General features: G+C 72.1%; 96 protein-coding genes, 4 tRNA genes and 3 pseudogenes. 59 read left to right on the top strand and 44 right to left on the bottom strand.

Features of this window, described 5'->3' with window-relative positions; all coding sequences use genetic code 11:
- Positions 1 to 393: GntR family transcriptional regulator (locus ACYVI6_RS01800; RefSeq protein WP_460444723.1), on the bottom strand; the 393-nt coding region annotated here is incomplete at its 3' end.
- 118 nt (positions 394 to 511) lie between these two features.
- On the opposite strand from ACYVI6_RS01800, the gene ACYVI6_RS01795 reads away from it, so the two are divergent.
- The 8 genes from ACYVI6_RS01795 to purM all read left to right on the top strand — a co-directional run bounded on the left by ACYVI6_RS01795 (position 512) and on the right by purM (position 8,943).
- Positions 512 to 1,594 carry an ABC transporter ATP-binding protein gene (locus ACYVI6_RS01795; RefSeq protein WP_460444722.1) on the top strand — a complete coding sequence of 361 codons (1,083 nt, stop codon included), beginning with the start codon at positions 512 to 514 and terminating at the stop codon, positions 1,592 to 1,594.
- Positions 1,587 to 2,798, top strand: coding sequence for an ABC transporter substrate-binding protein (locus ACYVI6_RS01790; protein WP_460444721.1), 1,212 nt, complete (start codon positions 1,587 to 1,589; stop codon positions 2,796 to 2,798). Before ACYVI6_RS01795 ends, ACYVI6_RS01790 begins: the two co-directional genes overlap by 8 nt.
- Before the next feature lie 35 nt (positions 2,799 to 2,833).
- A complete protein-coding gene (locus ACYVI6_RS01785) occupies positions 2,834 to 3,649 on the top strand; it encodes an ABC transporter permease (protein ID WP_460444720.1) in 816 nt (271 codons plus the stop codon).
- A gap of 22 nt (positions 3,650 to 3,671) precedes the next feature.
- The gene (locus ACYVI6_RS01780; RefSeq protein WP_284289219.1) at positions 3,672 to 4,490 is read left to right on the top strand and encodes an ABC transporter permease; all 819 of its coding nucleotides are present in this window, start codon (positions 3,672 to 3,674) and stop codon (positions 4,488 to 4,490) included.
- 186 nt (positions 4,491 to 4,676) lie between these two features.
- Positions 4,677 to 4,949 (top strand): hypothetical protein, encoded by a 273-nt coding sequence (locus ACYVI6_RS01775; RefSeq protein ID WP_460444719.1) that lies wholly within the window; start codon positions 4,677 to 4,679, stop codon positions 4,947 to 4,949.
- A 63-nt stretch (positions 4,950 to 5,012) separates the two neighbouring features.
- Entirely contained in the window at positions 5,013 to 6,236 is a 1,224-nt protein-coding gene (locus ACYVI6_RS01770; RefSeq protein WP_460444718.1) for a mechanosensitive ion channel family protein, read from the top strand.
- Between the two features lie 35 nt (positions 6,237 to 6,271).
- The gene (gene purF / locus ACYVI6_RS01765; RefSeq protein WP_460444717.1) at positions 6,272 to 7,822 is read left to right on the top strand and encodes an amidophosphoribosyltransferase; all 1,551 of its coding nucleotides are present in this window, start codon (positions 6,272 to 6,274) and stop codon (positions 7,820 to 7,822) included.
- Positions 7,819 to 8,943, top strand: coding sequence for a phosphoribosylformylglycinamidine cyclo-ligase (gene purM, locus ACYVI6_RS01760; RefSeq protein ID WP_460444716.1), 1,125 nt, complete (start codon positions 7,819 to 7,821; stop codon positions 8,941 to 8,943). Before purF ends, purM begins: the two co-directional genes overlap by 4 nt.
- A gap of 42 nt (positions 8,944 to 8,985) precedes the next feature.
- Here purM and ACYVI6_RS01755 read toward each other — a convergent pair whose 3' ends face one another.
- On the bottom strand, positions 8,986 to 9,180 hold the full coding sequence (locus ACYVI6_RS01755; RefSeq protein WP_460444715.1) for a DUF3073 domain-containing protein: 195 nt from the start codon (positions 9,178 to 9,180) through the stop codon (positions 8,986 to 8,988).
- A gap of 128 nt (positions 9,181 to 9,308) precedes the next feature.
- Positions 9,309 to 10,379, bottom strand: coding sequence for a Glu/Leu/Phe/Val dehydrogenase dimerization domain-containing protein (locus ACYVI6_RS01750; protein WP_460444714.1), 1,071 nt, complete (start codon positions 10,377 to 10,379; stop codon positions 9,309 to 9,311).
- Between the two features lie 62 nt (positions 10,380 to 10,441).
- Between ACYVI6_RS01750 and ACYVI6_RS01745 the strand changes: the two genes are divergently transcribed.
- Together ACYVI6_RS01745 and bldC are read left to right on the top strand one after the other, a co-directional pair.
- Positions 10,442 to 11,272, top strand: a complete 831-nt coding sequence (locus tag ACYVI6_RS01745; protein ID WP_460444713.1) for a hypothetical protein — start codon at positions 10,442 to 10,444, stop codon at positions 11,270 to 11,272.
- A gap of 183 nt (positions 11,273 to 11,455) precedes the next feature.
- Positions 11,456 to 11,656 (top strand): developmental transcriptional regulator BldC, encoded by a 201-nt coding sequence (bldC, locus tag ACYVI6_RS01740; RefSeq protein WP_460444712.1) that lies wholly within the window; start codon positions 11,456 to 11,458, stop codon positions 11,654 to 11,656.
- Between the two features lie 128 nt (positions 11,657 to 11,784).
- On the opposite strand, the gene ACYVI6_RS01735 is transcribed toward bldC, so the two are convergent.
- A complete protein-coding gene (locus tag ACYVI6_RS01735; RefSeq protein WP_460444711.1) occupies positions 11,785 to 12,279 on the bottom strand; it encodes a MarR family winged helix-turn-helix transcriptional regulator in 495 nt (164 codons plus the stop codon).
- A gap of 40 nt (positions 12,280 to 12,319) precedes the next feature.
- Between ACYVI6_RS01735 and ACYVI6_RS01730 the strand changes: the two genes are divergently transcribed.
- Positions 12,320 to 13,234 (top strand): EamA family transporter, encoded by a 915-nt coding sequence (locus tag ACYVI6_RS01730; RefSeq protein WP_460444710.1) that lies wholly within the window; start codon positions 12,320 to 12,322, stop codon positions 13,232 to 13,234.
- On the opposite strand, the gene ACYVI6_RS01725 is transcribed toward ACYVI6_RS01730, so the two are convergent.
- The 4 genes and pseudogenes from ACYVI6_RS01725 to ACYVI6_RS01710 form a co-directional block, all read right to left on the bottom strand.
- Positions 13,224 to 14,459 (bottom strand): cation:proton antiporter, encoded by a 1,236-nt coding sequence (locus ACYVI6_RS01725; RefSeq protein ID WP_460444709.1) that lies wholly within the window; start codon positions 14,457 to 14,459, stop codon positions 13,224 to 13,226. The genes ACYVI6_RS01730 and ACYVI6_RS01725 overlap by 11 nt on opposite strands.
- 3 nt (positions 14,460 to 14,462) lie before the next feature.
- Positions 14,463 to 15,029 (bottom strand): flavin reductase family protein, encoded by a 567-nt coding sequence (locus ACYVI6_RS01720; RefSeq protein WP_460444728.1) that lies wholly within the window; start codon positions 15,027 to 15,029, stop codon positions 14,463 to 14,465.
- A complete protein-coding gene (locus tag ACYVI6_RS01715) occupies positions 15,026 to 16,366 on the bottom strand; it encodes an LLM class flavin-dependent oxidoreductase (RefSeq protein ID WP_460444727.1) in 1,341 nt (446 codons plus the stop codon). The genes ACYVI6_RS01720 and ACYVI6_RS01715 overlap by 4 nt, the downstream gene beginning before the upstream one ends.
- 49 nt (positions 16,367 to 16,415) lie before the next feature.
- Positions 16,416 to 17,024 (bottom strand): annotated as a pseudogene (locus ACYVI6_RS01710) (response regulator transcription factor); the annotation flags it as partial.
- 126 nt (positions 17,025 to 17,150) lie between these two features.
- On the opposite strand from ACYVI6_RS01710, the gene ACYVI6_RS01705 reads away from it, so the two are divergent.
- The 3 genes from ACYVI6_RS01705 to ACYVI6_RS01695 all read left to right on the top strand — a co-directional run bounded on the left by ACYVI6_RS01705 (position 17,151) and on the right by ACYVI6_RS01695 (position 18,925).
- A complete protein-coding gene (locus tag ACYVI6_RS01705; RefSeq protein WP_460444708.1) occupies positions 17,151 to 17,699 on the top strand; it encodes a hypothetical protein in 549 nt (182 codons plus the stop codon).
- Positions 17,696 to 17,986 carry a transcriptional regulator gene (locus ACYVI6_RS01700; protein ID WP_460444707.1) on the top strand — a complete coding sequence of 97 codons (291 nt, stop codon included), beginning with the start codon at positions 17,696 to 17,698 and terminating at the stop codon, positions 17,984 to 17,986. Before ACYVI6_RS01705 ends, ACYVI6_RS01700 begins: the two co-directional genes overlap by 4 nt.
- 90 nt (positions 17,987 to 18,076) lie before the next feature.
- A complete protein-coding gene (locus tag ACYVI6_RS01695; protein ID WP_460444706.1) occupies positions 18,077 to 18,925 on the top strand; it encodes a nuclease-related domain-containing protein in 849 nt (282 codons plus the stop codon).
- Positions 18,926 to 18,953: 28 nt separating this feature from the next.
- Here ACYVI6_RS01695 and ACYVI6_RS01690 read toward each other — a convergent pair whose 3' ends face one another.
- A complete protein-coding gene (locus ACYVI6_RS01690) occupies positions 18,954 to 20,030 on the bottom strand; it encodes an alkene reductase (RefSeq protein WP_460444726.1) in 1,077 nt (358 codons plus the stop codon).
- 46 nt (positions 20,031 to 20,076) lie between these two features.
- Between ACYVI6_RS01690 and ACYVI6_RS01685 the strand changes: the two genes are divergently transcribed.
- Complete coding sequence (locus tag ACYVI6_RS01685; protein ID WP_460444705.1) at positions 20,077 to 20,376, top strand: hypothetical protein; 300 nt, start codon at positions 20,077 to 20,079, stop codon at positions 20,374 to 20,376.
- Positions 20,377 to 20,450: 74 nt separating this feature from the next.
- On the opposite strand, the gene ACYVI6_RS01680 is transcribed toward ACYVI6_RS01685, so the two are convergent.
- Positions 20,451 to 27,608: a hypothetical protein gene (locus ACYVI6_RS01680; RefSeq protein WP_460444704.1), complete on the bottom strand. Its 7,158-nt coding sequence runs from the start codon at positions 27,606 to 27,608 to the stop codon at positions 20,451 to 20,453.
- An 884-nt stretch (positions 27,609 to 28,492) separates the two neighbouring features.
- Here ACYVI6_RS01680 and ACYVI6_RS01675 point away from each other — a divergent pair.
- From ACYVI6_RS01675 to ACYVI6_RS01665, 3 genes are all read left to right on the top strand, one after another.
- Positions 28,493 to 29,689, top strand: a complete 1,197-nt coding sequence (locus tag ACYVI6_RS01675) for a GmrSD restriction endonuclease domain-containing protein (protein ID WP_460444703.1) — start codon at positions 28,493 to 28,495, stop codon at positions 29,687 to 29,689.
- A 1,278-nt stretch (positions 29,690 to 30,967) separates the two neighbouring features.
- Positions 30,968 to 31,408, top strand: a complete 441-nt coding sequence (locus ACYVI6_RS01670) for a tyrosine-type recombinase/integrase (protein WP_460444702.1) — start codon at positions 30,968 to 30,970, stop codon at positions 31,406 to 31,408.
- 75 nt (positions 31,409 to 31,483) lie between these two features.
- Complete coding sequence (locus ACYVI6_RS01665; RefSeq protein WP_460444701.1) at positions 31,484 to 32,629, top strand: competence protein CoiA family protein; 1,146 nt, start codon at positions 31,484 to 31,486, stop codon at positions 32,627 to 32,629.
- Positions 32,630 to 32,753: 124 nt separating this feature from the next.
- Here ACYVI6_RS01665 and ACYVI6_RS01660 read toward each other — a convergent pair whose 3' ends face one another.
- From ACYVI6_RS01660 to ACYVI6_RS01645, 4 genes are all read right to left on the bottom strand, one after another.
- Entirely contained in the window at positions 32,754 to 36,692 is a 3,939-nt protein-coding gene (locus tag ACYVI6_RS01660) for a phosphoribosyltransferase-like protein (RefSeq protein WP_460444700.1), read from the bottom strand.
- A 673-nt stretch (positions 36,693 to 37,365) separates the two neighbouring features.
- Positions 37,366 to 37,439: transfer RNA gene (locus tag ACYVI6_RS01655), tRNA-Phe, on the bottom strand.
- A 35-nt stretch (positions 37,440 to 37,474) separates the two neighbouring features.
- A tRNA-Asp gene (locus ACYVI6_RS01650) sits at positions 37,475 to 37,548 on the bottom strand.
- A 38-nt stretch (positions 37,549 to 37,586) separates the two neighbouring features.
- Positions 37,587 to 37,659: transfer RNA gene (locus ACYVI6_RS01645), tRNA-Glu, on the bottom strand.
- A gap of 111 nt (positions 37,660 to 37,770) precedes the next feature.
- Between ACYVI6_RS01645 and ACYVI6_RS01640 the strand changes: the two genes are divergently transcribed.
- Together ACYVI6_RS01640 and ACYVI6_RS01635 are read left to right on the top strand one after the other, a co-directional pair.
- Positions 37,771 to 38,628 carry an aldo/keto reductase gene (locus ACYVI6_RS01640; RefSeq protein WP_460444699.1) on the top strand — a complete coding sequence of 286 codons (858 nt, stop codon included), beginning with the start codon at positions 37,771 to 37,773 and terminating at the stop codon, positions 38,626 to 38,628.
- Between the two features lie 103 nt (positions 38,629 to 38,731).
- Positions 38,732 to 39,079, top strand: a complete 348-nt coding sequence (locus ACYVI6_RS01635) for a metallopeptidase family protein (RefSeq protein ID WP_460444725.1) — start codon at positions 38,732 to 38,734, stop codon at positions 39,077 to 39,079.
- Here the strand turns inward: ACYVI6_RS01635 and ACYVI6_RS01630 are convergent.
- A complete protein-coding gene (locus ACYVI6_RS01630; protein ID WP_460444698.1) occupies positions 39,076 to 40,158 on the bottom strand; it encodes a DNA topoisomerase IB in 1,083 nt (360 codons plus the stop codon). The genes ACYVI6_RS01635 and ACYVI6_RS01630 overlap by 4 nt on opposite strands.
- Positions 40,159 to 40,590: 432 nt before the next feature.
- On the opposite strand from ACYVI6_RS01630, the gene ACYVI6_RS01625 reads away from it, so the two are divergent.
- From ACYVI6_RS01625 to ACYVI6_RS01595, 7 genes are all read left to right on the top strand, one after another.
- Complete coding sequence (locus ACYVI6_RS01625) at positions 40,591 to 42,273, top strand: nitrite/sulfite reductase (RefSeq protein WP_460444697.1); 1,683 nt, start codon at positions 40,591 to 40,593, stop codon at positions 42,271 to 42,273.
- The gene (locus ACYVI6_RS01620; RefSeq protein ID WP_460444696.1) at positions 42,270 to 42,971 is read left to right on the top strand and encodes a phosphoadenylyl-sulfate reductase; all 702 of its coding nucleotides are present in this window, start codon (positions 42,270 to 42,272) and stop codon (positions 42,969 to 42,971) included. The genes ACYVI6_RS01625 and ACYVI6_RS01620 overlap by 4 nt, the downstream gene beginning before the upstream one ends.
- Positions 42,968 to 43,897: a sulfate adenylyltransferase subunit CysD gene (gene cysD, locus ACYVI6_RS01615; protein ID WP_460444695.1), complete on the top strand. Its 930-nt coding sequence runs from the start codon at positions 42,968 to 42,970 to the stop codon at positions 43,895 to 43,897. The genes ACYVI6_RS01620 and cysD overlap by 4 nt, the downstream gene beginning before the upstream one ends.
- 163 nt (positions 43,898 to 44,060) lie before the next feature.
- Positions 44,061 to 45,359: a sulfate adenylyltransferase subunit 1 gene (locus ACYVI6_RS01610; RefSeq protein WP_460444694.1), complete on the top strand. Its 1,299-nt coding sequence runs from the start codon at positions 44,061 to 44,063 to the stop codon at positions 45,357 to 45,359.
- 188 nt (positions 45,360 to 45,547) lie between these two features.
- Positions 45,548 to 47,851, top strand: coding sequence for a putative bifunctional diguanylate cyclase/phosphodiesterase (locus tag ACYVI6_RS01605; RefSeq protein WP_460444693.1), 2,304 nt, complete (start codon positions 45,548 to 45,550; stop codon positions 47,849 to 47,851).
- Between the two features lie 32 nt (positions 47,852 to 47,883).
- Positions 47,884 to 48,492 (top strand): CDP-alcohol phosphatidyltransferase family protein, encoded by a 609-nt coding sequence (locus ACYVI6_RS01600; protein ID WP_460444692.1) that lies wholly within the window; start codon positions 47,884 to 47,886, stop codon positions 48,490 to 48,492.
- Positions 48,489 to 48,956 carry a hypothetical protein gene (locus ACYVI6_RS01595; RefSeq protein ID WP_460444691.1) on the top strand — a complete coding sequence of 156 codons (468 nt, stop codon included), beginning with the start codon at positions 48,489 to 48,491 and terminating at the stop codon, positions 48,954 to 48,956. Before ACYVI6_RS01600 ends, ACYVI6_RS01595 begins: the two co-directional genes overlap by 4 nt.
- Positions 48,957 to 49,035: 79 nt before the next feature.
- On the opposite strand, the gene ACYVI6_RS01590 is transcribed toward ACYVI6_RS01595, so the two are convergent.
- Genes ACYVI6_RS01590 through ACYVI6_RS01570 form a run of 5 tightly spaced genes read right to left on the bottom strand, consistent with a single transcriptional unit; the run spans position 49,036 to position 53,405 of the window.
- Positions 49,036 to 49,455 (bottom strand): hypothetical protein, encoded by a 420-nt coding sequence (locus ACYVI6_RS01590; RefSeq protein ID WP_460444690.1) that lies wholly within the window; start codon positions 49,453 to 49,455, stop codon positions 49,036 to 49,038.
- Positions 49,456 to 49,484: 29 nt separating this feature from the next.
- Complete coding sequence (locus tag ACYVI6_RS01585) at positions 49,485 to 50,036, bottom strand: hypothetical protein (RefSeq protein ID WP_460444689.1); 552 nt, start codon at positions 50,034 to 50,036, stop codon at positions 49,485 to 49,487.
- Between the two features lie 11 nt (positions 50,037 to 50,047).
- Complete coding sequence (locus ACYVI6_RS01580; RefSeq protein ID WP_460444688.1) at positions 50,048 to 51,322, bottom strand: ABC transporter permease; 1,275 nt, start codon at positions 51,320 to 51,322, stop codon at positions 50,048 to 50,050.
- Positions 51,319 to 52,050 (bottom strand): ABC transporter ATP-binding protein, encoded by a 732-nt coding sequence (locus tag ACYVI6_RS01575; protein WP_460444687.1) that lies wholly within the window; start codon positions 52,048 to 52,050, stop codon positions 51,319 to 51,321. Before ACYVI6_RS01575 ends, ACYVI6_RS01580 begins: the two co-directional genes overlap by 4 nt.
- On the bottom strand, positions 52,047 to 53,405 hold the full coding sequence (locus tag ACYVI6_RS01570; protein WP_460444686.1) for an efflux RND transporter periplasmic adaptor subunit: 1,359 nt from the start codon (positions 53,403 to 53,405) through the stop codon (positions 52,047 to 52,049). The genes ACYVI6_RS01575 and ACYVI6_RS01570 overlap by 4 nt, the downstream gene beginning before the upstream one ends.
- A gap of 164 nt (positions 53,406 to 53,569) precedes the next feature.
- Here ACYVI6_RS01570 and ACYVI6_RS01565 point away from each other — a divergent pair, with 164 nt between their 5' ends.
- Positions 53,570 to 54,523 carry an aldo/keto reductase gene (locus tag ACYVI6_RS01565; protein ID WP_460444685.1) on the top strand — a complete coding sequence of 318 codons (954 nt, stop codon included), beginning with the start codon at positions 53,570 to 53,572 and terminating at the stop codon, positions 54,521 to 54,523.
- Between the two features lie 12 nt (positions 54,524 to 54,535).
- Here ACYVI6_RS01565 and ACYVI6_RS01560 read toward each other — a convergent pair whose 3' ends face one another.
- Complete coding sequence (locus ACYVI6_RS01560) at positions 54,536 to 55,732, bottom strand: Nramp family divalent metal transporter (protein ID WP_460444684.1); 1,197 nt, start codon at positions 55,730 to 55,732, stop codon at positions 54,536 to 54,538.
- Between the two features lie 149 nt (positions 55,733 to 55,881).
- Positions 55,882 to 56,829, bottom strand: a complete 948-nt coding sequence (locus ACYVI6_RS01555) for a ferritin-like domain-containing protein (protein ID WP_460444683.1) — start codon at positions 56,827 to 56,829, stop codon at positions 55,882 to 55,884.
- Between the two features lie 205 nt (positions 56,830 to 57,034).
- Here ACYVI6_RS01555 and ACYVI6_RS01550 point away from each other — a divergent pair, with 205 nt between their 5' ends.
- Positions 57,035 to 58,225, top strand: coding sequence for an acyl-CoA dehydrogenase family protein (locus ACYVI6_RS01550; protein WP_460444682.1), 1,191 nt, complete (start codon positions 57,035 to 57,037; stop codon positions 58,223 to 58,225).
- Position 58,226: 1 nt separating this feature from the next.
- Here the strand turns inward: ACYVI6_RS01550 and ACYVI6_RS01545 are convergent, their stop codons facing one another.
- Positions 58,227 to 58,892, bottom strand: coding sequence for an HNH endonuclease family protein (locus ACYVI6_RS01545; protein ID WP_460444681.1), 666 nt, complete (start codon positions 58,890 to 58,892; stop codon positions 58,227 to 58,229).
- 23 nt (positions 58,893 to 58,915) lie between these two features.
- Positions 58,916 to 59,665 (bottom strand): hypothetical protein, encoded by a 750-nt coding sequence (locus ACYVI6_RS01540; protein WP_460444680.1) that lies wholly within the window; start codon positions 59,663 to 59,665, stop codon positions 58,916 to 58,918.
- A 106-nt stretch (positions 59,666 to 59,771) separates the two neighbouring features.
- On the opposite strand from ACYVI6_RS01540, the gene ACYVI6_RS01535 reads away from it, so the two are divergent.
- Together ACYVI6_RS01535 and ACYVI6_RS01530 are read left to right on the top strand one after the other, a co-directional pair.
- Positions 59,772 to 60,971, top strand: coding sequence for an ROK family protein (locus tag ACYVI6_RS01535; RefSeq protein WP_460444679.1), 1,200 nt, complete (start codon positions 59,772 to 59,774; stop codon positions 60,969 to 60,971).
- The gene (locus ACYVI6_RS01530) at positions 60,968 to 62,815 is read left to right on the top strand and encodes an alpha-galactosidase D (RefSeq protein ID WP_460444678.1); all 1,848 of its coding nucleotides are present in this window, start codon (positions 60,968 to 60,970) and stop codon (positions 62,813 to 62,815) included. The genes ACYVI6_RS01535 and ACYVI6_RS01530 overlap by 4 nt, the downstream gene beginning before the upstream one ends.
- Positions 62,816 to 62,877: 62 nt before the next feature.
- Here the strand turns inward: ACYVI6_RS01530 and ACYVI6_RS01525 are convergent, their stop codons facing one another.
- On the bottom strand, positions 62,878 to 65,238 hold the full coding sequence (locus tag ACYVI6_RS01525; RefSeq protein WP_460444677.1) for an ATP-binding cassette domain-containing protein: 2,361 nt from the start codon (positions 65,236 to 65,238) through the stop codon (positions 62,878 to 62,880).
- 138 nt (positions 65,239 to 65,376) lie between these two features.
- Positions 65,377 to 66,243: a DUF2382 domain-containing protein gene (locus ACYVI6_RS01520; protein ID WP_460444676.1), complete on the bottom strand. Its 867-nt coding sequence runs from the start codon at positions 66,241 to 66,243 to the stop codon at positions 65,377 to 65,379.
- Positions 66,244 to 66,478: 235 nt separating this feature from the next.
- Here ACYVI6_RS01520 and ACYVI6_RS01515 point away from each other — a divergent pair, with 235 nt between their 5' ends.
- On the top strand, positions 66,479 to 67,219 hold the full coding sequence (locus tag ACYVI6_RS01515; protein ID WP_460444675.1) for a TetR/AcrR family transcriptional regulator: 741 nt from the start codon (positions 66,479 to 66,481) through the stop codon (positions 67,217 to 67,219).
- 4 nt (positions 67,220 to 67,223) lie between these two features.
- Here the strand turns inward: ACYVI6_RS01515 and ACYVI6_RS01510 are convergent, their stop codons facing one another.
- The 3 genes from ACYVI6_RS01510 to ACYVI6_RS01500 form a co-directional block, all read right to left on the bottom strand.
- The gene (locus tag ACYVI6_RS01510) at positions 67,224 to 67,487 is read right to left on the bottom strand and encodes an ANTAR domain-containing protein (RefSeq protein WP_460444674.1); all 264 of its coding nucleotides are present in this window, start codon (positions 67,485 to 67,487) and stop codon (positions 67,224 to 67,226) included.
- A gap of 93 nt (positions 67,488 to 67,580) precedes the next feature.
- Positions 67,581 to 68,069 (bottom strand): VOC family protein, encoded by a 489-nt coding sequence (locus tag ACYVI6_RS01505; protein ID WP_460444673.1) that lies wholly within the window; start codon positions 68,067 to 68,069, stop codon positions 67,581 to 67,583.
- Positions 68,070 to 68,155: 86 nt separating this feature from the next.
- Positions 68,156 to 69,058, bottom strand: coding sequence for an alpha/beta fold hydrolase (locus ACYVI6_RS01500; RefSeq protein WP_460444672.1), 903 nt, complete (start codon positions 69,056 to 69,058; stop codon positions 68,156 to 68,158).
- Positions 69,059 to 69,112: 54 nt separating this feature from the next.
- On the opposite strand from ACYVI6_RS01500, the gene ACYVI6_RS01495 reads away from it, so the two are divergent.
- The 3 genes from ACYVI6_RS01495 (at position 69,113) to ACYVI6_RS01485 (ending at position 71,055) form a co-directional block, all read left to right on the top strand.
- Positions 69,113 to 69,745 (top strand): TetR/AcrR family transcriptional regulator, encoded by a 633-nt coding sequence (locus ACYVI6_RS01495; RefSeq protein WP_460444671.1) that lies wholly within the window; start codon positions 69,113 to 69,115, stop codon positions 69,743 to 69,745.
- A 252-nt stretch (positions 69,746 to 69,997) separates the two neighbouring features.
- Positions 69,998 to 70,381 carry a hypothetical protein gene (locus ACYVI6_RS01490; protein WP_460444670.1) on the top strand — a complete coding sequence of 128 codons (384 nt, stop codon included), beginning with the start codon at positions 69,998 to 70,000 and terminating at the stop codon, positions 70,379 to 70,381.
- Between the two features lie 257 nt (positions 70,382 to 70,638).
- Positions 70,639 to 71,055 carry an SCO4402 family protein gene (locus ACYVI6_RS01485; RefSeq protein ID WP_460444669.1) on the top strand — a complete coding sequence of 139 codons (417 nt, stop codon included), beginning with the start codon at positions 70,639 to 70,641 and terminating at the stop codon, positions 71,053 to 71,055.
- A gap of 459 nt (positions 71,056 to 71,514) precedes the next feature.
- Here the strand turns inward: ACYVI6_RS01485 and ACYVI6_RS01480 are convergent, their stop codons facing one another.
- Positions 71,515 to 71,877 carry a hypothetical protein gene (locus ACYVI6_RS01480; RefSeq protein WP_284289289.1) on the bottom strand — a complete coding sequence of 121 codons (363 nt, stop codon included), beginning with the start codon at positions 71,875 to 71,877 and terminating at the stop codon, positions 71,515 to 71,517.
- A gap of 154 nt (positions 71,878 to 72,031) precedes the next feature.
- Between ACYVI6_RS01480 and ACYVI6_RS01475 the strand changes: the two genes are divergently transcribed.
- Positions 72,032 to 73,429 (top strand): hypothetical protein, encoded by a 1,398-nt coding sequence (locus tag ACYVI6_RS01475; protein WP_460444668.1) that lies wholly within the window; start codon positions 72,032 to 72,034, stop codon positions 73,427 to 73,429.
- Positions 73,430 to 73,492: 63 nt separating this feature from the next.
- Here the strand turns inward: ACYVI6_RS01475 and ACYVI6_RS01470 are convergent, their stop codons facing one another.
- Positions 73,493 to 75,211 (bottom strand): ATP-binding protein, encoded by a 1,719-nt coding sequence (locus tag ACYVI6_RS01470; RefSeq protein ID WP_460444667.1) that lies wholly within the window; start codon positions 75,209 to 75,211, stop codon positions 73,493 to 73,495.
- 348 nt (positions 75,212 to 75,559) lie between these two features.
- Here ACYVI6_RS01470 and dcm point away from each other — a divergent pair, with 348 nt between their 5' ends.
- The 3 genes from dcm to ACYVI6_RS01455 all read left to right on the top strand — a co-directional run bounded on the left by dcm (position 75,560) and on the right by ACYVI6_RS01455 (position 79,138).
- The gene (gene dcm / locus ACYVI6_RS01465; protein WP_460444666.1) at positions 75,560 to 77,023 is read left to right on the top strand and encodes a DNA (cytosine-5-)-methyltransferase; all 1,464 of its coding nucleotides are present in this window, start codon (positions 75,560 to 75,562) and stop codon (positions 77,021 to 77,023) included.
- A gap of 252 nt (positions 77,024 to 77,275) precedes the next feature.
- Positions 77,276 to 78,106 (top strand): DNA cytosine methyltransferase, encoded by an 831-nt coding sequence (locus ACYVI6_RS01460; RefSeq protein WP_460444724.1) that lies wholly within the window; start codon positions 77,276 to 77,278, stop codon positions 78,104 to 78,106.
- 45 nt (positions 78,107 to 78,151) lie between these two features.
- Complete coding sequence (locus ACYVI6_RS01455; RefSeq protein WP_460444665.1) at positions 78,152 to 79,138, top strand: HNH endonuclease; 987 nt, start codon at positions 78,152 to 78,154, stop codon at positions 79,136 to 79,138.
- Positions 79,139 to 79,664: 526 nt separating this feature from the next.
- Here the strand turns inward: ACYVI6_RS01455 and ACYVI6_RS01450 are convergent.
- Together ACYVI6_RS01450 and ACYVI6_RS01445 are read right to left on the bottom strand one after the other, a co-directional pair.
- On the bottom strand, positions 79,665 to 80,132 hold the full coding sequence (locus ACYVI6_RS01450; RefSeq protein ID WP_284289296.1) for an NUDIX domain-containing protein: 468 nt from the start codon (positions 80,130 to 80,132) through the stop codon (positions 79,665 to 79,667).
- Positions 80,133 to 80,141: 9 nt separating this feature from the next.
- On the bottom strand, positions 80,142 to 80,891 hold the full coding sequence (locus tag ACYVI6_RS01445; protein ID WP_460444664.1) for an XRE family transcriptional regulator: 750 nt from the start codon (positions 80,889 to 80,891) through the stop codon (positions 80,142 to 80,144).
- Positions 80,892 to 81,038: 147 nt separating this feature from the next.
- Here ACYVI6_RS01445 and ACYVI6_RS01440 point away from each other — a divergent pair, with 147 nt between their 5' ends.
- The 8 genes from ACYVI6_RS01440 (at position 81,039) to ACYVI6_RS01405 (ending at position 88,748) form a co-directional block, all read left to right on the top strand.
- Entirely contained in the window at positions 81,039 to 81,452 is a 414-nt protein-coding gene (locus tag ACYVI6_RS01440) for a hypothetical protein (protein WP_460444663.1), read from the top strand.
- A gap of 32 nt (positions 81,453 to 81,484) precedes the next feature.
- The gene (locus tag ACYVI6_RS01435; protein ID WP_460444662.1) at positions 81,485 to 81,673 is read left to right on the top strand and encodes a hypothetical protein; all 189 of its coding nucleotides are present in this window, start codon (positions 81,485 to 81,487) and stop codon (positions 81,671 to 81,673) included.
- A gap of 79 nt (positions 81,674 to 81,752) precedes the next feature.
- Positions 81,753 to 82,079 (top strand): hypothetical protein, encoded by a 327-nt coding sequence (locus ACYVI6_RS01430; RefSeq protein WP_460444661.1) that lies wholly within the window; start codon positions 81,753 to 81,755, stop codon positions 82,077 to 82,079.
- A 272-nt stretch (positions 82,080 to 82,351) separates the two neighbouring features.
- A complete protein-coding gene (locus ACYVI6_RS01425; protein WP_460444660.1) occupies positions 82,352 to 83,950 on the top strand; it encodes an FtsK/SpoIIIE domain-containing protein in 1,599 nt (532 codons plus the stop codon).
- Positions 83,951 to 84,066: 116 nt separating this feature from the next.
- On the top strand, positions 84,067 to 85,560 hold the full coding sequence (locus tag ACYVI6_RS01420) for a D-alanyl-D-alanine carboxypeptidase family protein (protein WP_460444659.1): 1,494 nt from the start codon (positions 84,067 to 84,069) through the stop codon (positions 85,558 to 85,560).
- Positions 85,561 to 85,822: 262 nt separating this feature from the next.
- A complete protein-coding gene (locus ACYVI6_RS01415; RefSeq protein WP_460444658.1) occupies positions 85,823 to 87,370 on the top strand; it encodes a replication initiator in 1,548 nt (515 codons plus the stop codon).
- 20 nt (positions 87,371 to 87,390) lie between these two features.
- A complete protein-coding gene (locus tag ACYVI6_RS01410; RefSeq protein ID WP_284289305.1) occupies positions 87,391 to 87,591 on the top strand; it encodes a helix-turn-helix domain-containing protein in 201 nt (66 codons plus the stop codon).
- On the top strand, positions 87,588 to 88,748 hold the full coding sequence (locus ACYVI6_RS01405) for a tyrosine-type recombinase/integrase (protein ID WP_460444657.1): 1,161 nt from the start codon (positions 87,588 to 87,590) through the stop codon (positions 88,746 to 88,748). The genes ACYVI6_RS01410 and ACYVI6_RS01405 overlap by 4 nt, the downstream gene beginning before the upstream one ends.
- An 89-nt stretch (positions 88,749 to 88,837) precedes the next feature.
- Here the strand turns inward: ACYVI6_RS01405 and ACYVI6_RS01400 are convergent.
- From ACYVI6_RS01400 to ACYVI6_RS01375, 6 genes are all read right to left on the bottom strand, one after another.
- A tRNA-Lys gene (locus ACYVI6_RS01400) sits at positions 88,838 to 88,913 on the bottom strand.
- A 72-nt stretch (positions 88,914 to 88,985) separates the two neighbouring features.
- Entirely contained in the window at positions 88,986 to 89,204 is a 219-nt protein-coding gene (locus tag ACYVI6_RS01395) for a hypothetical protein (RefSeq protein ID WP_460444656.1), read from the bottom strand.
- A gap of 71 nt (positions 89,205 to 89,275) precedes the next feature.
- On the bottom strand, positions 89,276 to 89,548 hold the full coding sequence (locus ACYVI6_RS01390) for a hypothetical protein (protein ID WP_460444655.1): 273 nt from the start codon (positions 89,546 to 89,548) through the stop codon (positions 89,276 to 89,278).
- A gap of 130 nt (positions 89,549 to 89,678) precedes the next feature.
- Entirely contained in the window at positions 89,679 to 89,951 is a 273-nt protein-coding gene (locus ACYVI6_RS01385) for a hypothetical protein (protein WP_284289310.1), read from the bottom strand.
- 86 nt (positions 89,952 to 90,037) lie between these two features.
- Positions 90,038 to 90,289 (bottom strand): hypothetical protein, encoded by a 252-nt coding sequence (locus ACYVI6_RS01380; RefSeq protein WP_460444654.1) that lies wholly within the window; start codon positions 90,287 to 90,289, stop codon positions 90,038 to 90,040.
- A gap of 41 nt (positions 90,290 to 90,330) precedes the next feature.
- Positions 90,331 to 90,942, bottom strand: coding sequence for a calcium-binding protein (locus ACYVI6_RS01375; RefSeq protein WP_460444653.1), 612 nt, complete (start codon positions 90,940 to 90,942; stop codon positions 90,331 to 90,333).
- Positions 90,943 to 91,209: 267 nt separating this feature from the next.
- On the opposite strand from ACYVI6_RS01375, the gene ACYVI6_RS01370 reads away from it, so the two are divergent.
- Complete coding sequence (locus ACYVI6_RS01370; protein WP_460444652.1) at positions 91,210 to 92,364, top strand: MFS transporter; 1,155 nt, start codon at positions 91,210 to 91,212, stop codon at positions 92,362 to 92,364.
- Positions 92,365 to 92,370: 6 nt separating this feature from the next.
- On the opposite strand, the gene ACYVI6_RS01365 is transcribed toward ACYVI6_RS01370, so the two are convergent.
- Positions 92,371 to 93,333 (bottom strand): helix-turn-helix transcriptional regulator, encoded by a 963-nt coding sequence (locus ACYVI6_RS01365; RefSeq protein ID WP_460444651.1) that lies wholly within the window; start codon positions 93,331 to 93,333, stop codon positions 92,371 to 92,373.
- A gap of 84 nt (positions 93,334 to 93,417) precedes the next feature.
- Between ACYVI6_RS01365 and ACYVI6_RS01360 the strand changes: the two genes are divergently transcribed.
- Positions 93,418 to 93,822, top strand: a complete 405-nt coding sequence (locus ACYVI6_RS01360; protein ID WP_460444650.1) for a VOC family protein — start codon at positions 93,418 to 93,420, stop codon at positions 93,820 to 93,822.
- A 76-nt stretch (positions 93,823 to 93,898) separates the two neighbouring features.
- On the opposite strand, the gene ACYVI6_RS01355 is transcribed toward ACYVI6_RS01360, so the two are convergent.
- Positions 93,899 to 95,170, bottom strand: a complete 1,272-nt coding sequence (locus ACYVI6_RS01355; protein WP_460444649.1) for a hypothetical protein — start codon at positions 95,168 to 95,170, stop codon at positions 93,899 to 93,901.
- Positions 95,171 to 95,463: 293 nt separating this feature from the next.
- On the opposite strand from ACYVI6_RS01355, the gene ACYVI6_RS01350 reads away from it, so the two are divergent.
- From ACYVI6_RS01350 to ACYVI6_RS01340, 3 genes are all read left to right on the top strand, one after another.
- Entirely contained in the window at positions 95,464 to 96,321 is an 858-nt protein-coding gene (locus tag ACYVI6_RS01350; protein ID WP_460444648.1) for a peptidoglycan-binding domain-containing protein, read from the top strand.
- 59 nt (positions 96,322 to 96,380) lie between these two features.
- On the top strand, positions 96,381 to 97,214 hold the full coding sequence (locus ACYVI6_RS01345; protein ID WP_460444647.1) for a peptidase inhibitor family I36 protein: 834 nt from the start codon (positions 96,381 to 96,383) through the stop codon (positions 97,212 to 97,214).
- Positions 97,215 to 97,339: 125 nt separating this feature from the next.
- Positions 97,340 to 98,293 (top strand): NBR1-Ig-like domain-containing protein, encoded by a 954-nt coding sequence (locus ACYVI6_RS01340; RefSeq protein ID WP_460444646.1) that lies wholly within the window; start codon positions 97,340 to 97,342, stop codon positions 98,291 to 98,293.
- Here the strand turns inward: ACYVI6_RS01340 and ACYVI6_RS01335 are convergent.
- A complete protein-coding gene (locus tag ACYVI6_RS01335; protein ID WP_460444645.1) occupies positions 98,268 to 99,548 on the bottom strand; it encodes an RNA polymerase sigma factor in 1,281 nt (426 codons plus the stop codon). The two genes, ACYVI6_RS01340 and ACYVI6_RS01335, sit on opposite strands and share 26 nt — an antisense overlap.
- A complete protein-coding gene (locus tag ACYVI6_RS01330; RefSeq protein ID WP_460444644.1) occupies positions 99,532 to 99,924 on the bottom strand; it encodes a YciI family protein in 393 nt (130 codons plus the stop codon). The genes ACYVI6_RS01335 and ACYVI6_RS01330 overlap by 17 nt, the downstream gene beginning before the upstream one ends.
- Before the next feature lie 208 nt (positions 99,925 to 100,132).
- Here ACYVI6_RS01330 and ACYVI6_RS01325 point away from each other — a divergent pair, with 208 nt between their 5' ends.
- From ACYVI6_RS01325 to ACYVI6_RS01315, 3 genes and pseudogenes are all read left to right on the top strand, one after another.
- A complete protein-coding gene (locus ACYVI6_RS01325) occupies positions 100,133 to 101,599 on the top strand; it encodes a GGDEF domain-containing protein (RefSeq protein WP_460444643.1) in 1,467 nt (488 codons plus the stop codon).
- Positions 101,600 to 101,755: 156 nt separating this feature from the next.
- Positions 101,756 to 103,033: pseudogene (locus ACYVI6_RS01320) on the top strand (choice-of-anchor L domain-containing protein); the annotation flags it as partial.
- 263 nt (positions 103,034 to 103,296) lie between these two features.
- Positions 103,297 to 105,159 (top strand): Ig-like domain-containing protein, encoded by a 1,863-nt coding sequence (locus ACYVI6_RS01315; protein WP_460444642.1) that lies wholly within the window; start codon positions 103,297 to 103,299, stop codon positions 105,157 to 105,159.
- Positions 105,160 to 105,218: 59 nt separating this feature from the next.
- Here the strand turns inward: ACYVI6_RS01315 and ACYVI6_RS01310 are convergent, their stop codons facing one another.
- Positions 105,219 to 105,608, bottom strand: coding sequence for a bleomycin resistance protein (locus ACYVI6_RS01310; protein ID WP_460444641.1), 390 nt, complete (start codon positions 105,606 to 105,608; stop codon positions 105,219 to 105,221).
- 74 nt (positions 105,609 to 105,682) lie between these two features.
- On the opposite strand from ACYVI6_RS01310, the gene ACYVI6_RS01305 reads away from it, so the two are divergent.
- The 4 genes and pseudogenes from ACYVI6_RS01305 to ACYVI6_RS01290 all read left to right on the top strand — a co-directional run.
- Positions 105,683 to 106,966: a toxic anion resistance protein gene (locus tag ACYVI6_RS01305; protein ID WP_460444640.1), complete on the top strand. Its 1,284-nt coding sequence runs from the start codon at positions 105,683 to 105,685 to the stop codon at positions 106,964 to 106,966.
- Positions 106,967 to 106,969: 3 nt separating this feature from the next.
- On the top strand, positions 106,970 to 107,485 hold the full coding sequence (locus ACYVI6_RS01300) for a hypothetical protein (protein WP_460444639.1): 516 nt from the start codon (positions 106,970 to 106,972) through the stop codon (positions 107,483 to 107,485).
- Positions 107,482 to 108,021: a TerD family protein gene (locus ACYVI6_RS01295; protein WP_460444638.1), complete on the top strand. Its 540-nt coding sequence runs from the start codon at positions 107,482 to 107,484 to the stop codon at positions 108,019 to 108,021. Before ACYVI6_RS01300 ends, ACYVI6_RS01295 begins: the two co-directional genes overlap by 4 nt.
- Positions 108,018 to 108,202 (top strand): annotated as a pseudogene (locus ACYVI6_RS01290) (hypothetical protein); the annotation flags it as partial. The gene ACYVI6_RS01295 and the pseudogene ACYVI6_RS01290, both read left to right, overlap by 4 nt.

Below are 108,202 nucleotides of genomic sequence, written 5' to 3'. Positions count from 1 at the left end.
GGCGCAGGCGCCGCCGATCGCGGCGTAGTGGTCCGCGAGGTCGCGCAGGTCGTCGAGCGGCAGGGCGCGCAGCCGGGCGTGCAGCACGGCGGACGCCGCCTCGTCGGGCGCGGTGACGAACGACCCGCCGCCGCGGCCGCGCCGGGTGCGCACCAGGCCCTGCTCGCGCAGCGCCGTCAGCGCCTCGCGCACGGTGACCGTCGAGACGCCGAGCCGTTCGGCCAGCTCGACCTCGCTGGGCAGCTGGGCGTCGTCCGGCAGCATGCCCAGCGCGATGGCGTCGGTGAGCCGGCGGGTCACGGCCGCCGAGCGGCTGGCGCCGTCGAGCGGGGAGAACACGGCGGCGCGCACCCGCGGGGAGGGGCGCGTGCCCGCCGTCTCGGTGCCCTGCACGTGCACCCCACCTCTCCGCCGGCCGTGGCGGCCGCTCAGGTCACGGAACGGTCGCGGTCGGGCTCCGGTTCCCCGAACCCCCTTGTGCCTAGAAATATGGAGTCATAGGTTTTGCGCCGTGTCCACCCCCGAGGCCCCGGCCGTGCGGTTGCGCGGCCTGCGCAAGGTCTACCCCGGCCGGCCGCCCGTGACGGCGGTCGACGGCGTCGACCTCGACATCGCCGACGGCGAGTTCTTCTCGATGCTCGGTCCGTCCGGCTCGGGCAAGACGACGGTGCTGCGGATGATCGCCGGCTTCGAGGAGCCCACCGAGGGCACCGTCGAGCTGGCCGGCGCCGACGCGACCGCGCTGCCGCCGCACCGGCGCGACGTCAACACCGTGTTCCAGGACTACGCGCTCTTCCCGCACATGAGCGTGCAGCAGAACGTCGAGTACGGGCTGCGGGTGAAGCGGGTCGGCGGTGCCGAGCGCCGGCGGCGGGCCGGTGAGGCGCTCGAGCAGGTGCGCCTGCCGCACCTGGCGGGACGACGACCGAGCCAGCTCAGCGGCGGTCAGCGCCAGCGGGTGGCCCTGGCCCGCGCGCTGGTGAACCGGCCGCGCGTGCTGCTGCTCGACGAGCCGCTCGGGGCGCTCGACCTCAAGCTGCGCGAGCAGATGCAGGTCGAGCTCAAGGCGATCCAGCGCGACGTCGGCATCACGTTCCTGTTCGTCACCCACGACCAGGAGGAGGCGCTCACGCTCTCCGACCGGGTCGCGGTGTTCAACGACGGGCGGATCGAGCAGGTGGGACCGGCCGCCGACGTCTACGAGCACCCGGCCACGGCGTTCGTCGCGGGGTTCGTCGGCACGTCGAACCTGTTGCGCGACACCGACTCCCAGCGGGTCACCGGTCGCACCGGCACGGTCGGCATCCGGCCCGAGCGCCTCCTCGTGCTGCCGGACGGCGCGCCGGTGCCGGGCGGACGCCGGTCGGCCCGCGGCACCGTGCGCGAGGTGGTCTACGCCGGGTCGGTCAGCCGCGTGGTCGTCGCCCTGGACGGCGGCGGTGAGCTGATCGCGTTGCAGCAGAACGGTTCTGACGCCACCACCGACACCGCCGTGCACCGCGGCGACCCCGTGCACCTGGCCTGGCGCGACGAGCACGTGATCGACGTGCCAGCCGATCCCGCAGTCCCCCACGAAGGAGCGAGCAATGCGTAGGTCCCTCACCGGTGTCGCCCTCGGCGCCGTGGCAGTGCTGGCTCTCGCGGCCTGCGGAGGCTCCGACGCGGGCAGCGGCGCCAAGGCGGCAGCCACCCAGGGCGGCTTCACCCCGCCGAAGCTGCAGGCCCTGCAGGCCCTCGGCCAGCCCGAGGGCGAGGTGAACGTACTCGCGTGGCCCGGCTACGTCGAGGACGGGACGAACGACAAGAGCGTCGACTGGGTGAGCGACTTCGAGAAGACGTCCGGCTGCAAGGTCAACGTCAAGACGTTCGGCACCTCCGACGAGGCCGTGCAGCTCATGCGCACCGGCCAGTACGACGTGATCTCGGCGTCCGGCGACGCGACGCTGCGGCTCATCGCGGCCGGTGACGTCGAGCCGGTGAACACCGGCCTGATCAAGAACTACCCGGACGTGTTCGACGCGCTGAAGCTCAAGCCGTGGAACTCGGTGAACGGCGTGGCCTACGGCATCCCGCACGGCCGCGGCGCCAACGTGCTCATGTACAACAAGGACCTGGTGAAGCCCGCGCCCGACTCGTGGTCGGTGGTCTTCGACGGCGGCAGCCAGTACGCCGGCAAGGTCATGCCCTACGACTCGCCCATCTACATCGCGGACGCCGCGCTGTACCTGATGAGCACCAAGCCCGCGCTCGGCATCAAGAACCCCTACGCCCTCGACGAGAAGCAGCTCGCGGCGGCGGTCGACCTGCTGAAGCAGCAGAAGCCGAACGTCAGCGAGTACTGGTCGGACTACCTGAAGGAGGTGCAGTCCTTCAAGTCCGGAGCCAGCGTCGTCGGCACCGCGTGGCAGGTGAACGCGAACGTCGCCATCGGCGAGAAGGCGCCGGTCGACGTCGTGCTGCCGAAGGAGGGCTCGACGGGGTGGTCGGACACCTGGATGGTGGGCGCCAAGTCGGAGCACAAGACCTGCGGCTACGAGTTCATCGACCACATCCTGTCGCCGAAGGTGAACGCCCAGGTCGCGGAGTACTTCGGCGAGGCGCCGGCCAACCGCAAGGCGTGCGACGAGACCAGCGACCCGAAGACGTGCGAGATCTACCACGCCGACGACGAGGACTACTTCAGCAAGGTCTACTACTGGACCACGCCGATCCCGCAGTGCCTCGACGGCCGCAAGGACGTCACCTGCACCGACTACAACGCGTGGACGAAGGCCTGGACCGACGTCCGCAACAGCTGACCGGCTCGACGCGTTGCAGGAGGTGAGGTGAACAGGTGCGTCGCAGGCTGACGCTGGCCGGGCTGCTCGCCCCGCCGCTGCTGTGGCTGGTCGTGGCCTACCTCGGCGCGCTGGCGGCGATCTTCGCCACCGCGGTGTGGACGACGGACCCGTTCACCAACCAGGTGGTGCGGACGTTCACGCTCGACAACGTCACCGGCCTGTTCGGCGACCCGGTGTACCTGCGGATCATCGGGCGCACGCTGCTCGTGGCCGCCGCCGTCACCGTGCTCTGCGTGCTCGTGGCGGTGCCCTTCGCGTTCTTCATGGCCAAGGTCGCACCGCCGCGGGCCCGCCGGCTGCTCGTCGCGCTCGTGCTGGTGCCGCTGTGGGCGAGCTACCTGGTGAAGGCGTACGCCTGGCGGGCCGTGCTGGCGCCGAACGGCGTGCTCGACAGCACGTTCGGCGGCACCCCGGGCTTCGGCCTGGTCGCGGTGGTGCTCACGCTCACGTACCTCTGGCTCCCGTACATGGTGCTGCCGGTCTACGCCGGGCTCGAGCGGCTGCCCGACTCGCACCTGCAGGCCTCGGCCGACCTCGGCGCGGGCAACGGCACGACGTTCCGCCGCATCGTGCTGCCGGCCCTGCTGCCGTCGGTGGCGGCCGGCACCGTGTTCACGTTCTCGCTGAGCCTCGGCGACTACATCGCGGTGCAGATCGTCGGCGGCAAGGTGCAGGTGCTGGGCACCGCCGTGCTGCAGAACATCAGCCTCGACCTGCCGTTCGCGGCGACCCTGGGCACCGCGAGCGTCGTGATCATGGTCGTCTACCTGCTCGCCGTCCGTCGTGCCGGCGCCCTGGACAACCTGTGACCACCGCCGACCGGAGGACGCCGTGCGCCTGACCGCCCGGGCCCGCGGCGCCTGCTGGGCGTTCGGCGTGCTGGTGCTGCTCTTCGTGTACCTGCCGCTCGCCGTCGTGGCGCTCAACTCCTTCAACAGCGACCGCACGTTCGGCTGGCCCCCGCCGGGGTTCACGCTGCGGTGGTGGGACCTCGCCCTGCACGCGCAGGGCCCGCGCGACGCGCTGCGGACGTCGGTCGAGGCCGGCCTCGGCGCCACCGCGATCGCCCTGGTGCTCGGCACGCTGCTGGCGATCGCCCTCACCCGGTACGCGTTCTTCGGGCGGCAGGCGATCTCGCTGCTGGTGGTGCTGCCGATCGCGCTGCCCGGCATCGTCACCGGCATCGCACTGCAGTCGGTGATCCAGAGCGTGCTGCAGCCGGTCTTCGGCATCGGCGCCGGGCTGTTCACGATCATCGTGGGGCACGCGACGTTCTGCATCGTCGTCGTCTTCAACAACGTCACGGCCCGGCTGCGCCGCTCGGGCACCGCGCTCGAGGCGGCCAGCGCCGACCTCGGTGCCTCGCCCTGGACGACGTTCCGGCTGGTGACGCTGCCGCTGCTGCGCTCCGCCCTGGTCGCCGGCGGCCTGCTCGCCTTCGCGCTGAGCTTCGACGAGATCGTCGTCACCACCTTCACCGCGGGCCCCGGCTCGCCGACCCTGCCGATCTGGATCTTCCAGAACCTGTTCCGCCCCAACCAGGCGCCGGTGGTGAACGTCGTCGCCGTGGTGCTCGTCGTCGCCTCCGTCGTACCGGTGTGGCTGGCGCAGCGGCTGGACGGCGCGGGCGCGGCCGGCGCGCGGCTCTGAGCCGGCGTCCCGGCGTCGGCCCGACCCTTCCTGCGGCCCGCACACCGTTCGATGGGCGTGCATGCCCAGGGAACGGTGCGGCAGCCGACTTCACGTGGCTCGCGAGCCGGAGCCGGGCGGAGCCGAAGCGGTGCACGCACCCGGCCCGGCGGCGCGCACGGGGCGGCGCGCGGCTACCGTCGAGGCGTGAGCGACAGGCAGCCGGCGGAGCCGGGGGAGCGCGGGCTGCGCCGCGTGCACCGCGCGCCGAAGTACCAGGTGTTCATCGCGGCGGGGCTGATCGTCGGCATCGTGGTCGCGGTCGTCTCCGGGTACACCGGCGCGGGCGACCCGACCGTCGGCCGCGGCAAGCTGGTGGGCTACCTCGCGCTGCTGCTCGGGTGCCTCGGGGGGTTGCTGGGCGGCGCGGTCGCCGTCACGGTGGAGCGGTTCATGAACCGCGGCACCGGCCGCCGCTGACCCCGGAGGTCCCACCTGACGTCCCTCGCGCCGTCCGCCCCGCTCGCCCTGCCGCAGGTCGAGGTGCTCGGCCTGCCGTCACCGGCCGGCCTGGCCGCGGTGGCCGTGGGCGCGGGCCTCGCCGCGCTGCTCGTGGCCTGGGTGCTGGGCAGCCTGGTGCGCCGCTTCGGCCGCGACGGCCCGGTGGCCCGCGACCTGGCGCACCGCGCCCGGCGTCCGCTGCGGGTGACGATGGTGCTGGCGGCGGTGCAGGGCGTGCTGACGTCGCAGGGCAGCGGCCGCGCCGTCGAGGTGGTCACCCGGGTGCTCGGCCTGGCGCTGATCGGCGCCGTCGCCTGGCTGGTGGCGGCCCTGGCGTTCGTGCTCGAGGACCTCGCGCTGCGCCGCTACGACGTCGACGTGGAGGACAACCGCAAGGCCCGGCGGGTGCGCACCCAGGTGGGGCTCCTGCGCCGGCTCACCGTCGTGGTGCTCACCGTGCTGGCCGTCTCGGCGATGCTGCTCACCTTCCCCTCGGCCCGGGCAGCCGGCGCCAGCGTGCTCGCGTCCGCCGGCGTCGTCGGCATCGTCGCCGGCCTGGCCGCGCAGACGTCGCTGGCCAACGTGATCGCCGGCCTGCAGCTCGCCTTCACCGACGCGATCCGGGTCGACGACGTCGTGGTGGTCGAGAACGAGTGGGGACGCATCGAGGAGATCACGCTGACGTACGTCGTGCTGCACGTGTGGGACGACCGCCGGCTGATCCTGCCGAGCACGTACTTCACCACCACCCCGTTCCAGAACTGGACCCGCACCGAGGCGGCCGTGCTCGGCGAGGTGACGTTCGAGGTCGACTGGGCGGTGCCGGTCGCGGCCGTGCGCACCCGGCTGCACGAGGTGCTCGAGGCGTCGGACCTGTGGGACGGGCGGGTCGGCGTGCTGCAGGTGACCGACGCGGTGGGCTCGTTCGTCACGCTGCGGGTGCTGGTCAGCGGCCGCGACGGGCCGACGGTGTTCGACCTGCGCTGCGAGGTGCGCGAGGCCCTGGTGGGCTGGCTGCAGTCGGAGCACCCGCAGGCGCTGCCGCGGATGCGCTACGAGCAGGCCGCGCCCGCCCCGCGCAGCAACCCCGACCGGCCGGCCACCTCGCCCCGGCCGGTCGCCGGGCAGCCCGAGCCCGACGCCTCGGACGACGCGCGCATGTTCACCGGCAGCCTGCAGGCGGTCGAGCGCTCGCGGGTGTTCACCGGCCCCGACAGCCAGCCCGTCGAGCGCGTGCAGCCCGACGACCCACCCCGCTCCGACTGAGCGCCGGCCCCGTCGCCACGTGCCACACTGGTGGGGTGGCACGTGGCGACGGACGTCTGACCCATGACCTCATCCCCGGCGAGAAGGGCCCGCAGGACGCCTGCGGCGTCTTCGGCGTCTGGGCTCCCGGTGAGGAGGTCGCCAAGCTCACCTACTTCGGGCTCTACGCCCTGCAGCACCGTGGGCAGGAGTCGGCCGGCATCGCGACCAGCGACGGCAACCGGCTGCTCGTCTACAAGGACATGGGCCTGGTCTCGCAGGTGTTCGACGAGACGGCGCTGCGCAGCCTGGACGGCGGGCACCTCGCCATCGGGCACGCGCGCTACTCGACCACCGGCTCGAGCACCTGGGAGAACGCCCAGCCCACGCTCGGCGACACCGCGGGCGGCACCGTGGCCCTCGCCCACAACGGCAACCTCACCAACTCCGCCGAGCTGAAGGAGCTGGTGGCCGAGCGCTACGGCACCTCGGTCGCCGGCGAGCTGCGCCGGGGCAACACCACCGACACCGCACTGGTCACGACGCTGCTCACCGGCGACCCCGACCACAGCCTCGAGGCCACCGCGCTCGAGGTGCTGCCGCTGCTGCGCGGCGCGTTCAGCCTGGTGTTCATGGACGAGCACACCCTGTACGCCGCGCGCGACGCCCACGGCGTCCGGCCGCTCGTGCTGGGCCGGCTCGAGCGCGGCTGGGTGGTGGCGAGCGAGACGTCGGCGCTGGCCACGATCGGCGCCAGCGTGATCCGCGAGGTCGAGCCCGGCGAGCTGGTGGTCATCGACGCCGACGGACTGCGCACCCACCGGTTCGCGCAGCCCGAGCCCAAGGGCTGCGTGTTCGAGTACGTCTACCTGGCCCGGCCCGACACCACGATCGCCGGTCGAAACGTGCACGAGGCGCGGGTCGAGATGGGCCGCGAGCTGGCCCGCGAGCACCCCGTCGAGGCCGACCTGGTGATCGGCGTGCCCGAGTCGGGCGTGCCGGCCGCGATCGGGTACGCCGAGGCGAGCGGCATCCCCTACGGCCAGGGCTTCGTGAAGAACTCCTACGTCGGGCGCACCTTCATCCAGCCGAGCCAGACGCTGCGGCAGCTCGGCATCCGGCTGAAGCTCAACCCGCTGGTGCACCAGATCAAGGGCCGGCGGCTGGTCGTGGTCGACGACTCGATCGTGCGCGGCAACACCCAGCGCGCCCAGATCCGGATGCTGCGCGAGGCCGGGGCCGCCGAGGTCCACGTGCGGATCAGCAGCCCGCCGGTGAAGTGGCCGTGCTTCTACGGCATCGACTTCGCCAGCCGCGCCGAGCTCGTCGCGAACGGCCTGAACGTCGAGGAGATCCGCGCCAGCATCGGCGCCGACTCGCTCGGCTACATCAGCGACGAGGGCATGATCGCCGCCACCGGCCAGCCCGCCGAGCGGCTGTGCACCGCCTGCTTCAGCGGCGTCTACCCGATCGAGCTGCCGTCGTCCGAGCAGCTGGGCAAGCACGTGCTCGAGACGCTGCCGGGCCTCGGCGCCACCGGGCGCGACGCCGACGGCGTGCCGCTCGGGATGTCCGGCGGCGCCGCCGACGCGCTGACCCGCCCGTGACCGCCCCCGACCCGGTCACCTACGCCGCGGCGGGGGTCGACGTCGAGGCCGGCGACCGCGCCGTCGAGCTCATGAAGGAGTGGGTCGCGAAGACCCGGCGGCCCGAGGTGGTCGGTGGGCTCGGCGGGTTCGCCGGGCTGTTCGACGTCAGCGCGCTCCTCACGTACCGGCGTCCGCTGCTGGCCACCAGCACCGACGGCGTGGGCACGAAGGTGCAGATCGCCCAGCGCCTCGACAAGCACGACACCATCGGCTTCGACCTGGTCGGCATGGTCGTCGACGACATCGTGGTGGCCGGCGCCGAGCCGCTGTTCATGACCGACTACGTCTGCACCGGCAAGGTGGTGCCCGAGCGCATCGCCGCGCTGGTGAGCGGGATCGCGCAGGCCTGCGTGGTCGCCGGCTGCGCGCTGGTCGGTGGCGAGACCGCCGAGCACCCGGGCCTGCTCGGCCCCGACGAGTACGACGTCGCCGGCGCTGTCACCGGCGTGGTCGAGGCCGACGAGGTGCTCGGCCCCGACCGCGTGCGACCCGGCGACGTGCTGCTCGGCATGGGGTCGTCCGGCCTGCACTCGAACGGCTACTCGCTGGTGCGGCGGGTGCTCGAGGTCGCGGGGTGGGGCCTGGAGCGGTACGTCGACGAGCTCGGCCGCACGCTCGGCGAGGAGCTGCTCGAGCCGACGCGGGTCTACGCCCAGGACGTGCTCGACCTGGCCCGGGCCGCGCGCACCGAGGACGGCGTCGACCTGCACGCCATGACCCACGTGACCGGCGGCGGGCTCGCGGCGAACCTGGCCCGCGTGCTGCCGCGCGGGCTGGAGGCCCTCGTGCACCGCGGCAGCTGGACGCCGGCGCCGGTCTTCGGCCTGGTGCGCCGGCTGGGCTCGGTGCCCGTGCCCGACCTCGAGCGCACGCTGAACCTCGGCGTCGGCATGGTCGCCGTCGTCGCCCCCGACTCGGTCGACGCCGCCCTCGCCCGACTGCGGGCGCGCAGCCTCGACGCGTGGGTGCTCGGCGAGGTGCGCGCAGCCGACACCGACGACACCTCGGGTGACGTGGTGCAGGGTGCCAAGGGCGTCGACGGCGGTGCCGTCAGGATGCTCGGGACCCAGCCGCTCTGACGCCCGGCCACCGCAGCAGCGGGGACCGGGCGTCAGCAGGCGTCAGCGGTCGTTACCGGCCCAGCGACCGTAGTCGTCGTCCTCGGGCTCGTCGTCCGCTGGCTTCGAGCTGACGGGGGGCGTGTACTCACCACCGTGGAGCTCTCGCTGGAGGGCAGTCAGGTCGGTGTTGGGACTGAAGTACTTCAGCTCCCGGGCGACCTTGGTCTGCTTGGCCTTGGCTCGGCCGCGACCCATGGCGTCGACCCCCTCGTGCGTCGACCGGGACGACCGTGAGCGGTCCCGGAATCAGTGTCTCGTCGTGCAGACAACGGTACCTCGTCCCACGGCCCCCCGGCGACTCCGGCGATACCGGGCGATCCGGGCTAGCGGGCGGGCAGCCACATCCGCCGGTCGGCCGGGACGGCGTCGACGCGCCGGGCGGCCAGCCGGTCGGCCGCCACCGCGGTCGTGACCCCCTCCTCGCGGGCGGTGCGCAGCACGGCCGCGGTGGTGTCGAAGATGCCGAGGGTGCGCTGCCGGGCCCGCTCGAACGAGAAGCCGTGCAGCTCGTCGGCGACCTGGATCACCCCGCCGCCGTTCACCACGAAGTCGGGCGCGTAGACGATGCCGCGGCGCTCGAGCAGGTCGCCGACCTCGGGCCGGGCCAGCTGGTTGTTGGCCCCGCCGCACACCACGCGGGCCTGCAGCACCTCCACGACCTCGGTCGTCAGGGCGTCGCCGAGCGCGCACGGCGAGTAGACGTCGAGCGGCTCGCGCACGAGCGCCTCGACGTCCGCCACCACCTCGGTGCCGGGGTGCTCGGCGACCACCCGCGCGACGGCGTCCGCGCTCACGTCGGTGACCACGACGCGCGCGCCGTCGTCGGCGAGCAGGCCGGTGAGCAGCCGCCCGACCTTGCCGACGCCCGCGACGCCGACCCGTCGGCCGGCCAGCGTGGGCTCGCCCCAGGCCGCCTCGGCCGCAGCCCGCATGCCCTGGAAGACGCCGAGCGCGGTCAGCACCGACGAGTCGCCGGCCCCGCCCTGCGACTCGCTGCGGCCGGTGACCGTGCGGCAGGTGCGCGCCACGACGTCCATGTCGGCGACGTAGGTGCCGACGTCGCACGCGGTCACGTAGCGGCCACCGAGCGACTCGACGAACCGGCCGTACGCCTCGAGCAGCGGCTCGGTCTTGTCGGTGGCTGGGTCGCCGATGATGACGCCCTTGCCGCCGCCGTGGTCGAGCCCGGCCACCGCGTTCTTCGACGTCATGCCGCGCGAGAGGTGCAGCACGTCGGCCAGCGCGGCCTCGGTGCTCGGGTAGGGGTGGAAGCGGGTGCCGCCGAGCGCCGGGCCGAGCGCGGTGCTGTGCAGCGCGATGATCGCCCGCAGCCCGGTCTCGCGGTCGTGGCAGAAGACGACCTGCTCGTGGTCCTCGCTGAAGGCGTCGGTCACGGTCGCCCACCCTATGAGACGGCGGCGGGTCCGCACCCGGCGGCAGGTGACAGGCTGTGCGGGTGCCCACGACCGCGCGGCGGCTGCCGTACCTGACCCACCTGCGCGTCTTCGAGCCGGTGTCGCACCTGCCGGCCGAGCAGCGCGAGCGGTGGACGTCGTACGCCCGGCACGCCCCCGAGCGCGCCGCGCTGGAGGGTGCCGAGTTCGACGACGCCGTGCGCCGGCTGGCCGCCACGCCGCCGCACCCCGTGCCGCTGACCGAGAGCGACGAGGCGCTGCTGCTGGAGGTGCGCGGCGAGCTGTTCGTCTGCCCCGAGCAGCCGCTGCTGCGGGCGTGGCACGGGCTGGGGGTCGCGCGCGACCCCGAGCCGCTCGGCGTCACCGTGCCCGACGACGACCTGCGCGCCCGGGCCGCGGCCGCGCTGGCCGCTCGCGCCGGCGAGGGCGGCGAGGTGCGGCTGTTCACCCGGACGGCGGCGTGGCAGGTGCCGCTGGCCTGGTTCGTGCCGTTCGAGGCCGGCGAGCGGCAGCTCGACCTGGGAGAACAGCGCGCCCTGCGCTACCGGACGGCGATGGGCCGAGCCCGCCGCCGGCTGGCCCGCGGGCTGCGTGCCGCCCGCGAGCACCTCGACGACCCCGAGGTGGTCGAGGACCTCGAGCTGGTGGGCCGCTGGCTGGAGGAGTTCGACCCGCGCAGCGTCGTCGAGCTCGACTACGGCGGCCTGGTCGACCTGCTGAGCGACGCGCACCTGCGCGGCGACGACTCGGCGTCCGACGTGGCGGACGGGCTGGCCGCGCTCACCGAGGGCGACCTGACCGTGGCCGCCGCCGCGTACCAGCGGCTGAGCACCCGCTGGGACCGCGTCGCGCTGCTCGCCCGGGCCTCCTGAGCGTGCTCGAAACGGCCGGGTGACTAGTCATCGGGCGTGCTCGGTGCCCGGAGGAACTAGTCATCGTGACCGGAACAGAATGATCCGACCGGATCGTTCCCAAGTCGGGCAGAACCGAGCATCCTGATCTCTGAGCACGCACGTCGTCCGGCGGGGTGCACCACACACCGTGAAGGAGCCACCATGGCCTCTCGCACCACCGACGCCGAGTCCCTGCTCACCCCCGCCGAGGTCGCGGCGCTCTTCCGCGTCGACCCCAAGACCGTCACGCGCTGGGCCAAGGCCGGCAAGCTCACCTCGATCCGCACGCTGGGCGGCCACCGCCGCTACCGCGAGGCCGAGGTGCGCGACCTGCTCGCGGGCATCCCGCAGCAGCGCTCCTGATCCACCCCGCTCCACCGGTCGACGGCCGGGCGCCGCGCGCTGCCGTCGCACCGGGTCGTGCCTCCGCGACGCCGTGACCTGCAGGTGGGGTCGCGGCGTCGCGGTGCGTCCGGACCCTGCTCGCGGGGTCAGAGGTCGAAGGCCCGCCCCCACTGCCGCAGCAGCCGCTCGAGCTGCGCCCGCTGCGCGCTCGTGAGCGACGCGACGAGCCGGTGCTCGTTCGCCAGGTGCCGCTCGACCAGGCCGTCGACCAGCTCGAGGCCGGCGGGGGTCAGCCCGACCACGCGGGCGCGGGCGTCGACCTCGCTGGTGCGCCGGTGCACCAGGCCCGCCGCCACCAGCCGGTCGACCCGCTTCGTCACCGCACCCGACGACACCATCGTGGCCGCACCCAGCTCGCCGGCGCCCAGCTCGTACGGCGCCCCGGCCCGGCGCAGCGAGGCCAGCACGTCGAACTCGCCCTCCGTGAGCCCCGCCTCGTCGAAGACCCGGCGCAGCTCGCCGTAGAGCACCTCGCCGAGCCGGTGCAGGCGCCCGATCAGCCCGAGCGGCGACGTGTCGAGGTCGGGGCGCTCGACGCGCCACTGGTCCTGCACGCGGTCGACGTGGTCGGGCTGCTGCACGACCTGGACGGTATCTTCCACGGAAGATAAAGTCTCTTCCGTGGAAGACGTCGTGCGCACGCCCCTGCTCACCGCCCTCGCGCCCGTCGCGTGGGGCTCGACCTACCTGGTGACGCAGGAGCTGCTGCCGGCCGACCGCCCGCTGCTCGGCGGAGTGCTGCGTGCCCTGCCGGTGGGGCTGCTGCTGCTCGCCGCCCGGCGCCGGCTGCCCCACGGCGAGTGGTGGTGGCGGTCGACGGTGCTCGGCGGGCTGAACTTCAGCGTCTTCTTCGTGCTGGTCTTCGTGGCTGCGCAGCGGCTGCCGGGCGGGCTGGCCGCGACCCTGACCGCCACCGCGCCGTTCGTGATGATGGTGCTGGCCCGGCTGCTCGTCGGCGAGCGGCCGGCGCCGCTGTCGGTGGGTGCGGCCGTCGTCGGCGTGCTGGGCGTCGGGCTGCTCGTGCTGCGCGGCGGGGCGGTCGACCCGCTCGGCGTGGCCGCCTCCGCCGGCGCCGTGCTGGTCTCGTCGCTCGGGTTCGTGCTGGTCAAGCGCTGGTCGCCCCCGACCGACCTGCTGACCTCGACCTCGTGGCAGCTGGTCGCCGGCGGGCTGCTGCTCGTGCCGCTCGCGCTGGTCGTGGAGGGCCGGCCGCCTGCGCTGCAGGCACCCGCGCTGCTGGGCTTCGCGTACGTCGGGCTGGTGAGCACCGGGCTGGCGTACGTCGTGTGGTTCCGCGGCCTGGCCCGCCTGCCCGCTGCCGCCGTCGCCCTCATCGGCCTGCTCAACCCGGTGGTCGGCACGGTGCTCGGCGTCGTCGTCCGGCACGAGCGGTTCGGGCTGGTGCAGCTGGCCGGCACCGCGCTGGTCCTGAGCGGCGTGGTGATCGGGCAGCCGTCGGTGCAGGCGGCCCTGACCCGGCGGCGCGCCGTGCCCGACGTCGTCCCGCCGGTGGCGGCGGCGTCGCTCAGCCGCTGACGCCGGCGGTGACCGGCGGGGCAGGCTGCGCCGGCCCGCGGCCGTGGCGGCGCTCGCGGCGGTCGACGACATCGAGCAGCGGCCCGGTCGCCGCGGTCGTGAGCAGCGCCATCGCGACGAGCGCGGTGTAGAGCGGGGCGTCGAGCACCCCGAGCTGCAGGCCGGCGGTGAGGAAGACCAGCTCGGTCAGGCCGCGGCTCGACAGCAGCACGCCCAGGCGCGCCGCGTCGGCCGGGGAGCTGCCGGTCAGCCGGGCCGGCACCGACGCGCCGACGACCTTGCCGACGACGGCGACCGCGACGAGACCGGCGGTCGCGAGCGGCGAGACGTCGAGCAGGCCGACCACCGCAGAGCCCGCGCCGAGGAAGAAGAACGGCAGCAGCCCGGCCCGGGCCACGTGCCCGACGTGCCGCTCGACGCGCTCGCTCAGCCCCGGCGTCCGCGGGGTGGCGACGCCCAGCAGCAGCGGGCCGATCACCGCGTACAGCCCGGCCGCGTCGCTCGCGGCCGCGGCGGCGGCGACGGCGGCGAGCACGATCGCCACGAGGACGGCGGGGTGCGGGCTGGGCAGCCGGCCGGAGGTCACGACCCGGGCCATCACGGCCCGCAGCGCCCAGGCCGAGACGCCCGCGACGGCCAGGGCGACGACGGTGTGCAGGGGCGACCCGGTGCCGGTGGCGGCGCTGGCGACGATCGCGAGCAGCACCCAGGCGACGCCGTCGCTCGCGGCGGCCGCCGACATCGCGGTGGTGCCGATGACCGTGCGGTCCATGCCGCGGTCCTTGAGGATCAGCGCGAGCACCGGGCAGGCGGTGACCGACAGGGACCCGGCGACGAACAGCACGAAGACCCAGGGCTCGACGTCGCCGCGGTGCGAGAGCGTGGCCAGCCCGGCCACGGCACCCAGCGACAGCGGCAGCGCCAGGGAGCCGGCGGTCACCGCGGCCACCGACCGGCCGGTCTGCCGGCTCACCCGCAGCTCGAGCCCGACGCCGAACATGAGCACCGCCACGCCGACCTGGGCCAGCGCGGACGTGACCGGCTTGGTCGAGGGGCCGAGCAGCGAGGCGTGCACGGACGGCGCCAGCTCGCCGAGCACGGCGGGGCCGAGGGCGATGCCGGCGAGCAGCTCGCCGACGACCGCCGGCTGCCGGGCCAGCACCGCCAGCCGACCGCCCAGCAGGCAGGCCAGCACGACGACGGAGAGGGTGAGCAGCACGGGCACGGCTCAGCCCACCCCGTGCAGCTGTCGGGCCACGCGCACCAGCGGCACCGGCGGCACCGCCAGGGGCAGCCGGGCGTCGACGTCGACCACCTGCGCCAGCAGCAGCGCGTGGTCGCCCACCGGCCGGATGTCGGTGACCTCGCACGACATCACCGCGACGGCGTCCGTCAGCCGCGGGCCCCACTCGTCGAGGGTCCACGCACCGACCGCGAAACCCTCCGGGCCGCGCGGCCGCGACCGGCTGGCGAAGTGGGCCGCGACCTGGCGGTGCTGGTCACCGAGCACGTTCACGGTGCACCGGCCGCTGGCGGTGAGCGCCTCGATCGCCGACGAGCGCTCGCGGAGGGCGATCGCCAGGATCGGCGGTTCGTCGCTCACGTGCAGCACGGCGCTCACGGTCAGCGCGTGCAGCCCCGTGCCCACCACGCAGACGCCGGTGCAGAGCCAGTCGAGCTGGGCGGTCAGCGGGAGGTCGTCGAGCGGGGTGAGCGCCTCGAGCGGCGCCGTGCCCTCGAGCGGGGTCAGCGGTGCGAGGGGTGCGAGGGCTGCGAGCGGGGCGGGGGCGGTCACCTGCTGCTCCAGGAGAATCGGTGTCGACCGGAGCGCCGGTCGGCCGCGGGCACGGGGACGGGCAGCGCCTGGCTCGACTGCTCGGCGGGGACGGTCTCGAGGTGGAGGCGCTCGGCGGGCAGGGCGGCGGCGTCCGGCGGCTCGGGGTGCGGGTCGGGGTGCGGGTCGGGGTGCGGGTCGTCGTGCAGGTGAGCCGGCGGCTGGTCGCGCAGCTGCTGCAGCCGCTGCATCCGGTCGGTGCGGACGTCGACGGTGTGCCGCGCCTCGGCAGCGGCCTGGGCGGCGGCCATCGTGCGGCGGGTCAGCTGGTCGTGCTGCAGCTCGCGGGCGTACGCCGCCTGCCGGGTGCGCGTCGAGCCGGTGAAGTGCGGCGCGACCTCGGTGGCGAAGAGCTCCATGCTGGCCCGGGTGTCGGCGTGGCCGGCCCACCCGGCGTGCTCGAGCAGGAAGGTGCCGACGCCCCCGCTGAGCTCCTGCACCTTCTCGATGTGGGCGATCGCCATCTCCGGCGTGCCGACCACGCCGTGCCCGGCGATGTGCAGGGTGTCGATGATGTCGTCGGCGTCCGACCCGACCGGCACGTTCATCGGCAGGATCTGCCGGATGTAGTCGACGTACCGCACCACGCCCTCGCGGGCCTGAGCACGCGCCTGCTCCTCCGTCGGCGCGATGTGCATCGGGCTCATGGCGCTCCACCGGCGCCGGTCGAGCACCTGCCCGTGCCGCTCCGCCATGTAGCTGGCCTTCTCGAAGGCGAGCTGCATGCGGTTCTCGCGGCCCATCGCGACGGCCGCGGAGGCGCCGAACGAGATCATGCCGAGCCCGAACCGGCCGGCCAGCCGCGGCCCGGACGCCGAGTTGAAGACCGCGACCCGGATGTCGAGCTGCTCGGAGAACGGCGCCAGGTGCAGGTACGCCTCGTGCAGCCGCCACGACGCGTGCTCCGGCGTGTAGGTGACCGGGCCCGCGTCGGCGAGCAGCAGGGTCATCGCCTCGAGGCTCTCCTCCATCGCCTGCCGCGCGTGCATGGGGTCGAGGCCCATCATCGAGCTGTCGAGCGCCAGGGCCCCCGCGCCGACGCCGAACATCAGCCGGCCGCGGGTCAGGTGATCGAGCTGGATGACGCTGTCGAGCAGCATCTTCGGGTGGTGGTAGGCGAGCGTCGAGACCCCGGAGCCCAGCTTGATCCGTCGCGTCGTCGCCGCGGCGCGAGCGACCATCAGCAGCGGGTCGGCGATGATCTGCCACCCGCCGCTGTGGTGCTCCCCGAACCAGAACTCGTCGAACCCCAGCCGGTCGGCGTGCTCGGCGAGCTCGACGTCCTGCTCGAGCTGGATCGTCGGGTCGTGGTCGGGCCGGTGGATCGTGCCCCATGCCCAGCTCGGCGGCGATCTCGTGGTTCGAGGCGCCGTCCGCCACGTGGGCGAGCACCTGGCGCTGCCGCGGGGTGAGCGAGTCGATCGCCCGCTGCACCTCGGCCGCGCGGGCGAGGTCGAGCGCGGCCAGCCGGTCGAGCAGCGTGCGCGTCACGGCCGGCGAGAGCGCGGCCTCGCCGCGGCGCAGGGCCTGCACCGCCCCGATCAGCTCGCTGGCGCGGGCCGAGCGCAGCAGCACCCCGCGCGCGCCGGCGCGGGTGAGCGAGAGCACGGTCTCGACGCCGGCCTCCGTGGCGAGCACGAGCAGCCCGGCCTGCGGCAGGCGTCCTGCCAGCTGCTCGACGACGCCGACCGTGCCCTCGTCGGCGGTGCGGCAGCCGATCACCACGACGTCCGCGTGCGGCAGCGGCGCCGGTCGCTCGTGCCGCACCACCTGGAGCTCCGGCTCGCCGGCCAGCACCTCGCGCACCGCGCCGGCGGCCCGCTCGTCGACGTCGAGCACCAGCACCCGCGTCGCCGCCCGCGCCGGCACCGGCTGGTCGGGCACGCCGTGTGCACGGTGCCCCAGGGGAGCAGGCGTGGCGCGACGCACCCGCGTCGCACCGCCGAGGTCGCTCATGTGCCCTCCGTCCGCTGGCGCCGGGTGGCGCCCTCCCAGGACCCACGCGTGCTGCGGGGCGCCAGGTTCACATCGCGGACACGGTGGGTACTTGCCGGTCTGGAAAGCACGCGCTAGCTTTCCGGTATGGAAAGCTCTCGACCGTCCCCGCAGGAGGCCGCGCAGGCGCTCGCCGCCGCCGACGCCGCCCCCGGTCAGCTGGTGCGCGACCTCGTCGTCCCCGCCGGCCTGCACACCTCGCTCGCGGCGGCCGTGGCGGTGCAGATCGCCACCGGCTCCCTGGGCATCGCGCGCCAGGACGCCGCGGGTCTCGCTCTGCTGGCCGCCGGCCTGCTGCTCTTCGCCGCCACCGCGGTGCTGCAGCTGCGACGGTTCCGCCGCGCCAACGGCGTCCGGCTGGCCGATCTCGCCGGTCAGGTCGTGCTGGGCTCGGCCACCCTGGCGTCCCTCGGGTACGCGGCCGGCCTCGCGGGCGCCACGTGGGCCGCGTTCGCCGGTGCCTGGTGGGTCGTGCCCCTCGCTGCCGCGGCCGGGGGCCTGGCGTACGGCGAGAGCGGCCGGCGCTGGGTGCGCCGCTACCGGCAGCAGCCCGTGCAGCGGGGTCGCACGCTCGACGTCGCGCTGCTCGTCGTCGCCGCCGTCGCCGGGCTGGTGCTGCTCGTGGTCGCCCGGTGACCCCCGAGCTCGACCCGCTGCTGCAGCCCCCCGCCCGCCTGCGCCTCGTCTCCGCGCTCACCGCGGTGTCGGAGGCCGAGTTCGCCGTCGTCCGCGACCGCCTGGCCGTCAGCGACTCGGTGCTGTCGAAGCACGTCAGCGCCCTCGCCGACGCCGGCTACGTCCGCAGCCGCAAGGGCGTGCACCAGGGCCGCCGCACCACCTGGCTCTCGGTCACCACCGCCGGCCGCACCGCCCTCTCGACCCACGCCGCCGCCCTCCGCGCGATCCTCGACGGCGTCGAGTAGCCCGCTCGGCCGCTCCAGACGCCGGTCGCGTCGGCCGAACCAGACCCGACGGCCGGGCGACGTGCCTGCCGCGACGGGAGGCGGGCAGCCGTGCCGAGCGTGGACGGGTCGCTGAAGCGCATGCGGCTGCGCCGCACCGGGACCTGCCGCAGCTGCGGGGTCGCGCTGCCCGAGGGGACGCCGGCCGTCTACGACCGCGCCGCGCGGGACGTCGAGTGCCTGGCCTGCGCCGACGGCCCCGCGGCGGCTCCGTCACCTCAGGCCCCGGCCCCGACGACGACCGAGGCGGGCACGGCCGGCGCGTCGGCCCGGCGCGAGCACGAACGCCGCTCCGCGAAGCGCGAGGCCCGCATCCGCGCCGACCACCCGCGTCTCGGCGGCGTGATCCTCGCCCTGACCGACGACCCGCAGAGCACGACGGCCTGGGCGGTGGGCGCCCGCGGCGAGGAGCTGCTCGGGGCGCGACTCGATGCCCTCGCTGCCGACGGCGTCCTGCTGCTGCACGACCGCCGCATCCCGCGCACGCGCGCCAACATCGACCACGTCGCGATCAGCGCAGACGGCGTGGTCGTCATCGACGCCAAGCGCTACCAGGGCCGCCCGCGGCTCGAGGTCGACGGCGGACTGTTCCGACCGCGCACCGAGCGGCTGAGGGTCGGCGGGCGCGACTGCACCAAGCTGGTGGCTGGTGTGCAGCAGCAGGTCGGACTGGTGCGCGCCGTGCTCGCCGCGCACGGTGCGGTTGACGTCCCCGTCCGCGGCGTCCTCTGCTTCGTCGAGGCCGACTGGCCGTTGATCGGCGGTGCCTTCACGGTCGACGACGTCGACGTCGTGTGGCCGAAGCGCCTGGCGTCGTCGTTGCGTCACGAGGGGCCGCTCGACGACGTCCGCCGGCACGAGCCGCACCGGGTGCTGGCCGGTGCGTTCCCCTGCGCCTGACGCCGGCCGGCACCACGGCGCGACGGCGTCAGCTCGCGGTGAGGAACGGGTAGTCGGTGTACCCGCGCGCGCCGTCGGCGTAGAACGTGCTCGGGTCGGGCTCGTTCTCGGCGTGCTCGCCGCGCCAGCGCTCGACGAGGTCGGGGTTGGCGATGGCCGCGCGGCCGACGGCGACGGCGTCCGCGTGGGCGGACTCGATGAGCTGCGCGGCCTCGTCGCGGGTGGTGGCGCTGCTGAAGCCGCTGTTGGCGACCAGCGGGCCGCCGAAGCGGCGGCGCAGCTCCTGCACCAGGTCACCGGTCGGCTCGCGGTGCAGCACCGACAGGTAGGCCAGGCCGAGCGGGGCCAGCTGGTCGAGCAGCGTGCCGTAGGTCGCGAGGACGTCGTCGCGGTCGGTCTCGAGCGCGCCCTGGATGTCGTGCTCGGGGGAGATGCGCAGCCCGACCCTGCCGGCGCCGACGGCCTCGGCGACGGCGGTGACGACCTCGACCACGAAGCGGGCGCGGTTCGCCGGCGAGCCGCCGTACTCGTCGGTGCGCTGGTTCGACGCGGGCGACAGGAACTCGTGCAGCAGGTAGCCGTTGGCGCCGTGCAGCTCGACGCCGTCCAGCCCGGCCTCGATCGCCCGCACCGAGGCGGCGACGAAGTCGTCGCGCACCTCGCGCAGGCCGTCGGTCGTGAGCGCCTTCGGCAGCGGGTAGGCCTGCTTGCCCTGCTCGGTGTGCCCCTCGCCCTGGATCGCGATGGCGCTGGGCGCCTCGACGTCGCGACCACCGTTGACGTCGGGGTGGGTCACGCGGCCGCCGTGCATCACCTGCATGACGATCTTGCCGCCGCGCGCGTGCACCGCCTCGGCCACCCGCGCCCACCCCGCCTGCTGCGCGTCGTCCACGATGCCGGGCTGGCCGACGAACGCCTGCGACGCGGCCCGCGGGTACGTGCCCTCGGTGATGATCAGGCCGAGCCCCGCGCGCTGCGCGTAGTGCTCGACCAGCAGGTCGTTCGGCACCCCGGAGGCACCGGCCCGCATGCGGGTGAGGGGCGCCATGACGACGCGGTTGGCGAGCTCGATGTCACCGAGCGAGACGGGGGAGAAGAGGTCCACGAGGGCCTGCAACCGGGCCTCTTGGAAGGGCATTCCGGTGACGGGGGTGAAGCGCGGCGTGACGTGCGGCACCATCGGGTCCGTGCAGACGGGTGCGGACGACGAGATCGACCCGGCGCGCGTCGTGGAGCTGCTCGGGGTCGACGTGCCACGGGACAGCGAGGCGTGGTCCTCCGCCGTCGAGTCGCTGGAGCAGGCCGCGCTGGCCGACCGGTTGTTCGACCAGGCGGAGCGTCTGGAACGAGGACCGGCGCGGAACGCGGTGTTGCAGGAGGCCCACGACGCGATGCGCCTGGCTGCGGACTGGGAGCTCGACGCCCGGGAGCAGGCGGCGACGGCTGTCTAGCTGCCGTGGTGGGTGGTCAGGGGCGGGTCGAACTGCCGTCTGCCGATGTTCGGTGGCCCGGGCCGCGCGGTGGGTCAGCCGGGGTCGGGCTTGATCGTCGGTGATGGTGGTTGGAGCATCGGCAGGTAGGTGTCGCCGTAGTCGAGCAGGACCATCCCGGCCGGGTTGTGGTCTGCGTAGAGGTTGTCGAGTGCGATGACGGCCATGAGGGGCTGCCACCGGGTGGGGTTGGGGTCGTTCGGGCGGGGCGGCAGGGTCAGTTGCACCTCGAACGGGGCGAGCAGGGCGTTGACGCCGGTGGGGCTCTGGTCGATCTGCGGCGTTTCCGTGTCGTGGGTCAGTCGGGTGTTGATGAACGCAGAGGTGCCGGCGTATCCCTCGGCGGACATCAGCGACTGGCCTCCGCCTCGGCGTGGGATGTCCACGGCGTAGGCCGGGAAGCTGGGGTGTGCCTGCTGCCACTGCTGCTGGGTGTCGGGCTGGTCGAGCACGGCTGCGGGGTACAGCGCCAGGACGTGCCCGTGGGAGGTCAGCGGCCGGTCGGCGCCCTGCGCGGTCAGCGCCTGCTCGGTCAGGAACGCCCCGTACTGCCCGACCAGGACCTGTTCGTGCGGGAGGACGTCGTCGGCGTCCAGGATCCTCGCCTGGATCCGCGGCGGCACGTGCCGGCCCTGGATGCTGGCACGGACCAGGTCGGCGACCTGGTGCTCCAGGGACCGGCGGATCGCCGGCCAGTCCTGCGCGGTGAAGGTCAGCCGCGGCTCGTGCGGGTCGCGGGCCATCTGGCGCAGGACCGCTTGGATCGGTCCGATCCGGACCGCCCGTACCGTGACGGCCGGGTGCACTCTGCCCTCGGCGTCGGCATAAAGGGCGAGGACGCGGTTGAGGGGGTCAGCGGGGTCGCGCCAGGGGAACTCCTGGTCGGATTCGGGTCGGTGGGTCAGCCGGTCCTGGCTGATCACGTTCCACCCGGTGATCACCACGTCCGCCTGGTCCGGCGGCGGGTCGTCCACGAGCCGCGCCGTCTCCTGGTGGCGCGCCTGGTCGAGCACCCTGGTGACCTGGCGGAACACCGGCACCGCCCGTGGCCGTACCTCGCTGGCGCTGTCGCGCTCCTCGGGGTCGGTGATCGCGGGGGCCGGCGGCGCCGCGGGGTCGGGGCCACCGTCCGCACCCGAGGGCGGGAGCTGGGGCCGGGCCGGCAGGGTCATGCCCAACGCGTGGAGGATCGGCCGGGCCCACCGCGGGTCCCTGGCGTCGTAGAGGAGGTGGCTCCGCCACCTGCCCAGGTTCACCTGCCCACCGCCGGGCAGATCCTCCACGTGGGGGCGGGGGACGTCCAGGTGCCCGGTGCGGGCGTAGTAGTGCACGGCGGCCTGCAGGTTCTGGGCCAGGGCCCGGTCGTACGGGCTGCCGGCGGTCCGTTCCGGCTCCGCCAGCTCCTGCAGGCTGCCCACCAGCTCTGCGGCAGCATCCGGCCCTGGGCCCTGCCCCTGGGCCCTCAGCGCCAGCGCCAGCGCCTGTGCCTGCGCTCGTGCCACTGCGCGTTCCTGCGCGTTCGTGCGTTCCTGCGCCGAGGCGTGGTCTCTGGGCAGCCAGGTCGTCCCCAGCGCCTGCAGGATCGGCCGGGCCCACCGCGGGTCCCTGGTGCCGTCGCGGAGGTTGTTCCGCCACACGGCCAGGTCCACCTGCCCACCGTCGGGCAGGCCCCGCACGTGCCTGAGGGGGATGTTCAGGTGCCCGTTGCGGGCGTAGAACAGCACGGCGGCCTGCAGGTTCCGGGCCAGGGTCCGGTCGTGCTGGGTGCCGGCGGTCCGTTCCGGGTCCGCCAGCTGGCGCAGGCTGTCCACCAGCTCGGCGGCAGCCTCCGGGCCCGGGCCCTGCCCCGCCCCCCGCGGCGCCCGCGCCAGCACCTGGGCCAGCACCTGTGCCTGTGCACGTGCCTGTGCCTGGGCTCGTGCCTGGGCCTGGGCCGCTTCAGGGGTGCTGTCTGCGGGGAGCCCGGTCATGCCCAGCGCGGCGAGGATCGGCCGGGCCCACCGCGGGTCCGTGGCGCCGGTGCGGAGGTGGTGTCGCCACCCTCCCAGGGTCACCCGCCCACCGCCGGCCATGTCCTCCAGGTGGGTGCGCGGGATGTTCAGGTGCCCGGTGCGGGAGTAGTACTGCACCGCCGCCTTCAGGTTCCGGGCCACGGTCCGGTCGTGCGGGGCGCCGCCGGTCCGTTCCGGGTCCGCCAGCTGCTGCAGGCTGCCCATCAGCTCCGCGGCAGCATCCGGTCCCGGGCCCTCGCCCGCCCCCCGCGTCGCCCGCGCAAGCACCCGAGCCTGCTCCTCGGCCTGGGCCCGGGCCTGTGCCTGGGCCTGGGCCAGCACCCGGGCCTGGGCCTGTGCCTGTCCGGGGGTGTGGGCTGCGGGGAGCCCGGTCATGCCCAGCGCGGCCAGGATCGGGCGGGTCCACCGCGGGTCCGTGGCGCCGCCGCGGACGTTGAGGCGCCACTTGCCCACGTTCAGCTGCCCACCGTCGGGCTGGGACTCCGAGTAGGTGCGGGGGATGTCAAGGTGCCCGTGGCGTGCGTAGAACCGCACGGCGGCCTGCAGGTTCCGGGCCAGGGTCCGGTCGTACTTGCTGCCGGCGGTCCGTTCCGGGTCCGCCAGCTCCTGCAGGGTGCGCAGCAACCCCTCGGCGGCCCCGAGCCCCGGGCCCTGAACCGCCTCCTGCCCCACCTCCCGCGGCGCCTGCGCGAGCGCCCGCGCCTGTTCCTCGGCCTGCGCTCGGGCCTGCATCTGGTCGGGGGTCTGGGGTCGGGTGGCGTGGTAGTGGCCGGGGACGTGGACCAGGGTGAGGTGGTGGACGCCGGTGGTGAGGTGGTGCGTGGTGCCGCCGGGGTGGATGAGGGTGATGTCGAGCTGGTGGGCGAGGGCGGCCAGGGCCAGGGTGATGTCGCCGTGGGGGCCGGCCCAGGCGGTGTCGGTGTTCAGCATGCTCAGAACGTGGTCGCGGTACCGGTCGGGGGTGAGCTGGTCGAAGGCGCGCTGGGCGTGCTGCTCGGGGGTGAGGCCGGTCAAGGTGTTGCTGTTGATGGCGCGGTCGGCCTCCTCGCGGGCCATCGCGTCGCAGATGGTGTGGTCCAGGCTCTCGTGGGCGGGGTGGGAGGGATCGTCGATGATGCGGGCGGCCGTCGTGGTGATCGTCTCGCGCAGCTGACGGGCGGTGGTGCCTGGTGGGAAGGCCTCGGGGGCGGCCTGCAGCAGGGCGTTGAGCTGGCAGTCGCCGTCAGGCTCCACCGGGTCCAGGACCAGGCCCAGACCGGTCAGGGCGGCTAGCTGCCCCGGGTCCGGTGGTGGGAGCGGCTGCAGGCTAAGGTCGGCTTCCTCGGTGTGGACCCGAGCCCGGGGCCGCTGCGGGATGGGCTGGTCCTCGGCCCTGCGCTTGGGCTTCGGCGCCCCGCCTCGTTGCCGCGCTGGGCGTGTTTGCTCTGCGTGGGCGTCCGCGACGAGGGTCTGTGCGTGATCCGTCAGCCTCTCGTGCTGCTGTGACGGCGTCTGCGGTGGCTGGCGCAGCGCCGACCAGGTGAGGACGTCGACCAGCGCATCGTGCACCGGCGGCTGGAACGGGCTGGGCAGCGGCTGGTCGGAGCGGAGCATCTGGTCGTTGTGCGCGAGCACCGCCGCCCGCAGCGCCTCACCCGCGCGCTGTCGGGCCAGGTGCAGAGCCGGGTCGGTGCTCCCCTGGAGTCCTGCGCGTGCGGCAGCGTGCAGCTGCTGGAGGCGTGCACGGGCCTGCTCGGCGACCGTCCACGCGTCCGACGCCGGTCCCTCTGGTCGTGGTCGCCCGTCACGAGCAGGCGGTCTCGGGGGTGATGGGGCCGGGCTCGAGGGCGTCGTCCCGGCTGCCGCTCCTGGTCTGTCGTGTCGGTGCCGGGTCAGGCTCGAGCCGGCGCCTTCTCGGCGGCCTGTCTCGCCGTCCCCAGGGGACGCTGCCGTCCCTCTGGTGCTGGCACCAGGGTGAGGAGGTGTGGACGGGGGTGAGGCTTGGTGCTGCGAGGAGGACGACGAGGGGTTCGGGTCGGTCTCCTTCCCTCCGTCTGCGTCCGTGCCAGGGTGCGGCGGGGCGTCGTCGACACGCGCCCGTTCCTGGATGTCGGCGGCTTGCCTCCAGGTGGTGCGGATGAGGTCTTCCAGCTTCGTGACGTGATCTGCGATGACGGCGACTGGCATGGCGAGGCCGCCGATGTGACGGAGTTCGATGACTCCGACGGGCACGCCTGAGACGGTGTTGCACGTGGCGAAGTCGGTGCCGATGTCCAGTGCCTGGGCCTGGCTGACTGGTACGGGTGGGGTGCCGGCCAGCGCCGTGAGCAGGTACTCCCGGATGGAGAAGGTGGGACGGCCCTGGAACCGTGACCTCTCGGTGAGGAGCCCGGTCGTTGCTGGCAGCGAGTCCGCGTACCCTCGCGCCGAAGGGTTCTGGTCGAGAACCTGGCGTTCGAACAGCTGGGACAACCGGTCCTGGTGCTGTTCCAGGAAGGCGGCTGCCCGCGGTGGCAGCTGCGACCGCCAGGCGGCCAGCGAGGTGCGCGAGGCGGCGAGGGTGTGGTTCTTCGGAAGCGGCACCTTGTCGGCCTTGGCCACCGCGATCGCCGCGGCCTGACCGTAGGTCAGGGCCAGGAAGCCGCGCAGCGCCTCGATCGTCGGGTCGTCGGCGGCCGTCCGGTCCAGTTCGTGCGCGGACAGCGTGGGGGCGTCCCAGCCGTGGACCGCAGCAGACGTGGCCTCGGCCGCGAACGCCAGCGCCTGGGCGTTCAGGCGGGCCGCCGCGCCTGAGGACCCCAGCGCCCGCCGGAGCACGTTCATCCGAGACCGCAGTGACCCCAGCAGCGCGTGCAGACCGGTCAGGGGGACGTCGACCGAGAAGTGCACGGCGACGAACCTGGGGTCGGTCAGTCCAACGCCTTGATCGCTGCGCGGTCGGTACGCGACGCTCTCGATCGAGTGCTGGAACCCGTCAGCGGCGGGGAACAGGTGCTGCAGAGGTGTGGGCTCGGTGGTGGTCGCCAGCCGTTCGATGACGGTCTGCACCGTCGCCAGCACCTGCTGCTGTCCACGTCGACCCTCGCGCGGCTGCACCGGCACCGGCCGGGTCACGATCTCGATGATCGGTTGATGAAAGCTACTGCCAGTGAAGGACCAGTAGTCCACGACGAGCTGCAGGTCCTGGTGCTCGACCAGGACGAGCTTGTGGTCGTGCTTCAAGCCATCGGGGAAGACGAGGTCACCACCTCTGGCTTCGGCCTCCAGGCCCAGGTAGACCCCACGCCCCATGTCCGGTGGGTGCACGTCGAGATCGGCGGTGGCGCTCTCCGCCGTCGCCGTCGCCTTCGCCGTCGCCGTCGCCGGTGCCGGCGATGTCGGCGTCGGGTCGGTGCCGGGGGTCGTGCCGCCTCGCTGCCGCGCTGGGCGTGCTTGCTCCGCGTAGGCGACCGCTGCCAGCGTCTGTGCGTACTGCGTCAGCCTCTCGTCCTGCTGCGACGTCGTCGATGGGGACTGTTGCAGCGCCCACCAGGTGAGGACGTCGACCAGCGCGTCCTGCACCTGCGGCTGGAGCGGGCTGGGCAGCGGCTGGTGGGCGCGGAACACCTGGTCGTCGTGGGCGAGCACCCTTGCCCGGAGCGCCTCACGCGCGTGCTGTCGGGCCAGGTGCCGCGCCGCGTCGGCGCTGTCCTGCAGTCCCGCCCGTGCGGCAGCGTGCAGCTGCTGGAGCCGTGCACGAGCCTGCTCGGCGACCGTCCAGGCGTCCGACGCCGGTCCTGCTGGTCGTGGTCGCCCGTCACGAGCAGGCGGGGTCGGGAGTGGTGGGGCCGGGCGGCCTGTCTCGCCGTCCAGACGCATCGAGGCACCCTCTGGGGTGGTGCGGGTCCACACCGGCGCCGGGGCCTCGTCGCCGGTGCCGGGGAGCAGGGCGATCCGGACGCTGTTGCCTCCGTCCGGGGTCGGCTCGAGGAACAGGGTCGTCGGCGAGTCGACCGTGAGCAGCTCGGTGCCGCCGAGCCCTTCGGCGACCTGCTGGCGCGCCCTGGTGGACGTCGCGCCGAAGTCGGTCAGCAGCAGCACCTGAGGTGGCACCGCCCCTCGTGCGGGACCGGCGAGCGCGGCCAGGTCCGTGCGAAGTCGGTGACCGAACGCGAGCGGTGTCTCCCAGTAGGTCAGGTCCCCCCGGCCGTCGTAGACGGCGAAACGGCCGCCCGCGAAGTAGGTGACCACCACGGCCGCGGCGTCGGGATCGAAGGGCAGCCGGCCGAGCGGCTGGCTCTGCCAGGGGTCGGCGACGGCGTCCGGTACCCCGACGGCCGAGCCCCGCGAGTGCGCGGGCTGCCGGTCGCGGGTTGGCGGGGTCCATGCCACAGGCGCAGGGTCCAACGCGCTCGCGTTCAGCGCCGCGGCGCGGGAACGGTTGTCGCGCTGATCGAAGTACGACAAGCCCCACAGCCGCCGTCCGCCGAACACGTGCGGGCGCGCCCCGGGTGCGGGCACGGCATCGGCGGGCGCGGACTGCTCCACCAGCCAGCTGCCCGGGTCGGCAGCCGCGTCGTCGGGGTCGGTTGCGAACCGGGAACGGTAGGCCCACCGCACGCGGTCGCCGGCCGGGCCGCTGGGGTAGGCCGACCGGAACCGCCCACCGCGCCCGTTCGGCGTCCGGTCCAGACGCAGGCGCGCGGTACCGGCGACCCGGTCGACCGTCACCACGGTCTGACCGCGTGGCTGCCAGACCAGGCGTCCGGTCAGGTCGGCGAGCTCTTGACGTGCTGCGCCGTCCCCGCAGGCCAGGACCACGACCGGGTCCTCCAGCGGACGGACCGCGGTGCTGAGTTCCGGGAGCCCCGACAGCCACGAGCCGAGCGCGTGGTTCGTGACCGGCTGCACCGTCCCGTCCACCGCCACGCACAGCTGGTCGTGCTGGGAGGAGTGCAGCAGGAGCAGGAACGGTTCGATCTGCGGGTGCCAGGGCCAGGTGTCCCACCGCCGGCCCCCGGACGAGGCCATCGTGATCGGTCCGCTGCTGTGGTACCCGTCGAACCCGGTCAGCCGCCCACGGGGAGTGGGCGATCCGGTCAGCCAGGTCAGCTCGGACCCGGTGAGCGAGGCGTTCGCCCGGTGCCTGCCGAGCTGCAGGGTGTGGAGCTCGACGCCGCGGCCGTGCAGCGTGCTGAGCGCCGGCGTGTTCGTCGGTAGCACGCGAGATACTCCAGGGGGGTCTGCAGCCTCTGGTCCGGACGGCCACCGCATGTCCGGTCGGCACGCCGTTGTGAGTGCACACGTCGACGCAGCCACGGCAGTTCACGCGGTCTGCCTGAGCGGGTGGGTGCAGCCCAGACGAGAGCGGCGTGCACATGGGGTCGGGAGGGGCAGCCGCGCCGCTCGTCGTCGTGACGAGTGGTGAGTGGGTGGCCAGCCTGGGTGCGGCATCGGTCCCACCTCGTGGTGGCCGGACCAGACGTGTGGGCACTTCGTGGGCAGGCCCGACGCTGCGCACGAACTCGGCAGTCGAGTTGCCTGAGGAGTGGTGCGGCGGGAGTGCTGGTGGGTGGCCAGGGGCGGGATCGAACCGCCGACCTTCCGATTTTCAGCCGCCTTGACGGCGTCCACAATAGTTCTCAGCTGTTAGCACGTGAGCGGGGTGTAGGCGAGTCCGTGCACCGAGATGTGACGTCGGACCAGTCGGCTGCTGTCAGGTGGTGCTGTCCGTCGCGTCGATTGTCGTCAGCGGCGCGCATGCCTGGGGTGCCTACCGACAATTGCGCTGCAATCTCTTCCCTCGCTCTGGTCAGCGCACATGTCGGAGTGGAGCCAGTCGTCGATACCCTGCACGCCCTCCGTTTGCCGCTGCTGCCAACGCCGCCGCCGGGCCTAAGCCATCGCAACGAGCTCACTCAACGGGCAGGCGTTGTAGGCCGCGGCCCGTCTCGTCCACGTGCAGGACGTTGGAGCGCTGCCACGTGCCCGTGATCGCACCGGGACCACCGGCAACCCCCAAATTGTGGGAGGTTGTCTCGACCACGAGAGCGGAGTCCGACATGTGTCCCCCCCTGGCGCAAGAACCAGACGCTGACGAGTTTGAGGTGGAGGCGGCGGAGCCGGAGACCGCCGGCACCGAGACCGAAGATGATTTAGATCAAGAGGGCATCGACTACAGCTCCGTAGTGCTCGCACCGTCCGACTGGACTGTCGAGACAATCTTGAGCCAACTGAATCAGAGTGCGTTTGAACTGGACCCTGATTTCCAGCGACGTAATGCCTGGACTGATCAGCGCAAGAGTAAGTTTATCGAGTCCCTCATGCTCGGGTTGCCAATTCCGCAATTGACGCTTGCCGAGCAGGAGAATGCAGCAGGCGATCTTAGTTACATTGTAATTGATGGGAAGCAGCGACTGCTCACCCTAGAGTCCTTCTTTGGCTCTGACGAACCCTTGAGATTGTCCGGGCTGGGGTCCGGTCTGGTGCAGTGGAATGGCCGAACAGCGGCGGAGATTCGCGAAGAAGTGGCTGGAAAACGGCTCTTACGGCGGCTAGAGAACCGGACTATCCGCACGGTCGTTATTCGGAAGTGGCCAAACGACGATTTCCTGCACCTCGTGTTCCACCGAATAAACCATCAGACCCTTTCGCTGTCGGCGCAGGAACTGAGACAGGCCCTCCTCCCCGGTCCCTTCACGACCTTCGCAGATAAATTTGCGGCAAGTAGCGAGGAGCTGCATAGGATCCTGGGTGCCTCAAAGATGCCCGATTTCCGAATGCGAGATGTAGAGTTGCTAGTCCGGTTCTTTGGGTTCCAGACCTACCTGCCTGACTACAAGGGCAACCTCAAGAAATTCCTTGACGACACGTGCCATAAATTAAATGCGCGCTGGCCCGAAGATCGCGAGGCCCTAGAGAAGACTGCCCGCTCGGCCAATTCATCCATAGCACTTACCGAGAAGGTGTTTGGCGAGTTTGCCTTTCGGCGGTACGATCGCGGGCACTGGGAGACGCGCTTCAACAGGGCCATTTTCGACGTCATGACGTTTTACTTCGTTGATGCGTCTGTCGCCAAGGAGCTAAACAACAGTGCTCGCAAGCGTCAGGCTGTGGTGGAGGCCTTTCAGGCGTTGTGCACCCAGGATCCCATTTTTAACGACTCGGTAAGAAGTACCACCAAGACCGTTGGCGCGACCGGATACCGACTTAGTGCCTGGGGTGCCGCCCTTGCCGCCACTTTGCAGACCCATGTGCGAATTCCGGCCCTAAGTTCGGACCGCAAGTCCATCTCCTTCGGTTGAACATGCGTACGCGCTTTGGTTCCTTGCTCCTGGCTATCCATAACCTGAACGACGTCCTCCCGGCAAGGTCCGCGACGGCCGCCTACTCAGATGAGGCTATTCAGCGCATCTATGCCTATCGGCTGTTGGCTCACGCTGAACTGGAGGGCTTCCTCGAAGGCTTGGCTACTGAGATCGTTGACGAGTTTTCGCACAAGTACAAAACTGCTGGCTTGAGCCGGTCAACACTTGAGCGACTGCATCATCATCTCGCCCTTGTTGAGTCTTACCCGCCGCGCACTTTGTCTTGGTCTCCGGGCACCGCAAAAGGGAAGGGGCCGATACCTGGGCTGCTGAACACTGTGCAAGCCATGATTGACGCCAATAACGGCGTCAGCGAAAAGGACGTATTGAAACTCTTTGTGCCGCTGGGCTTCCAGCTCGAGTGGTTCGATCGGCCTTGGCTCACGTCCATGAGTCAACTCGCTAGGGCCCGCGGACAAGTGGCACATAAGTCGTGGGTTGATGCCAGTGTCGTGCAACTACCTACCCCCGAGGGTGAGCGAAGTAGGCTCGTTGCTCCCCTTTGGGGTCTTCGCAGACTGTGTGTGAAAGCGGCTGACGTCATCGCGAATGCTTGACGTTAAGTGCGCCTCGACGAACATGCGGGGGGCGTCCGCACGCATGTTCTCGACCAGGCGCTACGAATATCCACTCCGTTCGACTGCAGAGCCAAGTGACGGTGCGTCGGGCCTCGAGCCGGTTGGCCCACAGCTCAGACAAATCTGAAGCCTGCCTGCGCGAACCTCGAGCAATGACCCGCGCATCAGCTCGCCCGGCCTTATGCGCTCCGTTTTTGACCAGCGCCAGCCTAGTCTCCGGCCCCCGAACCCTTCAACGCTGCGCCCGAGGCCCGGTCGCACGGTCATGGATTCAGCCCACCACGACTGTGCTGCCCGGCACGTGCTCGCCCGCGCAGGCCCGGGGCTCTACCCGTTTCGCGGGCGGGACCGGCGACGTCGCGATGCCTGAGCGGAAGCGATGGGGTCGGTCGCGGTCCGGTCTGTAAACCTCGAGGAAAACTTCGATCAGGCTGAGTGGGGCTTGCGTAATGTCTCGCTCAAGAGTTGTTCAGGGCGACGTCAAAGCAGGCTGCGATCCACGACCAAGCGGGCAATGCGGTTGACCGACCAAGGCTTCGAGGCCTCCCAATGATGAATGCGTTACGGCTAGCGTTGTGCCAGTTCAACCGGGCTCACTCTTGTGCAGCGCGAGATGTCAACCCAAGGAGAAGCCTCCGTGCGCCACCAGCTAGCTACCGCGGTCCTCGCGGCCGGCCCCGAACGCTCACGCCGCACGGTGCCGCTGCTAGGTCTCTGCGCCGAGGCTTTGAAGGCGCACCGGGTGCGTCAAGCGGCCGAGGCCGCCGACTCGCTGCATCCGTGGCCGCCCGTGGCGCTGGTCTTCACCACCATCGTCGGTACGCCGGTGGACCCAAATGACTTTTCGCGCACCTCTGCCCGGTGGTGCCGCGAGGCTGGGGTACCGCGGGTGCGGCTGCACGACCTCCGTCACACCTGCGTCTCGCTGCTCCTGACGCTCGGGGTCAACCCCCGCGTCGTCATGGAGATCGTCGGGCACTCCGCGCTGGAGATGACGATGAACGTCTACGCGCACGTGGCGGTCGACCAGCAGCGCGAGGCTCTGAACCGGCTTGACGACCTGCTGGACGGTGAGTAGCCCTGCCGACCGGTTGTTGTGGGGGACTTTCGCGAAGCGGGAGACCGTGCGGCCCCCGCTACCTACCCTGCTGAGATGAACCACGACGAGCACGAGCACGAGCGGGTGCCGCTCGTCGTCGCCACCGGCCAGCAGCTCGACATGACCCGGCCCGACCTGGGCCACCCGGACGACCCGCAGCTGTGGGACCGGCTGCACCACAACTGCAAGATCGGCGTGCTGGTGTGCGCTCGGTGCGCTGAGGCCTCCCCGAAGCGGTATCTGTACCTCCAGGAGCGACGCGGGCAGCGGATCCTGTGCGGGTACACCCGCGAGCAGGTCGAGGCCGCGGGGCTGGGGGAGAGCGACGAGCACCACGCGCTCAAGGACAAGATCAGCGCCCTGGCGGCGCGCCACGGCCTGGTCGCCGTCCAGGAGAGCGCCGACGACGCGCGCACGCGCCGGACCGACGTCCTGGTGCGCGGCGGCGACGTCGAGGTTGGCTGGGAGGTCCAGTTGTCTCCGATCGCGCCCGACCAGCTGCGCAGGCGCATCGGTCACGCCGTCCGCGACAAGCTCGCGCCGTCGTGGCTGACGACCGTCGGCACTAAGGCCTTCACCACCACGATCGACCGAGCGCCGGCGTGCGGCATCCAGAAGATGCACCACGAGGACATCACCGCCGCAGCCGACCTCGCCGTGCAGCAGGGCATCAAGCACCTCGACGTCGTCAAGTGCACCGCCCAGCGCGGCGCACCTTGGCACCGCGGCCTGCGGTGCACCGGCTGGCACGCGCAGCCGGCACCGACCGATCCCGAGGGCGGCCACCCGACGCTGTCGCAGATGGTCGAGCTGACCGCGGCCGGCGACCTAGTCGCGCTGGAGTGGCCGCGCAACGTCATGAACTACAAGAAGCCGTGGATGTGGGTGCCCAAAGCCGACGTCGCGCGCATGCGCGATGTCGAACGGCCCTACCTGCAGTCGGTCGGCCTGCTCGTCGAGCAGGACGAGGCCGACGGCGTCCTGCTGCCGGGCCAGGCCGGCTTTCACATCGGCCCTACGCGCGACGAGCTTGCTGAGGCCTCCCTCAACGTGGCTGGTCACCCGATCTGGGACGACCCGGTCTGGAGCGACCCGAACGGGCTCGGCGCCGTCCTGGGAGGCCAGTGCCCGCGCTGCGGGTACACCCGCGGCCAGCACCACCGGCAGTGCCTCGCAGTGGTGGCCCTGGCAAACCGCTGAATGGGCGGCCTGGCGCCGGCCGGCTGTTGTTGATCCCGCGTGTCGCCTATCGCCCTGCCGGGCCCTCGGGTGGCCGCGCATCCAACTCCAGGCACCGTCACCGAGGCTGATGGTCGGTCGCCCACTACACCGCGCGTTCGAAGAGCGGCATCCACGAGGTGCCCGCAACCGGCCCAGACTTCCAGAACACAGGCGCCACGTTGTTGGGGCAGTTGAACTCCAGCAGGGTGAGCAGCGCCTCACCGCCGAAACCGAGCGGATTGCGCGGCAGCAGCGCACGGCCGATCGAGGTCACCATTTGCTCGGCGTCGTGCCGCTCCTCGTCGGTCTCGAACACGCCCGAGTCCGCAGCGAAGGGCCGGTAGCGATCACCGAGGACGACACCTGCCACGGTCTCCACGGTCGCCGGTCCGCTGTATCGGGGGAGTGCGCCCTCGCCGGCGACGACACCCGCACCCACGACCACGTGAACCCGTTCCGTCCAGTCGTCGCCAAGTTTCGACGCGTTCTCCAGGAGCGTGTCGAGCTCACGGCTCAGGTGAGTGCCGCTGCCGCAGTAATCGTCGAGCAGGAACAGGACGACGCCGGCGTCGTGGCCACGCACCTTCTCCTCGAGGTCGGCGGTTGCGACTATGTTGGCCTTCTTGACCTTCAGCGCCTTTGCCAGCGCGCTCAGTGTCCCTTGGGTCGAATCTCCGGGGACACCGTGGTCGATAAGGTAGGCGTTCTTGAGGTACTGGTTGTTGGCCTCTCGCTGCAGTTGACGGCTGGCAGAAGACGTTGCGACCTCGCGCGCCAGACGCGGCAGGACGGTGGTCTGCAGCTTGCTCGAGGTGTAGTAGCCATCCACCATTCGGCGAAGCATGCGGAAGGCTAGGTACTGGTGATAGTTGTCGCCGAACTGTGACAGCCACGCCTTAATGCGCGTCTCGGTGATGTGCTCTCCGCGATAGACCAGCTGCCGCGAGATGGCGACGAGGTCGGTGTCGGTGACCATCCGCGTGGTGGCGGTGGCGTGCGCCGAGCCGGCGTACAGCTGGTCGAGGGCCCGCCCTCCCGCGTCGTTCAGCCAGACGCCGACGAGGGGGATGCGCAGGAGAACGGTGCCCTCCGTCGGTCCGGCCTCGAGCACCTGCCGGCCTCGCAGGCGAGCGACGGCCTGGTGCAGCTCGCCGGTGGTCGCCGTCTGAATCCAGTTCTGGGCGATGCGCACGACCTCGTCATCGGCGGCCGGGGCGAGCGCGGCGCCCCCACATCTTGCGACCGACCTCAGGACGGCGCTCGACACGACGGCGGCCCGTGAGTTGTGCTCGAGGCCGCTCGCACCGTCCGCCCAGAGGTGCATGAAGTGGCCCTCAGCCGCTCCAGCGGCGACCCGAGCCACGGCGTCGTCCACGTCGGTCACCGTGACGAACGAGCGCTCCTGCTCGCGCATCGATTGCCACAACCGCTGGCCCAGGAGGGTCTCGTAGTACGGATTGCCGTGGCAGAGGTGGTGTGCGCGGTCGAGGGCTGTCGTGCTCCACTCGAGGCGGTCCGACGTGGGTGACACCAGAAGATCGGCGGTCGACTCACGAGAGGCAAAGTTGTCCACCGACACCGGGACGACCTGGTTTAGTTTGTGCGCCTGCGCCTGGATGATGGAGGGGAGCACCTCGCTGCCCACCACGATGAGGTTCAACCAGGGCTCGTCGACGAGTGAGCGCAGGAACAGGAACAGGCTGTCGGCCTGCGGCCCTTCCACGAGGTGGGCGGGTAGCTCGTCGAAGTCGTCGACGGCCACCACCACTCGGGCGTCCACAGGTAGCGCCCGCGCCAGCCGGCGGATCCACCGGTTCGCGGCCCTGGCGAAGTTGCCGTCGCGGTCCGTCTGGATCTCCGGTAGGTCGGATACGTGGTGGGGGTAGACGTCGCGGGCGGCACCCAGCACCTCGTCCAGCAGCGCGTAAACGAGGTCGTCCGCACTCTGGTTGGCGCCGAGCGCGCGGCCCAGGTCGAGGACGCCGCCGGCCCAGCCACGCTGTTGCTGCAGCTGCTTGAGCAACACCTTGGTCAGCGAGGTCTTGCCGACGCGTTTGTGTCCTGTGATCGCTGCGGACGCCCGGCCGGCCAGCAGGCCGTCGAGCGAGGCGAGATCGTCGGCGCGTCCCACAAGTCGATCGGGGTCGGAGATCGACGACAGGCTGAACGGGTTCACGTCGTGCGCCTGCCACGAGACCGCCCGCTGGTCCTCGGCCGCGAGTTGCTGGCTGGACGAGAAGTGCTGGAGCACGGAGTCGGACCACGTCAGGTCGCACTGGAGCTCGACAGCTCCGGTGGCCGTTTGGGTGGCGCGCACCGGGAGGTCGACGTCGGCCTCGGCGCCTGCTCCGAGCGAGCTGAGCCGGGCGGTGGTGTCGATTCCCACATCGGGTTGCGACAACCGGACCGTGATGTTTTCGGCGGCCGCGTTCCCATTGTTCGACAACGAGATCAGGACGTGGTAAGTCGAGCCCACCCGGGCGCTGAAGGGGATCTTCTTGGAGCCGAGCCGTGCCACGACCGCAGGTCTGGACGTGCTCACCAGCTGCGCGGTGGCGCGCTCCGCCGTCCCGATGAGGACCTGTAGGTGCGGCGCGACGATGTCGAGCAGCAGCCGACTCCCGGATGCCGCGACGGTGCCCCGCAGCTCCTCTAGCGTTCTCACCAGTTCGAGCAGGTCGCGGTGATTGCTGGTCTCGGCCCGCACCACCCGATCGGCCTCGCCCGCGAGGTCGAGCACCTCGTGGAACAGGCCTTCCTCCGCCTCGTCCAGGAACGGCATCAGGTCATGTGATGCCTCCCTGAGCACGCGTAGCGGGGGAGTCCCGTCCCGCGCGCCGACGTAGAGACGCTGCGTGACGCCCTTGAGCCGCGGGCCGATGGCGTTCACCGCGCCGACGGTGCTGCGTGCTTCCTCCGGGTTTAGAGCGAACTGCGCCGCCCAGGCCATCCGGAGTGCGGCCTTCTGCACGTTCGTGTAACCGTCGAGAGCGGCCTCGTGCCCGATGGCCGCCACGATGCGTGCCGTGTAGGCGCACCAGGCGCGGGTGCTCGCGACGTCGCCGGCGGCGAAGTCGCCCAGTGCCGCCGTGAGCAGGTCGTCGCGCAGATCGTCGTCGTCGGGAAAGCACATTGCTGCGTACTCGCAGGCGGACGCCGAGGAGCGCCGGGTGTCGAGTGCGGTGTTGCCCTCGATGGTGGCCAGCTCGCTGACAAGGCGCAGCCAGTTCCACGTGCGCAGCACGTCGGTGCTGCTCGTTGGACCCCAGGAGCGCCCGAGGCGGGTGAGATAGCCCGAGACGTGCGTGCGGGCTCTTCCGAAGTCCCCGTCCTGGAAGGCTCGCCAGGCGAGGGCGACGTCGGCGGCAGTGCCTGCAGAGTCGCCGGCGGGCTGCCAGTTCGCCGTCGCCGCCACTAGCTCGTCAGGCGTGCCGGTGAAGTCCAGGACTAGCCATGACGGCATGGGCTGCCGGTTGACGGTCACCTGCACGTGGTCCGGGGTGACTGAGCGGTTCGCCTGGGAGATCGGGGTCCGATCAGAGGCGGTCAGCTCCTGTGCGATGCGCCGCAGCGCCGTTCGCACCTCGTCATGCGTCGACCCAAGCGCCCGCTCCCAGTCGAGCTCGGACGGTGCCGGGCCCGCCAGCCGACGCGCGACGGCGTCGACCTGGGCTCGTTGATCTCGAGAAGCGGTCGGCAGCAAGACGAACGCCTCCTTCGCGGCGATGGCGAGGCACCGTCGTTCCGGTGCTGACAGTCCCGGCTGGTCGATGCTGCCCTTCAGGTGAGCGGCGAAGCGGAACAAGAACTTGGTCCAGGCGGAGGGCGAGCCGATCCGTAGCGCGTCGTCGAGCACGGCGCGGGCGAGCAGGAGACCCACTGCAGGCTTGTCCGGGCGCGGCGTGGACGCAAGCCGCCGGACGAGCTCCGCGGCGGATGCGCCGTCGAGTTGCTGCTCGACCCGGTGCCCCGCCGCCCCGAGGACCCGGACGCGCCCCTCGACGAGGCGGCGGCTCTGCTCGACGAGGTCGCTGTCGGTCACGGCGACGATGCTAGGCAACGAGCCCCTGGCGATGTGTCGGAACGCGAAGGGTAGGCCCCGGGGCTTTGACGCTGTCGGTGCCGGGGAACTTGTCGCTCGCACGCTAGAGAAGGTGGCCAGGGGCGGGGACGAACCGTCGACCTTCCACTTTGCAGCCCGCGCGTTCGTGGCCGTCGACCCTCGAGGGACGCTAAGAGCGTCCCGCCCGCCCCAGATGACGAGAGCGTCATAGACGCGACGACGCAGCCGCCGCGGAGGACCACCAGGATGCCGACTCAGTCGCGTGTCTGATGGTTGCGACCGAGACGGTCAGGATCCTCGCGCAACTGCGCGGCCCGGGCTCGAACCGCCTCGGAGCTGGCGGTATGTCCAAGGCCACGGCTGCTGATCACGGCGTAGCAGCACGACGATCGAGCCTCGAGTGCGTCGAGCGATTATGGCCCGGGTCGGGACCGGACTGGCTTGGCATGCACCTTGGGGGTCAGCATCGCTGATCCAGGAGGGCAGCACCCTCGGTCCCGGGCGTCAACGACCTTGTAGGGAGCGGCGCACCAACGGGCGGGCGAGGTCCTTGAGGCTCCGCGACGGCTGGATACAGATGTTGCTGTCAGGTGGTGCTGTCAGGCTGCCGGCGAATCGGGACCCAAGCTCAGCTTGGTGCACGTCAGTTGGGTGGCCAGGGGCGGGGTCGAACCGCCGACCTTCCGATTTTCAGTCGGACGCTCGTACCAACTGAGCTACCTGGCCCTGCGTGGTGGCCCGGCCTGACCGGACACACCCTGCGACCCCGACGGGACTCGAACCCGCGGCCTCCGCCGTGACAGGGCGGCGCGCTAACCAACTGCGCTACGGGGCCATGATCGTGCTGCCCGATCGTAGCGGCAGCCGGAGAGGTACCCCCAACGGGATTCGAACCCGCGCTGCCGCCTTGAAAGGGCGGTGTCCTAGGCCGCTAGACGATAGGGGCGTCGGTGACGCCTCCGAACGTGCGAGCGTCGAGGACGTGGATCAGCATAGGGGAGCGGCCCGCGAACACCAAAGCGGCCGTCACCCCACCCCGTCCGGAGGCTCCATCACCATGCAGACCCGCACGCTCGGCACCGCGACCGTCTCGGCCATCGGCCTGGGCGGCATGCCCATGTCGATCGAGGGCCGGCCCGACCGCGACCGCTCGCTGCGCACCATCCACGCGGCGCTCGACGCGGGCGTGACGCTCATCGACACCGCCGACGCCTACCACCGCGACGCCGACGAGGTCGGCCACAACGAGGCGCTGATCGCCGAGGCGCTGCGCACGTGGGGCGGCGACGCGTCGTCCGTGCTCGTCGCGACCAAGGGCGGTCACACCCGTCCCGGGAACGGCGACTGGCTGACCGACGGCCGCCCCGAGCACCTGAAGGAGGCCGCGAAGGCGTCGGCGCAGCGGCTCGGCGTCGAGGCGATCGGGCTGTACCAGTTCCACCGCCCCGACCCCGAGGTGCCGTACGCCGAGTCGGTGGGCGCGCTCGCCGAGCTGCTCGACGCCGGCGTGATCGCCCAGGCCGGCATCTCGAACGCGAACCCGGAGCAGATCCGGCAGGCGCAGGAGATCCTCGGTGGCCGGCTGGCGAGCGTGCAGAACCAGTTCTCGCCCGGCTTCCGCAGCAGCCAGGCCGAGCTCGACCTGTGCGCCGAGCTGGGCATCGCCTTCCTGCCGTGGAGCCCGCTCGGCGGCATCGGCAAGGGCGGCGACCTCGACGACACCGCGTTCGCCGAGGTGGCCGAGGCGCACGGCGTCAGCCCGCAGCAGGTGGCGCTCGCCTGGGAGCTGGCGCTCGCGCCGGTCGTCGTCCCGATCCCGGGGTCGAGCCGCCCCGAGACCATCCAGGACTCCGTGCAGGCGGCCGACCTGACGCTGACCGACGACGAGATCGCCCGGCTCAGCGCCACCAGCTGACCCCAGCAGCACCCGATCGTGGCAACCACCTCCACCAGGGCCGAGGTGGTTGCCACGATCGTGCCGCCCGCAGTGCACCGGGCAGGATGGCGGCGTGGTCGAGATGACGGACGCCGAGTTCGACGAGGCCGTGCGCCGCGCCCTCGACCTGGTGCCGGCGGAGCTCACGGCCCAGATGGACAACGTCGTGGTGCTGGTCGAGGCCGAGCCACCAAGCGACGAGCCCGACGACCTGCTCGGCCTGTACGACGGCACGCCGCTCACCGAGCGCGACGCCGGCTGGGGCGTGCTGCAGCTACCCGACCGCATCACGATCTTCCGCGGCCCGACCCTGCGCATGTGCGACGACGTGCCGGACGTCGTCGAGGAGGTCGCGGTGACCGTCGTGCACGAGATCGCCCACCACTTCGGCATCGACGACGAGCGCCTGCACGACCTCGGCTGGGGCTAAGCCGCCGCCCGACGGGTGGCGCGCACGATGGCGCGGCGGCGGGCCGCGCGCTCGGCGGCGGTCGGCGACGTGCGCAGCATCCGCAGCACCGCCCGCTCGACCGGTCCGTGGGTGGCGGGCTGCCCCTCGTGCACGCCCTCGCCGAGCCGCTTGAGGGCCGGCTCGATGGTGATGCCGTCCTCGAACAGGTCGATCACCCGCGGGTCGACGTACGAGGCGCGGGCGACGGCCGGGGTGTTGCCGAGGTAGCGCGACACCTCCTGCATGGCGCGGGCCACCGCCCGGCGGCGAGCCGTCTCGGTGTCCGCGACGTGCGTCGAGACGGCGAGCGCGACGGCGGCCAGCACCGTGCCGTGCCAGGTGCGGAAGTCCTTGGCCGACACCTCGCCGCCGACGACCTCCTTCACGTACTGGTTGATGTCGTCGCTGGTGACGTCGACCCAGCGGCGTCCCTCGCGGTAGGCCAGCAGCTCGGCGCCGCCGCCGCGCCGGCGCAGCAGGGTCGCCACGGCGTCGCGCACCTCGGGGTCGGCGAGGGCGATGACGCGCTCCTTGCCCGACTTCGCGATGTAGTCGAAGACGATCGTGTTGCCGTCGATCGAGGCGTGCTGCCGCTCCAGGGTGGCCAGCCCGTAGCTGCCGTTGGTCTCGGCGTAGCTCTCGCCGCCGACGCGGAAGAACCCGAGGTCGAGCAGCCGGAACGCCGTCGCCAGGGCCCGTTCCCGCGGCATGCCGTCCAGCGCGAGGTGGTCGGCGACCCGCTCGCGGGCCTTCGGCAGCCGGGCGGCGATCTTCAGCACCCGGTCGTGCTTCAGCTCGTCGCGCTGGATGCGCCACAGCGGGTGGTACAGGTACTGCCGCCGGCCCTTGACGTCGGTGCCGACGGCCTGGATGTGGCCGGTGGCCGAGCGGCAGATCCACACGTCGTGCCACGCGGGCGGGATGACCAGCTCGCGGATGCGCTGCAGCACCACCGCGTCGGTGACCTTCTCGCCCTTGTCGACGTACCGGAACCCGCGGCCGTGCCGCAGCCGCGTGATGCCCGGCTGGGACGGCGAGACGGTGCGCAGGCGCGGCATGCGCTCAGGGTGCTCGGCGGGCGCTGCGTGCGCACGTCGAGGATCCCGACCCATCCGCGCGTGACCCGGCGCCGAACCGCTCGTTGACACAGCACGTGGCTCCTTCGGGGGTCACGGTCCCGGCGGACCGGGCGCCCGGTGCAGACCGGGCGAAGGGGCCGAGGACAGGCGACCAGGTGCGTCCGCGGGGGGCGCACCTGGTCGCACCCACGACCGCATCACCGGCGTCCAGTGCGCGAGACGGCGTCTCGCAGTGCGGACGCCGGTGATGCGCGGCGGCCGGTGGCCTACCCTTGTCCTGTGCCCACCTCCGTGCGACTGGTCAGCCGTCGCCACGTCGACCTCGGGCGCACCCGCAGCATGATCTGTCGCCGGTCCTGACCGGCTGACGGCCCCTGCCGTCGGCGACTCGATCCCGATGCAGAGGACGGCATGACCACCACCACCCCGCGCCCCGCTCGTCCGGCGCAGACCCACGGCCAGTGGGCCCTGGGCGACCGCACGCCGCTGAACGGCAACGAGCGGTTCAAGCAGGAGGACGACGCGCTGAACGTGCGCGCGCGGATCGAGCAGGTCTACAGCCGCGACGGCTTCGCCTCGATCAGCAGCGACGACCTGCGCGGCCGGTTCCGGTGGTGGGGGCTCTACACGCAGCGCCGTCCGGGCATCGACGGCGGCCGCACCGCCTCCCTCGAGCCGCACGAGCTCGAGGACGAGTTCTTCATGCTGCGGGTGCGGGTCGACGGCGGCGCGCTCACCACCGAGCAGCTGCGCACCATCGGGCGGCTGAGCACCGAGTTCGGTCGCGACAGCGCCGACATCACCGACCGGCAGAACATCCAGCTGCACTGGGTGCGGGTCGAGGACGTGCCGGAGATCTGGCGCCGGCTCGAGGCCGTGGGGCTCTCGACCACCGAGGCCTGCGGCGACTGCCCCCGGGTGGTGCTCGGCAGCCCGGTCGCCGGCATCGCGCACGACGAGATCGTCGACCCCACGTGGGCGATCGACGAGATCCAGCGGCGCTACATCGGCGACCCGGCGTACTCGAACCTGCCCCGCAAGTTCAAGACCGCCATCACCGGCATGCCGACGAACGACGTGGTGCACGAGATCAACGACGTCGCGTTCACCGCCGTGGTGCACCCCGAGCACGGGCCGGGGTTCGACCTGTGGGTCGGTGGCGGCCTGTCGACGAACCCGCGGCTCGCCGTCCGGCTCGGGGCCTGGGTGCCGCTCGAGGAGGTGCCCGACGTCTGGGCCGGCGTGGTGTCGGTGTTCCGCGACCACGGCTATCGCAAGCTTCGGCACAAGGCGCGGCTGAAGTTCCTGCTCGCCGACTGGGGCCCGGAGCGGTTCCGCGAGGTGCTCGAGACCGAGTACCTGCACCGGCCGCTGCTCGACGGCCCGGCGCCGGCCCCCACCGACGACCGCGGCGACCACGTCGGCGTGCACCAGCAGAAGGACGGCCTGCGGTACGTCGGCGCGGCCCCGACCGTCGGCCGGGTCAGCGGCACGCTGCTGCAGGAGCTCGCAGACCTGGTGGAGCGCAACGGTTCCGGCCGGGTCCGCCTCACTCCGCACCAGAAGGTCGTGGTGCTCGACGTGCCGCCGCGTCGCACGCAGTTCCTCGTGCGCGGCCTGCGGCGCCTCGGCCTCGAGCCCACGCCGTCGGTGTTCCGGCGGCACACGATGGCCTGCACCGGCATCGAGTACTGCAAGCTCGCGATCGTCGAGACCAAGGCCACGGCGGCTACCGCGGTGGCCGAGCTCGAGCGCCGGCTGGCCGACGTGATCGGGCAGATCGACGTGCCGATCTCGTTGCACGTCAACGGGTGCCCGAACTCGTGCGCCCGCATCCAGGTCGGCGACATCGGGCTGAAGGGCCAGGTCGTGACGGACGACGACGGGCAGCAGGTCGAGGGGTTCCAGGTGCACCTCGGCGGTGCGCTCGGGCTCGACCCGGGCTTCGGTCGCAAGGTGCGCGGCCTCAAGGTGACCGCCGACGAGCTGCCCGACTACGTCGAGCGGGTCGTGCGGCGGTTCGTCGACGACCGCGAGCCGGGTGAGCGGTTCGCGCAGTGGGCCGTGCGGGCCGACGAGGAGGCACTGGCATGACGATCTCGGGTGACACCCAGGGGCTGCAGGCGCTGGCCGCGGTGGCCGGCGACGACCTGGACGGCGCAAGCGCCCTGGACGTCGTGCGCTGGGCGGTCGAGACGCTGCCCGGCCCGCTGGCCGTCGCCGGCAGCATGCAGGACGCCGTGCTGCCGCACCTCGTCTCGCAGGTGGTGCCCGGCGTCGACGTCCTGTTCCTCGAGACCGGCTACCACTTCGCCGAGACGCTGCGCACCCGCGAGGTGGTCGAGCGCGACCTCGACGTCCGCGTCGTCGACGTGCTGCCCCGCCAGACCGTCGCCGAGCAGGACGCCGAGTACGGGGCGCAGCTGTTCGCCCGCGACCCCGGCACGTGCTGCTTCCTGCGCAAGGTGGCGCCGCTGGCCAAGGCGCTGGTGCCGTACGCCGGGTGGGTCACCGGCGTCCGCCGCGAGGAGGCGCCGACCCGTGCCGGCACCAAGGTCGTGGCGTGGGACGACGTGCACCAGATGGTGAAGGTCAACCCGCTCGCACGGTGGACCGCCGACGACGTCGAGGCCTACCAGGTCGAGCACGCGCTGCCGCGCAACCCGTTGGTGCTGCAGGGCTATCCCTCGATCGGGTGCGAGCCGTGCACGGCGAAGGTCGCACCGGGCGCCGACCCGCGCAGCGGCCGGTGGGCCGGGCGCGACAAGATCGAGTGCGGGATCCACGCATGAGCCTGGCCACCGACGCCGTCCCGGACGACGCGTACCGCCTCGACCAGCTCGACGCGCTCGAGAGCGAGGCGATCCACATCGTCCGCGAGGCGGTCGCCGAGCTCGAGCGCCCGGTGCTGCTGTTCAGCGGCGGCAAGGACTCCGTCGTCATGCTGCACCTGGCGGCCAAGGCGTTCTGGCCCGGGCCGGTGCCGTTCCCGGTGCTGCACGTCGACACCGGCCACAACTTCCCGGAGGTGCTCGCCTTCCGCGACGCCACCGTCGAGCGGCTCGGCCTGCGCCTGCACGTCGCGCACGTGCAGGACTACCTCGACGACGGTCGGCTGCGCGAGCGCTCCGACGGCACCCGCAACCAGCTGCAGACGCAGCCGCTGCTCGACGCGATCGCCGAGCACCGCTTCGACTGCGTCTTCGGTGGGGGCCGTCGCGACGAGGAGAAGGCCCGCGCCAAGGAGCGCGTGGTCAGCCTGCGCGACGAGTTCGGGCAGTGGGACCCGCGCAATCAGCGCCCCGAGCTCTGGAACCTCTACAACGGCCGGCACCGCCCCGGTGAGCACGTGCGCGTGTTCCCCCTGAGCAACTGGACCGAGCTCGACGTCTGGCGCTACATCGCCCGCGAGGGCATCGAGCTGCCCGCCCTCTACTACGCGCACCAGCGCGACGTGGTCGAGCGCGACGGCATGCTGCTCGCGGTCGGCCCGGTGTCGCCGGCTCGCGACGGCGAGCCGGTCACCACCCGGCAGGTGCGCTACCGCACCGTCGGCGACATGAGCTGCACGGGTGCGGTCGCCAGCGACGCGTGCACCGTCGACGACGTCGTGGTCGAGATCGCCGCGACCCGCGTCACCGAGCGGGGCGCCACCCGCGCCGACGACCGCGTCACCGAGGCCGCCATGGAGGACCGCAAGAAGGAAGGCTACTTTTGAGCTCGTCTCCCTTTGCCCCGGCTCTGCTCCGCGACGCCCAGGCACGTCCCTGTCTGCGTTGTCGTCGCCGCCGATACAACCCCGGTATCGGCGACTCCTCCGCCTTGACATCGACGCCCCCGGACGCCGCTCGCGACGAGCCGGGACGAAGGGAGACGAGCTGATGGCCACGCTCCTCAGGCTCGCGACCGCCGGGTCGGTCGACGACGGCAAGTCCACGCTCGTCGGACGGTTGCTGCACGACACCAAGTCGGTGCTCGCCGACCAGCTCGACGCCGTCGAGCGGGTCAGCCGCGACCGCGGCCTGGCCACCGTCGACCTCGCGCTGCTGACCGACGGCCTGCGCGCCGAGCGCGAGCAGGGCATCACCATCGACGTCGCCTACCGGTACTTCGCCACCGCGAACCGGTCGTTCGTGCTGGCCGACTGCCCGGGGCACGTGCAGTACACGCGCAACACGGTGACCGGGGCCAGCACGGCCGACGTCGTGCTGGTGCTGGTCGACGCACGCAAGGGCGTGCTCGAGCAGACCCGGCGGCACCTCGCGGTCGCCGCCCTGCTGCGAGTGCCGCACGTGCTGGTGGCCGTGAACAAGATCGATCTGGTCGACTTCGACGGCGCGGTGGTGGCCGGCGTCGCGAAGCAGGTGGCCGAGGTCGCCGCCGAGCTCGGGCTGCCCGACGTCCGCAGCGTGCCGGTGAGCGCGCTGGACGGCGACAACGTGGTCGACCGCTCGACGCGCACGCCCTGGTACGACGGACCGAGCGTGCTCGAGCTGCTCGAGACCCTGCCCACCGGCGACGACCCGCGGCACGAGCGGTTCCGGCTGCCGGTGCAGGTGGTGCTGCGTCCGCAGCAGGCCGTCCGCGACCCGGCGCTCGTCGACTACCGCGCGTACGCCGGTCAGGTCGCCGAGGGCGTGGTGCGGGTGGGCGACGAGGTCGTGGTGCTGCCCAGCGGCCGCCGCACCTCGGTGGTCGGCATCGACACCGCCGACGGCGAGCTGACGGAGGCGTTCGCGCCGCGCTCGGTCGCGGTGCGGCTGGCCGACGACCTCGACGTCGCGCGCGGTGACCTGCTGGCCGCCGTCGACGACGCTCCGGAGCCGACGCAGGACGTCGAGGGCACGGTGTGCTGGCTGGGGGACCGCGAGCTGCTGCCGGGCGCGCGGGTGCTGCTGAAGCACACGACGCGCACCGTGCAGGCCGTCGTGCGCGACGTCGAGGGGGTGCTCGACCTCGACACCGCGCGCATCGAGCCGGCCGACCGCCTGCGGCTGAACGACATCGGCCGCATCCGCGTGCGCACCGCCGCGCCGGTCGCCGTCGAGCCCTACCTGGACCACCGGCGCACCGGGGCGTTCCTGCTCGTCGACGCGCAGGACGGCGCGACGCTGGCGGCCGGCATGGTGGGCGACCCGCTCGCCCGGCCGCAGGACCGCCCGTCGCAGTACACGATCTAGGCCGGCTTCGTTCTTGCCGTAGCAACAGTTCGGCGACGCGACGGTGCGAAGGTAAACGGCTGGTCAAGGCGCCCTCCGCCCGGGGCAATGGATGCACGCGATGTGCTGAATGCTGCACGCAGCGCGACCAGCGGGTGTCACCATGAGGTCCCAAGTGACCGGGGGCCGTTCGCTCGAAGGGTGCATCCATGGTGATCCGGGGTCATGGCGCCGTCGGCGCGCCTGACGTCGTCCCCGCCGCCGACTTCCAGCCCCTGTCGACCGAGCAGCTGCTGAAGCTGCTCGTCGACGCCCAGCGCGAGATCACCGCCAGCGGCCCGGGCACGCAGCAGGTCGCCGAGACGATCGCCGACGTGGCGCACCGGCTCGGCGGTGCGATGGCGGCCGTGGCGCTCATCGCCGGCGACGACCTCGAGGTGGTCGCGGTGCGCGGCAACCGCGGCAACCGCCTGCCGCCGCGGCACGTCTTCCCGAGGCAGGGCTCGCTGTCGGCCGCCGCCCTGCGCGCGAACGACACGCTGATGAGCCGCGACACCCAGCACGACCCGCGCTGCGACCCGGAGCGCACGCTCGCCGTGGGAGCGCTCTCGCAGGTGTCGGTGCCGCTGACCCACGACGGCACGCCCATCGGCGTGCTCATCCTGGCAGCGCCGGCGCGCGACGCGTTCGACCAGACCGACTGCGACGTCGCCTCGCTCGTCGGACAGGTCGGCGGGGCCGCCCTCGCCGCCGCCCGGACCGGCGAGGCGCTGGCCGGCGAGCGGCTGCGGATGGCCGCGGCGTCCGGCCTGACCGGCATGGGGCTGTGGCGCTGGGACGCGACGTCCGACCGGCTGCACTGGTCGCCGGAGATGTTCGGCATTCTCGGCCTCGAGCCCGGTTCGGTCGAGCCGTCGCTCGAGCTGTGGCAGCTGGCGCTGCACCCCGAGGACCGGCTCGACCGCTCGCTGGCCGACCACGTCGGCGCCGAGCCCGAGGGCCTCACCGAGGCGCTGCGGCTGCGGCGTCCGGACGGCAGCTGGCGCGAGGTCGTCAGCTGGGCCCAGTGCACGCTCGTGGACGGCGTGGTCACCAGCGTCTTCGGTGCCACCGTCGACGTCACGTCCCAGCGCGCCGCCGAGCGCCAGGTCGCCCACATGGCGGCGAGCGACGGCCTCACCGGGCTGCCCAACCGCACCGTGCTCGACGAGCTGACCCGCCGGGCGCTCGGCGTGCTGCCCGAGCCGATGGACGACCCGCACGGCGAGCCGCCGGACGGCGACGCCCTGGGCCCGTTCACCGCGCTGCTGCTGCTCGACCTCGACCGGTTCAAGCTGGTGAACGACACCCTCGGGCACCGGGTCGGCGACACGATGCTCGTCGAGATCGCGCACCGGCTGGCCGGCACGCTCGAGAGCTCCGAGCTCGGCGACTGCTCGCCCACGGTGGCGCGGCTCGGCGGCGACGAGTTCGGCATCCTGCTGCCCTGGGTGGCGACCGCCGAGACCGCCACCGACATCGCCGACTGGCTGCTGAGCGAGCTGCGTCGTCCGGTGCTGGTCGGCGAGGGCGGCACCCCCATCGTGTGCACCGGCAGCATCGGCATCGCGCTCGCCGCCCGCGGCACCCACACGGCCAGCCAGCTGTTCGGCGAGGCCGACCTGGCGATGTACCAGGCCAAGGACGCCGGCCGCGACGGGCTGGCGCTGTTCGACCACCAGCTGCGCACCGAGGCCGAGGCCAGGCTGCGGTCGGAGCGGCGGCTGCGCACGGCGATGGCGGCCGGCCGGCTGCTCGCCGTCTACCAGCCCATCGTGTCGGTCGGCGACGAGCAGCCGGTCGGCGCCGAGGCGCTGGTGCGGCTGACCGACGACGACGGCGTGATCGTGCTGCCCGACGACTTCATCGACGTCGCCGAGGACACCGGCCTCATCGTCGACATCGACCGGTGGATGCTGCGGCAGGGCGCGGCCCAGCTGCAGCGGTGGTCGCGGCACGGCCTGCGCATGACGCTGTCGGTCAACGTGTCGGCCCGCACCATGGGCCAGCCCGGGTTCGACGACTTCGTGCTCGAGGTCGTGCGCGAGCACCACCTCGCCCCGGACTCGTTGAAGCTCGAGCTCACCGAGACCAGCCTGCTGCCGGGCGGTTCGGCCGCGCAGGACACCATGCGGCGGCTGGCCAGCTTCGGCATCCAGACCGGCGTCGACGACTTCGGCACCGGGTACTCGGCGCTGTCGTACCTGCACGACCTGCCGGTCGGGTTCATCAAGGTCGACCGGGCGTTCGTCAGCCGGCTCGACGGCTCGCCGCAGGCCAGCGCCGTCGTCCGCAGCGTCGTCGAGCTGGCCCACGCGCACGGCTTCCAGGTGACCGCCGAGGGCGTCGAGACCCGCCTGCAGGCCGACATCCTGCGCGAGATGGGGTGCGACCACGCCCAGGGCTGGCTGTTCGGGCGCCCGGGTCGCACGATCGTGCTGCCCGACGACGACCCGGCGCAGACGCGTCCCTGACCGCCACCCCCCGCTCGTCTACGGTGGGGCGCATGAGCGCCGCCGACCTGTCGCAGAGCACGCTGCGCGCGGGTCGTTCGTGGGAGCCGATCACCACCTGGGCCAACCTGGTCACCGGCGTCCGCACCGTCGCCGCGCTGGTGCTCGGCGTCGACGCCATCGTGCAGCAGTCCGGCAGGCTGCTGCTGATCGCCTACCTGACGTACTGGATCGGCGACATCCTCGACGGTGCCGTGGCCCGGCTGCTGCACCAGGAGACGCGCATCGGCGCGGTGTTCGACATCGTGAGCGACCGGGCCTGCTCGGCCGTGCTGGTGTGCGGCCTGGTGCTGCACGAGCCGCGGCTGTGGCCCGCGCTGGTCGTGTACCTCGCGCAGTTCATGGTGCTCGACTGCGCCATCACGCTGTCGTTCCTGCGCTGGCCCATCGTCAGCCCGAACTACTTCTACGAGGTCGACCGCACGGTGTTCCGGTGGAACTGGTCGAAGCCCGCGAAGGCGATCAACAACGTGGGCGTCGTCGTGTTCGTGGTCTCCGGCCTGCTGTGGGTGGCGCTCGCCGTCGCGCTGGCGCAGCTGGCGGTCAAGGTCTGGACGGCGCACCGCGTGCTGCAGCTCGACGTGGCCGCGCACGCCGGGTGAGCGCGCTCGTCGGCACGCTGGCCGGGGCGGTCGGCGTCGGCTTCGTCTCGGCGCTGCTGCCGTTCGTGCCCGCCGAGGCCGCCGTCACGGCCGGTGCGGTGTCGACGTCCGGTCGGGCGGCCGCGGTGCTGGCCGGGCTGTGCGTGGCGCTGGGGCAGACCGGCGGCAAGATCGTGCTGTACGAGCTGGCCCGCCGCGGACGTCGGATGCGTGGGCGCACGGGCCGCGAGCACAAGCCGCTGAAGGGCTGGCAGGCCAGGTCGATCGAGCTGCTGCAGAACCGCTGGAGCGGCGGCGGCGTGGTGCTGCTGTCGGCGTCCGTCGGGTTCCCGCCGCTGCTCGTCGTGGCCGTGGTCGCCGGGGCCGTGAAGCTGCGCCGGCTCGACTTCATCGTGTGCTGCCTCGTCGGCCGCAGCATCCGCTTCGTCGTCCTCGCGCTCATCGCGGACGGCGCCCTGCACTGAGCCCCGCTCGTGCCGAGATGCGAGCAGTGGTTGACCCCGGGGCCTTCAGGTCAACCACTAGTCGCATCTCGGCAGGAGGTCAGGGGGTGGTGGTGGGGGCTCCGGTGGGGCGGCCGGTGGGCAGGGTGATGCCGCAGGCCTGCAGCGCGGCCTGCGCCTCGGCGCTGCCGAACGGGCCGGCACCCCCGGGGCCTCCGGTCGGGCGACCCGACGGCGCACCGGTGGAGCTGCCGGTCGGCATCCCGGTCGGGCGGCCGGTGCGGGTCGGGACGGTGATGCCGGCGGCCTGCAGGCACGCCTGGATCTGCTGCATCTGCGCGGGGTCGGCACCACCGAACCCGCCGCGCCCGCCCTGCCCCGCCTGACCCGCGGCCGTCGAGGTGCCGGCGGGCGCGGCGGTGCCCGAGCCCGAGCCGCCGCAGGCGGTGAGCAGGGCGGTGAGCGCCAGGCCGGTCGCGAGGCTGGCGACGCGGCGGGGGCGGAGCGTGGTGGTGGTCACGGGTGTCCTCTGCGCTGCGGGTGGGTGGGTCACTTGGTCGAGCGCTCCGTCACGCCGCTGGCGGTCACGGCGCCGTCGGCGGCGGTGGTGCCGGTCACGACGACGGAGCTGCCCTCTGCGAGCTTCGACAGCGGACCGGCGCTGGTGGTGGTGACGTCGACGCCGTCGGGGACGATCACCTTCACGGTCCTGCCGCCGAGGTTCCGCACCGTGAGGGTGCGGCCGTCGACCTCCACCACAGTGCCGATCACGGCGGGCAGGGCCGTGGCACCGGCGCTGCTCCCGGCCGCAGCTGCTCCGGAACCGCTCACGGCACCCCCGGCCGCGGCGCCGGGCTGGCCGAAGCCGCCGGCGGGGAACCCCTCGCCGCCGGTGAAGCCCTGCCCGCGGGTGCCGGTCGGCCCGGCGACGGCCTGAGCGGTGGCGCCCTGGCCGTGCGCGAGGGCGCCGGCGGCGAACGACCCGACGGCGAGGATCAGCGCGGCCAGCACCCAGGTGAGCCGGCTGGCGCGGCGTCCGGGAGGTGCGAGCAGCTCGGCGAGGTCGTCGTCGGCGGGGTCGCGGACGGTGGTGTCGGTCACGTCGGGTCCTGTCACTCGTGGCGGAGGGCGTCGATGGGGCGCAGCGACGCGGCGCGTCCCGCGGGGTAGAGCCCGAAGAACAGGCCGGTGACGACGGCGACGCCGAACGCCAGGCCCACCGAGTACGGCGCGACGACCGGTTGCACGCCGACGATCTCGAAGCGGCTGCCGAGCAGCCCGACGGCGACGCCGAGCGCACCGCCGAGCACCGACAGCAGCACGGCCTCCATGAGGAACTGGCCGATGATGTCGCCGCGCCGGGCCCCGATCGCCTTGCGGATGCCGATCTCGCGGGTCCGCTCGGTGACGGTGACCAGCATGATGTTCATGACCCCGATGCCGCCGACCAGCAGCGAGATCGCCGCGACCGACGCGAGCAGCACGGTGAACGTGCGGTTCGACGACGTCGCCGCCGTGAGGATCGACGACGCGCTCGACACGGTGAAGTCCGGGCTCGCCGCGCTCACCCTGTGCCGCGCCGCGAGGATCGACGTCACTTCACTGGTGGCATCGGTGACGGTGTCGGCCGACGTGGCGCGCACCGAGATCGAGCTGATGTCGCCGTAGCCGGTCAGCGTGTCCTGCACCGCGGTCAACGGTGCGAGCACCCGGTCGTCCTGGTCCTGCGGGCCGGTCGAGCCCTTGGCGGTCAGGATGCCGACGACCGTGTAGTCGATCCCGTTCAGCTGCACCACCTCGCCGACCACGGCCCGGCCGTTGCCGCCCGCGAGGTCCTCGGCGACGGTCTCGCCGACCAGCGCCACCCGACGTCGGCTCGTGTAGTCGGCGTCGGTGAACGCCGAACCGACGGCGACGGTGTCGTTCGTGTTGGCCAGGTAGCTCGGCGTGGTGCCGTAGAAGGTGCCCACCGTGTGCTTCGCGCCGTCGTACGTCGCGATGACGGACGACGCGCTCACGACGGGTGCCACGCCGGCGACGTCCGGCGCAGACGTCTTGTCGCTCAACGACTCCGCGTCGGCGACCGTCAGCGTGGCGACCCGGGTCTGGGTGCCGCTGCTCACGGTGGCGGTGCGGCCGGGGAACGCGCCGAAGCCGCCTGCGCCGCGTCGTCCGCCCTGCCCGCCCGCCGACGTCGACACGGTGAGGGTGTTGCTGCCGAGCTTGCCGATCTGGTCGGCGACGGCCTTGCTCGACCCGGTGCCCACCGCGACCAGCACGATCACCGCGCCGACGCCGATCAGGATGCCGAGCGTGGTCAGCACCGACCGCAGCGGGTTGGCCACCACCCCGCGGACGGCGAAGCGCGCCGAGATGCCGAGGTTCACCGGTTGCTCCGGTCCTCGACGACCAGTCCGTCGCGCATGCGGACGACGCGGCCGGCGTGCGCGGCGACCTCGTCCTCGTGGGTGATGACGACGACCGTGCGGCCGTCGGCGTTCAGGGCGTCGAACAGCGCCAGCACCTCCTCGGTGCTGTGGCTGTCGAGCGCGCCGGTCGGCTCGTCGGCCAGCAGCATCGACGGGTTCGTGACGATGGCGCGGGCCACGGCGACGCGCTGCTGCTGACCGCCCGACAGCTCGGACGGCACGTGCGCCATGCGGTCGGCGAGCCCGACCCGCTCGAGGGCGGCCTCGGCCCGCGCGCGGCGCTCGCGGCCGCGCAGCCCGGCGTACGCGAGCGGCAGCTCGACGTTCGCCAGCGCCGTGGTGCGGGGGATCAGGTTGAACGACTGGAAGACGAAGCCGATCTTGCGGCCGCGCACGATCGACTGCTGCCGCTCGTCGAAGCGCCCGGCGTCCAGCCCGTCGAGCAGGTAGCGACCCGTCGTCGGGGTGTCGAGGCACCCGACGATGTTCATCAGCGTCGACTTGCCCGACCCCGAGGCGCCCATGACGGCGACGTGCTCGCCGGGTGCGACGACGAGGTCGACGCCCGCGACGGCGTGCACCGCGGTGTCGCCGACGCCGTACGTCTTGGTGACCCGACGCAGCTCGATGACGGGTCGTCCGGCGCGGTGCCTGGCCTCCGCGCTCTCGACCGCGGGGGCGCTCACCGGCCACCGCCGGGTGCGCCGCCCAGACCAGGCCCGCCGAAGCCGCCGCCACCGGGCACGCCGGTGCTGCCGGACGTCGTGGTGGCGCTGGTGACCAGCAGCACCTCGTCACCCGCCTTCAGGCCGCCGCCCGAGACCTCGGTGGTGCTGGTGCCCTGTAGGCCCTTCGTCACCTGCACCGGGGTGCGCGTCGTCCCGTTCACGACGGTGACGGACGAGCGGGTGCCCGTGGTGCTCACGGCGGCGGTCGGCACGGTCAGCACGTCCTCGGCGCTGCCGGTGGTGATGACCACGCCGGCGCTCGCGCCGAGCCGCACGCCGTCCGGCGCCTCGTCGAGCTGCACGGTGACGGGGTACTGCACGACGTTGTCGCTGGTGGTGCCCTCGAGGGCGACGGAGGTGACCTTCGCGGTGGCGGTCTCGCCCGACGCCGAGAGCGTGACGACGGCGGTCTCGCCCTTCGTCACGTCGCCGATGTCGGCCTCGGCGACGTCGGCGCTGACCTCCAGCGTCTCGAGGTCGGCGATCGTGAACAGCGCGCTCGACGAGCTCGACGTGGAGGTCGACGTGGTGGTCGCGGCGCCTGCGGTCGTCGACCCCGCGGTCGTGCCGCTCGACCCGGACGAGCCGGAGCCGGACGACCCGCTCACCGCGTCGCCCGTCGCGACGCCGACCGTCATGACGGTGCCGGCGTGCGTCGCCTTCACGACCGTGCCGTCGACGGCCGACTCGGCGTCGTCGACGTCGGTCTGCGCGCTGTCGAGCGACGCCCTCGCCTGGGCCAGCTCGCTCGCGGACGGCTTCGCGGCGTCCGTCTCGGCAGTCGACTCGGCCTGTGCCAGCTGCACCTTCGCGCTCAGCAGCTGCTGCTTCGCCTGGGTGCGCGCCGCGCCCCTCGCGTCGTCGTAGGCGGACTGCGCGCTCGACACGCCCAGCTCTGCCTGCTCGACGGCGAGCGCGTCCTTCTCGCGGTCGGTGGCGCTCTGACCGGCGGCGACCTCGTCGTACTGCGACCGCGCGCTGGCGAGCGCCGAGCGGGCGCTGGTCAGCGCGGACCGCGCGTCGGAGTCGTCGAGGACGGCGAGCGTCTGGCCCTTCTTCACCTTGCTGCCGACCTTCACCTTCACCGACTCGACGGTGCCGCTGGTGCCCGCGGTGACGTCGGTGGTCGTGGCGCTGGCCACGTTGCCGGTGCCGCTCACGGTGGCGGTCACGGTGCCGGTGGTGACCGTCGCGGTGCGCACGGACGTCGTCGTGGTGTCGGGCGTGTCGCTGAAGGCCGCGTAGGCCCCCGCCACCGCTCCGACGAGCACGACGGCCAGCACGCCGTTGATCCAGCGCAGGCGACGCTTCACGTGAGCCACTCCTCGGGTCGAGCGGCCGCACGTCGATCGCCGCTCCCCGAGGTTCGTGTCGCGACCTGTGGGTCGGCTGTGTCGATGCACCAGTGCCTGCTGTGAGGTGTCTGGTGCGTCACCCCGGCGCGCGCGGGAGGGTCGCGCTGCCTAGCGTTGGGCGCATGCAGATGCGACGACTCGGTGACAGCGGCCTGGCGGTCTCGGTGGTGGGCCTGGGCACCAACAACTTCGGCATGAAGCTCGACCTCGAGCAGTCCCGCGAGGTGCTCGACGCGGCGCTCGACGAGGGCATCACCCTCATCGACACCGCCGACGCGTACGGCGAGTCCGAGGAGCGGATCGGGCAGCTGCTCGGGACCCGGCGCGACGACGTGGTGATCGCCACCAAGTTCGGCTCGCCGGTGCGCGACGGGCAGTCGAACGGCGCCGACTGGGACGCTCGCGCCTCGCGGCGCTACGTGCGCAAGGCGGTCGAGGGCTCGCTGCGGCGGCTGCGCACCGACTGGATCGACCTCTACCAGCTGCACCGCCCCGACCCGCTGACGCCGATCGACGAGACCCTGTCGGTGCTGAGCGACCTGGTGCGCGAGGGCAAGGTGCGCTACGTCGGGCACTCGAACTTCAGCGGCTGGCAGACGGCGGACGCCGAGTGGGTGGCGCGCACCGAGGGCCACGTGCGATTCGTCAGCGCGCAGAACGAGTACAGCCTGCTCGAGCGGGGCATCGAGACCGACCTCGTGCCCGCCCTGGAGCAGTACGGCATCGGCCTGCTGCCGTACTTCCCGCTGGCCAGCGGCCTGCTGACCGGCAAGTACCAGCGCGGCCAGGAGATCCCGAAGGGCAGCCGCATCGAGGCCTGGGGCATGAGCGACGCGCTCACCGACCGGGCGTTCGACGTCGTCGAGGGACTCACGAAGCTGGCCGACGACCGCGGCGTCCGGCTGCTCGACGTCGCGATCGGCGGCCTGGCGGCGCAGCCCGCGGTGTCGTCGGTGATCGCCGGCGCGACGTCGGCCGAGCAGGTGCGCTCGAACGTGCGGGCGGGGCAGTGGGAGCCCACCGCCGACGACCTGGCGGAGATCGACTCGATCACCCAGGGCGCGCGCGAGGTGTGAGCCGGGGGGCCGTCAGGCGACGGTCAGCGCGATGAGCACGACGTTCAGCGCGATGATGACCGCCGCCACGACGGCCCCCACCACGGTGGTTCGCCGGCGGTTCACCAGGTCGCCCATGACGTCGCGGCGCCGGCTGAGCAGCAGCAGTGGCACCAGCGCGAACGGGATGCCGAACGACAGCACCACCTGCGACAGCACGAGCGCGCGCGTGGGGTCGACGCCGACGGCCAGCACCACCAGCGCGGGTGCGAGCGTCAGCAGGCGCAGCGCGACGAGCGGCACGTGGCGGTGCAGGAACCCCTGCGTCACGACCTGCCCCGACAGCGTGCCCACGCTCGACGCCGCGAACCCCGACGCCAGCAGAGCCAGCGCGAACCCGAGCGCCGCGCCCTGGCCGAGCCGGTCGGCGAAGCCGGCGTGCGCGCCCTCGATGGTGTCGACGGCCGGCCCGTCGCCGTGCAGCACCTTCGCCGCCACGATCAGCATCGCCAGGTTCACCAGGCCGGCCAGCACCATCGCACCGACGACGTCGACCCGCTGGCTGCGCAGCAGGGCGTGCCGCTCGCGCTCGGTGTCGCGCTCGTAGCGGTCGTGCGTCAGGGCGCCGTGCAGGTAGATCGCGTGCGGCATGACGGTGGCGCCGAGCATGCCCGTCGCGAGCAGCACGCTGTCGACGCCGTCGAACCGCGGCGTCAGGCCCGAGGCGACGCCGCCCGGGTCGACGCCGCCGACGACGAGGGTGGCGAGGAAACCCAGCACGATCACCGACAGCAGGCCGATCACGGCCAGCTCGTACGGGCGGTGGCCGCGCTGCTGCAGCCCGAGCAGGGCGAAGGCGACGACGGCCGTGACCGTGCCGCCCACCACCAGCGGCAGGTCGAGCAGGATGTTGAGCGCGATGGCGCCGCCGACCACCTCGGCCAGGTCGGTCGCGATCGCCACCGCCTGCGCCTGCAGCCACAGCAGCCGCACCGTCAGCCGGGGGAAGTGGTCGCGACACAGCTGCGGCAGCGTGCGGCCGGTGGCGATGCCGGTCTTCGCCGACAGGTACTGGATGAGCATCGCCATGAGGTTGCTGACGACGACCACCCAGACGAGCAGGTAGCCGTACGTCGAGCCCGCGGTCACGTTCGTGGCGAAGTTGCCGGGGTCGACGTACGCGATCGCTGCGACGAAGGCCGGCCCGAGCAGCGGCAGGGGTCCGCGCACGTCCCGCGCCCGGGCCAGCCCGCTGCCTCGTTCGTGCACCCGCACCGCTCCCGTCGACCCGTCCACCCGTCGTCCTCGCTCGGGCCCATCCTGCCGGTGGCACCCGGCCGGGGCGCGCTGGCCCCGGCCGGGTGCTGGTGCGCCGTCGGCTAGCTGCCGGCGCTGGTCTTCACGTCGCCGTTCACGCCGGCCGGGAAGAAGCCGCCCTTCGTGGCCTTCTTCGGCGTCAGGTAGACGACGTTCAGCACCTGACCGGGGCTGCGGCTGAACGCGATGCCGTTCGCGTCGGTCGGGGTGACGTTCACCATCGACCCGTCGCGGCTGATGCTCTGGTCGAGGTCGGTCGGCCCGTCGAGCGAGTCGCGCGCCTTCGAGATGGCGTTCGCCGGGGTGGCGAGGCCCTTGGTGAAGAGCGCGCTCCGGATCGTGCCGGCGTGGTACGCCTCGACGGCCAGGATGCCCGCGGCGGCCTCGAGGTAGGTCTTGTTCGTGATGAGCGGGGCGGCGCCCTTGTACGCCGTGACGCCGACGTCCTCGAAGATGAAGGCGCCCAGCAGGAAGTTGTTCTCGTTGGCGAACGGGTCGAACTGCTGACCCGCCTTGATCAGCCCGGCGGCCTGCGCCGCTGCCGTGAAGCTGGTCTGCAGGTCGATCGCCGGGTGCGAGACGGCCGCCGAGCCGAGCGCCGTCCGCAGGAACTTCACGTGCGCCAGCTCGTCCTGGGCGATCTCGGTCGCCGTCTGCTGGATCTGCTTCGAGGTGAACGGCACCTTCTTGCCGCCCTTGACCCCGCCCTGCGTGCCCTTGCCGGTCTGCAGCGACGCGGCGATGCCGGTGCCGTAGACGGCGTAGTGGTAGAACTCCGCCTCCAGGTACTCGAGGTTGAGGGCGAAGTTCAGCACCGCCCCGTCGCTCGGAGCCGCCGCTGCGGCGCTGCGGGTGGCGGCGCCGGCCGGCTCGGCCAGCAGGCCGATGCCGCTGACGGCGCCCACCGTGCCGAGGCCCGCCAGGCCCGCGGACTTCAGGAAGACCCGGCGGTCCGCCTCGTTCTCGGCGCTGCGGCCGATCATGTCGCGTACTACTCGCTTGCCGAACATCCGTGCTCCTCGAGGAGTGTGGTGCATGGTGCGAGCGGCGCCGTCGGCTCACGAGCAGGGTCGGCCGCGTCACGCGCGGGGAGTCGTGCGATACCCGTTCGGAGCAGCGACGGGTGCGGATCGCCGTCAGTTGCGTGACCTGACGTGACGCGCTGCGACGGCGGACGCGCGTGCGTTCGCGCTCGTCGCGAGGCAGGATCAGCGGATGGACGATCTGACGACGGCGTTGGACACCGACCTCCTGCTGCTGGACGACCAGCTGACGGACGCCGACCGCGCGGTGCGCGACCGGGTGCGCGGGTTCGTCGACGGCGCCCTGCTGCCGGTGATCAACGACTACTGGGAGCGGGCCGAGTTCCCGTTCGACCTGGTGCCCGCGTTCGCCGCCCTGAACGTGGCCGGCCTGGCGATCGAGGGGTACGGCTGCCCGGGCATGTCGCGGCTGGCGGCCGGTCTGGTGAGCGTCGAGCTCTCGCGCGGGGACGGGTCGTTCAACACGTTCTCCGGCGTGCACTCCGGGCTCGCCATGGGCTCGATCGCGATGCTCGGCAGCGAGGAGCAGAAGCAGCGCTGGCTGCCGGCGATGGCGCGGCTGGAGCAGGTCGGGGCCTTCGGGCTCACCGAGCCCGACCACGGGTCCGACTCGGTGGCGCTCTCGACGACCGCCCGCCGCGACGGCGACTCGTGGGTGCTCGACGGCCGCAAGCGCTGGATCGGCAACGCGTCCTGGGCGGACCTGGTGATCGTGTGGGCCCGCGACGAGGCCGACGGGCAGGTGAAGGGGTTCGTCGTCGAGCGGCCGGACGGCGACCCGCCGGGCTACTCGACCACCCTCATCACCGGCAAGATCGGCAAGCGCGCGGTCTGGCAGCCGGACGTCGTGCTCGACGGCGTCCGCGTGCACGACGACAACCGTCTGGCCGAGTGCCACTCGTTCAAGGACGTCAACCGGGTGCTGAGCGCGACCCGCGCCGGCGCCGCGTGGGAGGCCCTCGGGCACGCGATCGCCTGCTACGAGATCGCCCTGACGTACGCGAAGCGCCGCGAGCAGTTCGGTCGACCCATCGCCGGGTTCCAGCTGGTGCAGATGAAGCTCGCCGAGATGCTCACCGCCGTCACGCACCTGCAGCTGCTCTGCTACCGGATGGCGACCCTGCAGGAGACGGGTCGGCTGACCGGCCCGATGGCCTCGATGTCCAAGCTGACCGCCGCGCGGATGGCCCGGCAGGTGGCGCTCGACGCCCGAGACGTCATGGGCGGCAACGGGTTGCTGCTCGAGCACCACGTCGCGCGGCACCTCACCGACATGGAGGTCGTCTACACCTACGAGGGCACCGACCACGTGCAGGCGCTGATCCTCGGCCGCGAGGCGACGGGCATCTCGGCCTTCACCTGAGTCAGGGCAGGGGCTCGGTCGGGCAGTCGCGCAGCACGCGCGCCATGGCCCCGCGCTCGGCCGGCGTCACCCACAACCGGTACCGCAGCTTGACCGACACCTGGCGCGCCACGTAGGCGCAGCGGGCGGCCCGCCGCGGCGGCAGCCAGGTGGCGGCGTCGCCGTCGCCCTTGGCCTGGTTGGTGGGTCCGTCGACGGCCAGCAGGTTGCGCGGGTCGTTGGCGAAGCGCTGCCGCAGGCTCGGCGTCCACTGCTGCGCCCCGGTCTGCCAGGCGTCCGACAACGCCACCACGTGGTCGATCTGGACCGCCTGCGACGTCTGCTCGCCGCGCACGAAGCGGATCGTCGAGCCGGTGTACGGGTCGTGCAGGGTGCCGCTGACCACGACGCAGCCCTGCGTGCCGGGGCGGTACCGCTCGCCGTCGAGGTCGCGGCGCAGCACGTCGTCGCGGGTGTCGCAGCCGTTGCCGTCGACGTCGGCCCACGCGGGCCCGAACGCGGCGCGGGAGTAGCCGGTGCGCGCGGCCCGACCCTTCACGACGAGCTTCGACACCGCGTCGACCGCCGGCACGTCGGGCACCGGCGCCAGCCCGCGGTCGGCCGCGGCCGTGCACCCGGCGGGCAGCAGCAGCGCCAGGACGGCGAGGAGGGGGAGGGCGCGGCGCACCGGACGATCCTGCCCGATGCCGGTCAGCGCGAGACGCTGACCCGCTGGGCTCCGGATCGCTTCCCGTCGTGCACCTTGGTCGCGTCGACGGCGACCCGCAGCGAGCCGCTCTGCACGAGCGTCACCCGTGCGCTCCACGCGCCGCCGCTGCCGGCGCGCACGTGGCCGATCGTCGTCCAGACCGACGACCCGGACGGCTTGAACTGCACCCCGAGCCGCTCGCCGTCCAGCCCGGTGCGGCGCCTGCCGGTGAAGAGCGTCTTGGTGGCGGTGCCGCTGGCGGTGAACGCCTGGCCCGCCGTCGTCGCCTTCTTCGACAGCTGCATCGTGAGCCGCGTCGGCGCCGCCTTGATCGTCAGGGCCGAGACGGCGACGAACTGCGGGTGCCCCGAACCGTCGGTGCCGGCGCCGTCCGACGCGCCGCGGGAGTCGACGAGGGTCAGCGTCGACTGCACCGTGTACCGGCCGGTGACGTGCTCGCCGGCCTGCGCGCACACGTGCAGCCGCACGGTCGGTCGGCGGGTGCCGGTGCCGGTGGCCGTCGCGGTGGCGTCCTGCACCGTGGCCGCGTCGTCGCCCCACGCCGTGACGTCGAGCCGCCAGCGCACGCCCGCGCCCGGTCGCACGGTGGTCGGCAGTGCGTAGGTCGCGCACGCCGAGGTGACCGTCGTGGTCACGGGTCGCACCGAGACGCGGGCCGCGGCCTGTGCGGGCACGGCGGTCCCGACGACAGCGGCCGCCACGGCGAGGGCGGTCAGGGCGCGGCGCAGCACACCCTGTGCGTCGGTGCGTCGACGCGCGGACCTGATGCGACCCCACCCGTCCGGCCCAGAACATTTCCTTGACCTCGGAAAGAAAAGAACGCTAGCGTCCCGCCTCGTGCCCACTCCGGACATCTCGGTCACCCCCGGTGCCGCCCGCCTGCTCGCCCTGCTCGTCGCCCACGACGGCCTGTCGCGTGCCGAGCTCACCGAGCGCTCGGGCCTGACCCCCGGCGCCGTCACGAAGGCCCTCAGCCCGCTGATCGCCTCCGGGCACGTGCGCGAGCTCGCGCCGCAGGCCCCGGCCGGCCGGGGTCGACCGCGGGTGCCGCTCGCGCTGGTGGCCGACCGCGAGCACGTGCTCGGGGTGAAGGTGACGCACGAGGAGGTCGTGGGCGTGCGCACCGACCTGCGGGCCCAGGTGCTGGACGTCGTCACCGAGCCGCTGGCGGAGCCGTCCGTCGCGGCCGTGGTGGACGCCGTGACCCGGATCGCGCGGGCGCTCGGCGGGCCCGGCGTCCACCGGCTCGGGGTGGCGGTCTCGGGCGACGTCGACAGCGCGCACGGCACGGTGCGCTACTCGCCGTTCCTCCGCTGGCGCGACGTGCCGCTCGGCCGGCTGCTCGCCGAGGCCACCGGGCTGTCGGTGGTGCTCGAGCACGACGTCCGCGCGCTGGCCCACGAGGAGCGGCTGCTGGGGGCGGGGCGGGGCCTGCGCGACTTCGCGGTCGTCACGATCGGCACCGGCATCGGCTGCGCCCTCGTCGTCGACGGGTCACCGGTGCCCGGGGCGTTCGGCGTCGCCGGCGAGCTCGGCCACGTGGTGGTCGACCGTCAGGGGCCGCCGTGCACCTGCGGCTCGCGCGGCTGCCTGGAGGCAGTGGCCTCGACCGCCGCGCTGGAGCGGGCGCTGCACGAGGCGGTGGGCGAGCCGGTCGACGTCGTCCGCGGGGCGCACCTCGCCGCCACCGGTCACGCCGCGGCCGCCCGCTGCTTCGTCGACGCCGGCGACGCGATCGGCGCGGGCATGGCGGCGGTCGCCAACCTCTTCGGGCCGCAGCGCATCGTTATCACCGGCGAGGGCCTCGACACCGGCCTGCTGCTGCCCGCCGCCGCCACCGACCGCTTCCGCCAGCAGGTGTTCGGCGCGGCCGGCCGGTGCGAGCTGGTCTTCCGCCCGCTGCCCTTCCAGCAGTGGGCCTCCGGCGCGGCGGCGGTCGCCGTCAACCGCGCCCTGCAGCCGGTGGGCACCACCACCGGCACCGTCACCGGCCGCCCCGACGACGAGGCGGCCGAACCCACGAAGGAGCTGCAATGAGGCACCTCACCCCTCGAGCCGCGGGGAGGTCGCGCCGTCGCGTGGTCGCCGTCGTGGCCGCCGCGCTCGTCGCCGCCCCCGCAGCGGTCGGTGCCGGCGTGCTGTCGGCCGGCGCGTCGTCCGGACCGGCGGCGCCTGCGTCGCACGTCGACCTGTCGAAGGTCTACTCGGTGGCCGACGACGGGCCCTACCGGGGATGGAGCAGCTGGAGCATGCAGTCCAGCCACTACCCCGGCCTGAACGACGAGAACGACTACCAGTGGTTGACCGAGCGCAACGTGCTCGCGCAGGCGAAGGCGCTCGCCCGCACCCTGAAGCCGTACGGCTACGACCACGTGAACATCGACGCCGGCTGGTGGTCCGACTTCACCTGGAAGCCCGGCTACGACGCGCACGGCCGGCAGACCCCGAACGCCCAGCGCTTCCCACGGGGCATGGCGCCGGTCGCGGCCGACGTCCACCGCCTGGGCCTGAAGGCGGGCATCTACCTGCCCGTCGGCCTCGAGAAGCCGGCCTACGACGACGGCGACTACCCGATCGCCGGCGCCCCTGGGTGCTCGACGCACGACATCGTCTACTCCGACAAGCGCACGACGAACGGCTGGGACAGCTCGTACAAGATCGACTTCGAGAAGCCGTGCGCGCAGAAGTACGTCGACAGCCAGGCCGCCGAGATCGCCGGGTGGGGCTACGACCTGCTGAAGCTCGACGGCGTCGGACCCGGCTCGGGCAAGAGCGGTGACCAGTACGACAACCGGGCCGACGTCGAGGCGTGGCACGAGGCGATCGCCCGCACCGGCCGCGACGTGCAGCTCGAGGTGTCGTGGTCGCTCGACAAGGGCGCGATCGACACCTGGCAGGACGCCGCCGACGGGTGGCGCATCGACACCGACGTCGAGTGCTACTGCGACACGCTCGTCAGCTGGACCAACAGCGTCGACGACCGGTTCGCCGACGCGCCGTCCTGGGTGCGCTACGCCGGCAAGGGCGGCTGGAACAACCTCGACTCGCTCGACGTCGGCAACGGCCGCATGGACGGGCTCACCGACGACGAGCGCCGCTCGTACGCCACGCTCTGGGCGATCAGCGCCGCGCCGCTCTACACCGGCGACGACCTCACGAAGCTCGACCGGCTGGGCAGGCAGTTGCTCACCAACCGGGAGGTGCTCGCCATCGACGCGCAGGGCCGAGCCGCCAGCCCCGTCGTGCCCAAGGCGCTGCAGCAGGTGTGGCGCGTGCAGAACGCCGACGGCAGCTGGACCGTCGCGCTCTTCAACCTCGACCGCCAGCCGGCGCACGTGCAGGCCCGCTGGTCGGACGTCGGGTTCGCCGGCCCCGCACGTGTCCGCGACGTGTGGTCGGGTCGCTCGCTCGGCCGGTTCGCCGGCGGCTGGTCGGCCGACGTCCCAGGGCACGGCGTCCGGCTGCTCAACGTGCGGCCCGAGGCGACGCCGGTCACCGTCCAGGCCGAGTCGAGCACCTCGACCCTAGTCGGCGGCGCGAAGGTCGGCGGGTGCGACGGGTGCGCCGGTGGCCTGAAGGTCGGCGACATGGGGGAGGGTGACTCGGTCACCCTGCACGGGTTCCACGTGGCCCGGGCCGGCACCTACGCCGTCACCGTCTCCTACGTCGACGCCTCGAACGGCCGCGACGTCGGCATCGCCGTGGACGGCGGCGCGGTGCAGAAGGTGCGGCTGGGCGCCGGCGACGACGACCGCTGGGACCGCCCGCAGTCGACCACCCTGCACCTGCCGCTGCGAGCCGGCGAGAACAGCATCACCTTCAGCAACGTGGGTGGGTACACGCCGGACGTCGACCAGGTGACCGTGCAGCGCGTCAGCTGACCGCCGCCGATCGGCACCGACGGCCTCGTCCCGACCGGGGCGGGGCCGTCGTCCGCTGCGGGTCAGGCGCCGACGTAGGTCGCGAGGTGCTGGCCGGTGAGGGTCGAGCGGTCGGCGACCAGGTCGGCGGGGGTGCCCTCGAAGACGACGCGGCCGCCGTCGTGCCCGGCGCCGGGGCCGAGGTCGATGACCCAGTCGGCGTGCGCCATCACCGCCTGGTGGTGCTCGATGACGATCACCGACGCGCCGCCGTCGACCAGGCGGTCGAGCAGGCCGAGCAGCTGCTCGACGTCGGCGAGGTGCAGTCCGGCGGTCGGCTCGTCGAGCACGTAGACGCTGCCCCTGCCGGCCATGTGCGTCGCCAGCTTCAGCCGCTGCCGCTCGCCACCGGACAGCGTGGTGAGCGGCTGGCCGAGCGCCAGGTAGCCGAGGCCGACGTCGGCGAGCCGGGTGAGGACGGCGTGCGCGGCGGGAGTGCGCGCCTCGCCGTCCGCGAAGAACGCCTCCGCCTCGGTGACCGACATCGCCAGCACCTCGCTGATGTCGCGGCCGCCGAGGTGGTGCTCGAGCACCGACGCCTCGAACCGCTTGCCGCCGCACTCCTCGCACGTGGTGGCCACCCCGGCCATCATCGCCAGGTCGGTGTAGACGACGCCGGCACCGTTGCAGGTGGGGCAGGCTCCGGCCGAGTTCGGGCTGAACAGCGCGGGTTTCACGCCGTTCGCCTTCGCGAAGGCCTTGCGGATCGGCTCCAGCAGGCCGGTGTAGGTGGCGGGGTTGCTGCGCCGCGAGCCGCGGATCGCGCTCTGGTCGACCGACACCACGCCGTCGCCGCCGGAGACGGAGCCGTGGATGAGCGAGCTCTTGCCCGACCCGGCCACGCCGGTGACGACGCACAGCACGCCGAGCGGCACGTCGACGTCGACGTCCTGCAGGTTGTGGGCGGTGGCGCCGCGGATCTCCAGGGACCCGCTCGGGGTGCGCACCTCCGGCTTGAGCGTGGCCCGGTCGTCGAGGTGCCGACCGGTGACGGTGCCGCTGGTGCGCAGCCCGTCGACGGAGCCCTCGTAGCAGACCGTGCCGCCGGCGGAGCCTGCTCCGGGGCCGAGGTCGACGACGTGGTCGGCGATCGCCATCACCTCGGGCTTGTGCTCGACGACGAGCACCGTGTTCCCCTTGTCGCGCAGGCGGAGCAGCAGCTCGTTCATCCGCTGCACGTCGTGCGGGTGCAGGCCCGTCGTCGGCTCGTCGAACACGTAGGTGACGTCGGTCAACGACGAGCCGAGGTGCCGGATCATCTTGACCCGCTGGGCCTCGCCGCCGCTCAGCGTGCCGGCCGGTCGCTCGAGCGCGAGGTAGCCGAGCCCGATGTCGACGAACGAGTCGAGCGTCTGCAGCAGCGAGGTGAGCAGCGGTGCCACCGACGGCTCGTCGAGGCCGCGCACCCACCGTGCCAGGTCGCTGATCTGCATGGCGCACGCCTCGGCGATGTTGAGGCCGTCGACGCGGGACGAGCGAGCTGCCTCGCTGAGCCGCGTGCCGTCGCAGTCCGGGCAGGTCGTGAACGTCACCGCCCGCTCGACGAACGTGCGGATGTGCGGCTGCAGCGACTCGACGTCCTTCGACAGCATCGACTTCTGCAGCTTGGGGATGAGCCCCTCGTAGGTGAGGTTGATGTTGTCGACCTTGATCTTGGTCGGCTCCTTGTGCAGCAGGTCGTCGAGCTCGCGCTTCGTGTAGTCGCGGATCGGCTTGTCGGGGTCGAGGAACCCGGAGCCGGTGAAGATGCGGCCGTACCAGCCGTCCACGCTGTAGCCGGGCACCGTGATCGCGCCCTCGGCCAGCGACTTCGAGTCGTCGAACAGCTGGGTCAGGTCGATGTCGTTCACCGCGCCGCGCCCCTCGCAGCGCGGGCACATGCCGCCGAGCACCTCGAAGCTGCGGCGCTCCTTGGTGGTGCGGCCGCCGCGCTCGACGGTGACGGCGCCGGCCCCGCTGATCGACGCCACGTTGAACGAGAAGGCCTGCGGCGAGCCGATCTGCGGCTGGCCGAGCCGGCTGAACAGGATGCGCAGCATCGCGTTGGCGTCGGTCGCGGTGCCGACGGTCGATCGGGGGTCGGCACCCATCCGTTGCTGGTCGACGATGATCGCGGTGGTCAACCCGTCGAGGACGTCGACGTCCGGCCGAGCGAGCGTCTGCATGAAGCCCTGCAGGAACGCGCTGTAGGTCTCGTTGATCAGGCGCTGCGACTCGGCCGCGATGGTGCCGAACACCAGCGAGCTCTTGCCCGAGCCCGACACCCCCGTGAACACCGTCAGCCGGCGCTTCGGCAGCTCGACGCTCACGTCGCGCAGGTTGTGCTGGCGCGCGCCGTGCACGCGGATCAGATCGTGCGTGTCGGCGGCGTGCGGTGCGCTCATGGCCCACACCGTAGGCGAGTCGCGGCGCCCGGCACTTCTTCGTTCCTGCTCGGGCGGGCACGACGACGGCCCCGCCACCCGGTGAGGGGTGGCGGGGCCGTCAGCTCGGCGCCCGAGAGCGCCTGGGGGACTAGCTGATCACTCGCGGCCGCGGTTCGTGGTGGCCTCGGTGTCGGAGTCCAGGTCGATGTGCTCCTGGCTGACATCCTCGGTCACGGTGCGCTGCTCGGTGACCTCCTCGGTGCCGAGGCGCACGCGCTCGACCGGCACGGTCTCCTTGTTCACGGTGACCCGCTCCTCGGTCAGCGTGACCTCGTGCTCCTCCTCCGACAGCTCGGGGCCGGCGGTCGCGTTCCCGCGGTTGGCGTCGGTGATCGGCTCGCGCTCGAGCCGCACCTCCTCGCGGGTGACCGGCACGGTGACGGTCTGCTGCTCGGTGGTGACGTACTTGCGCAGGCGGGCCTTGCCGGCGGCGACGCGCTCGGTGCCCACGTTGAGGTGCTGCTCGCTGCGGGTCATCGCGTCGTCGGTCGTGGGGCCGGAGGTGTCGTGACCCTCGGTGCCGTGCTCGTTGCGGTCGTCGAGGCCCTGGCCCTGACCGGCGGCGTAGCCGTTGCCGGCCGCGTAGCCCTCGCCGCCGACGTTCGCGTCACCGGAGACACCGGCGGTCGAGTCGAAGGCGTCGCTCATGCCGTAGTAGGTGTAGAGCTCGCGCTCCTCCTCCGGCGACAGGTGACCGTCGGCCGCCACGTTCGGGGCGTCCTTGATCTTGTCCTTGGTGAACGGCACGTCGATGCGCGCGTCGCCGCCGTCGTCCTGGAGGTTCGCCTCGCGCAGCGGCACGAAGGACTCGTTGGTGCCGAAGAGGCCGGTGTTGACGGTGGCCCAGGCCACGTCACCGGTCTGGTCGTCGAGGTAGATGTCGCCGGCCTTGCCGATCTTGTCGCCCGTCGAGGAGTAGACGGTGGCGCCCTTGAGTCGGTCGGCCTGCTCGTGGTTGATCATGCGCGCTCCTGTGGTCTCGGTGTCGTCGCGGCGTGGTGCGCCGCATGTGGCCGTGGTCCGACCGTGCCTTGCCTTACAGCAGAAGGCGATAGAGGCCAGACTGCCCCCGTCCGTGGCATGCGCAACTTGAACCGGTGGCCCGTTTCGCCCGACCTGTCGCAGACCGGCCGCGCTGCGGCGGTGTCGGACGGGATGCGCACCCGAGGGTGCACAATGGACGTCGGAGGGGAGCCACGTGGCAGCAGCACCGAGCACGGCGTCGAGCAGGGGGTCCCTCGACCGCGCGCTGATCGTGCGCACGGCGGTCGAGTACGTCGACGCGCACGGGGTGGCCGATCTGTCGATGCGCCGGCTCGGCCAGCAGCTCGGCGTCGAGGCCATGTCGCTGTACCGCTACGTCGCCGGCCGCGAGGACCTGCTCGACGCCGTCGTCACCGAGGTCATGACCGCCGTCGACCTCGACCCGCACGAGCGGCTCGGCCCGGCCGACGGCTGGCAGGCGTTCCTGCAGCGCATGGCGCACCAGGTGCGCGACGTCGCGCTCGCGCACCCCAAGGTCTTCCCCCTGGTGGCGACCCGCAGCCCCGACGCGCCCTGGCTGCGCCCGCCGCTGCGCACGCTGTCGACCGTCGAGACGTTCCTCGAGGCGCTGATCAGCCGCGGCGTCGACGACGCGACGGCGGTGCGCATGTACCGCACGTTCTCCAGCTTCCTGCTCGGTCACCTGCTGCTCGCCGTCTCGGCGGTCGGCGCATCGACCGCGCCGGCCGAGGAGCCGCTCATCGAGCGGACGGCGGAGGCCGTCACCGACGACCACGGCGACCCGCTGCCCGACGCGCCCCCGCCCGAGGAGCGGCTGCCCGGGTTGCCCAACCTGCAGCGCCTCGAGCCGATGCTCGCCGAGGACCGCACCGCCGAGGAGTTCGAGGAGTCGCTCGACGCGCTGCTGCAGCGCCTCGAGCTGCTGGTGCCCTAGGGCCTCATGCCGGCGGGATGCCGCCCTGCTCGTTCACCAGGCGCGCCAGCTCGGCGAGCTTGACGTTGCGGTCCTGCGACGTCGACGACAGGAGCTCCCACGCCTGCTCGCTCGTCAGCTGCTGCATCGCCATGAGGATGCCGATGGCCTGCCCGATCTCACCGCGCGACTCCAGCGCGCGCTCCAGGTTCGCGACCTTGCCCTCGAGGTCGAGGATGCGCTGCTCCCGGTCGGGGGTCTGCCCGTCCGCCACCGTCTGCTCCGCCATGCCGTCCCGTCGTCCGCACCCGCGACGCCGTGACCGGCGCTCGAAGGAGGATACGACGACAGCCTTACCGTGTAAACGCAGCAGCTGGAGGGGCTACCGGCGGGCCACCAGCTCGGGGCCGAGCAGCTGCTCGGCGATCGCCAGGATCTCCGCGTCGGGCACCTCGCGCTCGCGCAGCTGCGCCAGCGCCGCGGCGTACACCTGCGACGGCGCCTGCAGCTCGAGGGGGATGCCGTCGGGGTCGCGGAAGTTCAGGTGGTGACCCAGCGGCGTGTCCTGCACCGGGGTGAAGGTCACGCCGGCCGCCTTCAGGCGCTCCTGCCAGGCCACCAGCGCGTCCCGGCTGTCCGCCGTCAGGCCGATGTGGTCCATGCCGGTGTTGGTCTCGCTGAAGGGCCGGCCGGTCCCCTCGGGGTGCCGCACGATCGAGATCGTGAACCCGCTCGGGTTGTGCATGAGCACCCGAGCCGGCCCGCTGTCGAGCACCGCCAGGAACCCCAGCACCTCGGTGTAGAACCGTTCGCTCGCATCGAGGTCGGTGACGCTCAGCGAGAAGTGGTTGACGCCTGCGAATGTCGGCACGATCGGCCTCCTGCACGTCGGTGACGGGTGCTCGTCATCGTGCTCCGGCCGGACGCCGCACCGCCAGGAACTCGGCGCAGACGCCCTCAGCGCCGGTCCGTCGACGACACGCGTCGCACCTCGTCGACGACGTCGTCGAACAGCTCGGGCGGGACGGCGTGGCCCATGCCCGGGTGCAGCACGAACCTGGCCCCGGGGATGCGCGCGGCCGTGTCGCGCCCGCCCTGCCAGCGGATCAGCGGGTCGTCGCGGCCGGCGATCACCACGGTCGGCGCGGTGATGCCCTCGAGGCGGGGGTAGTCGTGGGCGCGGCCGGCCGCGAGCTGGCGCTGGGTGGTCGACGGGTCGCGCGGGCTGCGACGGTGGCTGGTGCGCGCCGCCTCCCGGGCCCAGGCCTCGGGGAACGGGTAGCCGGGGGAGGCGATGGCCCGGTAGATGGCGACCAGCGCCTCGACCTGCTCGTCGTCCGAGGGGCCGGGCCGGATGCCGCCCAGCGTGCGGAACACCCCGGGTCTGATGTACCGCAGCGTGCGCAACGGTCCCGAGTCGACCGGCAGGCCCGCGACGCTGATCAGCGAGCGCACCCGCTGCGGCTCCTCCATCGCGAGGGCCTGCGCGAGCCCCGCGCCCATCGACCCGCCCATGACGTGCGCGCTGCTCCAGCCGACGGCGTCCACGACCGCGAGCGCGTCGTCCAGCATGTCGCGTGCCGTGTACGTCGGCGGAACCCTGCCGAGCAGGGCCTTCCACGGGTTCGGACGCCGCACCGGGTCGAAGTGCGTCGACAGCCCGGTGTCGCGGTTGTCGAACCGGACGACGGCGAACCCCGCACGTACCAACCGGTCGACCAGCTCGTCGGGCCACCAGACCATCTGGAAGTCGAGGCCCATCACCAGCAGCAGGGGCTCGCCGGCTGACAGGTCACCGAAGGCCTCGTAGGCGATCCGCACGTCGCCGTTCTCCGCGTACCGCACGTCGTCGTCCGGCATCGGGCGCCCCTCTCGTCAGCAACTGCGAACGACGTTAGCAGTTATAGTGACGTCGTGGCCAGGGACGAGCGAGCAGCAGGACGACGCGGGCCCGCGCCGGCCCTGTCGGTGACAGCCGTCGCCGCAGCCGCGGTCGAGCTGGCCGACGCCGGCGGGCTCGTCGCCGTGACCATGCGCTCGCTCGCGACGGCGCTGGGTGTCAGCGCCCCCGGCCTCTACCGCTACGTCACCTCGCGCGACGACCTGATCGGCCACGCCGTCGACCAGGTGTCGACCGAGCTGCAGCACCCGGAGCCCAGCGGCGACTGGTTGCACGACCTCGTCGACGTCGCCCGCCAGCAGCGCGCCCTGTTCGCCGCGCACCCCTGGCTGATCGAGGCCGAGCGCTCGCTGCGGGTGCTCGGACCGCACGTGCTCGACCACCTCGACTGGGGCCTCGCCGTCCTGACCGACCTCGACGTGCCCGCGAGCCGCAAGATGGAGGCCATCGCCCTCGCCAACGGCGTCGCCGCCCTCTTCGCCACGAACGGCAGCTCGCTCGGGCCGGAGGCCTTCGCGCAGCTGGGTCCTGCGCGGCACGTTCACCTCACGGCACTCTTCGCCGCGGCTGCCCCCGCCCCGCCGTCCGACGACCTGTTCGAGCGCGTGCTCAGCGGCGTCCTGCGCGGGGTGCTCGGGCCGGCCTGAGCGCCGCTCGTCGGTGGGCCCCGTGGGGATCGAACCCACAACCCGCGGAGTTGGTTCGCCCCCGCACGGAGGCGTCTCGGAGGGGCGTTCTGAGCACGAATTGACCCTGGTCGCCTGCGGTCCTCGGGGGCCGCCCTGGCTGCACGTGTCCTGCCACGTGTCCTGCTGGCAGCCCAGACGAAGCAGCCCTGACCGGTGCACCAACACCGGCCAGGGCCTCGACCGAACCCCTTGGCGAGAAGGAGCACGATCGTGCCCGAGAGCATGCAGTACCCGGACCGCCGGCTCGACGCCGGCCCCGTCCCGCACCTCCTGCGCGTCACCCAGCGCGGCGCCGACCTGGTACTGGACCGCTGGCTGGCGGCCTGGCAGTCGTCGACCGTCGCTCGGCCAAGTGGCCACCGCCCCTGGTGCGTCCGGACGGCACACGCTGCCGGCGACGCGCGCTGCGTCGGTGAGGCGCTGGAGCCGGCGGGCGAGCTCGGGCTGTGGCTGGTTGACCGCACCGCCGGCCCACGCCTCGCGGTCGACACGACTGGCTGCGACCTCTCGCTGTGGGAGGCGCGCGGGTTGGCAAGCTCGGCGTTGACGCTGCTCGCGTGTGCCGTGGCGGCTGGTGAGCGGATCGCAGCATGACGCGGGGGAGGTGCAGCACAGCTGAGCCGATGAACGGACAGCGGAGCACAAGAGCGCATCGGAGCGGCGGGTCAAGGGGGGGCGAAGCCATCGCGTAGCGACGCCGCAGGCGCCCTTGATGCGGTGTGGAGAGGCGCGGATGCTCGGCGGGCCGGTCGGCGGCGGAAGAACACTGACACGCACCGGTGCCTAGGGTCGCGTCTTGAGCGAGTGCGTGGTTCCAGGGCGCCCGGCCCGGTCCGAGGGGAATGGCGAAGGTGACGGTCGAGTACCCGGAGATGCGACTGGAGGTCATCTCCGCTCTCAGATCGCTCGCTGACCCAGCACACCAACGGAGCCGCTGGGGTGTGTGGGAAGAGGGCGTCAGCTACTACGACGACTTGGACCTCTGCGTGCATGTCCTCTACGACGACTGCGAGGTGCTTCCTGATCCCAGGCGGGCCCTTGGTGCGGTCCTTCGGCCGGCGGACGTTCCGTCTTTGCAGGCTCTCTATGTGGTGCTCGATCCTCTGCTCACCAGGCTCGGAGATCGACCGGACGCCGACTACATGGCGGAACCTGCGTGGCCCGCGGTCGTTCAGGCGGCGCAGCTGGCCCTGCGCGAGCTCGAGGAGTCCGACGCTCAGGCGGGGGCGGGCTCGCTCGGTCGTGAAGACGGCACGCAGGGGAGCTGACGGCGCCTCGCGGCACAGTCTGTTGCGAGGCCGGCACGGCGGGCAACGTTGGGCGGTGCCAGGTGGGACGGTCGTCCGCGCTGGGCGTGGCGCCTCAGGCGGGTCTTCTCTCGGGGAGGCCCGCCGTTTTGCGTGGCGGACCGGGCGTGGGGGCGGGGTGGGTGCGCGTAGGCGCGAAGCGCCGGAGCGCGGGCCCCGCCTCGACCCCACGTCAGGGCCGCTGCGCCGGCGAAGCCGGCGCCTTGAGCCAGTAGAGAAAGTTCTCCCGGCCGCTCTGTGCGTGTCCGAGAGGGCGGTGGAGCGGGGGGGATCATTTCTTGACCCTCTGGCGGGCGACTCACTGTTGTCTTGTTGATTGGTGTTTCGTCACGCGAACGGGCATCTGCGACCGGCCCATCAGCCTGCAGCGGTCACAACTGCTCTCGGGCTTGTTACCGCCCTTGCGAAGGTACGTGGCTATCAGTCCGGAGGTTCGATCACGGAGTCAACCCACTCCGGATCGTCGTTGAACAACAGGCCTTGGACCTCGCCAACAATCTCAGTACCGGCGAATTGACGGCTTACCTCGTCTGCGGGCGCGTCACCCACTCTTATGCTCGCGAGCACGTGCACCTTACCGTCGGCGACCCAGGCGTCGTAACTACCGCCGGCGGGCAGAGGCTCGAGTAGGCGGTCCGTGTCTGTCGCTCGATACACGTAGATGGCCCACTGCTCATCACTTTCGTTCTCAGGTATCGCCCAAGCGGCGGACCATACATATGACGAATCGTTGATTCCGTCATAGTGCGACTTCAGTTCTATGGCGTGAGTCGAGATGGTCACGCCTAGACCATCGGCACTAGCTGGCCGGCCTTGAGGGTAGGGCGTGCGTCGCTGGGCACGGCTGACGCCGAAGGTCACCCGTTGCCCGGCTCCGCGCACCATCGGTCAAGTCCATTACGCCGTCTGACCGGACCTCCTGTGCCAAGGTTGCACGGTGCCCGACTTCAACCTGCAGTTCAATCCAGCGACATCGCTCGATGAAGCGTCCTCACGCATGTTTGCGCTGACCGCCTCCAGCGATCCGGGAACTCGCGGTCCCCGGCGCTCACTGCATGCCCTAGCGCGAGCGCTTAAAGTCGAAGTCGACTCCAACGCCGTCGTTGCTGTGGTCGGTGGGCAGATCGCCGCGGCCCTCGGCGTCGACTGGCGTTTGGGGCGGGAGTATGTCGGGTACCGCGTGACGCTGCGGGGCATGAATGCTCTTCTTCATGGCGCGTCGGTAAACTTCGCTCAGCTCTCTACCTCGCGAGAGGTAACCACTAACGAGGCGCTCAAGCAGGCGGCTATCGCCATGCCATGGTTCCGTGCTGCAGAACGCAAACAGGAAGCGGTTGACCGTCTCACCGCCCTCTCGGGCGTGCCCCAGTACAAACTGGGGAATGGCGGAAAGGAGTACGCGCAAACCTTCCTGGACATCGCCCGGCGCTTCGCGCCTCACCTACTTGACCAGAAGCGCACCAAGCACGAGTGGGCTGCCACACTAGCTCAAGAATTTGAGGTTCCGTGGAGTCCTGCTGCAGTGTCCACGGAGGGAACGGTCACCAAGGAGGGTCTCAACCTCATCTTGGCTGGTGTGGAGCGTCGCGCTCACGTGACGTCGGCTGGTTGGGCGTCGGCAGCCGAGGAAGGCGCCGCGCTGGTCCGCGCTCTTGGCCAAGAACTCTCGGACCGCTGGGACGGCCGCGAAAGCGTTACCTGGATGCGCGAGAACGGGTCCAGGCAATGGCGGCAAACCGAGTGGTTTGGCTGGTATTTTGAGGAAAAAGTCCGCGCCATCCTGAATGATAGGTGGCCAACGCCCCCTGTCGGCGGGCCGCGCGTCAAGTATGGATCGACGTTTTTCGACTACGCGTCACCGACGCGCGTATGGGACGCAAAAGCCCATACGGCTCAGCAAGTATCCGTTCCCCCGGACGGGAGGGCGCCGCGGAACGGGAGCAAGTTCGCGTGGCTAAATGACTCTGAGGCCGTCCGCGCGTGCGTTGCGGACCAGGGGCTTGGCTTTATAATAATTGATGGCCTCGCTGGCATGGACCAGACCGGAGCTTTCCAGGCTTGGCACACACAATACGGGCTGTCCGCAGGTGAGCCTCTTAGTGGTTATGCCGCCTCAACCGGCAGACCGCGGGTCCGCAAGACCTGGTGGGCCCCGACCGTTTTACGCTGCATCTGGGTTGAGAACACGCCATCGCTGGACGCGGCGATAATTGCGGGTTGGATCAGGGTGAAGCCTCAGCCCAACTGGGGCGCGGAGGGGCGCCCTCGTAAGCCGAAGTTCGAGGGACAGCCCTCAGGGGCCGGTGATTGGATCGTCGCCACTCACGCTTGGTGAAGCGGGTCGTTCGCTGAGTCGGCTCATTGAGTTGGCGCTTCCGCCTCTGCCGAACGGCGGCCCTCAGAGGATATTCTCGAGGACAAGAACCGGACGGGAATGAACGCCCCATTTCAGTTCCCACCCATTCGTAGCGTTTTGATTGAGCGCCACAGAAACCATGGAGCTGTTCGTGCCCCAAGGTGCGTTCTGGCTCGTGCCGGACGTCATGGTTCCCAAGGACCAAACGACGACCATGTCGTACGAATTCATCGGGTGTTGATGCCTGAAGAGGTTTGCAAGTTGAGTTTCGATCTCCACCAGCAACACAGTTCCCGCAGCGTCTTCAACCAAAACGTCGGTCGATGCGTTGATGTACTGGCCGAATTTGTCAATTGGGTCCAACTCGGCCTTCCAATGCCCAGACTGAACCATCATCGCTAAGAGGTGAGAGACGTCGGCTTCTTTGCGCGGCTGCTTGACGAAGGCTAGCGAGGCGGCACTCTTGGCGATCTTCACGTTGGGGCTTGTGACGTAGGCAGACTTTAGGCTGGCCGCCTCATTTGTCTTCTTGATGGACTCGATACCAGCCTCCTCCGCCCTCTTCATGGCATTGTATGGGTTCGTTCGCGCTTGAATGTCTGGCCAGACGTTCGCCTGAAAATCATCCCAGATCCAGGCGATTTCATCGGATTCTTCATTCGTGATTACGTTCCGGTCGGCGTTCAGTTGGAACGACTGACAGTTCAGGAAGACCTTGTATTCGTAGTAGAACTCGCCCCCCAGCAGCTCCCGCGACAGCGGTGTGTCGTTGCGTAGCGGGATGAAGTCCTTACAGAGGTGCACCCCCATCTGAGACTTTTGAGTCCAGCCCTGCTTCAGCTCGTGCTTGAGCATCTCCGCCCGCACGTTTTCGCCGGCGATTACGGCCGTACCGTCGTAGTGGACAGTAACTTGGTTGCCCCCAATAGTGATGGTTCTGCTTCTATTGAAGTCAAGCACGTCACAGAACCTTTTCGAGTTCTGCTGGACTCCCTCCGGCGACATAGGGCCGTTGGTGGGATTAATCGAGATGCTAGGTACTTGGTAGACACCCGGCTCAGGCCCGAGGGTCACAGTTCCATTTCCTGTTGCGACCTCCACGGTTACGAGAGGAATGACTCCTACGTTCGCCACGTTCTTGATGACATGAGTCTGCTGACCATGCCGGTTCTTCACCGTCCCGGTCGCACACATGCTGCGGAGATAGTGCATTACGCGGTCGGCGATGATTTTCGCATCTGCGGTCTTGCGGCCGTTGAAGCTGGCAAAATGAACGCCAGCCAACGTGATGCGCGTGCCGGCTGACGTTAGACCGGGAGTATGACCTGCCGGGTCCTGTTCTACGGTGTATTTCGGCATCTTCAATTTGGCCAGCGAGGCCATAGGGTCCTGCATTCGACCCACGAGGAGAACGCCAGGGTTCGTATATCGCCGAGACTCAACCACGACCTCCTTTGCGACGAAGGTGGTTTTGGAGCCGAGACCTTTTTCGCCGATCGCAGTTTGTGCGAAGTCCTTGACCGAGTCTCCAGCGTTGAAGAACGCACGCATGTGCTTGTCCTCCATGCCGTTGCCGTCATCTTGGATGACCACATTCCACATCTCGCCACCAGCGTTGTTCAACTGAACGTCGATGTGTTTAGCGTCGGCATCCACGCTGTTCGACACAGCCTCACGGAGCAGCTCAATTGACTGACTAGTGTTTAGTACCGCCTGGCGGAGAAGCGACTCCTGAGACACATGTGAGGTGTGCGACGCCATCGAAGGCTCCGGGACTAGTAGGGCTGGGCTGGAGTGAGCAACAGTAAAGGCAAGCAGGGGTCCCGGGGACTCTCGAGCCTTGATCACATGGGCGATGCAGTTGTCCGTCGACGGCGAGCATCAGGGCGGCTAGACCTCAGACGGATGGACGTCTGCACAGCTCATCCTGCGAACTGGTCTCACTAGCCGGCCCGCCCTCCTGGCTTGTCGTACTCGACCACTATGACCTGCGGCTCGACGGCGGGGCATGGATCCAGAGCCACACCCGGCTTGACCTGCGCAGTTGCCATGAGAGGAATGGCGTGGCAAGCTCATACGCATGTTCGAGCTGAGCGTGCGGTCGGCGGGATGACACAAGAGCAGGCTTTTCGTTACGCTGACCTGTTCGCGGGGATCGGCGGCTTCGCCGCGGCCCTCACCGCGTTCGGTGGGAAGCACGCGTACGCAGTCGAGATCGACCCGGCGGCAGCGCGGGTGTACGCCGCGAACTGGCGCCACAACCCCTTGGGTGACATCACTCGGGACGCGACCGATGCGGTAATGACTGTGCCTGAGCACGATGTTCTTGCCGGCGGGTTCCCCTGCCAGCCGTTCTCCAAGAGCGGCGCGCAGAAGGGTATGGACGAGGTTCGCGGCACCCTGTTCTTTAACATCATGGAGATTGTCCGCCGCCAGCCAGGGCGGGAGCAGCCGGTCCTTGTGGTGCTGGAGAACGTTCGGAACCTCGTCGGGCCTCGCCACACCCATGAGTGGGCCGTGATCATTGACCTGCTTCGCGCTGAGGGGTATCAGGTCTCCGAGGTCCCGGCAGTTTTCTCGCCCCACCAGATTGACCCCACCTACGGCGGCACCCCTCAGGTTCGGGAGCGCGTGTTCATCACCGCCACCCTTGTGCCGGAGGGTCAGGTAGCCGACCCGATGGTCCCGCCGGTCGCGCTCTTGCCGCAGGTACGGATGCAGCGAGAGTGGGACCTGGCAGCGGACCTTCCCCTTGACGCCGATCATGAGGTGCCTGGCACTGCCCTCAGTGGCGCTGAGCAAATGTGGATCGACCATTGGGATGAATGGGTTCAGGTCATGCGGGAGGTTCGTGCCGAGGACGCCGACGCGGCGGGAGAACGCGCACGCCGTCTGCCTGGGTTCCCAATCTGGGCGAACGTCTGGGTCAAGAGCAACCGGGAGCGTCACGCGCTGGAGTACCTCGGCGGGGTTCAGGTCCCGGCGTGGAAGCGTGTGTTCCTGGAGAAGAACTGGGCCCTGTACGACCGGTTGCGTCGGAGCGACAACCCCGAGCGGGCCGAGTGGCTCGACGGTTGGCTAGAGATCACTCGTACCTTCCCTGAGTCTCGCCAGAAGCTCGAGTGGCAGGCACAAGACGCGGATTCTCTGACGCAGTGCGTGATCTCGCTACGCCCGTCCGGTTTGCGGGCTAAGCGGATGACGCATCTCCCGGCACTGGTCGCGATCACCCAGACCCCGATCCTGGGTCCCCGCGAACGGCGCCTCTCCACTCGAGAGGCTGCGCGTCTGCAAGGGCTGCCGGACGAGTTCGAGTTCGGCGGGCAGCGAGACGCCGCGACCTTCAAGCAGCTCGGCAACGGGGTGAATGTGGGCGTTGTCTGGAATGTCTTGAAGGCTCACGTTGAGCGAGACAAGGACCTGCTGCTCGCTACCGATCGCGGCCGGGCGATCTACGAGGCCATCGCCAGTGCTCCGCCTGCTCCTGCCGCGCGGATTCGCGAGGCTCTGATGCTGGCAGGTCATGGGGCCGGGACTACGGACACCATGATGCAAGGCGCCTCGAGTGCCTGAACTGGGTGCAGGCGGTCCTCAGCAGCCAGTTGCTAAGCTCGGGACGTGGCTCTCGCTGACCTGACCGACCCGCAGGCCGTCCTCGCGGCAGCGCGGGAATTCGACCAGCGTGGCCGGGAGGGCTTTCTCGATAAGTACGGCTTTAGGCCGGCCCGCGGCTACTTNGTGCTCATCGACGGCAAGCAGTACGACGCCAAGGCCCTCGCCGGCGTCGCCCACCTGCATCAGCACGGAACTCTTCTCACCCGCGACATGTTCTCGGGTGGTGACAGCACCGTCGCAAGGCGCCTCGAGCACCTAGGCTTTGAGGTCACCAAGCCGAACCGCTTGCCGGACTGGACCACCGACGAACTCATGCTGGCCCTGGACCTGTACCTGCGGACCCGAGAACGGATCAGCTACAGCGCGAGCACTCAGATCGTCACTGACCTAAGTGCCGAGTTGCGCGCCTTGCGAATCTTCGGCGACGAGACCCGGGCCGACCCGAGATTCCGCAACCCGGCTGGAGTCGCACTCAAGCTACACAACCTCTCCTCGATTGACCCCAGTCACACTGGGGAGGGAATGGGCCACGGCGGCTCAGGCGACGCGCGCGTTTGGCAGGACTGGGCGCACCGACCCGACGAGCTCGCCGTGGCCGTGGCCCTGATTCGGGAACGAGGAACCGGTGACCATGCCCTCGTTGATACCGGCGAGGAGGACGAGTACGAGGCCCCAGAGGGCAGAGTCCTCTACCGCCAGCACCGCCGGTACGAGCGGGACCGGACATTGGTGGCTAGAAAGAAGGCTGCTGTCCGCAAGCAAGGGCTGCCGGACGAGTTCGAGTTCGGCGGGCAGCGAGACGCCGCGACCTTCAAGCAGCTCGGCAACGGGGTGAATGTGGGCGTTGTCTGGAATGTCTTGAAGGCTCACGTTGAGCGAGACAAGGACCTGCTGCTCGCTACCGATCGCGGCCGGGCGATCTACGAGGCCATCGCCAGTGCTCCGCCTGCTCCTGCCGCGCGGATTCGCGAGGCTCTGATGCTGGCAGGTCATGGGGCCGGGACTACGGACACCATGATGCAAGGCGCCTCGAGTGCCTGAACTGGGTGCAGGCGGTCCTCAGCAGCCAGTTGCTAAGCTCGGGACGTGGCTCTCGCTGACCTGACCGACCCGCAGGCCGTCCTCGCGGCAGCGCGGGAATTCGACCAGCGTGGCCGGGAGGGCTTTCTCGATAAGTACGGCTTTAGGCCGGCCCGCGGCTTCTTTGTGCTCATCGACGGCAAGCAGTACGACGCCAAGGCCCTCGCCGGCGTCGCCCACCTGCATCAGCACGGAACTCTTCTCACCCGCGACATGTTCTCGGGTGGTGACAGCACCGTCGCAAGGCGCCTCGAGCACCTAGGCTTTGAGGTCACCAAGCCGAACCGCTTGCCGGACTGGACCACCGACGAACTCATGCTGGCCCTGGACCTGTACCTGCGGACCCGAGAACGGATCAGCTACAGCGCGAGCACTCAGATCGTCACTGACCTAAGTGCCGAGTTGCGCGCCTTGCGAATCTTCGGCGACGAGACCCGGGCCGACCCGAGATTCCGCAACCCGGCTGGAGTCGCACTCAAGCTACACAACCTCTCCTCGATTGACCCCAGTCACACTGGGGAGGGAATGGGCCACGGCGGCTCAGGCGACGCGCGCGTTTGGCAGGACTGGGCGCACCGACCCGACGAGCTCGCCGTGGCCGTGGCCCTGATTCGGGAACGAGGAACCGGTGACCATGCCCTCGTTGATACCGGCGAGGAGGACGAGTACGAGGCCCCAGAGGGCAGAGTCCTCTACCGCCAGCACCGCCGGTACGAGCGGGACCGGACATTGGTGGCTAGAAAGAAGGCTGCTGTCCGCAAAAGCACTGGGCGCCTCGCCTGCGAAGTGTGCGGAAGGGACTCGGCCGAGGTCTATGGAGTCGAGGGCGTAATCGATGTGCACCATATCGTGCCCCTGCACAAGGTCGGCCAGAGTGTTACCGCTCTCGAAGACCTTGCGCTGGTCTGCCCGACCTGCCACCGCGTGTTGCACCAGCATCGACCCGTCTTGACTCCAACTGAACTGCGCCTCTCGATGCAGCACCGCCATTAGAGGGATGGGGCGAGAGAAAAACCCCTGCGGCCTGCCACACGTCGATAGCCTGTACAGATGGATGAGGACTGCCGGCACGGCATGAATCCGGCCTGGTGTTCCACTTGCCAGGGGCACGACGATGCGCACGTCGCACGCCCGGCAGGGTCCCAGCTGCCCAGCGGGGGTGATAGCAAGCAGGACCAGTTGGACGCGCTTTGTCGCCAACTGAGGATCCCGCCGGCTTCTGTCGGGGTAGGAAGCAGCCTGCCTTCCGCCGTCTTCGACTCGGCGGCTCGCGCATGCGGTGTGCGACTTGGATCGATGCCTGAGATTGGCCAGGCTATTGCCACCAAGGCGGGCCTGACGTGGACTGCCAGTTGTGACAGTCGAGAAACGGTGAGTGGTGGCGGGTCCACCGTGACCCGCGACGGTTTGGAGGTCATGAACCGTGCGGTCGCGATCATTCTCAGGACGAAGCCGCGCGACCCCTCGAACTGAGACCCCGGCGACCGCCTGCTCATCAGTGCGAGTTTGAGCGGGCGATTCAGCCGATGTAGGGCGTCGAACGGCTCAGGGCATGGTCGAGGCGCATGCGGGTCGCCGCGCTGACGTCGGCGTCTGCCAGCTCGTTCAGGGGTACCCATCGCACGCTGGTTGACTCAGCGCTAGTCGCTAGCGAACCGCCTCGCAAGTCGGCCCTCAGGCTAATTGCGAACTGCTGACGGACCTCACCGTCGTCGTAGGCGATGACGTGCCCGGGGTCTGAGTAGACGCCGATGATGTCGGTCACCTCGACGCGGTAGCCGGTCTCTTCAAAGACCTCACGTTCGGCGGTCGTCCGGATGCTTTCACCCAGGTCTTGGGTGCCGCCGGGTAATGCCCATAGGCCGTTGTCTGAGCGCTGGATCATCAGCACGCGATCCTGCTCGTCCTGAACGAACGCGGTAGCGGCGGGGACGATGCGGTTGGGGTGCGGGGCGGACGGATCGTCTACGTACTCACGGCGCCCCATGTTGTCTCCCTACGGCCAGGCGGGTTCTGCGTCGTCCCACACCCTGTCGTACATGGCGGCGTAGGTGTCAAACAGGCCGCCGGCTGCCAAACGTCGCAGTTCTAGAACCGGGGCCTGCGCTGCGGGAAGCCCCAGCACGTGCGTGTTGGCCAGCATGGTGTCGTCGCTGCGGTAGATCGAGGTGTACAGCGTCGTACGGTGCAGGCGTACGTGGACGTTGGGCGCCTTCTGTAGCGGGCGTCGCAGCAGGTGCAGCGCGTTGCGCGTCTTGGTTGCAACGGACTGGCCGCCGATGCCTTCTTCCTCGCCGCGTAGCTGCACCGCCGCGCAGTCCGGGTGACCGAGCAGGAAGCGAACCCGTGTTCCGCTGGCAGCCTTCTGCTTGAGCATGTCGAGCAGCATCGGCGTTTGTTCGGGTAGGAAGAGCCCGGCGTAGACCAGGACGTCCACAAACGCGGTCGCGCCGGAGAACAGGCGCATCCAATCTTCGCCGGTGATGCCGGCCCGCCGCGGGTGCACCTCGACCACCTCGGACCTCGAGGCCAGCTCGGCGCGCTCAGGTGAGACGGCGTCTGGCCACAGCCACGTCTCGGACTCCTGGACCATCGCGGCGATCTGCGCTCGGTACCGCGGATACGGCAGGCGGCCCTGTGCGGTCCAGCGCTGCACCGTCTTGGGGTCGACGCCGAGCTGCTCTCCAATCTGATGCGGGCTCAGGCCATTGCGGCTCAGCGCGTCGCGAAGTCGTTCGTTCGTCATGCCCTGCCCCCAGGGACGTCAGGGACGTCTCCGCTGTCGCAGGACGTCCGTAGTCGTCCCACCTTGGGGTGATGGTGTCCCTAAGTCAAGCGGGAGGGTCATGGCACCGGGTCCTAGAAGAGGACCGCAGTCGTAAAGGAACTGTTGATGCCGAGCTACGCAGTGGACAGCAGCAAGCAGCCGATGGTCGCGACGGGTGTCGTGGGGATCGTGCAGGAGTGGATGGAGAAGGACGGCAAGCGGCGTCCGTCGGACGTGCAGGCGCGGGATGAGGCGACGGGGTTCCCGCTGTGGAACGTCGAGGTGATGTACCAGCAGACGGCGTTCGGACGTGTGTCGTCAACCACCGCGATGGTCGCCGTCTGCGCGATGGACGAGCCGTCGGTGGAGCCGCTGAAGCCGGTGCAGTTCGAGGGCCTGGGCGTGGAGGTCCGCGTCATCCGCGCGACCGGCGCCCTGGTGGAGAACTGGTCGGCCACCGCCCTGGTCGGTGCCCGGTCGGGCAAGGGCTCCAGCTCGGCGTCCAGCTCGGGCTCGGGTCAGTCGCAGGCAGCGGCCTGACCTGGTCTGCCTGAGCGGGGGACGTCGAGCTGATGCGGGGTGTGGTGCTGCTGCTGGTGATCGCGCCGGCCGTGCTAATCGCGGTGGTGGCTGGTGTGTGGTTCCTGGCGTCCGGGCTGGCGGTCGCGGTGTGGCTGTGGCCGGGCCTGGCGCCCATTGGGCTGGCCGCCTTCCTCATCACCCGCCTGTCGGTCAGCGGCGGCCGCGACGGGGGGAGGTGATCACCCCGGCAGTGCACAAGCGAGGCAGCCGGAAGGTCTGCGCAATCCAAGTCGTGAAGTGAGTGAGAAAGGACGTGTCGTGATCGTTCGGATCGTGGCGAAGTACTGGCTGTTCCTGGTGATCGTGGCCGCGCTGCTGGGGGTGGGTACGGCGGCGGCGGTGAACGCGCTGGCGATGAACGGCGCGGGTGTCGGTACCGGCCTGCTGGTGTCGGGGGTGCCGAACCTGAAGAACGGCTACGAGGACGGCGTGAAGCAGGGCAGCGCCTTCAACGAGGCGCACCCCTCCGGTGGTGACACCTCCGGCCTCATCGGCGGCGACAGCCACAAGGGCAAGTCGTCCAGCGGGTCGGGCGAGTCGAGTCAGGCGAAGAAGCCGGCCAAGGGCGCCGGCGCGACCGGGTAGCCGGGTGCGGCTCGGGTAGCTGGAGGGGTTCTGGGTCGGGCCGGGCGTGGCCGTCATCGGTTGTGCCCGGCCCGGCCTCAGCCCCCGTGTCGTGGGGCAGCGGGGTCCAGGTCATGCAGGTCAGTGGGGTGGAGGAGTTGGTGAGCGTGTTGTGGTCGAGGCAGGGCAGGGCGACGGGCGTGGCAGGTCGAACGAGTCGGCCGGGTGGTTGCGGGGTGCACGGCGCCCGGACGCGCGGTCGTCGAGCGTCGGTGGGGCTTCGGGTTCCGGTGGTGGCGCAGGTGCGTCAGGTGGACGCGACGTGGCGTGATCTCGTTGAGCGACGCCGGGAGGCTGCTGAGCGGATCGCCGACGTGCGGGCGAACGGGCGCCGGTGGGCGGTGCGGTTGCTGACCGCCGTGACGTTCTTCTACCTGTGGTCCGCCTCGCGCAGCATCGTGACGGCGGCTCTGGTGACGGCGGGGCTGCGGCTGCTGGGCCTGGTGGCGGCGTTCGGGTGGCGGCAGCAGGTGACCGGGGTGACCGTCGTCGAGGCCGGAAGTCGGGTACGTCGTGAGCGGGCGCTGCGCCGGCAGTGGGATCTCGCCTGTCAGGTGGCCGGCTTCCCGGTCGTGCCTCGTCTAACCGGGATCAGCGTGGTTGGGTCGGGTACGCAGAACGAGTCGGCGCGGGACTTCACCGCGACGGTCGAGGCGGGTCGGGTCGGTGTCCCGGTCGACGCCTTGGTCGAGGCCGCACCCACGTTGGCGGACGTGCTGGGCTGCCGAGAGCTGATCGTCACCCGGACCACGAACCGGGCCGGGGACCATGGCTGTGCCCGCCTGGTCATGGTGTGGAGCCAGCCTCTCGCGCAGGTGCGGACTTCGACCGACCTGATCCTGGCCTCCCGCACCGCGTCCGCATCTACATCGGCGCAGGCCGCTCCGGTGGGTTCGAGCGCCCCGGTGGTGCTCGGCCGTTCCGAGCAGGCGCAGCTCGGCCTCGACAGCAGCCCTGCCGCTGGTGCCGATGGTTCTGGGCTGGGTGCGGCACGGGTGGGCGCCGATGTGGTGCTGGACGTGTTCGACCCGTGGCACATCGGCATCCAGGGCGCGACCCGCTCGGGGAAGTCGGCGCTGTCGTACACGCTGCTGTCCGCACTCGCCTACCGGGCCGACGTCCTGGTCTGCGGGGTCGACCCGTCCGGCATTCTGCTCGCCCCGTGGAAGACCGGCCCCGGCGCAGCGTGGATCGCCACCGGCACCGCCGACCTGACGAACGCCGTCGACGCCCTGGCCGGCGTCGTCGCCGAGATGGATGCCCGCATCCGCCGGCTGCTGGACGAGGGCCGCGACAAGCTCGACGTCTTCGACCCGGCGCTGCCGCTGCTGCTGGTGGTGCTGGAGGAGTACCCCGGCACCCTGTCCGCCGCCAGGTCGCAGGACGACGCCGGGGGCCGCAGGAGCGGTGACCGGATCGCTCCGCGGATCGAGCGGGCGGTGGGCCGGCTGATCAAGGAGGGCGCCAAGGTCGGCGTGCGCGTCGCCCTCCTCGCCCAGCGCATGAGTGCGAAGGCGATCGACACCGACGACCGGTCCAACGTCGGCACCCGCATGACGCTGCGGGTCGACAACGGCGACGCCGTCACCATGCTCCACGACGGCCCCGCCGCCAGGGCGCAGGTCGAGGCCGCCCGCCACTTCCCGCCCGGCATGGGCTTGATCGAGGCCCCCGGGATGCCCCTGCAGCGCTGGCGCGCGGACCTGACCGACTACGCCGACTACCGCGCCCGCGTCGCGGACGGCCTCTCCCGCAACGCCAAGCAGTTCAGAGCAACGTCGAACCAGGCTGCGCCCGGTGTGCGGCTGGTTAAGGACGGAGACGCAGCATGAGCACCCTCAACCCCTCCGGGGTCCGGTATGCGCGCAGGGCCGGCGGTGGCGGCTCGCGGGTAATGCAGCACTTGCGCCGCAACCTGGTCCCCGGCGGCAGCCTGACCGATACCTTCGTGACAAAGCCGCTGCTCAAGCTCGCCAAGTTCCTGTTCTGGATCGTGCTGCTGTGCACGTTCGCGCTCATCAACCAGGTGCAGCACTGGGGGCTGCCCGACTTCGGCATCCACCGCCTGTGGTCGGCCGCCGAGACCATCCCCTGCACCTACGGCAACCCCGGCAGCAGCTCCACTGGCTCGCCCGGGTCGACCACGGTGGCTGCGACCGATCCCGCGAGTGCGTCCGCTGTGCAGCCGGCTCGGGCGCTGTCGGTCGACCCGGCCGCGCAACAGGTCATGGCCGACCTGCCCGCCTCCGTCGCCTCCGTCCAGGGCACCGCCCTGTCCCGCCTGTCCTCCAAGCCGCCGTCGAACGAGGCGATCGGCGCCGCGATGCTCGGCGCGTGGGATGCCGCCTCTCAGTACGTGAAGACGCTGCACGCCACCTCCCGCGGTAAGCCGGTCCCGGCCGACGTCCGCGCCAAGCAGACCCGCGCCGTCGTCGCCCAGCAGGCCGCGCTTGAGGTATTGACCCAGCAGTGCGCCAACCCCTGCCACGCCGACAACCCGAACCGCACCGTCGCGGACACCAGCGCCTACGCCTCGGCTGGTCGTGGCCCGTCCATCGCCCGCGCCGCTGCCGCCCGGGCCGGGTTCACCGGTGGTGACCTCGACATCGCCGTGGCCGTCGCGGGCGCTGAGTCCTCGTGGCGGTCGGACGCGATCAACCGGAACGCCAACGGCTCGACCGACTACGGCATGTGGCAGATCAACACCGTGCACGCCGGTCTGCTCGCCGCCGGCAACTGGCGCACCCCCGACGACAACGCCCGCATGGCGTTCGCGGTCTGGTCGCAGGCTGGCCGCTCGTGGACGCCGTGGACCACTTTCAAGACCGGCGCCTACCGCCAGCACCTCTACGCCGCGCACACCGCCACCACCACGACGGCCGCCGTGGGCTCGGTGGGCTCGGTGGGTACGCAGTCGGTCGACGCTCCGATGACCTGCGTGCTGTACGAGACGTCTGGCGACAGCGACGGCATCTCCGGCGGCGCCGGTGCCTGGGGCGGCTACCGCAACGGCCGTATCCCCGCCGTCGTCCTCTGTCACCCTCGAAGCGCCCCGGCGCAGCTGGTGCGGTGCGACGCCGCCCGGGCCCTCGACGCCATGAGCGCTGCCTATCGCGCCTCGTCCGTCTCGGGTGGGCGCGACCTGGCGGTGACCGACTCCTACCGCTCCTACGCCGCGCAGGTCTCCACGAAAGCCCGCAAGGGCAACCTGGCCGCGACCCCCGGCACGAGCAACCACGGATGGGGGCTGGCAATCGACTTCGGCGGCGGCATCCAGACCACCGGCTCGACCGCGCACGCCTGGATGCTCACCCACGCCGGCCACTACGGCTGGGTCCACCCGGCCTGGGCGCGCCCCGGCGGCTCGAAGCCCGAGCCCTGGCACTGGGAGTACGTCGGCACCACCTCCACCAGCGCGACGAGCTCGGGGCGGACGGCATGAGCACCCCCGTCATGGGTCACCGGTACGTGCGCCCGGCGTGCTCGTTCCGGCTCGACCTGCCCTGGCTGAGGGACACCCGCACCGTCAGCCGCACGGACGCCGACGCGATGCGTGCCTTCTGTGCCGGGTGCCCGCTCCTAGCCGCGTGCTCGGCTGACGCCGCCACCGAGACCGGTGGGTGGTGGGCCGGACGCGACCGCGGCCTCACACGTGTCGTGGTAGCAGGGGAGACGCCGGCTCTGCCCGGGCTCGAGGACGTCGCATGACCCGGGCAACCTCGACCGGCCAGACGCCCGCCCCGTACGAGCTGGACGCCCCGCTCGACCTGTCGGGCATCTCCGAGGCCGCGGGCCGGCAGATCGTGCACCGCATCACCTCGGGCACGTTCCGGGCCTGGGCCGACACCGCCGCCCGCGTCGGGCACTGCGCCCGCCCGGTCCGGCTGCGGGGACGCTCGACCACGATCGACGCCAGCACCGATGAGGTCGTCGGCTCCTACAGCAGCGACGCCGAGCCGCTGGGGCTGCTGCACGTGCGGTGCGGGAACCGGCGCGAGGCCGTCTGCCCGTCGTGCTCGCGCACCTACGCCGCCGACACTTTCCAGCTCATCCGGGCCGGGGTAGTCGGCGGCAAGGGCGTCCCGGAGACGGTCAGTGACAACCCGATGGTGTTCGCCACCACCACCGCCCCCTCGTTTGGTCCAGTGCACGGCCTCCGGGACGCCGGAAAGCGCTGCCGCCCTCGGGACAAGGCGATGCGGTGTGAGCACGGCCGCCCGGTCGGGTGCATGGCCGCGCACGTCGAGGGTGATCAGCTGGTGGGGCAGCCGATCTGCGTCGACTGCTACGACTACGACTCCCACGTGATCTGGCAGTGGTGGGCACCGGAGCTGTGGCGCCGGTTCACGATCGCCCTGCGCCGTGCCGTCGCCGCCCACCTCGGCACCAGCGAGGCCAAGTTGGGCGATGTCGCCACGGTGCAGTACGCGAAGGTCGCTGAGTTCCAGGCCCGCGCCGTCGTCCACTTCCACGCCCTGATCCGACTCGATGGCCCCAAGACCGCGACCGGCTTCGCACCCGCCCCCGCTGGCTTCGATGCCGCCGCCCTGGCTCGGATTGTCCAGACCACCGTCGCGGCGGTGCAGCTGACGGCGGACCCGGCGTTCGAGACCGACCCCGGCCGCGTCCTGCGCTTCGGCGCCCAGGTCGACGCCCGCCCCGTCTCCGTCCGGCACCGTGACGACGACCCGGACCAGCCGCTCACCCCCGAGCAGGTCGCCGGGTACATCGCCAAGTACGCCACCAAATCCGCCGCTGACACCTTCGACGCCAAACCCGGGCAGCTGCCCACGCTGCACGTGCAGCGCATCCGCCAGCTCGTCGAGCAGTTCGGCGCCCACGCTCGCGAGGAGTCGCGCATCCACTACCCGGCCGACCCGTCCCCGTACGTGCGGATGGGTCGCTGGGTCCACATGCTCGGCTTCCGCGGCCACTTCTCCACCAAGTCCCGCAGGTACTCCGTCACCCTCGGCCGGCTGCGCCGCGCCCGCCGCCGCTGGCACACCATCGCCGCCGACGCCGCCCGCACCGGCACCCCTCTCGACGTCGCCGAGCTGGAAGCCAAGCTCCTGGCCGACGACGACGACACCGCGACCACCCTCGTCGTCGGGGACTGGACGTTCGTCGGCGCCGGGTGGACCACCGACGGCGACGCCGCCCTGGCCCGTGCCGCTGCCGCCCGCGCCCGTGAGCACGCCCAGGAGCGGGCACAGCAGCGCCGCAACAGCGCGGCAGCAGGTCGGATCCGTTGAGCAGCAGGGGAGGAAGCAGCATGCAGGAGTTGGTGCACGAGGAGCCGCTGTGGTCGGTGCAGGAGGTCGCGGCGTACCTCAACGTCCCGGTGAACACGTTGTACGGGTGGCGCAGCCAGGGGTGCGGCCCTGACGGTCGACGCGTCGGGAAGTACCTGCGGTACCGGCCGCAGGATGTTCGCGCCTGGGTCGAGGCCCTGTCGACCAGCGTCGCGTCGTGAGCGGCCGGCTCGGGCTCGGTGAGCGCGGCGAGGTCTTCTACGCCGAGCAGCAGGGCCAGGTCGTGGCGATGGTCTACTACCGCGACCACAGCGGACGCCGTCGGAGGGCCCGCGCCACCGCGACCTCGAAGGCCGCGGCTCGACGTGCGGCGACGCGTGCGGTCGACCGGGCGCTGCTGGCGGGTGACGGCTACGTCGAGCCGCTGACCGTTGCCGAGGCGGCCGAGCAGTGGGTGGCCGGGATCGAGGCGCAGGTCGAGCGGGGCACGCGTTCTCCGACCACGCTCGACGTGTACCGCAGCGCTCTTCGGGTGCACGTGCTGCCGGCGATCGGTGGTTGGCGGGTGCACGAGCTGACGCCGGGTCGGCTCGACCGGTTCCTGACGACGGTGCAGGCGCAGCGCGGGTTCAGCTCGGCCAAAATGTGCCGCACGGTGCTGTCCGGCATCTGCGGTCTGCTGGTGCGCCGGGATGCGTTGCCGCAGAACCCTGTTCGTGACGTCGGCCGGCTGGAACGTGGGCGGGCGCGGGGTGAGAAGCGGACGCTGACCCGCCAGGACGTCGCCGGGTGGCTCGCGGTGCTCGATGCCAGCGAGTACGCCGTGCGGCGCGACCTGCCGGACCTCGTGCGCTTCCTGCTGGGGACCGGCATGCGGCTCGGTGAGGCGCTGGCGCTGTCGTGGCAGGACGTCGACCTCGACACGGGCGTGGTCCGCGTTGAGTGGACGGTCGTGCGGGCCACCGGTCGCGGCGTCATCCGCAAGGACACCAAGGCGGCCTCCTCGGACCGCACGCTCGTGCTGCCCCGCTGGTGCCTCGAGCTGCTGGCTGAGCGGCGCCGGACCCTGACCGGTGACGGTCCGGTGTTCCCGAACGCCACCGGCGGGTGGCGCGACCGCAACAACGTCTGTCGCGACCTGCGCCGGATTCGCACCGGCACGGCCTACGAGTGGTTCGTGTCGCACACCGCTCGCCGCACCGTCGCCACCCTGCTTGACGGGAGTGGGCTGACCGCGCGGGTCATCGCGGACCAGCTGGGGCACGCCCGGGTGTCGATGACGCAGGACGTCTACCTCGGCCGGCGGCTGCCCGGGACCGCCGCAGCGCGCTCGCTCGATGATCTGCTGAGCACGCCCGAGACGCGGTCTGAGGGCTGACGTGTCCTCCACGTGTCCTTCAGGCCTCATTGCGTCGGTGCTGGCGGCCCTGCTGCTGCCGCGCATTATGGCCCTGACCTGCGAGGACGTGGTGGGCCCCGTGGGGATCGAACCCACAACCCGCGGATTAAAAGTCCGCTGCTCTGCCAGTTGAGCTAGAGGCCCGGCGGTGCCGAGCGTACGGCAGGGCGGCCGCGGGCCGACGGCTGTCCAGAGCGGCCAGTGCGGACGACGGCCTCATGGGGTGAGTGCGGGCGACTGCTGCGCGGTGCGGCGGGCGCGGCGGTTGCGGACCAGGGCGGGGATCCACCACACGGCGGCGACGGCGATGAGCAGGGCGAGCACGGTGCTCAGGATGTCGGGGACTGCACCGAACACCCCGGGGAGCAGGACCAGGACGTAGAACAGGACCGCCGTGCCGATCAGCTTGACGATCGCGTTCGCGAGCTCTGGCATCCTCGTGTCCCCCGGGTCTGACTGCTGATGACTCGTGTCACCGGGAACGTAGCGCGCCGCCGAGGCCGGTGTCAGCCCGTCGTGCGGCGTCGCAGGACGCTGACGAGGTGCCCGAGTGCCCACAAAGACACGCCTGCGGCGGCGCCGGCGACGGTGGCTGCCGCGAGGCGCAGGGCCTGACGCGAGGCCGCGGGCTTCGCGGCGTGCTCGTCGGTGGCGACCGATGCGGCCGAGGGGTCGGGGCGGGGGCCGCGGCGACGGCGGGCCGCCTCGGCCGCGATGATGCGGTCGGCTTCTCGCTCGGCACCCTCTGGCGGCGGGTCGGGCGCGAAGGACAGGGACATCTGCGGGGCTCCCTCGGTCGGGCCCACCGTCGGGCGGGTGGGCGGTCGATCGTGCCGGGCGGGCACCGCGGCGGTGACACGATGCCGCGACATCGGCCGTCCCGCGCGCGCGGACCGCGCGGACCCGGGTTCAGCGGTCGACCGCCTGCCAGCCCCCGCCCATCGGCGGCATGCCCCGCGGCGCCCACGTCGTCAGGCGCCGGCGGTGCAGGGCACGGAGGTTGTGCACCGCGATGGCCAGCAGCAGCACCGACCACACCACCTGGACGGCGCGCGCCGGGCCCGAGGCGGGCTGGCTGAACAGGCCCACCGCCACGACGACCATGATGACGACGACAGCGACCGTCGCGACGGTCAGCGCGGTGGCCAGGACACGGCCGATGGTCTTCTCGTAGCGCTGCACGCGTCCGCTCCAGAGCCCGTGGGCCCCGGCCGGTCCGGTGCCCGCGCGAACGCTAGGTGCACCGGACCCTCGACGCACCACGGCCGTCAGCCCGGGGTCAGCTTCGCCCGCATCCGCTCGGCGCTCTCGTGCCAGACGGCGGCATCGGCTCGGGCGACGACGAGGGCGCCGTCGACCAGGCCGGTGCGGATGCGTACGTGCTGCTCGCGGGCGAGCCGCCGCACCTGCGCGCGGACGGCCTCGACGTCGTCGTGCGGGGCGAGCCGGTGTGCCACCTGCTCGTCGGCGACGGCGGCGCGCAGCAGGCGGTCGGCGAGGTCGACCGGGCGGTCCGTCACCCGGGCAGCGTGACCCCGGCCCGCCCCGGACGTCGACGGGCTCAGTCGTCCGAGCCGTGCCCACCGTGGTCGTCGCCCTGGTCGTCGTCACCCTGGTCGTCGTCGTCGCCGGCGGTCGTGCCGGTCGAGGCGTGGTCGCCGTGGCCGTCGACGCGGTCGTGGCCGCGGCCGCCCTTCGCGTGGTCGCGCCCGCGCCCGCCACGGACGTCGTCGTCGCCGTCGTCGCCGGAGACGGTGTCGTCGCCGGTGCCGCCGCGGACGACGTCGTCGCCTGCGCCGCCGCCGACGTGGTCGTCGCCCGCGCCACCCGAGACGTGGTCGTCGTCGGCACCGCCCCGCACGGTGTCGTCGCCGGTGCCGGCATCGATCCGGTCGTCGCCCACGCCGCCGGTGACGGTGTCGTCGCCGGCTCCGGAGCAGATGAGGTCGGCGCCGCCGCGGCCGTCGACGTGGTCGCGGCCGCCGAGGGTGACGATGACGTCGGCGCCCTTGGTGCCCTTGATGGTGTCGGCGTGCGCGGTGCCGACGATGGTGGCGGTGCGGCCCAGGCAGGTGGGGCGGTGGTGGTGGCCACTCGCAGCAGCCGACAGCGCGGGGACGGCGCACAGGGCGGCGAGGGGGAGGGCGACGAGCACGCGACGAGCGGTGACCACGGGGGCTCCTGACAGAGGGGATCGGGCGTCGGAGAGGGCTTCGACACCGCGGGGTCGCGACCGGAGGATCCCGGCCGGAGTCCGCCGGAACGGGCTACGACCGAGGTCGTACGACCACCCGGACGGCGGACGGGCGTGGGCGGCGGGATGATGTGCGCGCACCGCCCGCCGCCGACGCCGGGTCCCACCACCGACCGAGGACCTGTCATCGCCACGTCGTCCGCACCCGAAGATCCCACCGGCCCCGGCATCCACCGGGGCCTCGTCGTGCTGCTCGCCGTCGCCGCCGGCGCGGCCGTCGGCAACCTCTACTGGGCGCAGCCCCTGCTCGAGGTGATCGGCCGCGACCTCGACGCCCCGGTGAGCCACGTCGGGTGGTTGGTGACCGCGACGCAGCTCGGGTACGCCGTCGGCATCCTGCTGCTGGTGCCGCTCGGCGACGTCGTGGACCGTCGCCGGCTGGTGCCGCTGATGCTGGTGATCTCGGCCGTGGCGCTGGTGGCCTGCGCCGTCGCGCCGACGTTCCCCACGCTGCTGGCGGCGATCACCCTGGTCGGGCTGACGACGGTGTCGGGGCAGATCATCGCGCCGCTGGCCGGCGACCTGGCCGCCGAGGAGCACCGCGGCCGCGTCGTCGGGGTGGTGACCTCCGGCATCCTCACCGGCATCCTCGTCTCGCGGACGCTGAGCGGGCTCGTCGCCGGGCTGCTGGGCTGGCGGGCGATCTACGTGGCCGCGGCCGTCGGCGCCGTCGTGCTCGCGGTGGTGCTGCGCCGCAAGCTGCCCGAGCTGCCGCCGAAGACCCGCATGGCGTACCCCGCGCTCATCGCCTCGGTCGGTCGGGTGATCGCCTCGGAGCGGATCGTGCGCTGGTCGCTGGTGCTCGGCGCCATCCAGTTCGGCCTGTTCACCATGTTCTGGACGGCGCTGACGTTCCTGCTGAGCGACGACCCGTTCGACTACTCGGCCACCACGATCGGGCTCTTCGGCCTGTTCGGGCTCGCCGGAGCCGTTGCGGCACAACGCACCGGGCGGCTGCACGACCGCGGCTGGTCGCTGCCGGCCACCGGCGTCGGCTGGGTGCTCGTGCTGGTCGCGTTCGTCGTCGCGTCGCTCGCCGGCAGCTCGGCGCTGCTGGTGATCGTCGCCGTCGTGGTGCTCGACGTCGCGATCCAGTCGCTCAACATCCTGAACCAGACCCGGCTGTTCGCGGTGTCGCACACCGCCCGCAGCCGGCTGAACACCACGGCGGTCACCGCGAACTTCGTCGCGGGCGCCATCGGGTCGGCCGGCGCGAGCCTGCTCTGGCAGCACGGCGGCTGGACGTCGGTCACCACCGTCGCCATCGCGATGTCCGTCGTCGGCCTCGTGGTCTGGGCGCTCGGGCGGCGCGGACCGCTGATCGCCACGCGCACCGAGTAGCGGAGGTCACGTCGGGTCGGCGGCCGCGGCCAGCAGCGCAGCCGACACCCGGCGCAGCTCGAGTCGCAGCTCGTCGGGTGACTCGACCACGAAGGGCAGTCGCAGGCCGACCAGCACCGCGGGCACCCAGTCGAGGCGCTCGGCCCGCAGCCGCACCCGCACGCGGCCGGGCGCGACCTCGTCGACCGTCGCCAGGTCGCGGGGGAGCCGGTCGCGGACGTCGGGAAGCCGGCCGTCGACCAGCACCGACACGTCGTGGCGCCACGGCGCACGAGCCAGGCCGTCGACCACGGCGGCGACGACGTCGAGGTCGCGGGGCGGCTCGAACGCGAGGTCGGTGCGTCGCAGCCGCACCACCCGGTCGAGCCGGAACGTCCGGAGCGCACCGCTTGCCGAGTCGGCACCCGTCACGTACCACCGACCACCCCGGGCCACGACGCCGTAGGGGCTGAGCCGTCGTGCGGTGCGTTCGCCTCGCCGGTCGGTGTACGTCAGGTCGACCACGTGCCGGTCGAGCGCCGCCGAGGCGAGCTGGAGCAGCACCCCGGCGTCGGGCACGAGACCGAGCGGCGCGTCGTCGGTGATCACGGTCACCGCGAGGAGGTCGTCCAGGCGTGCGAGCAGCTGCTTCGGCAGCACCCTGCGCAGCTTGGCGAGCGCCGACCCCGCGGCGGACGCCGCCTCCACCGCCTCGGTCGACGTCCGCGTGACGAGGCCGAGCACCGTCGCCAGCGCCTCGTCGTCGGTCAGCATCAGCGGCGGCACGCGGTAGCCGGGCGCGATGACGTACCCGCCGTGCCGCCCGCGCAGCGACTGCACCGGGACGTCGAGGTCGAGCAGGTGCAGCACGTACCGCCGCACCGTGCGCTCGTCGACGCCGAGGCGTGCGGCGAGGTCACCGACCTGGTGCACGCCCCCGCGCTGCAGGATCTCGAGCATCGTCAGCACCCGTGCGGTCGGCCGGCTCACCCAGCACATCCTGCCGCCGAACCGGGCGGAAGGTGTCCGGTTGACGTCCTAGCGTCGTGAGCACACCCGACGAGAGGAACCACCATGAGGATCACGTCGCTCCGTCTCATCACCGACGACGTCGCCCGGCTCGTGCACTGCTACGAGCAGCTGACCGGTGTCGAGGCCCGGTGGGCCGGACCGGAGTTCGCCGAGCTCGACACCGAGCACCTCCGGCTGGCGTTCGGCAGCCCCGCGACGATGCGGCTCGCCGGGCCGGACGTGGTGCACGCGGCTGCCAACCGCAGCGCGATCCTCGAGCTCGTGGTCGACGACGTCGACGCCGAGCACCGGCGCCTGCAGGCTCTCGTCCCGCCGATGGAGCTGGCGATGGAGCCCACCGACATGCCCTGGGGGAACCGTTCGATGCTCGTGCGCGATCCCGACGGCGCGCTGGTCAACCTGTTCACGCCGGTGACCGAGGCGGCACGGGCGAAGTTCGGCGTGTGAGCCGGGCAGGCCGGAGGCCGGGACCCGTGCGGGCCCCGGCTTCCGGGTCGTGCAGGTGCAGCAGGTGGTGCGTCGATCAGGGCTCCGGGGGCGAGAACGGCTCCGCCGTCACGGCGAAGGACGGCGAGACGCCGGCCAGGCCGTGCTCGGTGGCGTCGGTCACCACGCGGTAGGTGTGCGTGCCCTCGGAGTAGTTCGAGACCTGGAAGGTGAACGCGCGACCGTCCACGCCGTTGCTCGAGTCGATCACCCAGGCGCCGTCCTCGAAGCGCTCGAGCGTGGCGTACTCGACCTCGTCGGCCACGGTGCCGGACGCCGAGACGGTCCCCGAGACGGTGAAGGTGTCGGTGAACGGCACCGACGTCGCCGAGGGGGTGGCGGCGAGCGTCACCGGTGCCTGCACGACGGTCGCGGTGAACGCGCTCGAGGTGGCGGCGACGGCCTTCGCCGACTTCAGCACGACGACCCGGTAGCTGCCCGCGCCCAGCTCGGTCGGCGTGGTGTGCACCGAGTACGCCCCGTTGCTCGCGGCGGTGGCCCGGGCCACCTGGTGCCAGGTGGCTCCGGAGCGCTGCTGCAGGCTGATCGTGCGCGCGGACCGGTCGCCCGACGCGATCGAGCCGGTCGCCGTCACCGCGCCGCCCCAGGCGACGGTGGCCGACGTCGGGGTGGCGGAGACGCCGGTGGCGTAGAGCGGGGTCAGGTCGTAGCGGCGGGTCTTCAGGGCCGTCTTGCTCTTGGTGCCGGCGACGACGACGCGGTAGCTGTGCTGGGTGGCGGTGCCGGTCGGCACGTTCACGGCCCACCGGCCCTTGACGGTCGTGACCGACTTCCAGGCGGCCCAGTGGCCGCTCACCAGGTGCTGCACCTTGACCACGCGGCCGGTCGACGCCGGGTGCAGGACGCCGCTGAGCTTCGTGGCCTGGCCGACGACGGGCGCCGCGGGCGAGAACGCGGCGGTGGTGCGGGTGCGCGCGATGACGGTCCACGTGACGGTGTTCGACGCGATCGCCTTGTACGACTTGTAGCGCGGGGCGAACGCCCGCAGCTCGTGCTTGCCCGGGTCGAAGCCCAGCGCGTCGATGTCGGCCTCGCCGTCGCGCTCGGTGAGGAAGCCGAACACGTCCTCCCAGTGGCCGTCCATCTTGGCCTGGACGTTGATCGGCCGTGCGCGGCCGGGCTTCACCAGGCCGTCGATGTGCAGGTAGCGGCCCTCGACGACCGTCTTGTGGGCGACCTTCAGGGTGAAGCTGGGCTTCGTGGCGGCCTGCGTCGGGGCGGCGACGAGCACCGGTCCGGCGAAGGCGGCCACGAGGGCGGCTGCGGCCAGGGTCCTGCGGCGATGCATGCGGGGTGGCACCTCTCGTGGTGGGCGGGTTCAGGCCCTCTCTCGTCGCCGCGGGGCCCGACGTGAACCCCCCGCGCGGCACGTTCACCCGTTCGCGGCGTCCCCGTGCACCCGTCAGATCGCCCGGGCGGCCGATCTGACAACGGCCGCGTCCGTGCAGGTCAGCGCCTTGCGGACGGGCTCCGGACGCGTCAGGCGTCGGCGCGGCCTACCGGACGCCGGTGCCGGACGGCGAGTGTCCGGGGCACGCGGTCGACGCCGACCGCCCCGCCACCCGGCCCCACGGAGGACCCGTGCACCGAAGAACCCGCAGCTGCCTCGGCCTGGCCCTCGGCCTGACCCTCGTCGCACCCGCCGCCGTCGCGTCCGCGGCGTCCGGCCCCACCGCCCCCGGGCAGGCCGCCGCGCTGCCCGCGGTCGACATGGAGGCGACGGTCAAGGCCGCGCAGATCGACCCCCGGCGCGCCGACGACACGCTCACCCCGGGGGCGAGAGCGAGCGTGCTGGCCGTCGAGCGGGCGCTGCAGGCACGGGGGCTGCTCACCGCCACGTACGTCGACGGGTACTTCGGCACCCAGACGGTGTCGGCGTACGCGAGGTACCAGAAGTCGCTCGGCTACACCGGCCTCGCGGCGAACGGCCTGCCCGGCCGGACGTCGCTCACCACCCTCGGGAAGGGCCGGTTCACGGTCGCCCGGCCCATCGCACCGGGGGCGAAGGTGCGCGTCGACGGCGTCACGGTCGACGCGCGCACCCGCAGCATGCTGACCGAGGCCGAGCGACTGCTCGGTCGTGACCTCGAGCTGGCGCAGGGGTCGTACAACCCCGGAGGGGACGCCAGCTCGGCGGGGACCCACGACGGCGGCGGCGTCGTCGACGTCTCGGTCACCGGCATGACCGCCGCAACCCGCACGAAGGTCGTGAAGGCCCTGCGTCAGGTGGGGTTCGCCGCCTGGGTGCGCAGCCCGAGCCAGGGGGACTGGCCGTGGCACGTGCACGCGGCGGCGATCAGCGACACCGACCTGGCGTCGCAGGCCCAGCACCAGACCGGTGACTACTACCTGGGCCTGAACGGGCTGGCGAACCACGCGGCCGACGACGGGCCGGCGGTCCCGATCCGCACCTGGGAGGAGTACCAGCGCCAGCGGTGAGCCGGGGCGCAGCACGTCGAGAGCACGACCACCAGAAGACACAGCAGGAGGAACACCGCATGCAGCTCAAGAAGACCCTGGCCCTGGCCGGCGTCGCCGGCGCAGTGGCCGCGTCGACGCTCGGCGCCACCACCACGGCGTCCGCCGCCTCGCGCGACGGCGTCTGCAACTCGGGCGAGTTCTGCCTCTACTACAACAGCAACCAGGCCGGGTCGGTCAGCGACTTCACCGGCTCGATCAGCGACTACGGCGCCTCGCAGCCGGGCTGCTACGAGTTCAAGGGCACGGGCGCCGGCAAGGGCCTCTGCGTCAAGAACCACGCCGCCTCGGTCTACAACCACAGCTCGAAGCCGGTGACGGTCTACTTCAACAGCGGCTACGGCGGCCACTCGCAGACCATCAAGGCCGGCGTGAAGGCGAACCTCGACGCGACGCTCAAGAACGACAACGCCTCGCACCAGTTCGGCGGGACGTCGACGACGGGCTGCTCGACCAGCGGCACCGGCGACCCGAAGAGCTGCGCGCAGGCCGTGGCGTGGGCCAAGGCGCACGTGCACACCGGCAGCCAGTCGGGCTACTACAACCTGTGCGACCACCTGGTCGGCCTGGCCTACGGCTTCTCGGCCAGCGGCTCGACGACCGCCTACGTGCACTGGACGCAGATCCCGTCGAAGTTCAAGCACGCCGGCTCGACGAACGTGCCGGCCGGCGGCCTCGCGTTCTTCAGCGGTGGCTCGGGGCACGTGATGATCTCGATCGGCGGCGGCAAGTTCATCTCGAACGACATCCACGGCAACGGGTCGTACACCCAGACCACCATCGCCGAGGTGAAGTCCAAGTGGGGCAAGCCCTACCTCGGCTGGTCGCAGCCCTGGTTCAAGGCCAACCACTGAGCCCGCCCGCTCCCTGAACCGTCCGGGGCCGTCCACCGCCGTGCGCGGTGGGCGGCCCCGAGCGGTAGCGTCGCCCCCGCCGTCCGACGTCGACGGCGAGCCGAGCAGGGGGCGAGGTGGCGGGGGTGGCCGAGCGGACGGCGACGGAGCGCGCGGCGGCGATCGAGGGGTTCGCGGCGCTGCTGTCGCGGCTGCGCGACGACGCCGGCACGCCCTCGTTCCGGGCGATGGCCGGGCGCTCGCGGGCCGTGTCGCACACCACCCTGCACGAGGCCGCCCAGGGCAACCGCCTGCCGAGCTGGCCCACGACCGCCGAGTTCGTGAAGGCCTGCGGCGCCGACCCGGCGGACTACCGCGAGCGCTGGGAGCAGGCAAACCGCGCGGTGCAGGCCTGCGCCGGCACCGCGGCGTCCGGCACCGCGTCGTCCGGCACGGCGGCGTCCGACACGGCGGCGTCCGACACGGCGGCCGCCGAGCCGTCGAGCGCCCCTGCGCCCCGGACGCACGACGACGCACCGGACCCGGCCGATCGGCCGGGCCGCCGACGGCGTGCAGCCGTCGTGGCCCTGGTGGCCGCAGCCGTCGTCGTGGTCGTGGCGCTCGCCGTCGGGGTGACCTGGTGGGCGGGCCGCGACGACCGGTCGACCGGCGGGTCGGCGGCCGGCCCGACGTCGCCCACCGTCTGCCCGGTGCGGCAGGCGAACCCGGCGCCCGCCCCGCCGCGCAACGTCGGTGACGACTCGGCGTTCGTCGCCGACGCGACGCTGCCCGACTGCACGCACGTGCGCCGGGGCACGACGGTGCGCAAGGTGTGGCGGCTGCGGAACACCGGCAAGCTCGACTGGCGGGGCTACGCGCTGCACCGGGTCGACCTCCCCGAGACGCGCGACCAGTGCCAGACGATCCCCGACGTCCGGGTTCCCGACACGGCGGCGGGGAAGACGGTCGACGTCGCCGTCGACGTCGTGGTGCCGATGCGACCCGGCTTCTGCTTCGTGCGCTTCAAGATGCTGGACGACGAGGGTCAGCAGGCTTTCCCCGGCAACCGGCCGGTCAACTTCCAGCTGCTGGTCGACTGAGCGCGTCGGTCGCCGCGGCGCGGGCGTTCAGGTAGCGCTGCTCGGGGATGCTGGTGGCCAGCCGGGCGGCGTGCACGTAGGCGTCGTGGGCCTCGCCGCCGCGGCCGGCGCGCTCGAGCAGGTGCCCGCGGACGGCGTGCAGCCGGTGTCCCCGCGCCAGGAAGGTGTTGCGGCGCAACGGTTCCAGCATGTCGAGCCCGGCCTCCGGTCCGCGCACCTCGGCGACGGCGACCGCGTGGTTCAGCGTCACCGCTGGGCCGGGTGCCACCGACGAGAGCATCCCGTACAGCAGCTCGATCTGCGGCCAGTCGGTCGCGTCGCCGGTCACCGCCTCGGCGTGCACGGCGGCCACGGCGGCCTGCAGCTGATACGGCCCCACGGGTCCCACCGGCAGCGCGGCCTCGACGAGCGCGACGCCCTCGGCCACCAGCCCGGCGTCCCAGCGCGTGCGGTCCTGCTGCGCGAGCGGCACCAGCGAGCCGTCGGGTGCGACGCGGGCGGCGCGGCGCGCGTGGGTGAGCAGCATCAGGGCCAGCAGCCCGCTCAGCTCGCCGTCGGCGGGCAACCGCTCGTGCAGCGCCCGCGCCAGCCGGATCGCCTCGGTGGCGAGCGAGGGGTCGCTCAGCGCCGCTCCCGTCGTCGACGTGTGCCCCTCGGTGAACACGAGGTAGAGCACCTGTGCCACGGCAGCCACCCGGCCCGGCAGCTCGGCGGCGCCCGACACCTCGAAGGGCGCACCGACCCGCCGCAGCGTGGCCTTCGCGCGGCTGATCCGCTGCGCCGCCGTGGCCTCCGGCACCATGAACCCGCGCGCCACCTGGGCGGTCGTCAGGCCGCCGACCGCGCGGAGCGTGAGCGCCACCTGCGACGGCCGGCTCAGGGCCGGGTGGCAGCACAGCAGCAGCAGCGCCAGCGAGTCGTCGCGGCCGCCGACGTGCGCGTCGGCGGCGCGCACGGCGAGCGCGTCGGCCGTCCGAACGGCCTCGCGCAGCTCGCGGTCGCCGCGGGCACGGTCGCTGCGCCACCGGTCGACCAGGCGCCGCGAGGCGACCGTGACCAGCCACCCGGTCGGGTGCGCGGGCACCCCCTCGCGGGGCCACTGCCGGGTCGCGGCGAGCAGCGCCTCCTGCGCGGCGTCCTCGGCGGCGTCGAAGTCGCCGAAGCGGCGCACCAGGGCGGCGAGGACGTGCGGCGCGCTCTCGCGCCACACGTCCCCGAGCCCCTCCGCCGTCACGGCGTCACTGCTCGTCGCCACCCGGCCACATCATCGGTCGCAGCTCGACGGTGCTCCCGGGCCCGGCGAACCGGGCGGCGACCGCGTCGGCGCGCTCGCGGGTCTCGCAGTCGACGACGAAGAACCCGGCCAGCTGCTCCTTCGCCTCGGCGTACGGGCCGTCCATGGCGACGTGCCCCTGCGGCGTCCACCCGAACACCGTGGACGTCGACGGGTCGCCGAGGGCCTCGCCGGAGAGGAGCTCACCGCTCGACGACAGCTCGGCGAGCAGCTCGTCGAAGGCGCGGTCCGACTCGGCGGCCTGCTCGGGCGGGACGGCGCGCCCCTCCGGCGTGTACGCCGAGGTCGGGTGCCCCCAGGGGTCGGGGTTGCTGTGGATGAGGATCACGTACTTCACGGCCGCCTCCTGCGAACGGTCGGGCGCCGGCTGCGCCCTGCACCGCGAGGTCGGGACCAGCGGCTCGTCCTCGACATCGTGCCCGAACCGGGTGCGCGAGTCGCCCGATCGGGCACACCCGGGCGGTGCGGCCTGCGCGCGAGCCCGAGGTGCGGCACCCTGGGGCGCGGCCCGACGGACGGGTCGGCGCGAGCGAGCGGGTGCAGCGGTGACGACAGGCGAGACGGGGCGGCGCGCGGGCCGCGAGACCGTCGTGTTCGTCGCGTGGGTCATCGCGGCGCTGTACCTCGCGCTGCTGCCCGCGCACCTGCTGCTGCTCGACGGGCGCGCGCGGGTGACGATGGCCGTCCTCGCCGGCCTCAGCAGCGCCGTCGCGGCCGGGCTCGCTCGCGCGACCAGCCGCAGCCGGGTGCCCGAGCGCCGGCTCGGTGCGGTGCTGACCGTGGTGGCCGCGGCACCCCTGGTGAACTCGCTGGTGCACACGGCCGTCACGCGCGGCGTCGAGCAGACGGCGGTCGTCATGCTGTCGCTCGTCGCGCTGGGTGCCATCGTGCAGCGGGTGGCGGCCGTCGTGCTGTCGCTGTCCGGAGTGGCCGCCTGGGTCGTGATCGTCGCGGTCGAGCGACTCGGACCCCCGGACGCGGTGCGGCACTACGGGTTCGGGCTCGTGCTGGCCCTGCTGCTGGGCTACGCCGTCTTCAGCGTGCGGGCGCAGAGCGAGCGGCGGCTGCGCACGGCGAGCGCCGACCTTGACGCCGTGGCGGTGGTCGCCCGCTGCGGCCACACCGGCACCGACCCGCGCCCGGTCACGGTCGCGGCGGTGAACCGGCTGTCGGGCGCCGTGGCCACGTCCTGGGTCGAGGTCCGCGGCGACCACCTGCTCGCGTTCGCCTGCGCCGGCGTCGACATCGAGGGCCTGACCGTCCCGCGCGACGAGGCGCGCATCATCAGCACCTGCTTCCGCGACGGCGAGCGGGTGCTGGTGGCCGACGGCCCGAACGACGACGTCGTCAACGCGCAGCTGCTCGCCATCACCGGCACGACGAGCCTGCTGTTCGAGCCGGTGGTGCACGGGGGCGAGGTGCTGGCCGTGCTGGTCGTCGGGTGGGACCGGATGATCAACCACCTCGACGACCACGCGCTGGCGGTCACCCAGACCCTGGCGGCCGAGGCGGGCGCGTCGCTGGCGGCGACCCGGCTGCGGGCCGCGCTGGTCGACCTCGCCACGACGGACACCACGACCGGCATCGCGAACCGCCGCGGGTGGAACCAGTCGCTCGAGCGGCTCACGGCCACCGCCCGCCGCGACGGCGCCCCGCTGACCCTGGCACTGGGCGACCTCGACCACTTCAAGGTCTACAACGACACGCACGGGCACGACGCCGGCGACGAGCAGCTGCGGGGGTTCGCCGACGCCGCCCGGTCGGTGCTGCGCGAGGTCGACGTCGTGAGCCGGTGGGGCGGCGAGGAGTTCGCGTTCGCGCTGCCCGGCTGCACCCCGGCCGACGCGCGCGAGGTGCTCGACCGTCTGCGCGGACGGATGCCGGACGGGCTGACCTGCTCGTTCGGCGTCGCCGCGTGGGTGCCGGAGGAGAGCCCGGCCGAGACGATGGTGCGCGCCGACCGAGCCCTGTACCGGGCGAAGGCCGCCGGGCGCGACCGCGTCTGCGAGTAGCCCCGTCACCCACCGTGGCGACGACGGGGTGCGACCGCTGGGCCGTCCGGGTGAGCGGTGTACAGCAGTCTCGACGACCTGCGACGAAGCACCTGACGTCACAGCCGGCTCGACCGGCTCCGTTCGGCAGACCACGCCGACAGCCTCGGGATACCCATGCGCCTTCGTGCCATCGCAGGAGCGAGCGCCGTGCTCGCCGCCTCCGCCACCCTCGCGACGGCGCAGAGCGCCCTCGCCGCGACGTCCTCCGACCTCGCGAGCGCCATCATCCACAACACCTCGGTGATCACCGGCTCGCAGCTGGTGTCGGACCCGTCGTCGGGCCAGTCGTCGCTGGCCACGACCACCCCCGTCGCCGGGTTCCCGACCGGGACGGGCAGCTACGCCGTCCTGTCGACCGGTCGGGCGAGCGACCTGTTCACGCCCAACTCCTCGGGCAACCTGTCGACGGTCTGGAACGGCGGATCGCGCGCCGGGGGGACCGACCGCGACGTGACCGTGCTGCGCGTCGACCTGAACGTGCCGGCGACCGCGAACTGCCTGCTCGGCTTCGACTTCCGCTTCCTGTCGGAGGAGTTCCCCGAGTACGTCGGTGACTCCTACAGCGACGCGTTCGTCGCGGAGCTCGACCGCACCACGTGGACGTCGTCCGGCAGCACCATCACCGCACCCGACAACTTCGCGTACGACCCGAACGGCCAGGTCGTGAGCATCAACGCGGCCGGGGCCACGTCGATGAGCACCGGCGAGGCCGCGGGCACCACCTTCGACGGCGCGACCCCGATCCTCAGCGCGGCGACGCCGCTGACCCCCGGGGCGCACTCGCTCTACTTCACGGTCTTCGACCAGGGCGACGACAGCTACGACTCGGCCGTGCTCGTCGACAACCTGCGGATCGGTCACGTCGACGACGTCGCCACGCAGTGCGTCAAGGGCGCCAAGGTCGCCGACAGGCCGGTGAGCGCGAGCACGACCTTCCACGACGCGTACGGCACCAGCGACGACACGTACACGATCCCGTCCACGACGGGCGTCTCGTACGAGGTCGGCGGGGTCACGAAGCCCGCGGGCACCTACCCCGGCCTGGGCACGGTCACGGTCACCGCGGTGCCGGACGACGGGTACGCCGTCGACGGGCGCAGCACCTTCAGCCACACCTTCGCCACCGACAAGACGACCGACCAGACGTCGACCGGCACCGGCACGGCCACGCAGACCGTGACGCCCGACCAGCCGGCGGGCGGCTCGATCACCCTGCTCGACGCCGACGGTCAGCCCGCGACGACGGTCTCGGTCCCCGGCGAGGGCACCTACACGCTGGACCCGGCGACCGGGGTCATCACGTTCGTGCCGACCGCGAGCTTCCACGGCACCGGCACCGGCGTCGTCTACCAGATCACCGAGTCGGGCGGCGCGACGTCGCAGAGCACCTACGTGCCGACCGTGCAGCTGCCCGCGGGGCCGAGCGCGTCCGCCACCTCGACGTCCGGCGTCGGCACCGCGGTGCAGGCCACCGGCACGCTGCAGCTGCCCGGCGGCGACCTGCAGGTGCAGGACGCCGACGGCACGTGGGGCACCACGACGACGACGGCCGACGGCACCTTCGCCGTCAGCGGCGACCACCTCACCTTCTCGCCCGTGGCCGGCCACGCCGGTGCCCACGCGGTCTCGTACCGCGTCTCCGACGCGTACGGCCAGTGGTCGACCGCGGTCACCTACACCGCGACCGTCACCGCGCCGGCCGCCCCACCGGCGGCCCCCTCACCGGCACCGGCCCCGCCGGACAGCCGCTGTCGACCGGCCCGGTCACCGACGGCGACCTCGAGCTGCTCGACGCCGACGGCGACCCGGTCACGACGCTCACCGTGCCCGGCCAGGGCACCTACACCGTCACGGGCGGGAGCGGCGGCCAGCAGCTCGTCTTCACCCCCGACGCGTGCTTCAGCGGCCCGGTGAGCCCCGCGGGCTACCGGGTGACCGACGCCTACGGCCAGACCACGGCCGGCACGTTCAGCCCGACCGTGACCGCACCCGCCGCGCCGGTCGCCGTCACCGCGACGACGTCCGGCACGGCGCCGAGCGCGCAGTCGACGACCCTCTCCGTGCCGTCCTGCGGCTCGGTGCGGCTGCTCGACGCCGACGGCCACGCCGCCACCACCGTCACCCGCACCGGCGAGGGCACCTTCGTGCTCGACCCCGCCACCGGCGTCGTGACGTTCACCCCGGCGGCGGGCTTCTCCGGCCACCCGACGGTGCCCGTTCGGGTCGACGACGGCTTCGGTCACCAGGTCGACGGCTCGTACGCCGTGACGCTCGACGCCCCCGCGCTGCCGGCCCCGCCGGCCGCGAGCACCTCGGGCACCGGCACCGCGCCGCAGTCCAGCACCCTCTCGGTGCCCGCCGGCGGCACGGTCACCCTGCTGGACGCCCACGGCGACCCGGCGACCACGGTCACCACGAGGGCCGGCACCTACGTGCTCGACCCCACCACCCACGTCGTCACCTTCGTGCCGGCACCCGGCTTCAGCGGCACGCCGGCCCCGCTCACCTTCGAGGTCACCGACGAGTACGGCACCACGCAGACCGGCACCATCACGGTGCACGTCGGCAAGCCGTCGGGCCCCACCGCGCAGCGGATCGCCAGCTCCGGCGCCGCCGGTCAGCCGCAGCAGCGGCAGATCACCGTGCCCGGCGGCGGCAGCGTCCGGCTGCTCGACGCCGCGGGGCACCCGGTCTCGACCGTCACGGTGCGCGGCCAGGGCACCTACGCGGTGACCACGACCGGCGTCGTCACCTTCACCCCGGCCAAGGGGTTCGCCGGCACCGCGCAGCCGGTGCGGTTCCGGGTGACCGACGGCTACGGCCAGAGCGCGACCGGCACCTACGCACCCACCGTCCGCCGCGCCGCCTCGCCGGTCGTCGTCGGCAAGCCGTCGCTGAAGGCGCCGCAGCTGGTCCGCGGCGGTCGCACCCTGCCGGTCACCTGCCGGCTGTCGACCGGCACCCTCGCCGGCTGCACGGTCACCGCGACCGCGGTGGTCGACGGGCAGCGCGTCGTGGTCGGCACCGGCCGCACCACCGGCCGCAGCGGCAAGGTCGTCGTGACGCTGAACGAGCTGGGCCGGGCGCTCGCCGTCCGACCCGGTGGCGCGTACGTCCGCCTGCAGGGCGCGGTGCAGCAGCGCTCGGTGGCCGGCACCCGGTACGCGACGGCGGGTTCGCGGGTCGTCGCCCGGACGGTGGCGCTGCGCACGGTGTACTTCACCAACAACAGCGCCCACCTGCGGACGGCGGACCGCGCCTACCTGCGGGCCGTCGCAGGTCGCCTGGGTGACGTCGACTCGATCACCTGCACCGGCTACACGCAGGCCCGGTCGAGCGTGCACCACAACGCGAAGCTCAGCCGGCAGCGCGCCGCGGCGGTCTGCGCGGTGCTCACGAAGGGCGCGCACGTCACCACCCACCTGGTGAGCCGGAACGAGCACCGGGCCGACCACAGCAACGCCAGCCGGCACGGCCGCGCGCTGAACCGGCGCGCCGAGGTGGTCCTGCACTACTGATCCACCGCACGGGTGCCAGCGGCCGGTACGACGTCACGTCGTGCCGGCCGCTGCGTCGTCTACCGCCGGTAGAGCGTCATCAGGTTGCCGTCGGGGTCGAGCACCCCGAAGTCGCGGTCGCCCCACGGCTGGTCGCGCAGCGGCGCCCGCGGGTGCACCACCCCGTGCCCGACGCAGCGGGCGTACAGCGCCTCGACCTGCGTCACCCGCAGCCGGCAGGACGCCGAACCCGCCAGGTGCCGCTCGGCGCCGGGCGCGCTGCCGTCGGCCGCCCAGAGGTGCACCTCGACGTCGTCGCGGCGCACGATGCCGGTCGGCTCGCCGTCCCAGACCAGCTCGGTGAAGCCCAGCACCTGCACCCAGAACGCGACGGCGCGGGCGACGTCCGACACCGGCAGGGCCGGCACGGCGGCCAGGAACCGCTCGTGGTCCGGCGCGTGCTCGCTCACCTCGCCAGCGTGCCACGACGCGGCCGCGACGTCGTGGGTACGCTGACGACGGCACGTCCACCGGGAGGGAACGCATGTCCGAGCTCGACCTCAGCAAGCCCCTGGCACCCCCGACCGTGGCCGCGGCACCGCCCGCCGCGGTCGCCGCCGCGGTGCCCGGCCTGCCCACGCCGCAGCCGCCCGCCGCCAGCACCGACCTCGTGCTGTCGCCGCCCGCCCCGGTGCCCGCGGTGCCCGACGAGCAGGCCGCCGGCATGGTGCCGCTCGACCCGGCCAAGCGCGCCGAGCTGGCGGCCAAGGCGCAGGCGTTCGTCGACGACCTGGCCGCGCGCGACCCCAAGAGCCCCGACTTCGTCAAGAAGATCGACGACATCGTGCGCATGGGCGAGCAGGAGATCCGTGCCTCGGCGCAGGTGTCGAACCGCATGCTCGAGCGCCCGGCGTCCAGCCTCGCCGCCGCGCAGGGCCGGGGGCCGTCGGGCGACGCGCAGGTGCGGGTCGCCAAGACGCTGCAGGACCTCCGGGTCACGGTCACCGACCTCGACCCCGGCCGCGCCGACCTCACCGGCGCGAAGAAGCTGCTCGGGTTCATCCCCGGTGGCAACAAGCTCGCGCGGTACTTCGAGAAGTACCAGTCGGCCCAGAAGCAGCTCGACGCGATCATCAAGGCGCTCGCCTCCGGTCAGGACGAGCTGCGCCGCGACAACGCCGCCATCGAGCAGGAGAAGGCGAACCTCTGGGAGACGATGGGCCGCCTCACCGAGTACGCCACGCTCGCCGGCGCCCTCGACACCGCCACCCAGTCGAAGGTCGAGCAGCTGCGGGTCAGCGACCCCTCGGCGGCCGACGCGCTGACGTCGGACGCGCTGTTCCCGATCCGGCAGCGCCGCCAGGACCTCATGACGCAGATCGCCGTCTCGGTGCAGGGCTACCTGGCGCTGGAGATGGTGCGCAAGAACAACATCGAGCTGATCAAGGGCGTCGACCGCGCGCAGACGACGACCGTCTCGGCGCTGCGGACGGCGGTCATCGTGGCGCAGGCGCTGGCGAACCAGAAGCTGGTGCTCGACCAGATCAACGCCCTGAACGCCACGACGAACGACATGATCGTGAGCACCAGCGAGATGCTGCGGCAGCAGACCGGGCAGATCCACGAGCAGGCGTCCACCTCGGGCGTCAGCGTCGAGGCGCTGCAGAAGTCGTTCGACAACCTGTTCGCCACGATGGACGCCATCGACACCTTCAAGGCGCAGGCCGTGCAGAACATGGCGACCACCGTGCAGGCGCTCGAGGGGCAGGTCGCGCGCTCGCAGTCCTACCTGCAGCGCGCGCACGACGCCGGCCAGTCGCCGGCCTGACCCGTGGCGCTGCGCAGGATGTTCGGCTGGGGCCGGCCCGAGGTCGAGCCCCAGCCCGACCCTGCGCCGCGACCGGTCGAGCGCACCCCGGCCGACGAGGCCGCCGCGATGCAGGGCGAGCTCGTCGAGCTGGTGCGTCGCGTCAACCGCGCGGGTGGCCGGCTGCCCGTGGGTGCGGTGCCGACCGTGCGCGCCGTCGAGGACGTGCTGCGGCCGCTCCTGCAGTACGTCGAGCAGCAGTCGGCCAACGCCGAGGAGCTGCACCAGCTGACGGCCATCGTGCGCGAGTACCTGCCGCAGGCGATCGACCAGTACGTCGCGCTGCCCGAGGACTACGCGCGCCGCGACCGCGGCGGGCCCGGCACCAGCCCGGCCGACGACCTCGTCGCCCAGCTGCGGCTGCTGCTCGAGGGTGCCCAGCAGCTGCAGCGCGCCGTCTACGAGAGCGACGCCCAGGAGCTGGCCATCGGCCGGCGGTTCCTCGACACCAAGTTCCGGCGCTCGGACCTCGACCTGTGAGCACCTCGCTGATCCGCGGCGCCAACACGGCCCTGCCGCCGGGCACCGGGCGCGTGCTGGTGTCGGTCGGCTGGCGCCCGGGCGACGTCGCCGGGCAGCCGCTCGAGGTCGACGCCGTCGTCATCGCCGTCGACGTGCGCGGGCACGTCGCCGCGCCCGACCGGCTCGCGCTCTTCGGCGAGCTCGGCCAGCTCGACGGCACCACGCCCGGCACCACCGCCGCCGACGAGCAGGTCGTGATCGACCTCTCGGCCGTGCCCGACGACGTCGACCGCGTGCAGATCGGCGCCGCCGTCTTCCGCGCGGCCGAGCGCGGCCAGTCCTTCGCCGCCGTGCCCGGCGTGCACCTGCGGGTCGCCGACGCGTCGTCCGGTGCCGAGCTGGGCCGCTACGAGCTGCAGGAGACCTCACCCGTCACCGCCGTCGTCCTGGGCGAGCTCTACCGGCACGGCGACGAGTGGAAGCTGCGGGCCGTCGGGCAGGGGTACCGCGACGGCATGGCGGCGCTGGCGCGCGACGTCGGCGTGCCCGTGTGAGCCGGCTGCCGTTCGTCGTCCGCGCGGGTGCGGCCTCGGCGCACCGCACGCTGGCCGACCACCTGTCGCCCGGGGCGCCCGAGCCGCTGCCCGGCCCGCTCGGCTACGTCGCCCGCGTCGGCGCCCCCAGCCGCCGCACCCTCGCCGACCACCTCCGCCCGCCGGCTCCGCCGCCCGCGCC

Source organism: Angustibacter aerolatus (assembly GCF_054776675.1).
This window is presented reverse-complemented; position numbering and strand designations above follow the sequence as displayed.

Excerpts from the sequence above, each read along its gene's own strand:
- ACYVI6_RS01790 (WP_460444721.1), top strand. The coding sequence starts at position 1,587 with ATGCGTAGGTCCCTCACCGGTGTCGCCCTCGGCGCCGTGGCAGTGCTG.
- ACYVI6_RS01755 (WP_460444715.1), bottom strand. The coding sequence starts at position 9,180 with ATGGGTCGCGGCCGAGCCAAGGCCAAGCAGACCAAGGTCGCCCGGGAG.
- bldC (WP_460444712.1), top strand. The coding sequence starts at position 11,456 with ATGGCCTCTCGCACCACCGACGCCGAGTCCCTGCTCACCCCCGCCGAG.
- ACYVI6_RS01705 (WP_460444708.1), top strand. The coding sequence starts at position 17,151 with ATGGAAAGCTCTCGACCGTCCCCGCAGGAGGCCGCGCAGGCGCTCGCC.
- ACYVI6_RS01665 (WP_460444701.1), top strand. The coding sequence starts at position 31,484 with ATGAACCACGACGAGCACGAGCACGAGCGGGTGCCGCTCGTCGTCGCC.
- ACYVI6_RS01640 (WP_460444699.1), top strand. The coding sequence starts at position 37,771 with ATGCAGACCCGCACGCTCGGCACCGCGACCGTCTCGGCCATCGGCCTG.
- ACYVI6_RS01635 (WP_460444725.1), top strand. The coding sequence starts at position 38,732 with ATGACGGACGCCGAGTTCGACGAGGCCGTGCGCCGCGCCCTCGACCTG.
- ACYVI6_RS01630 (WP_460444698.1), bottom strand. The coding sequence starts at position 40,158 with ATGCCGCGCCTGCGCACCGTCTCGCCGTCCCAGCCGGGCATCACGCGG.
- ACYVI6_RS01625 (WP_460444697.1), top strand. The coding sequence starts at position 40,591 with ATGACCACCACCACCCCGCGCCCCGCTCGTCCGGCGCAGACCCACGGC.
- ACYVI6_RS01620 (WP_460444696.1), top strand. The coding sequence starts at position 42,270 with ATGACGATCTCGGGTGACACCCAGGGGCTGCAGGCGCTGGCCGCGGTG.
- cysD (WP_460444695.1), top strand. The coding sequence starts at position 42,968 with ATGAGCCTGGCCACCGACGCCGTCCCGGACGACGCGTACCGCCTCGAC.
- ACYVI6_RS01610 (WP_460444694.1), top strand. The coding sequence starts at position 44,061 with ATGGCCACGCTCCTCAGGCTCGCGACCGCCGGGTCGGTCGACGACGGC.
- ACYVI6_RS01605 (WP_460444693.1), top strand. The coding sequence starts at position 45,548 with ATGGTGATCCGGGGTCATGGCGCCGTCGGCGCGCCTGACGTCGTCCCC.
- ACYVI6_RS01600 (WP_460444692.1), top strand. The coding sequence starts at position 47,884 with ATGAGCGCCGCCGACCTGTCGCAGAGCACGCTGCGCGCGGGTCGTTCG.
- ACYVI6_RS01565 (WP_460444685.1), top strand. The coding sequence starts at position 53,570 with ATGCAGATGCGACGACTCGGTGACAGCGGCCTGGCGGTCTCGGTGGTG.
- ACYVI6_RS01555 (WP_460444683.1), bottom strand. The coding sequence starts at position 56,829 with ATGTTCGGCAAGCGAGTAGTACGCGACATGATCGGCCGCAGCGCCGAG.
- ACYVI6_RS01550 (WP_460444682.1), top strand. The coding sequence starts at position 57,035 with ATGGACGATCTGACGACGGCGTTGGACACCGACCTCCTGCTGCTGGAC.
- ACYVI6_RS01530 (WP_460444678.1), top strand. The coding sequence starts at position 60,968 with ATGAGGCACCTCACCCCTCGAGCCGCGGGGAGGTCGCGCCGTCGCGTG.
- ACYVI6_RS01525 (WP_460444677.1), bottom strand. The coding sequence starts at position 65,238 with ATGAGCGCACCGCACGCCGCCGACACGCACGATCTGATCCGCGTGCAC.
- ACYVI6_RS01520 (WP_460444676.1), bottom strand. The coding sequence starts at position 66,243 with ATGATCAACCACGAGCAGGCCGACCGACTCAAGGGCGCCACCGTCTAC.
- ACYVI6_RS01510 (WP_460444674.1), bottom strand. The coding sequence starts at position 67,487 with ATGGCGGAGCAGACGGTGGCGGACGGGCAGACCCCCGACCGGGAGCAG.
- ACYVI6_RS01500 (WP_460444672.1), bottom strand. The coding sequence starts at position 69,058 with ATGCCGGACGACGACGTGCGGTACGCGGAGAACGGCGACGTGCGGATC.
- ACYVI6_RS01470 (WP_460444667.1), bottom strand. The coding sequence starts at position 75,211 with ATGGCGTCGCACACCTCACATGTGTCTCAGGAGTCGCTTCTCCGCCAG.
- dcm (WP_460444666.1), top strand. The coding sequence starts at position 75,560 with ATGACACAAGAGCAGGCTTTTCGTTACGCTGACCTGTTCGCGGGGATC.
- ACYVI6_RS01460 (WP_460444724.1), top strand. The coding sequence starts at position 77,276 with ATGTTCTCGGGTGGTGACAGCACCGTCGCAAGGCGCCTCGAGCACCTA.
- ACYVI6_RS01450 (WP_284289296.1), bottom strand. The coding sequence starts at position 80,132 with ATGGGGCGCCGTGAGTACGTAGACGATCCGTCCGCCCCGCACCCCAAC.
- ACYVI6_RS01445 (WP_460444664.1), bottom strand. The coding sequence starts at position 80,891 with ATGACGAACGAACGACTTCGCGACGCGCTGAGCCGCAATGGCCTGAGC.
- ACYVI6_RS01440 (WP_460444663.1), top strand. The coding sequence starts at position 81,039 with ATGCCGAGCTACGCAGTGGACAGCAGCAAGCAGCCGATGGTCGCGACG.
- ACYVI6_RS01435 (WP_460444662.1), top strand. The coding sequence starts at position 81,485 with ATGCGGGGTGTGGTGCTGCTGCTGGTGATCGCGCCGGCCGTGCTAATC.
- ACYVI6_RS01415 (WP_460444658.1), top strand. The coding sequence starts at position 85,823 with ATGACCCGGGCAACCTCGACCGGCCAGACGCCCGCCCCGTACGAGCTG.
- ACYVI6_RS01410 (WP_284289305.1), top strand. The coding sequence starts at position 87,391 with ATGCAGGAGTTGGTGCACGAGGAGCCGCTGTGGTCGGTGCAGGAGGTC.
- ACYVI6_RS01395 (WP_460444656.1), bottom strand. The coding sequence starts at position 89,204 with ATGCCAGAGCTCGCGAACGCGATCGTCAAGCTGATCGGCACGGCGGTC.
- ACYVI6_RS01390 (WP_460444655.1), bottom strand. The coding sequence starts at position 89,548 with ATGTCCCTGTCCTTCGCGCCCGACCCGCCGCCAGAGGGTGCCGAGCGA.
- ACYVI6_RS01360 (WP_460444650.1), top strand. The coding sequence starts at position 93,418 with ATGAGGATCACGTCGCTCCGTCTCATCACCGACGACGTCGCCCGGCTC.
- ACYVI6_RS01355 (WP_460444649.1), bottom strand. The coding sequence starts at position 95,170 with ATGCATCGCCGCAGGACCCTGGCCGCAGCCGCCCTCGTGGCCGCCTTC.
- ACYVI6_RS01345 (WP_460444647.1), top strand. The coding sequence starts at position 96,381 with ATGCAGCTCAAGAAGACCCTGGCCCTGGCCGGCGTCGCCGGCGCAGTG.
- ACYVI6_RS01305 (WP_460444640.1), top strand. The coding sequence starts at position 105,683 with ATGTCCGAGCTCGACCTCAGCAAGCCCCTGGCACCCCCGACCGTGGCC.